Annotated in this window: 103 protein-coding genes and 1 tRNA gene (2 of these 104 cut by a window edge); 65 read left to right on the top strand and 39 right to left on the bottom strand. The window is 70.9% G+C overall.

Translation table 11 applies throughout. The features are described 5' to 3' along the window. The 4 genes from ATL40_RS09755 to ATL40_RS09740 form a co-directional block, all read right to left on the bottom strand. Positions 1-613, bottom strand: partial view of a Maf family protein gene (locus tag ATL40_RS09755; RefSeq protein WP_098469373.1) — the 5' portion only. The gene continues 47 nt to the left of window position 1, outside the view; 613 of the gene's 660 nt are visible here — the first part of the coding sequence; the start codon lies at positions 611-613; its stop codon lies beyond the left edge, outside the window. Continuing rightward, positions 610-2,274 carry a DUF885 domain-containing protein gene (locus ATL40_RS09750; protein ID WP_098469372.1) on the bottom strand — a complete coding sequence of 555 codons (1,665 nt, stop codon included), beginning with the start codon at positions 2,272-2,274 and terminating at the stop codon, positions 610-612. Before ATL40_RS09750 ends, ATL40_RS09755 begins: the two co-directional genes overlap by 4 nt. 173 nt (positions 2,275-2,447) lie before the next feature. After that, positions 2,448-2,861, bottom strand: a complete 414-nt coding sequence (locus tag ATL40_RS15445) for an acyl-CoA carboxylase subunit epsilon (RefSeq protein WP_245866959.1) — start codon at positions 2,859-2,861, stop codon at positions 2,448-2,450. Beyond that, positions 2,858-4,495: an acyl-CoA carboxylase subunit beta gene (locus ATL40_RS09740; protein ID WP_098470410.1), complete on the bottom strand. Its 1,638-nt coding sequence runs from the start codon at positions 4,493-4,495 to the stop codon at positions 2,858-2,860. Before ATL40_RS09740 ends, ATL40_RS15445 begins: the two co-directional genes overlap by 4 nt. Between ATL40_RS09740 and ATL40_RS09735 the strand changes: the two genes are divergently transcribed. From ATL40_RS09735 to ATL40_RS09715, 5 genes are all read left to right on the top strand, one after another. Further along, positions 4,483-5,355, top strand: a complete 873-nt coding sequence (locus ATL40_RS09735; RefSeq protein WP_169925933.1) for a biotin--[acetyl-CoA-carboxylase] ligase — start codon at positions 4,483-4,485, stop codon at positions 5,353-5,355. The two genes, ATL40_RS09740 and ATL40_RS09735, sit on opposite strands and share 13 nt — an antisense overlap. Before the next feature lie 23 nt (positions 5,356-5,378). Further along, positions 5,379-6,509, top strand: coding sequence for an adenylate/guanylate cyclase domain-containing protein (locus ATL40_RS09730; RefSeq protein ID WP_098469371.1), 1,131 nt, complete (start codon positions 5,379-5,381; stop codon positions 6,507-6,509). Between the two features lie 47 nt (positions 6,510-6,556). Further along, complete coding sequence (locus tag ATL40_RS09725) at positions 6,557-7,243, top strand: response regulator transcription factor (RefSeq protein WP_098469370.1); 687 nt, start codon at positions 6,557-6,559, stop codon at positions 7,241-7,243. A 62-nt stretch (positions 7,244-7,305) separates the two neighbouring features. Continuing rightward, the gene (locus ATL40_RS09720) at positions 7,306-8,631 is read left to right on the top strand and encodes an ATP-binding protein (protein WP_098469369.1); all 1,326 of its coding nucleotides are present in this window, start codon (positions 7,306-7,308) and stop codon (positions 8,629-8,631) included. 86 nt (positions 8,632-8,717) lie between these two features. Continuing rightward, on the top strand, positions 8,718-9,206 hold the full coding sequence (locus ATL40_RS09715; protein WP_211283096.1) for a GtrA family protein: 489 nt from the start codon (positions 8,718-8,720) through the stop codon (positions 9,204-9,206). Positions 9,207-9,224: 18 nt separating this feature from the next. Here the strand turns inward: ATL40_RS09715 and purE are convergent, their stop codons facing one another. Beyond that, on the bottom strand, positions 9,225-9,767 hold the full coding sequence (gene purE / locus ATL40_RS09710) for a 5-(carboxyamino)imidazole ribonucleotide mutase (protein WP_098469367.1): 543 nt from the start codon (positions 9,765-9,767) through the stop codon (positions 9,225-9,227). Continuing rightward, complete coding sequence (locus ATL40_RS09705) at positions 9,764-10,951, bottom strand: 5-(carboxyamino)imidazole ribonucleotide synthase (protein WP_098469366.1); 1,188 nt, start codon at positions 10,949-10,951, stop codon at positions 9,764-9,766. The genes purE and ATL40_RS09705 overlap by 4 nt, the downstream gene beginning before the upstream one ends. Before the next feature lie 54 nt (positions 10,952-11,005). Between ATL40_RS09705 and manA the strand changes: the two genes are divergently transcribed. Next, entirely contained in the window at positions 11,006-12,184 is a 1,179-nt protein-coding gene (gene manA, locus ATL40_RS09700; RefSeq protein ID WP_098469365.1) for a mannose-6-phosphate isomerase, class I, read from the top strand. A gap of 14 nt (positions 12,185-12,198) precedes the next feature. Here the strand turns inward: manA and ATL40_RS09695 are convergent, their stop codons facing one another. Genes ATL40_RS09695 through ATL40_RS09685 form a run of 3 tightly spaced genes read right to left on the bottom strand, consistent with a single transcriptional unit; the run spans position 12,199 to position 15,397 of the window. After that, the gene (locus ATL40_RS09695) at positions 12,199-12,777 is read right to left on the bottom strand and encodes a dTDP-4-dehydrorhamnose 3,5-epimerase family protein (protein ID WP_098469364.1); all 579 of its coding nucleotides are present in this window, start codon (positions 12,775-12,777) and stop codon (positions 12,199-12,201) included. A 51-nt stretch (positions 12,778-12,828) separates the two neighbouring features. Then, complete coding sequence (locus ATL40_RS09690) at positions 12,829-14,082, bottom strand: LCP family protein (RefSeq protein ID WP_245866955.1); 1,254 nt, start codon at positions 14,080-14,082, stop codon at positions 12,829-12,831. Between the two features lie 52 nt (positions 14,083-14,134). After that, complete coding sequence (locus ATL40_RS09685) at positions 14,135-15,397, bottom strand: LCP family protein (RefSeq protein ID WP_143556932.1); 1,263 nt, start codon at positions 15,395-15,397, stop codon at positions 14,135-14,137. 108 nt (positions 15,398-15,505) lie between these two features. Here ATL40_RS09685 and ATL40_RS09680 point away from each other — a divergent pair, with 108 nt between their 5' ends. From ATL40_RS09680 to ATL40_RS09670, 3 genes are read left to right on the top strand one after another with little or no spacing between them, the layout of a single operon-like run. Further along, positions 15,506-16,492, top strand: a complete 987-nt coding sequence (locus ATL40_RS09680; RefSeq protein ID WP_098469362.1) for a glycosyltransferase — start codon at positions 15,506-15,508, stop codon at positions 16,490-16,492. Continuing rightward, positions 16,477-18,534: an acyltransferase family protein gene (locus ATL40_RS09675; protein WP_169925932.1), complete on the top strand. Its 2,058-nt coding sequence runs from the start codon at positions 16,477-16,479 to the stop codon at positions 18,532-18,534. Before ATL40_RS09680 ends, ATL40_RS09675 begins: the two co-directional genes overlap by 16 nt. 51 nt (positions 18,535-18,585) lie before the next feature. Continuing rightward, complete coding sequence (locus tag ATL40_RS09670; protein ID WP_098469360.1) at positions 18,586-19,542, top strand: glycosyltransferase family 2 protein; 957 nt, start codon at positions 18,586-18,588, stop codon at positions 19,540-19,542. A gap of 24 nt (positions 19,543-19,566) precedes the next feature. Here ATL40_RS09670 and ATL40_RS09665 read toward each other — a convergent pair whose 3' ends face one another. The 3 genes from ATL40_RS09665 to ATL40_RS09655 form a co-directional block, all read right to left on the bottom strand. Next, complete coding sequence (locus ATL40_RS09665; protein WP_143556931.1) at positions 19,567-21,429, bottom strand: ArnT family glycosyltransferase; 1,863 nt, start codon at positions 21,427-21,429, stop codon at positions 19,567-19,569. A gap of 68 nt (positions 21,430-21,497) precedes the next feature. Then, complete coding sequence (locus ATL40_RS09660; RefSeq protein WP_169925931.1) at positions 21,498-22,433, bottom strand: lysylphosphatidylglycerol synthase domain-containing protein; 936 nt, start codon at positions 22,431-22,433, stop codon at positions 21,498-21,500. Between the two features lie 29 nt (positions 22,434-22,462). Beyond that, positions 22,463-23,602, bottom strand: coding sequence for a glycosyltransferase family 4 protein (locus ATL40_RS09655; protein ID WP_245866950.1), 1,140 nt, complete (start codon positions 23,600-23,602; stop codon positions 22,463-22,465). A gap of 169 nt (positions 23,603-23,771) precedes the next feature. Between ATL40_RS09655 and glf the strand changes: the two genes are divergently transcribed. From glf to ATL40_RS15205, 7 genes are all read left to right on the top strand, one after another. Next, positions 23,772-24,932 carry a UDP-galactopyranose mutase gene (gene glf, locus ATL40_RS09650; protein ID WP_098469357.1) on the top strand — a complete coding sequence of 387 codons (1,161 nt, stop codon included), beginning with the start codon at positions 23,772-23,774 and terminating at the stop codon, positions 24,930-24,932. Beyond that, a complete protein-coding gene (locus ATL40_RS09645) occupies positions 24,932-26,926 on the top strand; it encodes a glycosyltransferase (protein WP_098469356.1) in 1,995 nt (664 codons plus the stop codon). The genes glf and ATL40_RS09645 overlap by 1 nt, the downstream gene beginning before the upstream one ends. Then, positions 26,919-27,806, top strand: a complete 888-nt coding sequence (locus ATL40_RS09640; RefSeq protein ID WP_245866948.1) for an ABC transporter permease — start codon at positions 26,919-26,921, stop codon at positions 27,804-27,806. Before ATL40_RS09645 ends, ATL40_RS09640 begins: the two co-directional genes overlap by 8 nt. 1 nt (position 27,807) lies before the next feature. Next, positions 27,808-28,530, top strand: coding sequence for an ABC transporter ATP-binding protein (locus ATL40_RS09635; protein ID WP_245866945.1), 723 nt, complete (start codon positions 27,808-27,810; stop codon positions 28,528-28,530). Between the two features lie 43 nt (positions 28,531-28,573). Continuing rightward, positions 28,574-29,437 carry a glucose-1-phosphate thymidylyltransferase RfbA gene (gene rfbA / locus ATL40_RS09630; RefSeq protein WP_098470405.1) on the top strand — a complete coding sequence of 288 codons (864 nt, stop codon included), beginning with the start codon at positions 28,574-28,576 and terminating at the stop codon, positions 29,435-29,437. Between the two features lie 128 nt (positions 29,438-29,565). Beyond that, positions 29,566-30,804, top strand: coding sequence for an Rv1352/Rv1906c domain-containing protein (locus tag ATL40_RS09625; protein WP_483880243.1), 1,239 nt, complete (start codon positions 29,566-29,568; stop codon positions 30,802-30,804). A gap of 130 nt (positions 30,805-30,934) precedes the next feature. Further along, positions 30,935-32,308 (top strand): aggregation-promoting factor C-terminal-like domain-containing protein, encoded by a 1,374-nt coding sequence (locus ATL40_RS15205; protein ID WP_211283095.1) that lies wholly within the window; start codon positions 30,935-30,937, stop codon positions 32,306-32,308. A gap of 104 nt (positions 32,309-32,412) precedes the next feature. Here the strand turns inward: ATL40_RS15205 and ATL40_RS09615 are convergent, their stop codons facing one another. From ATL40_RS09615 to ATL40_RS09605, 3 genes are all read right to left on the bottom strand, one after another. After that, positions 32,413-35,424, bottom strand: a complete 3,012-nt coding sequence (locus tag ATL40_RS09615) for an amidase family protein (RefSeq protein WP_098469353.1) — start codon at positions 35,422-35,424, stop codon at positions 32,413-32,415. Between the two features lie 168 nt (positions 35,425-35,592). Then, positions 35,593-38,544, bottom strand: a complete 2,952-nt coding sequence (locus ATL40_RS15440; RefSeq protein WP_245866942.1) for an S-layer homology domain-containing protein — start codon at positions 38,542-38,544, stop codon at positions 35,593-35,595. 150 nt (positions 38,545-38,694) lie between these two features. Next, positions 38,695-40,965 carry a polysaccharide pyruvyl transferase family protein gene (locus ATL40_RS09605; RefSeq protein ID WP_098469352.1) on the bottom strand — a complete coding sequence of 757 codons (2,271 nt, stop codon included), beginning with the start codon at positions 40,963-40,965 and terminating at the stop codon, positions 38,695-38,697. An 89-nt stretch (positions 40,966-41,054) separates the two neighbouring features. Between ATL40_RS09605 and rfbB the strand changes: the two genes are divergently transcribed. Then, positions 41,055-42,050 (top strand): dTDP-glucose 4,6-dehydratase, encoded by a 996-nt coding sequence (gene rfbB / locus ATL40_RS09600; protein ID WP_098470403.1) that lies wholly within the window; start codon positions 41,055-41,057, stop codon positions 42,048-42,050. 74 nt (positions 42,051-42,124) lie between these two features. Here rfbB and ATL40_RS09595 read toward each other — a convergent pair whose 3' ends face one another. Further along, the gene (locus ATL40_RS09595; protein ID WP_098469351.1) at positions 42,125-42,754 is read right to left on the bottom strand and encodes a TIGR03089 family protein; all 630 of its coding nucleotides are present in this window, start codon (positions 42,752-42,754) and stop codon (positions 42,125-42,127) included. Between the two features lie 148 nt (positions 42,755-42,902). Between ATL40_RS09595 and ATL40_RS09590 the strand changes: the two genes are divergently transcribed. From ATL40_RS09590 to ATL40_RS09580, 3 genes are read left to right on the top strand one after another with little or no spacing between them, the layout of a single operon-like run. Then, positions 42,903-43,205: a WhiB family transcriptional regulator gene (locus ATL40_RS09590; RefSeq protein ID WP_098469350.1), complete on the top strand. Its 303-nt coding sequence runs from the start codon at positions 42,903-42,905 to the stop codon at positions 43,203-43,205. A gap of 15 nt (positions 43,206-43,220) precedes the next feature. Then, positions 43,221-46,580, top strand: a complete 3,360-nt coding sequence (locus ATL40_RS09585) for a glycosyltransferase family 2 protein (RefSeq protein WP_098469349.1) — start codon at positions 43,221-43,223, stop codon at positions 46,578-46,580. After that, on the top strand, positions 46,580-48,142 hold the full coding sequence (locus ATL40_RS09580; RefSeq protein ID WP_098469348.1) for a DUF5719 family protein: 1,563 nt from the start codon (positions 46,580-46,582) through the stop codon (positions 48,140-48,142). Before ATL40_RS09585 ends, ATL40_RS09580 begins: the two co-directional genes overlap by 1 nt. A gap of 58 nt (positions 48,143-48,200) precedes the next feature. Here ATL40_RS09580 and rfbD read toward each other — a convergent pair whose 3' ends face one another. Next, positions 48,201-49,052: a dTDP-4-dehydrorhamnose reductase gene (gene rfbD / locus ATL40_RS09575; RefSeq protein WP_098469347.1), complete on the bottom strand. Its 852-nt coding sequence runs from the start codon at positions 49,050-49,052 to the stop codon at positions 48,201-48,203. A gap of 50 nt (positions 49,053-49,102) precedes the next feature. Continuing rightward, the gene (locus ATL40_RS09570) at positions 49,103-49,585 is read right to left on the bottom strand and encodes a metallopeptidase family protein (protein ID WP_342747612.1); all 483 of its coding nucleotides are present in this window, start codon (positions 49,583-49,585) and stop codon (positions 49,103-49,105) included. Between the two features lie 63 nt (positions 49,586-49,648). Between ATL40_RS09570 and ATL40_RS09565 the strand changes: the two genes are divergently transcribed. Together ATL40_RS09565 and ATL40_RS09560 are read left to right on the top strand one after the other, a co-directional pair. Next, positions 49,649-50,062: a DUF3499 domain-containing protein gene (locus tag ATL40_RS09565; RefSeq protein ID WP_098469346.1), complete on the top strand. Its 414-nt coding sequence runs from the start codon at positions 49,649-49,651 to the stop codon at positions 50,060-50,062. A 5-nt stretch (positions 50,063-50,067) separates the two neighbouring features. After that, a complete protein-coding gene (locus ATL40_RS09560; protein WP_098469345.1) occupies positions 50,068-50,283 on the top strand; it encodes a Trm112 family protein in 216 nt (71 codons plus the stop codon). A 91-nt stretch (positions 50,284-50,374) separates the two neighbouring features. Here the strand turns inward: ATL40_RS09560 and ATL40_RS09555 are convergent, their stop codons facing one another. The 3 genes from ATL40_RS09555 to ATL40_RS09545 form a co-directional block, all read right to left on the bottom strand. Next, entirely contained in the window at positions 50,375-51,328 is a 954-nt protein-coding gene (locus ATL40_RS09555; RefSeq protein ID WP_098469344.1) for a glycine betaine ABC transporter substrate-binding protein, read from the bottom strand. 88 nt (positions 51,329-51,416) lie between these two features. Next, positions 51,417-52,283, bottom strand: a complete 867-nt coding sequence (locus tag ATL40_RS09550; protein ID WP_098469343.1) for an ABC transporter permease — start codon at positions 52,281-52,283, stop codon at positions 51,417-51,419. Next, positions 52,280-53,581 (bottom strand): quaternary amine ABC transporter ATP-binding protein, encoded by a 1,302-nt coding sequence (locus tag ATL40_RS09545; protein ID WP_098470401.1) that lies wholly within the window; start codon positions 53,579-53,581, stop codon positions 52,280-52,282. Before ATL40_RS09545 ends, ATL40_RS09550 begins: the two co-directional genes overlap by 4 nt. A 316-nt stretch (positions 53,582-53,897) precedes the next feature. Here ATL40_RS09545 and ahcY point away from each other — a divergent pair, with 316 nt between their 5' ends. Both ahcY and nhaA read left to right on the top strand, forming a co-directional pair. Beyond that, on the top strand, positions 53,898-55,448 hold the full coding sequence (ahcY, locus tag ATL40_RS09540; RefSeq protein ID WP_098469342.1) for an adenosylhomocysteinase: 1,551 nt from the start codon (positions 53,898-53,900) through the stop codon (positions 55,446-55,448). 162 nt (positions 55,449-55,610) lie between these two features. Next, the gene (nhaA, locus tag ATL40_RS09535) at positions 55,611-56,873 is read left to right on the top strand and encodes a Na+/H+ antiporter NhaA (protein ID WP_098469341.1); all 1,263 of its coding nucleotides are present in this window, start codon (positions 55,611-55,613) and stop codon (positions 56,871-56,873) included. A 5-nt stretch (positions 56,874-56,878) separates the two neighbouring features. Here the strand turns inward: nhaA and ATL40_RS09530 are convergent, their stop codons facing one another. After that, positions 56,879-57,793: a hypothetical protein gene (locus tag ATL40_RS09530; RefSeq protein ID WP_143556930.1), complete on the bottom strand. Its 915-nt coding sequence runs from the start codon at positions 57,791-57,793 to the stop codon at positions 56,879-56,881. 18 nt (positions 57,794-57,811) lie between these two features. Here ATL40_RS09530 and mtrA point away from each other — a divergent pair, with 18 nt between their 5' ends. From mtrA to secA, 8 genes are all read left to right on the top strand, one after another. After that, a complete protein-coding gene (gene mtrA / locus ATL40_RS09525) occupies positions 57,812-58,498 on the top strand; it encodes an MtrAB system response regulator MtrA (RefSeq protein WP_098469339.1) in 687 nt (228 codons plus the stop codon). 19 nt (positions 58,499-58,517) lie between these two features. After that, positions 58,518-60,176, top strand: a complete 1,659-nt coding sequence (mtrB, locus tag ATL40_RS09520; protein WP_245866940.1) for an MtrAB system histidine kinase MtrB — start codon at positions 58,518-58,520, stop codon at positions 60,174-60,176. Further along, positions 60,173-62,041, top strand: a complete 1,869-nt coding sequence (locus tag ATL40_RS09515; RefSeq protein WP_098469338.1) for an LpqB family beta-propeller domain-containing protein — start codon at positions 60,173-60,175, stop codon at positions 62,039-62,041. Before mtrB ends, ATL40_RS09515 begins: the two co-directional genes overlap by 4 nt. A gap of 75 nt (positions 62,042-62,116) precedes the next feature. Beyond that, positions 62,117-62,839 (top strand): ComF family protein, encoded by a 723-nt coding sequence (locus ATL40_RS09510; RefSeq protein ID WP_098469337.1) that lies wholly within the window; start codon positions 62,117-62,119, stop codon positions 62,837-62,839. Positions 62,840-63,057: 218 nt separating this feature from the next. Further along, positions 63,058-63,714 carry a ribosome hibernation-promoting factor, HPF/YfiA family gene (gene hpf / locus ATL40_RS09505; protein WP_098469336.1) on the top strand — a complete coding sequence of 219 codons (657 nt, stop codon included), beginning with the start codon at positions 63,058-63,060 and terminating at the stop codon, positions 63,712-63,714. A 123-nt stretch (positions 63,715-63,837) separates the two neighbouring features. Further along, positions 63,838-65,055 (top strand): winged helix-turn-helix domain-containing protein, encoded by a 1,218-nt coding sequence (locus ATL40_RS09500; protein ID WP_098469335.1) that lies wholly within the window; start codon positions 63,838-63,840, stop codon positions 65,053-65,055. 76 nt (positions 65,056-65,131) lie between these two features. Beyond that, entirely contained in the window at positions 65,132-66,442 is a 1,311-nt protein-coding gene (locus ATL40_RS09495) for a threonine/serine exporter family protein (RefSeq protein ID WP_245866937.1), read from the top strand. A gap of 144 nt (positions 66,443-66,586) precedes the next feature. Beyond that, the gene (gene secA / locus ATL40_RS09490; protein WP_098469334.1) at positions 66,587-69,418 is read left to right on the top strand and encodes a preprotein translocase subunit SecA; all 2,832 of its coding nucleotides are present in this window, start codon (positions 66,587-66,589) and stop codon (positions 69,416-69,418) included. 6 nt (positions 69,419-69,424) lie between these two features. On the opposite strand, the gene ATL40_RS09485 is transcribed toward secA, so the two are convergent. Together ATL40_RS09485 and ATL40_RS09480 are read right to left on the bottom strand one after the other, a co-directional pair. Beyond that, positions 69,425-69,883, bottom strand: a complete 459-nt coding sequence (locus tag ATL40_RS09485) for an Rv3235 family protein (RefSeq protein WP_143556929.1) — start codon at positions 69,881-69,883, stop codon at positions 69,425-69,427. A 1-nt stretch (position 69,884) separates the two neighbouring features. After that, complete coding sequence (locus ATL40_RS09480) at positions 69,885-70,646, bottom strand: LysM peptidoglycan-binding domain-containing protein (RefSeq protein ID WP_169925930.1); 762 nt, start codon at positions 70,644-70,646, stop codon at positions 69,885-69,887. A 168-nt stretch (positions 70,647-70,814) separates the two neighbouring features. On the opposite strand from ATL40_RS09480, the gene ATL40_RS09475 reads away from it, so the two are divergent. Further along, positions 70,815-71,324, top strand: a complete 510-nt coding sequence (locus tag ATL40_RS09475; RefSeq protein ID WP_143556928.1) for a hypothetical protein — start codon at positions 70,815-70,817, stop codon at positions 71,322-71,324. On the opposite strand, the gene ATL40_RS09470 is transcribed toward ATL40_RS09475, so the two are convergent. Then, the gene (locus ATL40_RS09470) at positions 71,310-71,522 is read right to left on the bottom strand and encodes a helix-turn-helix domain-containing protein (protein ID WP_098469330.1); all 213 of its coding nucleotides are present in this window, start codon (positions 71,520-71,522) and stop codon (positions 71,310-71,312) included. The genes ATL40_RS09475 and ATL40_RS09470 overlap by 15 nt on opposite strands. A gap of 53 nt (positions 71,523-71,575) precedes the next feature. Here ATL40_RS09470 and ATL40_RS09465 point away from each other — a divergent pair, with 53 nt between their 5' ends. From ATL40_RS09465 to ATL40_RS09455, 3 genes are read left to right on the top strand one after another with little or no spacing between them, the layout of a single operon-like run. Then, entirely contained in the window at positions 71,576-72,277 is a 702-nt protein-coding gene (locus ATL40_RS09465) for a CpaB family protein (protein WP_143556927.1), read from the top strand. Between the two features lie 2 nt (positions 72,278-72,279). Further along, positions 72,280-73,710: a CpaE/TadZ family protein gene (locus tag ATL40_RS09460; protein WP_098469328.1), complete on the top strand. Its 1,431-nt coding sequence runs from the start codon at positions 72,280-72,282 to the stop codon at positions 73,708-73,710. Positions 73,711-73,765: 55 nt separating this feature from the next. Beyond that, positions 73,766-74,242, top strand: coding sequence for a DUF6912 family protein (locus tag ATL40_RS09455; RefSeq protein WP_098469327.1), 477 nt, complete (start codon positions 73,766-73,768; stop codon positions 74,240-74,242). A gap of 14 nt (positions 74,243-74,256) precedes the next feature. Here the strand turns inward: ATL40_RS09455 and hisN are convergent, their stop codons facing one another. From hisN to ATL40_RS09435, 4 genes are read right to left on the bottom strand one after another with little or no spacing between them, the layout of a single operon-like run. After that, complete coding sequence (hisN, locus tag ATL40_RS09450; RefSeq protein ID WP_098469326.1) at positions 74,257-75,054, bottom strand: histidinol-phosphatase; 798 nt, start codon at positions 75,052-75,054, stop codon at positions 74,257-74,259. A 2-nt stretch (positions 75,055-75,056) separates the two neighbouring features. Then, positions 75,057-76,118, bottom strand: a complete 1,062-nt coding sequence (rsgA, locus tag ATL40_RS09445) for a ribosome small subunit-dependent GTPase A (protein ID WP_098469325.1) — start codon at positions 76,116-76,118, stop codon at positions 75,057-75,059. 2 nt (positions 76,119-76,120) lie between these two features. After that, complete coding sequence (gene aroA / locus ATL40_RS09440) at positions 76,121-77,401, bottom strand: 3-phosphoshikimate 1-carboxyvinyltransferase (protein ID WP_098469324.1); 1,281 nt, start codon at positions 77,399-77,401, stop codon at positions 76,121-76,123. A 55-nt stretch (positions 77,402-77,456) separates the two neighbouring features. Next, positions 77,457-78,035, bottom strand: a complete 579-nt coding sequence (locus ATL40_RS09435; RefSeq protein ID WP_098469323.1) for a DoxX family membrane protein — start codon at positions 78,033-78,035, stop codon at positions 77,457-77,459. Positions 78,036-78,152: 117 nt separating this feature from the next. Here ATL40_RS09435 and ATL40_RS09430 point away from each other — a divergent pair, with 117 nt between their 5' ends. The 4 genes from ATL40_RS09430 (at position 78,153) to ATL40_RS09420 (ending at position 80,391) form a co-directional block, all read left to right on the top strand. After that, positions 78,153-78,890 (top strand): sigma-70 family RNA polymerase sigma factor, encoded by a 738-nt coding sequence (locus tag ATL40_RS09430; protein ID WP_098469322.1) that lies wholly within the window; start codon positions 78,153-78,155, stop codon positions 78,888-78,890. After that, positions 78,887-79,153, top strand: coding sequence for a mycothiol system anti-sigma-R factor (gene rsrA, locus ATL40_RS09425; protein WP_098469321.1), 267 nt, complete (start codon positions 78,887-78,889; stop codon positions 79,151-79,153). The genes ATL40_RS09430 and rsrA overlap by 4 nt, the downstream gene beginning before the upstream one ends. 68 nt (positions 79,154-79,221) lie before the next feature. Then, a complete protein-coding gene (locus tag ATL40_RS15700) occupies positions 79,222-79,296 on the top strand; it encodes a 50S ribosomal protein bL37 (protein WP_425443391.1) in 75 nt (24 codons plus the stop codon). 114 nt (positions 79,297-79,410) lie between these two features. Then, positions 79,411-80,391, top strand: a complete 981-nt coding sequence (locus tag ATL40_RS09420) for a zinc-binding dehydrogenase (protein WP_098469320.1) — start codon at positions 79,411-79,413, stop codon at positions 80,389-80,391. 24 nt (positions 80,392-80,415) lie between these two features. Here the strand turns inward: ATL40_RS09420 and ATL40_RS09415 are convergent, their stop codons facing one another. The 4 genes from ATL40_RS09415 to ATL40_RS09400 form a co-directional block, all read right to left on the bottom strand. Continuing rightward, the gene (locus ATL40_RS09415; RefSeq protein WP_098469319.1) at positions 80,416-81,027 is read right to left on the bottom strand and encodes a GDSL-type esterase/lipase family protein; all 612 of its coding nucleotides are present in this window, start codon (positions 81,025-81,027) and stop codon (positions 80,416-80,418) included. Between the two features lies 1 nt (position 81,028). Beyond that, positions 81,029-84,832, bottom strand: coding sequence for a multifunctional oxoglutarate decarboxylase/oxoglutarate dehydrogenase thiamine pyrophosphate-binding subunit/dihydrolipoyllysine-residue succinyltransferase subunit (locus tag ATL40_RS09410; RefSeq protein ID WP_098469318.1), 3,804 nt, complete (start codon positions 84,830-84,832; stop codon positions 81,029-81,031). 193 nt (positions 84,833-85,025) lie between these two features. Further along, the gene (locus ATL40_RS09405) at positions 85,026-86,144 is read right to left on the bottom strand and encodes a HAMP domain-containing sensor histidine kinase (protein ID WP_098469317.1); all 1,119 of its coding nucleotides are present in this window, start codon (positions 86,142-86,144) and stop codon (positions 85,026-85,028) included. Further along, on the bottom strand, positions 86,144-86,896 hold the full coding sequence (locus tag ATL40_RS09400) for a response regulator transcription factor (protein WP_098469316.1): 753 nt from the start codon (positions 86,894-86,896) through the stop codon (positions 86,144-86,146). The genes ATL40_RS09405 and ATL40_RS09400 overlap by 1 nt, the downstream gene beginning before the upstream one ends. A gap of 250 nt (positions 86,897-87,146) precedes the next feature. Between ATL40_RS09400 and ATL40_RS09395 the strand changes: the two genes are divergently transcribed. Beyond that, the gene (locus ATL40_RS09395; protein ID WP_098469315.1) at positions 87,147-88,661 is read left to right on the top strand and encodes a M23 family metallopeptidase; all 1,515 of its coding nucleotides are present in this window, start codon (positions 87,147-87,149) and stop codon (positions 88,659-88,661) included. 82 nt (positions 88,662-88,743) lie between these two features. Here ATL40_RS09395 and ATL40_RS09390 read toward each other — a convergent pair whose 3' ends face one another. Then, positions 88,744-89,664, bottom strand: coding sequence for an aldose 1-epimerase family protein (locus ATL40_RS09390; protein ID WP_098469314.1), 921 nt, complete (start codon positions 89,662-89,664; stop codon positions 88,744-88,746). Between the two features lie 24 nt (positions 89,665-89,688). Further along, positions 89,689-89,761 (bottom strand) — tRNA-Arg (locus tag ATL40_RS09385). An 89-nt stretch (positions 89,762-89,850) separates the two neighbouring features. Between ATL40_RS09385 and ATL40_RS15010 the strand changes: the two genes are divergently transcribed. The 9 genes from ATL40_RS15010 to prmC all read left to right on the top strand — a co-directional run bounded on the left by ATL40_RS15010 (position 89,851) and on the right by prmC (position 100,433). After that, the gene (locus tag ATL40_RS15010) at positions 89,851-90,900 is read left to right on the top strand and encodes a hypothetical protein (RefSeq protein ID WP_098469313.1); all 1,050 of its coding nucleotides are present in this window, start codon (positions 89,851-89,853) and stop codon (positions 90,898-90,900) included. Continuing rightward, on the top strand, positions 90,900-92,255 hold the full coding sequence (gene lysA / locus ATL40_RS09375; protein ID WP_281254898.1) for a diaminopimelate decarboxylase: 1,356 nt from the start codon (positions 90,900-90,902) through the stop codon (positions 92,253-92,255). Before ATL40_RS15010 ends, lysA begins: the two co-directional genes overlap by 1 nt. Before the next feature lie 90 nt (positions 92,256-92,345). After that, positions 92,346-93,647 (top strand): homoserine dehydrogenase, encoded by a 1,302-nt coding sequence (locus tag ATL40_RS09370; RefSeq protein WP_098469312.1) that lies wholly within the window; start codon positions 92,346-92,348, stop codon positions 93,645-93,647. Positions 93,648-93,702: 55 nt separating this feature from the next. Then, complete coding sequence (thrC, locus tag ATL40_RS09365; RefSeq protein ID WP_098469311.1) at positions 93,703-94,764, top strand: threonine synthase; 1,062 nt, start codon at positions 93,703-93,705, stop codon at positions 94,762-94,764. Between the two features lie 4 nt (positions 94,765-94,768). Next, entirely contained in the window at positions 94,769-95,731 is a 963-nt protein-coding gene (thrB, locus tag ATL40_RS09360; protein WP_098469310.1) for a homoserine kinase, read from the top strand. Between the two features lie 243 nt (positions 95,732-95,974). Beyond that, a complete protein-coding gene (gene rho, locus ATL40_RS09355) occupies positions 95,975-97,894 on the top strand; it encodes a transcription termination factor Rho (RefSeq protein ID WP_098469309.1) in 1,920 nt (639 codons plus the stop codon). 155 nt (positions 97,895-98,049) lie between these two features. Continuing rightward, the gene (gene rpmE, locus ATL40_RS09350) at positions 98,050-98,265 is read left to right on the top strand and encodes a 50S ribosomal protein L31 (RefSeq protein ID WP_098469308.1); all 216 of its coding nucleotides are present in this window, start codon (positions 98,050-98,052) and stop codon (positions 98,263-98,265) included. 129 nt (positions 98,266-98,394) lie between these two features. After that, a complete protein-coding gene (gene prfA / locus ATL40_RS09345) occupies positions 98,395-99,483 on the top strand; it encodes a peptide chain release factor 1 (protein WP_098469307.1) in 1,089 nt (362 codons plus the stop codon). Positions 99,484-99,488: 5 nt separating this feature from the next. Next, on the top strand, positions 99,489-100,433 hold the full coding sequence (prmC, locus tag ATL40_RS09340; protein WP_342747610.1) for a peptide chain release factor N(5)-glutamine methyltransferase: 945 nt from the start codon (positions 99,489-99,491) through the stop codon (positions 100,431-100,433). On the opposite strand, the gene ATL40_RS09335 is transcribed toward prmC, so the two are convergent. Then, positions 100,393-100,722 carry a VanZ family protein gene (locus tag ATL40_RS09335; RefSeq protein ID WP_098469306.1) on the bottom strand — a complete coding sequence of 110 codons (330 nt, stop codon included), beginning with the start codon at positions 100,720-100,722 and terminating at the stop codon, positions 100,393-100,395. The two genes, prmC and ATL40_RS09335, sit on opposite strands and share 41 nt — an antisense overlap. A 97-nt stretch (positions 100,723-100,819) precedes the next feature. On the opposite strand from ATL40_RS09335, the gene ATL40_RS09330 reads away from it, so the two are divergent. The 13 genes from ATL40_RS09330 to nucS all read left to right on the top strand — a co-directional run bounded on the left by ATL40_RS09330 (position 100,820) and on the right by nucS (position 111,310). Beyond that, positions 100,820-101,596 (top strand): L-threonylcarbamoyladenylate synthase, encoded by a 777-nt coding sequence (locus ATL40_RS09330; RefSeq protein ID WP_342747609.1) that lies wholly within the window; start codon positions 100,820-100,822, stop codon positions 101,594-101,596. Then, positions 101,593-102,690 (top strand): MraY family glycosyltransferase, encoded by a 1,098-nt coding sequence (locus ATL40_RS09325; RefSeq protein ID WP_098469304.1) that lies wholly within the window; start codon positions 101,593-101,595, stop codon positions 102,688-102,690. Before ATL40_RS09330 ends, ATL40_RS09325 begins: the two co-directional genes overlap by 4 nt. Then, positions 102,687-103,166, top strand: a complete 480-nt coding sequence (locus ATL40_RS09320) for a Cg1360 family ATP-synthase-associated protein (protein ID WP_098469303.1) — start codon at positions 102,687-102,689, stop codon at positions 103,164-103,166. Before ATL40_RS09325 ends, ATL40_RS09320 begins: the two co-directional genes overlap by 4 nt. Before the next feature lie 157 nt (positions 103,167-103,323). Next, entirely contained in the window at positions 103,324-104,121 is a 798-nt protein-coding gene (atpB, locus tag ATL40_RS09315; RefSeq protein ID WP_245866930.1) for a F0F1 ATP synthase subunit A, read from the top strand. 110 nt (positions 104,122-104,231) lie between these two features. Then, positions 104,232-104,453 carry an ATP synthase F0 subunit C gene (gene atpE / locus ATL40_RS09310; protein ID WP_098469301.1) on the top strand — a complete coding sequence of 74 codons (222 nt, stop codon included), beginning with the start codon at positions 104,232-104,234 and terminating at the stop codon, positions 104,451-104,453. Further along, complete coding sequence (locus ATL40_RS09305) at positions 104,453-105,037, top strand: F0F1 ATP synthase subunit B (protein WP_098469300.1); 585 nt, start codon at positions 104,453-104,455, stop codon at positions 105,035-105,037. Before atpE ends, ATL40_RS09305 begins: the two co-directional genes overlap by 1 nt. Continuing rightward, positions 105,037-105,852 (top strand): F0F1 ATP synthase subunit delta, encoded by an 816-nt coding sequence (locus tag ATL40_RS09300; RefSeq protein WP_098469299.1) that lies wholly within the window; start codon positions 105,037-105,039, stop codon positions 105,850-105,852. The genes ATL40_RS09305 and ATL40_RS09300 overlap by 1 nt, the downstream gene beginning before the upstream one ends. A gap of 65 nt (positions 105,853-105,917) precedes the next feature. Next, positions 105,918-107,549, top strand: coding sequence for a F0F1 ATP synthase subunit alpha (atpA, locus tag ATL40_RS09295; RefSeq protein ID WP_098469298.1), 1,632 nt, complete (start codon positions 105,918-105,920; stop codon positions 107,547-107,549). Between the two features lie 2 nt (positions 107,550-107,551). Next, positions 107,552-108,439: a F0F1 ATP synthase subunit gamma gene (locus ATL40_RS09290; protein ID WP_098469297.1), complete on the top strand. Its 888-nt coding sequence runs from the start codon at positions 107,552-107,554 to the stop codon at positions 108,437-108,439. 22 nt (positions 108,440-108,461) lie between these two features. After that, positions 108,462-109,931 (top strand): F0F1 ATP synthase subunit beta, encoded by a 1,470-nt coding sequence (atpD, locus tag ATL40_RS09285; RefSeq protein WP_098469296.1) that lies wholly within the window; start codon positions 108,462-108,464, stop codon positions 109,929-109,931. Beyond that, positions 109,928-110,179, top strand: coding sequence for a F0F1 ATP synthase subunit epsilon (locus tag ATL40_RS09280; RefSeq protein WP_098469295.1), 252 nt, complete (start codon positions 109,928-109,930; stop codon positions 110,177-110,179). Before atpD ends, ATL40_RS09280 begins: the two co-directional genes overlap by 4 nt. A gap of 4 nt (positions 110,180-110,183) precedes the next feature. Then, positions 110,184-110,594: a DUF2550 family protein gene (locus tag ATL40_RS09275; RefSeq protein WP_098469294.1), complete on the top strand. Its 411-nt coding sequence runs from the start codon at positions 110,184-110,186 to the stop codon at positions 110,592-110,594. Next, positions 110,591-111,310, top strand: a complete 720-nt coding sequence (gene nucS, locus ATL40_RS09270; protein ID WP_098469293.1) for an endonuclease NucS — start codon at positions 110,591-110,593, stop codon at positions 111,308-111,310. Before ATL40_RS09275 ends, nucS begins: the two co-directional genes overlap by 4 nt. Positions 111,311-111,326: 16 nt before the next feature. Here the strand turns inward: nucS and ATL40_RS09265 are convergent, their stop codons facing one another. Continuing rightward, positions 111,327-111,635: a hypothetical protein gene (locus tag ATL40_RS09265; protein WP_098469292.1), complete on the bottom strand. Its 309-nt coding sequence runs from the start codon at positions 111,633-111,635 to the stop codon at positions 111,327-111,329. 84 nt (positions 111,636-111,719) lie between these two features. On the opposite strand from ATL40_RS09265, the gene ATL40_RS09260 reads away from it, so the two are divergent. Then, entirely contained in the window at positions 111,720-113,399 is a 1,680-nt protein-coding gene (locus ATL40_RS09260) for an ABC-F family ATP-binding cassette domain-containing protein (protein ID WP_098469291.1), read from the top strand. 2 nt (positions 113,400-113,401) lie between these two features. On the opposite strand, the gene ATL40_RS09255 is transcribed toward ATL40_RS09260, so the two are convergent. Next, on the bottom strand, positions 113,402-114,346 hold the full coding sequence (locus ATL40_RS09255; RefSeq protein ID WP_169925927.1) for an NAD-dependent epimerase/dehydratase family protein: 945 nt from the start codon (positions 114,344-114,346) through the stop codon (positions 113,402-113,404). A gap of 118 nt (positions 114,347-114,464) precedes the next feature. Between ATL40_RS09255 and ATL40_RS09250 the strand changes: the two genes are divergently transcribed. Beyond that, on the top strand, positions 114,465-115,169 hold the full coding sequence (locus ATL40_RS09250; RefSeq protein WP_098469290.1) for a TetR/AcrR family transcriptional regulator: 705 nt from the start codon (positions 114,465-114,467) through the stop codon (positions 115,167-115,169). Positions 115,170-115,243: 74 nt separating this feature from the next. On the opposite strand, the gene ATL40_RS09245 is transcribed toward ATL40_RS09250, so the two are convergent. Beyond that, a protein-coding gene (locus ATL40_RS09245) for an FAD-binding protein (RefSeq protein ID WP_098469289.1) crosses the window boundary here: on the bottom strand, positions 115,244-115,343 show its 3' portion. The gene runs 1,187 nt beyond the window's last position; the window shows 100 of its 1,287 coding nt (coding positions 1,188-1,287); its start codon lies off the right edge, out of view; its stop codon occupies positions 115,244-115,246.

The raw sequence follows: 115,343 nt of genomic DNA, 5'->3' as shown, positions 1-115,343 counted from the left end.
GGTACGGGATGCCGAGACGTGAGACCAGCGTCCGCAGCAGCGGGAGCGAGAGGCCCACCACCCCGTGATGATCACCCTCGATCCGTTCGATGAACGCACCACCCAGGCCGTCGATCGTGAAGGCGCCGGCCACCTGCAGCGGTTCACCGGTCGCGACGTAGGCGTCGACCTCCTCCGGGCCGAGCTCGGCGAAGTGCACGGTGGTGGAACTGACGGCCTCGGCGCGGTGGTCGCCCAGGCACAGGTGGTGGCCGGTGTGCAGCACACCGCTGCGCCCGGACACGGTGCGCCACCACTCCCGAGCGCGTTCGGGAGTGTGCGGCTTCCCCCGGGCCACGCCGTCGACCTCCAACAGCGAGTCGCAGCCCAGGACCAGCGGCGCCTGCGCTGCGGTCCCGGCCACGGGGTGCCCGAGACGCGTGGCGACATCCTGCGCCTTGGCGCGAGCCAGCAGCAGCACCTGCTCCGCCACGCCCGGATCGGTGCCGGCTGCGCGCCGGGCGGCGATCACGGCGTCCTCCTGCACGGCGGAGACCTCGATGATCGGCTCGATTCCTGCGGCGCGCAGCAGCGCCGCGCGAGCAGGGGAGGCCGAGGCGAGGACCAGCCTCACCTGCGCATGCCCTCGGCCAGCACGGACAGCCCCACCGAGCCGAGGTCGAGAGCGCGGCGATGGAAGGCGCGTAGGTCGAAGGCGGCGCCCTCCCGGGCCGCGGTCTCCTCACGGATCTCCTCCCACAGCCGCTGGCCGACCTTGTAGGAGGGCGCCTGCCCGGGCCACCCCAGGTAGCGGTCGAGTTCGAAGTCCAGGAAGCCGGGTGCCATGTTCGCGTTCGCGTACAGGAACGTGCGCGCCTTCTCCGCGTCCCAGGTCCCGCCCCCCAACTCCCGGGGGGCCGGCTTGCCCAGGTGCACACCGATGTCCAGCACCACGCGGGCCGAGCGCAGGCGCTGGGCGTCCAGCATGCCCATCCGATCGCCCGGGTCGTCCAGGAAACCCAGGTCGGCCATCAGACGCTCGGCGTACAGGGCCCAGCCCTCGCCGTGCCCGCTGACCCAGGAGATCAGGCGGCGCCAGGAGTTCAGGTCCTCGCGTCGGTAGACGGTCTGCGCGATCTGCAGGTGGTGGCCGGGGACACCCTCGTGGTAGACCGTGGTCTTCTCCCGCCAGGTGCCGAACTCCTCCACGCCCGCCGGCACCGACCACCACATCCGCCCGGGTCGGGAGAAGTCGTCCGTGGGGCCCGTGTAGTAGATGCCGCCCGTCTGCGTCGGCGCGATGCAGCACTCCAGCGCCCGCACCGGACCGGGGATGTCGAACTGGCTCCCGGCGAGGGCCTCGATGGCCTCGTCCGCGGTGCGCTGCATCCACTCCCGCAGTGCCTCGGTGCCGTGAAGCACCCGGACGGGTTCGGCATCCAGTCGCTTCATCGCCTCCTCGGGCGTGGTGCCCGCGCCGTACAGGTCCGCGGCCACAGCCTCCTGCTCGGCGACCACCCGGGCCAGTTCCTCGCGGCCCCACTCGTACGTCTCATCCAGGTCCACCTCGGCGCCCAGGAAGGAGCGTGAGTGCAGGGCGTAGCGCTCCCGGCCCACGCCATCGGCTCCGGGTGCCACCGGTGCGAGTTCGCGCCGCAGCACGGCGGCGAGGGCGCCGTAGGCGCCGCGCGCGGACTCGGCGCCCGCGCGCAGGGCGTTCGCCGATGCGCGCCCCTCGGCGGCCGCGCCACGTTCGGCGAGCGAGACGAAGAACGAGGAGTCCCCGGCGAGCGCGTCGCACTGGGCGGCCACGGCGTCGATCTGACGTTCAGCCGCGATCAGCCCACGGTCGGCCGCCTCCCGCAGCGAGCGGGCGTACCCCTGCAGGGCGGAGGGGACGGCGTGCAGTCGCTCGGCGATCACGGCCCAGTCCTCGGGTGAGTCGCTCGGCATCAGGTCGAACAGGTCGCGGGTGATCTGGGCCGGGGAGTGGATGACGTTCAGCGAGGCGTGCAGCTCACCGGTCTCGTACAGATCGCTCTCCACGCCCAGACGCTCGCGCATGGCCGAGACCGTGATGCGGTCGACCTCGTCGACAGGGTCGGTGCCCTCGAGGGCCGCGAGCACCCGCCCGCGTTCCTCCTGGTCGGCGGCGAGACCGGCGGGGGAGTAGTCCGGGAGCTCGGCGGGGTCCCCCGGCAATCCCAGGGCGGTGCGGGCGGCGGGATTCAGCCGCGCGATCGCGGCGACGTGGTCCTCGGCGATGGCATCGATAGCGCTCGGCGTGCGTGTCACGCAGGCGATCCTACGCACGCCTCCCGCCCGGTCCGCACCCGGTGCGCCGAGCGTGTGGTTGCGCGGCCCCAGGTGCGCCGAGCGTGTGGTTGCGCGGGCTGAGCGCGCGGGAAGTGTGCGCAGGCACCCGCTCGGCGGAAGGGTGGTGCGCCGAGCGTGTGGTTGCGCGGGCGCTACGGGTGCAGCGACCAGCGCCACGCGTTGTGGCCCGGGCGGGGCAGCAGCCCGCGGTCGCCGCCGCGCAGGGCGTGGGAGCGGTCGCTCCAGCGCTGCCGGATCCGGCGCTCCTCCTCCTCGTCCGGGATCGACGCCGCAGCCGCGGTCAACCCGGCGATGAGGGCGGCCAACTCGATGGGGTCCGGGTCGCCGCGCACCACCCGCACCGCAGGGGCCGGGGCGCCGCTGTCGCGGTCGGACCGCTCCACGCTGGGCGTGGCGCCCGGCACCGCTCCCGGGTCCTCGCCGTACAGCTCGCCCAGGCGGGTGCGTTCGGACGCGCCCGGTTCTCCCGCGCCGGCGGCGCCGCCCAGATCACCGGCGTCCGCGCCGTCGACCTGCCCTGCGCCGCCGCGCTCGGACTCGCTCACAGCGGGATGTTCCCGTGCTTCTTGGCCGGCAGCGCGGCTCGCTTGGTCCGCAGCGCCCGGAGCGCCCGCGTGACCTCCCCGCGGGTCTCGCTCGGTGCGATCACCGCGTCCACGTAGCCGCGATCCGCCGCCCCCCAGGGGTTCACGATCGCGTCGGTGTACTCCTGCACGAGCCGCTCACGTTCGGCCGCGACGTCGCCGCCGTCCGCCTCCACCTGCTTCAGCGCGCCGCGCTGCAGGATGTTGACCGCGCCCGCGGCCCCCATCACCGCGATCTGCGCCGTCGGCCACGCGAGGTTCACGTCCGCGCCGAGCTGCTTGGAGCCCATCACGATGTACGCACCGCCGTAGGCCTTGCGGGTGATGACCGTGACCAGCGGCACGGTCGCCTCGGCGTAGGCGTAGATGAGCTTTGCGCCCCGGCGGATGATGCCGTTCCACTCCTGGTCCGTACCCGGTAGGAACCCGGGCACGTCCACGAAGGTCAGCACCGGGATGTTGAACGCGTCGCACGTGCGCACGAACCGCGCGGCCTTCTCCGAGGCGGCGATGTCCAGCGTGCCGGCGGAGACCAACGGCTGGTTGGCCACGATGCCCACCGAGTGACCCTCCACGTGCCCGAAGCCCACGAGCACGTTGCGCGCGTACAGCGGCTGGACCTCCAGGAAGATCCCCTCGTCCAGCACGGCCTCGATGACCGCGCGCATGTCGTAGGGCTGGTTGTCGGAGTCCGGCACGAGGGCGTCCAGGGCCTCATCGGTCTCGGTGACCTCGAGGGAGAGCTCGTCCTCGTAGGTGGGTGCCTCGTCCAGGTTGTTCGAGGGCAGGTAGGCCAGCAGCGCCCGCACGTACTCGAACGCCTCCTCCTCATCGGAGGCGAGGTAGTGCGCCACACCCGAGCGCTCGTTGTGCGTCTGGCCACCGCCGAGTTCCTCGAATCCGACGTCCTCCCCGGTCACGGCGCGGATCACGTCCGGGCCGGTGATGAACATGTTCGAGGTGCCGTCGGTCATCACGATGAAGTCGGTCAGCGCGGGGGAGTAGACCGCGCCGCCCGCCGAGGGGCCCAGGATCAGGGAGATCTGCGGGATGACGCCGGAGGCCGCGACGTTGCGGCGGAAGATCTCGGCGAACTGCGTCAGCGCGGCCACGCCCTCCTGGATGCGGGCGCCGCCGCCGTCGCTGATCCCGATCAGCGGCACGCCGGTGCGCAGCGCGAAGTCCTGGATCTTCGCGATCTTCTCGCCGTGCACCTCCCCGAGGGAGCCGCCGAAGGTGGCGAAGTCCTGGGAGTAGATGCACACCCGGCGCCCGTCGATGGTGCCGTGCCCGATCACCACGCCGTCCCCGGCCGGCCGCCGCTTCTCCAGCCCGAAGGCGGTGGAGCGGTGCCGGGTGAAGGCGTCGATCTCGGTGAAGGAGCCCTCGTCCAGCAGGGCGTCGATCCGGCCACGCGCCGAGCCCTTGCCGCGGGCCTCCTGCTTGCGCGCGGCGGCCTCGGCCGGCGCCTGGATGTCCTCGGCCCGGCGCCGGTGCAGGTCCGCCAGTTTCGCGGCGGTCGTGGTGGGTGGGTTCTCGCTCACCCACGCGAGGCTACCGCCCGCGGTGAGAGGCTGTGATGGTGACACCGCCATCATCTCGCGATCGGGCCGGGGGAGCGGGAGGCGCGACGGCGCACCGCCCCTTCTCGCGGGTGGTCACGTTGGCCTCCTGCGGCTCCACCAACACCGAACTGCTGGAGCGGCGACGCGCCCAGCCGCAGCAGTGGCCGCACCTGAGCGTGCTGCGGGCGGAGGATCAGCGTGCGGGCCGGGGCCGACTCGATCGGGAGTGGGTGACCCCTCCCGGGCAGGCGCTGACGGCCTCGCTGCTGCTGGAACCCGACCGGCCACTCCCGCAGTGGCCCACCCTCTCGCTGGTGGCGGCGCTCGCGGTGGTGCGCGCGCTGCGCGGCCGGGGGCTGGATGCCGCCGTGAAGTGGCCCAACGACGTGATCGTGCGCTCGCAGGCACGGCTCGAGGTGCCAGGCTGGGGCAGGGCGCGCAAGGTGGCCGGCATCCTTGCGCAGGTGGTCCCCGCTCCCACCGCAGGCAACGGCGCCCAAGCCCTGGTGCTGGGAATCGGAGTGAACTGCGAGCAGCGTGAGTTCCCCGTGCCGTGGGCCACCTCGCTGGCCGCCTGCGGAGCGCCGATACGCCCCGCCACGATGCTCGGGCTGATCGGGATCGAACTCACCGCGCTCCTCGGACGCTGGCGATCGCGGGGATTCGTGGATCTGCGCGCCGCGGTGACCGAGGCGCTGGACACCCTCGGTCAGCGAGTGGAGGTGCAGGAGGCGGGAGCGCGGGTCGTGGGGGACGTGGTGGGCCTGGAGGAGTCCGGGTCCCTCGTGCTGCGGCGCCTGGACGGGCGCCGACACTCCCTGACGTCGGGGGACGTCAGCCGGGTGCGGCGCGCCGAACGGGAGGCGCCGGGGTCCGACGGCGAATCCTGAGGCACCCTCGATACAGTGGTGACGTGGATCACGCGTCGGCATCGGGCACCGGGCTGCCTCGGCGCTCCCCGGCGCCGCCCGCACCGACCGACCACGCCTCCCCGACGCTGGCGCGCCAGGCGCGTGCGCTCCTGGGTGACCTGCCCACGATGGACGCCTACGACGTCGCCCGCGAGATCGGGACCACGGCTGCCCGGGTGCTGCAGTTCTGGCGCGGCCTCGGCTTCCCCGGCGTCCCCGCCTCGCAGCGGGTGTTCACCCCGGCGGACGCCGAGGCGCTGCGACGATCGCTGCGCCTGGTGGAGGAGGCCGGGCTCTCGGAGGGGGCATGGCGCACCCTGGTGCGCGCCGCCGCGCACTCGGCCGACCGCCTCGCGCTGTGGCAGATGGAGACCCTGGTCCGCGATGCGGAGCGGCGCTGGTCCCTGGACGACGTGTCCGCGCGTCTGGTGGTGCTGGACACGATCGGGGAGTCGATCGGTGACCTGGACGCCCTCGCGGCCCACGCCTGGCGCCGTCATCTCCTGGCGCTGCTCACCCGCACCGAACGCGCGGTCGGGGAAGCGGGCCTGACGCCGGAGACCGATGACCTGCCCCTGGAGCGGGCCGTCGCGTTTGTGGACGTGACGTCCTACACCCAGCGCACCGCGCACCTGGGAGCCTCGGCGCTCGCGGACCTCGTGGAGGCGTTCGAGGAGCGGGCCAGGGACGTGGTGACCGACGCCGGGGCGCGGGTGGTCAAGACGATGGGCGACGGCGTGCTGGTGGTGGCCGACGACCTGGCCACGGGCGTGGACGTTGCCCTGCGGCTGTCGGCGGCCTATGCCGACTCGCCGGTGGACCTGGAGGTGCACGGTGCGGTCACCTGGGGTCGGGTGTTGTCCCGCTCCGGTGACATCTTCGGTCCGACCGTCAATCTCGCCTCCCGACTCGCGGACATCGCCGAGGCGCGGCAGATCCTCACCGATGAGGTGACGTGGGCGGTGCTGCAGGCCGAGACCTCGGCCGGCACCGCAGGGTCGCCACCCGCTCAGGCCGCGGCCGTGGGCGTCTCCCCCGGTGTGGCGGGCACGACACTGCCCGAACGTGAGGTGCCCGGGATCGGCGCGGTGGTGCCCGTGTTGCTGGAACGGCTCGCCACGCGGACCCCCTGACGGGCTTATGCCATGCCTTGGGCCTGCGATGGGCTTAGCATGGGGGTGTGACCAAGGTGCTGCTCGCAGAAGACGACCCCGCCATCGCTGAGCCTCTCGCGCGTGCGCTGACCCGCGAGGGGTACGACGTCGAGGTCCACGGCACCGGCCGTGGTGCCATCGACGGCGCCCCCGCCGCGGATCTGTTCGTGCTCGATCTCGGCCTTCCGGACATGGACGGCCTCGACGTCGCGCGCTGGATCCGCAGTCAGGGGATGGCGACCCCCATCCTCGTGCTGACGGCACGCGCGGACGAGGTCGACCTCGTGGTCGGCCTCGACGCCGGTGCCGACGACTACGTCACCAAGCCGTTCCGGCTCGCGGAACTGCTCGCCCGGGTCCGGGCGCTGCTGCGCCGCGCCGGCGTGGAGGGTGAGGAGGTCGACGAGATCAGCGCCCAGAACGTGCGGGTGGACGTCTCGGCGCACCGCGCCTTCCAGGGCGATCGCGAGTTGCAACTCACGGCGAAGGAGTTCGACCTCCTGCGCGTCCTCGTGCGCGAGGCCGGCAGCGTGGTCTCCCGTGAGGCGCTCATGCGTGAGGTGTGGGCCTCGGACCCGACCGGCTCCACCAAGACCCTCGATATGCACGTCTCGTGGCTGCGCCGGAAGCTGGGCGATGACGCGGGAGCCCCGCGCTACATCTCCACGGTCCGTGGCATGGGCTTCCGTTTCGAGGCCGCCGCCACCACGTAGCGCTCGACCGCGCAGGCGCGGTCATCGCTCGTGGACTCGCGGCCCATCACTGAGGGGGGTCGATGCAGCGCCGACTTCTGCAGGCCACCGTCGCCGCCGTCGTGGTGGCGGTGGTGCTCATCGGCGTGCCTGCCGCGATCCTGAGTGCGCTCACCGTGCGCAGCGGGATCGAGGACAACCTGGCCGTGCGCACCCAGGCGATCGCGCGCGCCGTGGAGCGCCGTGCCGCGATCAACGAGCCGATCACGGCCGATCTGCTCAGCCCGTGGCTCGACGAGGGCAATCAGGTCCCGCTGTTCATCCAGGTGACACCGGAGGGCGGCGAGACCGTCGAGGTCGGGACGTCGATCCCCGCCGAGCGCGCGGTGGTGCGGGAGGTCAACACCGCCTCGGGCGCTCAGGTGGTGGTGTCGATCTCGGGAACGATCGTGGCCTGGCGGATGGCGCAGGTCGTGATCCTGGTCGGCGCCGCGTCCGTGATCGCCACCGCTGCGGCCGTCGCACTCGCGCGCTACCAGGCACGCCGACTGGCGGCGCCGCTGATCTACCTGGCCGCCAGTGCGGAGCAGCTCGGCTCCGGGCAGGTGCGGCCACGCATCGCCGAGTCCGGCATCGAGGAGATCGATCTGGTCGCAGCGGAACTCGCACGGACCTCCGACCGGCTCGCCGCCCGCCTCGCCGCGGAGCGTCAGTTCTCTGCCGACGCCTCGCACCAGTTGCGCACCCCGCTCGCGGCATTGTCGATGCGGCTGGAGGAGATCCAGCTGATGTCCACCGACGAGGAGGTCGGTGAGGAGGCGCGCATCGCACTGGAACAGGTCGAGCGCCTGGTGGGTGTGGTGGACGACCTCCTTTCCAGCGCCCGTCGTCAGGCGGGGGGAACCACGGAGGTGGTGTCCCTCCCGGAGATCTTCCACCAGCAGGAGGACGAGTGGGGCCCGACCTACGCTCAGGCCGGCCGGCTGCTGGAGTTCGAGGTCTCCGGGCCGCAATCGGTCCTGGCCACCCCCGGCGCGTTGGCGCAGGTCCTGGCGACCCTGCTGGAGAACTCCCTGAAGTACGGCGACGGGGACACCCGGGTGGTCGCGCGCGCCGCGACCAGTCGCCAGTCGGTCGTGATCGAGGTGAGTGACCAGGGCGAGGGTGTGGACGCCGATATCGCGCCGCGGATCTTCGAGCGTGAGGTCACCTCGGGCAAGGGCACCGGGCTCGGCCTGGCGCTCGCGCGTGACCTGGTCGCCTCCGACGGTGGCAAGCTCGAACTGAAGCAGCGCGTCCCCGCCGTCTTCCAGATCTTCCTCTCGGCGGTGCCGAGCCAGCTCGACCCCGACAACATCCTGCCCCCGGGCTCCCTGGTGGCGGTGGGGCGTCGGCGGCGTCGCCCGTGATGCCCCTCTCCCCGTCGGCGGCGGACGGGAGCGGTCCTGGGTCGCAGGACGCACCGACCCGGAGGGTCTCGAGCCGGCTGCGTGGCGTGGCGCTCCAGTTCGTGCGCTTCGCCGTGGTGGGCGGCGCCGGGGTCCTGGTCAACATGGCGGTGGCCGTGGCGCTCAACGGCGCCAACGGCGGCGCCGGCAACGCGCGCGAGATCCTGTTCGCGATCCCGTGGACGGTCTACAACGTCCGGTTCACCGCCCTGGTGTGGGTGGTCTCCTTCCTGGTGGCCGCCGTCTTCAACTATCAGCTCAACCGCGTCTGGACCTTCCGCAACCGAGCGCGCCCGCCGTGGTGGTCCGGCCTGTGGCGCTTTGTCCTGGTGGGCAGCGTGGCGGCAGCGGTCGGCCTGGGTCTCAAGGTGGCGCTCACCCACCCCGACGCCGCCGTGTACCTCGCCCACCCCTGGTTCGAGGACGACCAGGTCCTGCGCTCGCGTGAGTACTGGGCGCAACTCATCGCGATCCTCCTCACGCTCCCGATCAACTTCCTGGTCAACCGGTACTGGACGTTCGCGCGGGAACGCTGAGGCGGCCCGCGGCGGTACTCAGCCGGCGCTGAAGCCCGTGGTGCGCGTACGCGAGGCGCGCAGCCGTTCGCCCTTCGCGTGCGCGACCTCGGCGAGGTCCGCCTGGAAGGAGAGCATGCGCTCGCGCAGGTCCCGCGCGGCATCGTCGGTGCCAGCGGCCAGGATCCGGGCGGCGAGGAGGCCGGCGTTGCGGGCGCCACCGATCGAGACGGTGGCCACTGGCACGCCGGCGGGCATCTGCACGATCGAGAGGAGGGAGTCCATGCCGTCCAGGTGGCGCAACGGCACCGGCACCCCGATCACGGGCAGGGGGGTGACGGCGGCGAGCATGCCGGGCAGGTGGGCGGCGCCACCGGCGCCGGCGATGATGGTGCGCAGGCCTCGTTCGTGCGCCGTGCGTCCGTAGGTGATCATCTCCGTCGGCATGCGGTGCGCGGAGACCACATCCACCTCGACCGGCACGTCGAACTCCGCAAGCGCTTGTGCGGCGGCCTCCATGGTGGGCCAGTCCGAGTCCGAGCCCATGACGATGCCGACCTGCGGGTCCTGGTGCGCGCTCATGCGTTCCTCCTGTCAGTCCGATCGGCCTGGTGTGCCGGTGCCGTGGAGTCCTCCCGGCCGCTGAGGAGCGCGACGGCGCCGCGCGCCGCGGTGCGCACGGCGGCCAGGTCCTCGCCGGCCACCGTGACGTGCCCGAGCTTGCGGCCGGGGCGTACCTCCTTGCCGTACAGGTGGATCTTGGCCTCCGGGAATCGGCGCATGACCTCGTCGTACGCCTCGGTCGGCTCATCCAGTTCGCTGCCCAGCAGGTTGACCATCACGCCCCACGGCGCCCGTTGCCGGGTCGATCCCAGGGGCAGGTCGAGGACGGCGCGCAGGTGCTGCTCGAACTGGCTGGTCACGTGCGCGTCGATCGTCACGTGGCCGGAGTTGTGCGGACGCATCGCCAGTTCGTTGACCAGGAGATCGCCGTCGATCTCGAACAGTTCCACGGCGAGCACCCCGGTGACGCCGAGACCCTCGGCGACCATCCGGGCGATGCCCTCCGCGGCGCGGGCCTCGCTGGGACGCAGGTCCGGCGCGGGGGAGGTGACCTCGGCGCACACGCCGCCGCGCTGCACCGTCTCGACCACTGGCCAGGTGCGGATCTCCCCGCGAGGGCTGCGCGCCAGGAGCGCGGCCAACTCCCGCTGGAAGGGGACGTGCTGCTCCAGAAGGATCGGGTGCTCAGGATCCAGCGGCCAGGTGAGCGCCGCGGCATCCTGCGCGTCGGTCAGGACCGCCACGCCCTTGCCGTCGTACCCGCCCCGCGGTGTCTTCGCCACGATCGGCCACCCGTACTCAGCGGCGAACTCGAGCAGGTGCTCGGGCGCGGTGGCCTCGCGCCAGGCGGGGACCGGCACACCCAGTTCGCTCAGCCGTCGACGCATCACGATCTTGTCCTGCGCGGCGATCAGGGCCTCGGGCCCGGGCTCGACGGCGTGACCGCTCTCCCGAAGGTCGTGCAGGACCTCGTTCGGTACGTGCTCGTGCTCGAAGGTGAGGACGTCACTGCGCGCGGCCAGGGCGCGCAGCGCAGCGGGGTCGCCGGCCGCTCCCACGGTCGCGTCCGGCACCACCTGGGCGGTGGCGCCGTCGGCGGACTCCACCAGGGCGTGCAGGTCGACCTGCAGGCCGATCGCGGCCTGCTGCATCATCCGGGCGAGCTGGCCGCCACCGACGACGGCAATGGAGGGGCGTGGCATATCCCGAGCCTATAGGCTCGTCCTCGTTCACCGTCGCCCGTCTCAGGAGGCCCCGTGCACCGCATCTCCCCGGCCGTTCAGCGCTACGCGTGGGGATCCCCCACCGCCATCCCGGAGTTCGCGGGCTGGGAGAGCGACGATCGACCGGTCGCCGAGGCGTGGTACGGGGCGCACCCCGGCGGTGACACCACGGTGCACGGCGGTGGCACGCTGCGCGACCTGGTCGCGACCGACCCGGTCGGGGTGATGGGTCAGGACGTGGTGGACAGGTTCGGGCATGAACTGCCCTACCTGCTGAAGATCATCGCGCCGGACGAACCGCTCTCCCTGCAGGTCCATCCCTCGGCGCAGCAGGCGGCGCTCGGCTGGGTCACTGAGCAACGCGCAGGCGTTCCCCTCGACGCCTGGGACCGCACCTACAAGGACGCCAACCACAAGCCCGAGATGGTCTACGCCCTGACCACCTTCACGGCGTTGAGCGGGTTCCGCGCCCGCCGCCGCGCACTGGAGATCCTGCACGGGCTCGATGGTCACATCATGCGGGGCGCCACCGACAGGCTGCGGCACGGCAGCTCGGCCCAGGGGGTGCGCTCGGCCTTCGAGTACATCCTGCTCGGCGCGCGCGACCGCGACGAGGAGGTGCCCGATGTGGTGGACCAGGTGCGCCGCCGGTTGGAGGACGGCAGCACGCCCTCGGAGCAGACCGACGCACTGGTCCTCGACGTGGCGCGGGCTCACCCGGGGGATCGCGGCATCCTGGCTGCGCTGCTGCTCAACCCGGTCACCCTCAACCCGGGCGAGGCGATGTTCGTGCCGGCCGGGGCGGTGCACGCCTACCTGTCGGGTCTCGGGGTGGAGATCATGGCGGCCTCGGACAACGTGATCCGGGCGGGGATGACACGCAAGCACGTGGACGCGCGCGCGTTGGTGGACGTGGTGGACGTCAACCCGGCGCCGCCCATCCGGGTGGCGCCGGAGCACGTCGCCTCCGGGACCCGGGTGTACTACGCCCCCGTGGAGGACTTCGAGCTCGCCGTCATCGATCTCGGCGCCAGGCCGGTGGAGATCCGCGGCTACGGCCCGCGGATCGTGCTGTGCGTCGAGGGGTCGGCCACCGTCGTGACCGAGCGGGAGAGTGAGTCCTTGCGCACGGGCGAGGCCGTGTTCGTGCCGGACGGGCATCACGCGCAGGTGCGGGGTGCGGGGCGCGTGGTGCGCGCCTCGGTTCCCTAGCGCAGCCTGCGCGACTACGCCCGCTCGAGGCCCGCGAGATAGTCCGCCAGCCGCGGTGCGGCCGCGTCCTTCGCGGAGACCTGCGCGCGGTCCTCGGGGTCCAGCGGGATCGGCCAGTCGATCCCCAGCGCGGGGTCCAGCGGCGTCAGCGCCGTCCCGGGCATACCGGGGCGCCACTCCTGGTCGAAGCAGTACAGGTACTGGCTCGTCCCCGGGCTCACGGACTGGAAGCCGTTGCAGACGCCGCTGGGCACCAGGACCTGGGTGCCGACCGTGATGGGCACCGTGACCACCGCCCCGAGGGTGGGGGAGGCGGGCCGGGTGTCCACATAGACGCCGAAGACCTCCCCGGAGACCACCGAGACGAGTTTCGTCATCGCCTCACCGTGCAGTCCGCGCACGGCGCCGTGCCCGGTCTCGGTCAGGTTGAGCTGTTGCCACGGGCCGTCGCTCAGGCCGGCCTCCCGCATCGCGCTGGCCCGGAAGAACTCCCGGATGGTGCCCCGTTCGTCATGGATGTGCTTCATCCGCAGCACGGTCAAGCCGTGGATGGCCGTGGAGTGGGTCTCGAAGTCCTCGATGCGAACGCTCACGGTGGCGAGTCTAAGGTCCCTCCCGCTGGCCGACCACACGGGAGTCGCGGATTACCGGGTGGTCTGGGACTCCGCTGCCGTCGGCAGCGTCCCGTCCACCACATCGCGCCAGAACTGCGCGTTGCGTGCCTCGTCGAGCAGCACCGAACTGCCCAGCCCGGCCCCGCGGTAGTCGGCATCGGCGATGTACGGGGTCCCGCGGAAGCCGCCCTCACCGGTGGCGGCGCGGAAGGCGAGTGCCATCTGGCCGAGCGAGAGGATGCCGGTGCCGGGGTCGGTCACCAGGGCATCGGTGCCGGCGCGGATCAGGGAGACCTGCCGTGTGGGCAGCAGCAGCGAGGGACTCTGCAGGGCGCTGACGACAGCCTGGACGACCTGTTGCTGGCGCAGGCCCCGCCCGATGTCGCCCGTGGGGTCGGACTTGCGCATCCGGGCGAAGGCGAGCGCCTGGGTGCCGTCGACCTCGTGGCAGCCGGCAACCCACTCCATGCCCGAGTCGCGATCGCTCACGTCCGCGTCCCAGCACAGCTCGATCCCCCCGACCGCATCGACGATCTCCTCCACGCCCCCCATGCCGATCTCCACGTAGTGGTCGATCCCGATCCCGGTGAGACCCTCCACCGTGGCCACCAGGGAGGTGGGGCCGCCGTAGGCGTAGGCGGCGTTGATCTTGGCCAGCCCGTGACCGGGGACCTCCACCACGCTGTCGCGTGGGATCGAGACCAGGGAGGCCACGCCGTCGGCGGGCTTGGTGAGCAGCATGATCGTGTCGGTGCGGGCGCCCTCGGTGGGGTCGTCCACGGCACCGTCGGCTCTGGAGTCCGAGCCGGCGATGAGGTACGTGGTCCCGGTGGTGTCCAGGGCACCGGTGAGGGCCTCTACGTGCTGGATGCGGCCGTTGGCCCACAGCACCAGGCCGACCGGCCAGGCGAGCAGGAGCACCAGGACCAGCGCGAGCACGGTCAGGCGGCGGCGCCGGTAGGTCGCGCGGGAGGGGCGGCGCGGCGGTCGAGTCGAACCCGGCGGTCCTGCCGGGCGCGGCGGTTGCGAGCCGGGGTGCACCGACCGGCCGGAGGCCGCCGCGCCGGAGGTCCCCGTCACGGGGACTCGGGCTGGGGTGACGGGCATCGCGCGGGTCGGGTCGAGGCGGCCGTCCTGCGGCACGGGCGTGGCCTCGGGCCCAGCGGCGGGCCTGGCGCTGGTTCGGCGGGGCGGTCGCACCGGGTCGGAGGGAGGCAGCCGCCGGCCGGTGCCGGGCTGGAAGGACGGCGGGGCCTCGCCGTCGTACGGGTCGTTGCCGCTCATCGATCCTCCCCCTCCTGGCACACCGTGCTCGTCCGCTCGCGCATCCCGCGGGTCAGCAGGTCGCACCCTCGTCGCCGGAGAGGACCTCCCAGGGATCGCTGACCTCATCGGGCGTGCTCTCGCCGTCCTCGCTGGGCTCGCTGTCCTCGCTGGTGTCCTCCTGCGGCGCCGCACTCGGGGAGGACGACGGCGTGCTGTCGCTGCTCGTGGTCTCCTCGGGCTGGGCGCTCGCAGAGTTCAGGGGCTCGTCGTTGCGCAGCCGCTCCCACAACTCCTCGCTCTGGGCATTGGCCACCACGCGTGCGCCCGCCGGGTCGAAGGGCAGCGTGACGAAGGCCACGCCCTCGGCGCCGATCGGTGCCAGTTCGAGCGCCAGGCCCGCCAGTGAGATCGGGTTGCCAAGGCCCTGGCTGGTGGTCAAGGAGGAGGTGACGGCATCGAGGAACTGGATGAGCGCGTAGGAGTCGGTGACCAGGTTGAGTGAGAGCACCTGGCGCACCATCGCGGCGAGCAACTCCTGCTGACGGTCGATGCGCTGGATGTCGCTGCCGTCTCCCAGGCTCTTGCGGGCGCGCGCGAGGGCGAGCGCCTGGACGCCGTCCAGCGTCTGCTCCCCGGCCGCGATGTCGAGGCCGGCGAGGTCGTCGTGCAGGGCCTCGGGGAAGCACATGGGCACCCCGCCGATCGTGTCGACCATGCGCTCGAACCCGGCGAAGTCGACCACGGCGTAGTCGTCGATCGTCAGACCGCTCATCTCCTCGACCGTGAGGGCCGTGCAGATCGCGCCGAGTCCGACATCGCCGTTGATGCCGCCGGTGGCGAAGGCGGAGTTGAACATGGCGCTGTCCTGCGCCCAACTCGTGGACCCGTCCGAGTCCGTCACGCACGAGGGAACGGCGGTGAGCAGGTCGCGGGGGATGGACACGGCCTCGGCCCGGGAGCGGTCGGCCGGGAGGTGGAGCAGGATCGTCGTATCGGCGCGGGCGCCCTCGAACAGGTCCCCGTCACCGCTGACGTCGCCGTTCTCCCCGTCACGGGAGTCGGAGCCGATGAGCAGGATGTTCCAGTCCTGTCCCGCCATCGGGTCGGTGGGATTCTCGCCCTCGGTCGCGACGGCCTCCTCGACCTCGGGCGTGGGGCGGAAGTCCTCCAGCGCGTAATTGGAGGAGATGTTGTGCGTCAGGGTGTAGTACATCGCGGCCACGGCGGTACCGGAGAAGGCGAGCACGGCCACGAGGGCCGTGGCGAGGGCACGCAGCCAGCGGCGGTCGATGAGTCGACGGGCATGCCTCGTCGGACGGGGGCTTGATGGCATCCGCACGATCGTACGGTCTCACGCCCTCGCGCCGCCCCTCGGGGGGTATGGGTGGTGTGAAGGCTTCGTGTGAATACCAGGACCCGTTCGCTGGCGTATGGTGGCGCGGTGACCAGCGAGCGCGAGAACCTCGCCGTCGTCATCGTGACGTTCAACCGGCCGGAGTTGCTGCGTGAGCTCCTGGTGAGCGCAGCGCGGATGACACGGGCACCCAGGTGGGTGGTCGTCGTCGACAACGCCAGCGAACCTGCCACCCAGGACGTGCTGACGGCGGCTGCCGCGGCTTTCCCCGAGGGCACCTTGGTCAACCACCGCCTGGAGCGGAACACCGGGGGCGCCGGGGGCTTCCACGAGGGAGCCCGGGTCGCGCTCGACCTGGGCGCCGACTGGCTGTGGTTCATGGACGACGACGTCGAGATCATCCCCGAGGCCCTCGACCTCTTCGCGCCGTGGATGGAGCGATTCGGCTGCATCCACGGCCGCCGCTACGACGTGGACGGCACCCCGTTCTACTGGCAGGCGAAGTTCAACCAGTTCCTCGGGGTGCCGTTGCCCTACACCGTGGGGAGTTTCTCCAGCGATGGGTACGCCGTGACCAACTCCGGCACCTTCGAGGGCATGCTGATCCACGCGGGCGTGGTCCGCCGGATCGGGCTGCCGGACTCCCGGTTCTTCATCTCCTGGGATGATGCGATCTATGCCTGGCTGGCGGCCCAGGTCACCACGGTCGTCTACGTGGACATCTTCGTGTTGCACCGCAAGCGGGTGCAACGTCAGGTCAACCTGGGGATCCGCCACCTCAACGACGCAAGCGATCTCACGCGGTACCACATGATGCGCAACCGTGCCTACGTGGGGCGCTACTTCGACGTCCACGGTCAGTTGCACCGGGTCGGGTTCGCGATCGGGACGGCCCTGACCTTCGCCAAGGAGATCGTGCGGCTGCTGCTGGTGGAGCGGACCCTGCGGGGCACCCGCGTGCTGGTGACGGGGTGGCGGGATGGCCGGCGGATCTGGCGGGACCGGGCCTGGGAGCCGATGCCACCGCTGGCAGGGGCCCCGACGATCGAGGGTGGGCCGTGGCAGGAGGTTTGACGCAGGAGAGGCTTCGCCACGAGCCGTCGTTCGCAGCATCAGGCCAGCGTGTCTGGCGAGAGGACCTGCAGGGATTGCGCGTCGTTGCCATCCTGCTCGTCGGGGTCTACCACGTCTGGGCCGGGAGGGTGTCAGGCGGCGTCGACGTCTTCCTGATGCTGTCCGGGTTCTTCGTTGGAGGGTCGCTCTGGCGTCGGGTGAGTACTGACCGGCCGATCGGGATGCGGAAGTACCTGCTCCGCCATGTACGGCGATTGGTCCCGGCAGCAGCGACCGTGCTGGTAGCGACGGCGATCGCCACAGTCGTTCTTCTTCCAGTCACGCGATGGGCGGACGCGGCGGGGCAGACCCTGGCCTCGCTCCTCTACGCAGAGAACTGGCGCCTCGTCATCGCGGGTTCGCAGTACGGTGCGGTCGGCGCTGATCAGAGCCCCTGGCAGCACTTTTGGTCCCTGTCGGTGCAAGGACAGTTGTTCGTTGCGGTGCCGACTCTCATGGTGATCGTCGGCCTGGTCATGCGCGGGGCGGGGCGGCGGGCACGTCGGCTCTCGTACCTCTGGTTGTTGATCGTCTCGACCGTGGTCTCCTTCGTATACGCGATGGTGCTGGTCCGTGTGGATCAGCCGCTCGCCTACCTGCACACGGGTGCGCGGGCATGGGAGTTCCTGCTCGGATTGCTGCTGGCCGTCTTGCTCGAGGTCTGGCGGCCGCGTGCACGGTCGTGGTGGATAGCAGGCTGGATCGGCCTTGGAGCGATCGTGTCCACGGGCCTGATCATCGACGGCGGTGCGAGTTTCCCCGGACCTGCCACGCTCGTGCCTCTCGGTGGTGCCGCTTTGGTGGTCATCGCGGGTGCTGCGCGGACCACGGGAGCCTCCCGCGTTCTCGCGTGGCGGCCGATGGCCACCGCAGGCCGGTACGCGTACTCCTTCTACCTGTGGCATTGGCCGATCCTGGTGTTCGCCGTGGTGGTACTCGAGCGCAACGTCACGATCGCTGAGGGCGCAATGATCCTGCTGAGTTCTGCCACCCTCGCGGTTCTCACCTACCACCTCATCGAGGAGCCAGTGCACCACGGCACAGCGGGTTCCCTCAGCCGCACGCTTGCGTCCGGGTGGACCGTGGTAGCCGGTGTAGCCCTGGTCGCTGCGCCGATGGTGTGGTTCGAGCACGTCGACCGCGCACGGGAGATCGCCGCCGCAACGATGGAAGGGGCGGACCTCGAGGTGTACCCCGGCGCCCTCGCGGTGTGGAATCCGGAGGCGTTCGGTGTGTTCCCCGAGGTCGAGCCGATCCCGGGTCTGGAGGCCGCGGAGCAGGACTGGCCGTCGGTCGTGGGAGATTCCTGCACCGGCAATTTCACGGACAGCACGCTGGTGCGATGCGACTACGGTGACCTGGATAGCGACATCACTGTGGTCTTGGTCGGGGGATCGCACTCGGAGCAGTGGTTCTCGCCGCTTGCAGCGATCGCATCAGATCGTGGTTGGCGGCTGACGACGATGCTGAAACCAGGCTGTCCACTGACGATGCCGGCGGACGGCGAGTCCGAGTCGTGTCAGGAGTGGCTCGAGACGGTGCTCTCCACCCTCGAGGACGAAGCTCCCGACTTGGTGGTGGCGCTCTCGACCAGACGTACTGAGCAGGGCGACGCGGTCCCCCAGACCTACCTGGATGTCTTCGAACGTCTCACAACGCACTCCGATGTGGTAGCGATCCGAGACAACCCATGGGTGGTTGACCCGACCATGCCTGACTGCCTAGCGCAGGGCGGCGAGTGCGCGGTGCCACTGTATGAGGTGATCTCGCGCGATGATCCGACCGATGCGTTCCCCATGGACCGACTCTCCTATATCGATCTGAACGACGTGATCTGCCCGGACGATATGTGTCGACCGGTTGTGGGCAACCGATTGGTCTACCGGGACGGGCACCACCTCACCGATACCTTCATGGTGACGATGCAACCCGCGTTGGATGCGCGGCTCGCCGATGCCCTGACGCAGCTCGGTTGGGCGGAGTCGACCCCGCCCGCGGCGTAGCCGTGTGTGCCCGGCGATGAGGTCCCACCGCGGTGGGATAGCCTGACGCTCGTGAAGCTTGTGGTGCAGGTTCCGTGTCTGAACGAAGAGGCCACGTTGGCCACCGTGCTGGGGGGAGTCCCACGCAGTCTGCCGGGGGTCGACGAGATCCAACTGCTCGTCATTGACGACGGATCGACGGACCGCACGGGGGAGATTGCACGGGCACACGGCGCACACGTGGTACGTCACACGCGCCCGATGGGCCTCGCGAAGTCCTTCCGAGACGGTATCGACTGGGCTCTTGCCAACGGTGCGGACATCGTGGTGAATACCGATGGGGACAATCAGTACCCGCAGGAGCGGATCGGCGACCTGGTGGCACCCGTCGTCGCGGGTGAGGCTGACATCGTCATTGGTGATCGCCAGACACACAAGATCGCGCACTTCTCCCCTTTCAAGAAGCTGATGCAGCGCTTTGGCTCGTGGGTGGTGAACAAGGCGGCCGGAACTCGACTCCCGGACGCCGCCTCGGGCTTTCGCGCCTATTCCCGTCGTTCGTTGTACGAACTCAATGTGGTGACGCAGTTCTCCTATTGCATGGAGACTATCATCCAGGCAGGGAACAAGCGCCTGGCGATCGTGTCCGTCCCTGTCGAAACTAACCCCAAGACGCGGGAATCTCGCCTCTTCTCCAACATCTTCGAGCATATGTTGAAGTCAGGCGGCGCCATCCTGCGTTCGTACTTCCTCTTCAAGCCCTGGACTCTATTCGGCTCGTTTGCCCTTGTCCTGGGGCTGGCGGGCCTCATTCCGTTTGTCCGCTATGCCGTGCTCACAGCTCTCGGGGAGGCGGGAGATCATTTCCAGTCCCTGATACTGGGCGTGCTGCTCATGGTTGGAGCCTTGCTGTCGGTTGCGCTCGGCGTACTGTCGGACCTCATGAAGAGTGCCCGCGTGCTGCAGGAGCAGGCACTGGAGCACCTCAAGCGACTCGAGTACGACGGGGTGCGGCCGCCTCATCCGTGAGCGCGCCTCTAATGCGGCCTGGTTCTACCCGAGGTCCGCGTCGGCTGTCACGCGATCCAAGAGGTCGCCAGGAAGTAGCCACAGGGAGGTCCCGAGTGTTTCGCTCTCTGGTACCTCGACCGCGTTGAAGCGTTCCGCCTGCGACCACCCAGGACAGGCCACGACAAGTTCTGTTCCAGGCGGTAGCGGCTTATTCCGGCTGTCGACGATCTCGGGTGCGGTCGGCGATACCCACCACCCGAAGTAGTTCTCCGCCGCAGCGTTCTGGCTCGGGTCTCGATCGCACGCAAGATCGTGGGCAACCACGGTGTCTGGGTTCGCCTGGAGAAGAGGTGCGATTGTTGCCACGCCGGGCGGCGTCGCGCCTTCTGCCGCGCGGTAGGAGTCGACGAACGGCCGTGCTGCTAGCGAACCAGTTGCTGCCCCGACAAGCGCCAGCATCATCCAGATGTCGCTGAGTCGTCGCACGAAGACGAGGAGGACGGGGATCACGAGACTGGCAAGCGAAGACCAGAGCCAGAAGCGGTTCTCGTTCGTGAACGACGGATACAGAAAGGTCCCTTCCGGGAACGGCTCATCAGGCAGGAGTCCGTGGAACGGCAGGATCCCCGGGATGTGCGCGGGCGTCACGTATCCCCAGGTCGCTGCGATAGGTGCGACCTCCAGAAGAACCGCCGCGATGACTGCCACCTGCAGCCCGAGCGCCCACACCATGATCGACCGCCTTACCCGAACCAGGATCAGGCCGATCGCTAGCGCGACCAGAACTGCCGCAATAGGGTCGATGTAGCGACCGTAGATCCATGCATCGAGACGGCGCCACGGGTTGTAGAACAGGTTGTAGTCGGACGACCACGCGATGACGGACACACCGACAGTCGCGGCGGACACACCGAAGAGCCAGATGACGGGGGCCGGCCGCAGGACTCTCAAGGCGTTCCAGCAAGCGAGCACGACGGCGACTGCGGCGATCGTGATCAACCCGAGTGACGAGATCACCTGGGTCCATGTCTGAGCTGCCGCGATCTTGGCAACGAGGAATGGGCCGGTCGACTCCAGGTTCTCCAGGAATCCCTCGCTCTGGGTCGCAGCGCCACCCCGTAGCGCGCTGTTCACGGCGTTCCCGGCCCAGTCGGATGCAAGATAGCCCAAGACGAGGAAGGCCAGGCCCACGAGTGCCGCGCGCCAGCGTTGCCGGATGAACAGCAGGAGCCACACTGCTGTGGCGATCACGATGACCAGGGCGCGCAGATGAGTGAAGTAGGTCGCCGCGGCGAGGAGGCCGACGATTGCTGCACTCAGAAGATCTCCGCGCTCCGCGAGACGCCAGACAGCGACGGCGAGGCAGGAGAGGACGAACAGGAGCAACTGTTCGGAGAGCGTGAAGGCCGCTTGCACGGCGTGAGCGGGGAGCGTGAGGACGACAAACGCAGCGAATGTTGATTGGGCGGCACTCGCGCCGGTACGACGCACCAACTGCGCCAATGGCCATGCGGTGGCCATGGCCAGAATCACGCCGAGGACGAGTGAGAACTGGTAGAACATGGCGGGGTCGGATGTGATCCATGCCAGCGGGATCATGGCGACGGACCACCCTGGGAAGTAACCCCCACCCCGTAGTTCAGGGACGTCTTCCCCGGCCATGAACCGAGCCATTTGGAGCATGCTGACCTCGTCGTACGGGAAGGTCGGGTGGCGACCGTTCCATACGAGCGCGATCTGAACCGCGAGGGCGGCAAGGCCCGCGATCACAGCCAGGCCGGTCCAAGGCGTGCGACCTTGGGTGCGAGTTTCGTGAGTCGCCAAGGAGGCTAGATCTGGGTCGCGCGGCGGGCTCGTTCGCCGCGTGCCGGCGCGACTGGGGGGGAGGGAATCCACGGCGGTCATGGCGCGATCCTACGTGGGGGAGTGCAGGGGGCTGGGCTCGCTGTGGCTGGCGTGAGGCATCGCCGTCGTCATGCTCGGCCGCGCGCGCTACGCCTGGCGCGGCGCCGCGCTGCCAGCCCCGCCCACCCGCCGAGTCCGAGATCCGCAAGCGTGAGTAGGACGCGACTCAGGAGAACGACGGCGACGATTGCCCCCTCGGGCAGTGCACCCGCGAGGACGAGACCGAGGGCAGCCTCGCGCACACCGACACCGGCGGGCGCGACGATGAACAAGAACCCGACGACCCACGCCAGGGCGTAACCGCCGAGGCAGAGGAGGTAGTTCGGGGCGTCCGCCTGCAGACCCATTGAGGTTGCCAAGAGGTACAACTGGGAGCCGGCCAACGTCCACGAGAGAATTGTCAACAGTCCAGCGGTGATGACCGTTCCCAGGCGCACGCGCATTGCCGGGCCTTCGCTTCCCTGACCAACGACTGCGAGGACGCGGTTGAGGGCCCAGGGGCTGAGGGTGAGGAGTAGCAGGGGGAGCAACACGACGATCCAGCCGTAGCGCTCACGTAACTCGGACGGTCCCCAGAGCACGACAGCACACGCGAGCATCAGGCCCGTGATCACTGTGAGGAGGAGCGAGATGGCCATGGCAGAGACTGATCGGCGTCGGCTGATCTCGTGGTCGGCGCCCATCTCCGCGGCCGCAACGATGTTCCAGACGCCGCCGGGCAGGTACTTCGCGACCTGGGAGACGAAGAATATGGTGCGGGTGACGGTATTCGGCACCGGTGCTCCGAGTGCGAGGAGCACCACTCGCCATGCAGCCATGGTGACCCAGACGTAGGCGACGCCGAGGGTGAAGGCCAGTGCCAACACTGCGGGAGTCACCTCGCGCAGACCTGCGATCACGCCATCCCATTGGGCAGCGATCGCCCAGACAGCGGTTGCCAGCGCAAGAGCCAGGAAGCTGGCACGCACTCCGCGGGAGCGCGCGGCGCGTGTGGCGGCCGCCATGGCGCGACGAAGTGTCGTACGCATGGCGATCAGCCCTCGGTTGGGCGTGGGAGTAGCCGAGCGAGGAGGGGTTGCACGACCATCGCGGGTTGGAAGGCCTCCATGGCGCGTGTGGATGCAGCGACCCGGAGCGTGCGCAGCGCCGAGGCGTCCTGATTGAGGCGGTGCAACTCTGACGCCAGCGAGGCCGCGTCACCCGGTGCGACGAAGATGGCGGCGGCCTTGAGTGCGCGCCGCTGTGGCGGTGTGTCGGATGTCACGATCGCGCACCCCGCGGCCGCGCCCTGATACACCTTGTTCGGGACTACACGTTGCGCCTTCTCGCCGGTGCCGAAGATGCCAAGCGCGACATCGCTCGCGACGACCAAGTCCCGCAATGCTGACTCTTCGAGCCAGTCGTGCCATGTCACGGTGTCGATTCCGGCGACCTGCCGCTTGACCTCCGAGGCGTCCTGCCCGGTGCCCACGAGTGTGAATCGCGCACGGCATCCAGTGCGGTGCAGGATGCGGATGGCTTCGCCGATGACGGGTGCGCCTTGTAGCGGCGTGAAGAGCCCGTAGAAGACTACGGTCAGATTCTCGAGGCCTGCCTCGGTTGCGCCGTGCGCCGCGGAGAACCACTCCTGCGGCGCCCCGACGGGCACGACCACGGTCCGTGAGCGCAGGGAGGAGGGCACCATGGTGCGATGCTCCTCGGTATCGAGCACGATCACCGATGCGCAGCGCATCGCCACAGCGTCCAGGAGACTTAGGAGTCGAAGAGCCACCCTGCTCGAGGTGCCCCGGTCTCGCGCTGTGTCCGCAGCGAATATGAGGTGATCGAGCACAATGGTGGTGCGGGGGAAGAGGAGCCGTGCCAGAACAACATCGAAATGGCCCAGGTACCCGACGACGACGACGTCCGGCCGTTGTGATCGGCGGGCCCGCCAGGCGCCTCGGGCAATGTGCACCCACAACCGAAGCACGTTCAGTCCGAGTTGTGGCAGACGCCAAGGCCTCCGCAGTGCCTCGACCCGCGCTGCGGTCGGAAGGTCCAGAGGAGCGTTGACTTCTTGCACTCGATGGCCGGCCTCAGCCAGCCCGTCGAGCAGGATTCGCACGCGAGGATGCTTGGCCGCGTTGTAGGTGCCCAGTCCGAGGATCTGTAGGGTGCGCTTGGGCACACTCACCTCCGTGTTGTTCGTTGCGCCTGGCGCTGCGCCGAGCGGGGTTCACTGTACCGGCGACCCGCCGGGTGAGGGGCATGCTCGGGGATGCGGCTCGGGTACGCTGGCGGACTGTGTCGACGGCCGTGGATTGGTGGACTGGGCGTCGCAGAGCCGAGCCAAGGAGAGACGAATGACTGATCTGGTGGTGGTGGGTTCGGGGTTCTACGGACTCACGGTGGCGGAGCGACTGGCGAACGAGACGGGTGCGAAGGTGCTGGTCATCGACCGGCGCAGTCACATCGGTGGGAACGCCTACTCCGCGGCGGAGCCCCGCACGGGGATCGAGGTCCACCAGTACGGTGCGCATCTGTTCCACACCTCCAACGAGCGGGTGTGGGAGTACGTGAACCGGTTCACGGCGTTCACGAACTACGTGCACCGGGTCTACACCACCCATAAGGGCGAGGTGTACCCGATGCCGATCAACCTCGGCACGATCAACCAGTTCTTCCGCAGCGCGCTGGGGCCGCAGGCCGCGCGTGACCTGATCAAGGAGCAGGCTGCCGAGCTCGGGGGTAAGGAGCCGGAGAACCTGGACGAGAAGGGGGTCTCGCTGATCGGGCGCCCCCTGTACGAGGCGTTCATCCGGCACTACACCGCCAAGCAGTGGCAGACCGATCCGCGTGAACTGTCCGCGTCGATCATCTCCCGGCTCCCGGTGCGCTACACCTACGACAACCGCTACTTCAACGACACCCACGAGGGCCTGCCGGTGGACGGGTACACGGCCTGGTTGGAGCGGATGGCCGACCACCCCAACATCGAGGTCCGGTTGGACACCGACTTCTTCGACGCCACGCAGCCGATCAACAAGGGCGCCGTGGTGGGTCAGGTGCCCGTCGTCTACACCGGGCCGGTGGACCGCTACTTCGACTACGCCGAGGGCGAGCTGTCCTGGCGCACGCTGGACTTCGAGCAGGAGGTCCTGGATGTCGCCGACTTCCAGGGCACGAGCGTGATGAACTACCCGGACGAGGACGTGCCGTTCACCCGGATCCACGAGTTCCGCCACTTCCACCCGGAGCGGGACTACCCGAGTGACGCCACCGTGATCATGCGGGAGTACTCCCGGTTCGCGCGACGTGAGGACGAGCCGTACTACCCGGTCAACACCGCCGCCGACCGCGCCGGCCTGTTGAAGTACCGCGAACTCACCGAGGGGGAGCCGCATGTGCACTTCGGTGGCCGCCTCGGCACCTACCAGTACCTCGACATGCACATGGCCATCGGCTCGGCCCTGTCCGCCGTCGACAACAAGCTGCTGCCCATGCTGGGCGCGAGGGGGAACTGATGAGCACCATCGCCGCGAGCCACGTCGTCGACGGCAGCGAGTCCGCGGACGAGGCCGCCTACACCACCGTGCACAGGGTGGTCTTCCCTGTTGACAACGATCCGGACCTTCAATCGCTCTACGTCGATCTCAGTCGAGGCCCTGCGGTTGTGCCCCCGGGAGGGGGCGGGGAGCACGGTACGCACGTCTTGGCCGCAAGCGATGCCTCGATGACGTTCGAGGACCGGCGTGCGCTGGAGCTCGGCGAGGGCGAGCGGGTCTCCTTCGCGACCTACTTCAATGCCTTCCCGGCGAGTTACTGGCGCCGGTGGACCGATGTGACGTCCGTGCGGCTCCAGGTCGAACTCGATGCGCCGGCACGGGTCGCGGTGTACAAGTCCAACGCTCGTGGTGAGTCGCAGCGCGTGGACTTCGTCCGTGGCGAGTCCGGGGTGCTCACCTTCGACCTGCCGCTGACGAGTTTCGGTGACGGGGGGTGGTACTGGTTCGACCTGCATGCCACCGACGGGGACACCAGGATGGCGTGGGCGCAGTGGAGCGTGCCGAGCACGCACGCACGCGCACACGGCACCGCCTCGATCGGGATCACGACCTTCAACCGTCCCGACTACTGCGTCGCCCAGCTGCAGAAGCTGGGGGAGGACGAGGGTCTGCGGGACGTCATCGACCGCGTCTACGTGGTCGACCAGGGCAACCAGTTGGTGACGAACGATCCCGGGTACGCCACCGCGTCCGCCGGTCTCGGTGATCGCCTCCGCGTCATCCGGCAGGGGAACCTCGGCGGCTCCGGTGGCTTCTCCCGCGGGATGGCCGAGACCATCGCCGCCGGTGACTCGCAGTACGTGCTCCTGCTGGACGACGACGTGGTCTCCGAACCGGAGGGGATCCGCCGGTCGGTCGAGTTCGCGAACTTCTGCCGCACACCCACCATCGTGGGTGGCCACATGTTCTCGATGTACGCCAAGCAGGTCCTGCACAGCTTCGGAGAGCGAGTCAACCAGTACCGCTTCTTCTGGGGCTCCGCTCCGCAGGTGAAGCCCTCGCACGACTTCTCCGCCGGAACCCTGCGCGCGACGCCCTGGCTGCACCAACGCATCGACGTGGACTACAACGGGTGGTGGATGTGCCTCATCCCCGTGCAGGCGTTGCAGGAGATCGGCCTTTCCCTGCCCCTGTTCATCAAGTGGGACGACGCCGAGTACGGGCTTCGTGCCAAGGAGCACGGCTTCCCCGTGGTCTCCTTCCCGGGGGCCGCGGTCTGGCACGTGCCGTGGACCGACAAGGACGACGCCGTGGACTGGCAGGCGTACTACCACCAGCGCAACCGGTGGGTGGCGGCCCTGCTGCACTCCCCCTACCGCAATGGCGGTTCCCTGCCGCAGGAGAGCTTCGCGGCCGATGTGAAGCACCTGCTCAGCCTGCAGTACTCCGCGGTGGAACTGCGCTTGAAGGCCCTGGAGGACATCCTCTCGGGTGCCGGTCACCTGCACGACGACCTCGGGTCGGGCCTGGCCACCGTGCGCTCCATGCGCGCCCACCACACCGATGCCAAGGTCAGCAAGGAACCCTCGGACTTCCCGGAGCCCCGGCGCAACCGACCGCCTCGCAAGGGCAAGGACCCCGAGCGGCCCTCGAACCCGATCGCGTTCGGCCTGTCCGCGATCGCCGGCGCGCTGCGTCAGGTGCGCCCGGTGCGCGAACGGGCCAAGGCCGTCCCCGAGGAACGCGTGGCGACCATGGCGGCGAAGTGGTGGCGCCTGTCGCACCTCGACTCCGCCATCGTCACCTCCGCCGACGGCGCCGGCGCCTCGATGTACATCCGTGACCCCGAGCTCTTCCGCAGCTACCTGATGCGCAGCGTGCGGTTGCACCGCCAACTTCTTGCCCGCTGGTCGCGGCTCTCCGCGGACTATCAGCAGGCGCAGGCGGAGCTCACCTCGGTGGAGGCATGGCGGCGGACGTTCGAGGCCAACGCCGTGGACGAGCGTGACTGAGCGGCAGCTCCCGGCGATCCCGCCCGGTATGCACCGGCCGGGAATCGCCCGCGGCCTGGTCAGCATCACCGGGCAGCGTTACCTCCTCGAACTCCTGGTCCGCAAGGAGTTGCGCGTCCGGTACCAGGCCTCCTTCCTCGGCCTGGCCTGGAGCTACGTCAAGCCCGGCGTCCAGTTCGTCGTCTTCTACTTCGTCATGGGCCAGTTCCTGCAGATGGACCGCGCCCTCCCGCCGTTCGCGGTGTACCTGTTCAGCGGGATCGTGCTGATCAACCTCTTCTCCGAGGTTCTCGGCAACGCCACCCGCTCGGTGGTGCAGAACGGCGCGCTGGTGAACAAGATCTTCCTGCCGCGCCAGTTGTTCCCGGTCTCGATGGTCTGGGTGGCGCTCGTGCACTTCGTGCCGCAGTTGCTGGTGCTCCTGGTCGGGTCGCTCATCGTGGGTTGGCGCCCGGACGTGATGGGCATCGTGGCGGCCGTCCTGGCGATCCTGATCGTTCTGACTCTCGCGCTCGGCCTGGGGCTGGCCTTCGGCGCAGTGAACGTCGCCTACCGCGACATCGAGAACATCGTGGATCTGATCCTCATGGTCGCGATCTGGTTCTCCCCGGTGCTGTACTCCCTGGACATGGTCCGGCAAACCTTCGGTGAGGGCAGCATCATGCTCGCCCTCTACCAGGCCAATCCCCTCACGATCGCCGTGGAGTTGTTCCACCGCGCGTTCTGGTATCCCGCCGCCAACCCGGCGGACCGGGCCGATGCCCTGATGACCAATGTGATGGATCGCGGCGTGATCGCTCTCGTGGTCTGCGCGATCGTCCTGGTCCTCGGTGACCGCCTGTTCACCCGCCTGTCCCGCAACTTCGCCCAGGAGCTCTGAGGTGTCCGAGGCCATCATCGTCCAGGACCTGACCAAGCGGTTCCGACTCAAGCATGTGCACTCGCTCAAGGAGATGGCCGCGCGCGCGGTGCGACGGGCGCAGCCGGAGGTCGACGAGTTCACCGCCCTGACGGACGTGAGCCTCACGGTCACGGAGGGGGAGACGCTCGCGCTGTTGGGATTCAACGGGTCCGGTAAGTCGACCCTCCTGAAGTGCATCTCCGGTGTGCTCACCCCCGATGCCGGGCAGATCGCCGTCCGCGGTCGCATCGCCGGGCTCATCGAGGTCGGTGCCGGTTTCCACCCTGACCTGACGGGTCGGGAGAACGTCTACCTCAACGGTGCGATCCTCGGGATGAGCCGGGAGCAGATCGAGGAGCGCTTCGATGAGATCGTGGCCTTCTCCGAGATCGAGACGTTCATCGACACCGAGGTGAAGTTCTACTCCTCCGGGATGTTCCTGCGGCTCGCGTTCAGCGTGGCCGTGCACACCGATCCGGACGTCTTCCTCGTGGACGAGATCCTGGCCGTGGGGGACGAGCCGTTCCAGCACAAGTGCCTGGAGCGGATCCGTCGGTTGCGCGAGGAGGGCAAGACCCTTGTGATCGTCAGCCACGACCTGAACATGGTGGCGGACCTGTGTGAGCGTGGCGTGCTCCTGGAGCGCGGGCACGTGGTGGCCGACGGCGATGCTCACGCGATCGTGGAGCGGATGCGCGCGTAGCGCTCACCCTGCCGCAGCCCCCGCCACGTGGAAAGATGTGGCCATGAGAGGAATCATCCTTGCCGGCGGGTCCGGGACCCGGCTCCACCCGATCACCATGGGCGTGAGCAAGCAGTTGGTGCCCGTGTACGACAAGCCCATGATCTACTACCCGCTCTCCACGCTGATCCTCGCGGGCATCCGCGATGTCCTCATCATCACCACCCCGCACGACGCCGAGCAGTTCGAACGACTTCTGGGCGACGGGTCGCAGTTCGGTATCTCCATCTCCTACGCCGTGCAGCCCAGCCCCGATGGGCTGGCCCAGGCGTTCGTCATCGGCGCCGACTTCATCGGCCAGGACGACGTCGCGCTCGTGCTGGGGGACAACATCTTCTACGGCCCGGGTCTGGGAAGTCAGCTCAGCCGCTTCCATGGAATGCACGGCGCGGCAGTGTTCGCTTACAAGGTGGCGGATGCCAGTGCCTACGGCGTGGTCGAGTTCGATGAGACGGGCAAGGCGCTCTCCCTCGAGGAGAAGCCTGCTAAGCCCCGGTCGCCGTATGCGATCCCTGGCCTGTACTTCTACGACAACGACGTCGTCGAGATCGCTCGGGACCTGCAACCGTCGGCGCGCGGGGAGTACGAGATCACGGATGTGAACCGGAGGTACCTGGAGCGCGGACAGTTGCACGTGGAGGTCCTGCCACGAGGCACGGCGTGGCTGGACACCGGCACGTTCGACTCCCTGCTCGATGCGGGCACCTACGTGCGCACCATCGAGAAGCGGCAGGAACTGAAGATCGGGGCGCCCGAGGAGGTCGCCTGGCGCCGGGGGTTCCTCACTGATGACCAACTGCGTGAGCGCGGCGAGGCGCTGCGCAAGTCCGGGTACGGGGCCTATCTCCTGGGTCTGCTCGAGCGCTGACGGACCGGTCGGGAGCCGCGTTTCTGGTGACGAAAGTCGGACCCCTCCGGTAGGTTTCTCGCGTCGGGAAACAACGTGAGAGACGTGGGGTCAGCATGCGTGTTATGTGGAGAAGGCTTGCGGTGGCGATGGGTTTGGCGGTGGGCGCGTCTGCGCTGGTGGCGCCGTCCTCGATCGCCGCGGGCGGCGAAGTTGGTGGATCGGGCCAACAGTACTTCCTGAACGATCAGTGGGGCGGGGAGGCGAATCACGCCTTCAACTACGGACGTGTCTCCGACCAGGTGTATGTCGGGGATTGGGACGGCGACGGACGTGACACGCTCGCCGTCCGGCGCGGCCAGACGTACTACTTCAGCAATGGCCTGGGTGCGGGTGCAGCCGATGTCGTGGTGAATTACGGGCGAGCTAGCGACGTTGTGTACGTGGGGGACTGGGACGGCGACGGCCGCGACACGCTCGCGGTGCGTAGGGGCCGGGACTACCACATCAAGAACTCCCTCAATGGTGGCGGTGCTGACGCGGTGGTGCCCTATGGGCGCAGTTCCGATGTGGTCCTGGTGGGAGACTGGGACGGGGATGGCGACGACACTCTCGCAGTGCGCCGAGGCCAGACCTACCACGTCAAGAACACGCTCACTGCGGGGGCCGCTGACCGGGTCTTCAACTACGGCCGCACTACCGACCGGGTGTACGTGGGTGACTGGAACCGTGACTCGCGTGACACGTTCGGTGTGCGGCGCGGCCGGACCTACTATCTGGCCAACTCGTTGAGCGGCGGCTCGGCAGACAGGGTGGTCACCTACGGACGCGACGCGGACACCACGATTGTGGGTGATTGGAACGGAGACGGCTCCTCCACACTTGGCGTGCGACGCCCGCCTGCCGCGCCGATCAAGTTCGGGGACGGTACACACCTCGTGGGAGCGGACATTCCGGCGGGCGTCTACCGGTCCCAGGGCGCTGAATATGGCTGCTACTGGGAGCGGCTTGGTGGAGTCTCGGGAGAATGGGACGAGTTGCTGGCTAACGAGTGGGGGAGTCCTCGGCCTATCGTGGAGGTGAAGAGTTCCGACTTCGCTCTCTACGTCGATGATTGTGGAACGTGGACGTCGTTGTCCTCGACGTTCCCTGCTCATCCGGCAGAGCGAATTGGGAATGGCAGCTATGTTGTCAACCGAGACTTCCGGCCTGGCACCTACCATGTTGCTGATCCGGGTGAGTACTGCTCGTGGGAGCGCGTCAGCAGTTTCGATGGTGAGTCCGCGAGTACGATCGGCTGGGGATTCACCAGCACGGTGTCTATCCGGAGTTCTGACGTCGGCTTCATCTCTGACGGCTGTGGGAATTGGCACCGCATCGGAGACTGAAATCCGGCGGGTCGGTCGGCGTGCCTCGGCGCTGACCGACCCGCTCGCCGTGAGGCGCGCCACACTCGACTGGCCACACTGATATCGAATCGTTACCGTGTCTGGGTCCGTCCCCCTGTGAGAGGTCCCCATGACGACACGAACGATGAGAGTGCTGGCAGCGTCTGCTGCCGCAACGATCCTGGCAATCGGTGGCACCGCTCTGCCGGCGATGGCCGGAGGCGACGAAGTAGGAGGCGAGGGCAGCTCATACCACCTGGACTACGGTTGGGACGGCGGCGCAGACCTCGTCTTCGAGTACGGAGACGACGGCGACAAGGTGTACCACGGCGACTGGGACGGCGACGGTGACGACACCCTCATGGTGCGTCGGGGACGCACCTATTACGTCACCAACAGCCGTACCGGCGGTCAGGCCTCCGTCGTGTTCAACTACGGACTAGCCTCGGACGAGGTGCTGGTCGGCGACTGGAACGGTGACGGTCGCGACACCCTGGCGGTACGCAGAGGGCAGACCTACTACATCTCAAACGCATTGCGCGGAGGGGCCGCCGAGAAGGTGGTGAACTACGGCCGCTCATCGGACGACGTGCTCACGGGTGACTGGGACGGAGACGGCCGCGACACCATTGCCGTGCGGCGCCAGCGCACTTACTTCGTGGTGAACGCCATCCGCCCCGGCCTTGCCGACACGGTGTTCGATTACGGACTCACCGCGGATACGGTGCACGTCGGTGACTGGAACGGCGACGGCGCCGACACCCTCTCCGTGCAGCGAGGCTCCGCGTTCTACCTCTCGAACTCGCTGCGCTCCAGCGCAGCCTCCCGCATCGAGTACTTCGGCCGTGCCGACGACGTTGCGCTCGTCGGCGATTGGAACGGTGACGGTCGCGACACGATTGGCGTGCGCCGTGCCCCGGACGAGCCCCAGGTCCCGGACGGTGTCACCGGCAACCGGGCCATCGGCTACACGATGATGATCGAGTACGGGTACTCCTCCTCGCAGTGGTCCTGCCTGGACAACCTGTGGCAGCGCGAGAGCGGGTGGAACCACCTCGCCGCCAACCCCTACTCCAGCGCCTACGGCATCCCGCAGTCGTTGCCCGGCTCCAAGATGGCCTCCCACGGCTCGGACTGGCGCACCAACCCGCGCACCCAGATCGCCTGGGGACTGGACTACATCAACGGTCGCTACGGCAGCCCGTGCGGGGCGTGGAACGCCTTCCTGTCCAAGGGCTGGTACGCCGATCCGCCCGCGGAGCTCGCTGATGAACTCGCCAAGGAACCCTCCGTGATGGAGCATGCGGATGTGGCCACGGACGAGCCGGCCACCGAGGCAACCACGCCCGAGGAGACGGCGGCCCCCGAGCCGTCCGGGCAGGAGACCGTTGAGGAGCAGGTGGAGGAGTCCGCGAGCCAGAGCCCGGCTCCCACCCAGGACGCCACGGCGGACGCCACCCAGGAGCCGACGCAGGAGGCAACGCAGTCCGGCACGGAGGAGTGAGCACACCCCTGTCCGCGGGCCGCATCGCAGGCCAGTAGACAAGGGGCGGGCCCCGGGAGCGTGTGCTCCCGGGGCCCGCGCTGGTGTGGGGGTCGAGGTGGGGGTCAGTCCTCCAGGTGGTCGTAGCGGTAGAGGAAGGCGGCCATGGCGTCGCGGGCGACGTCGGTCAGGGGCTGGTAGAGGCTGGTGCCGTTGTTGCCCTCCCAGCCGGTGGAGATGCCGCTGGTCTGCATCCAGGCGATCTCGGTGTAGAACTGGTTGCTCGTGGCCACGTCGGTGAAGGGTGAGGTGGTGGGGGCGGTGTAGTCCTCCACCTCGGCCATCCGGTACAGGAAGGCGGCCATGGCGTCACGGGCGATGGGCTCCAGGGGTCGGTACTCCTGGCCCTGCGGGGTGCTCCAGCCGGTGGAGATGCCCTGCTCGGCCAGCCAGGCGATCTCGGTGTAGAACTGGTCGCTCGTGTCCACGTCGGTGAAGGGTGAGGTGGTGGGGGGTGTGTAGTCCTCCACCTCGGCCATCCGGTACAGGAAGGCGGCCATGGCGTCACGGGCGATGGGCTGCAGGGGTCGGTACTCCTGGCCCTGCGGGGTGCTCCAACCGGTGGAGATGCCCTCCTCGGCCAGCCAGGCGATCTCGGTGAAGAACATGTCCTCCACCGACACATCCACGAACGGCGAGGTGCTCTCACCCACGTAGGTCAGCGCCGGAGCGAAGGTCGTGTGCTGCTGACCCTGGATCTCCTGCTCGAGCGCATAGCCCATGCCGAGCACGGTCGCGTCGTCCCACGCCCTGCCGACGATCTGCAGCGAGGTGCTGTACCCGTTCGGGTTGGTGCCGGCGGGCACCACCACGGTCGGCAGTCCCACGCTGGAGGTGAGCACGCCGGTGGAGCGGTCCGAGGTCAGCCGCGAGGTCTGGGCGTCGTTGTTGTACATGTCGCTGATGAACCCGGGATAGACGACAGCATCGACGTCGTACTCATCCATCCACTCCGCGATGAGCTCCTTGTAGCCGTCGCGGTACTCCACCCACGCCTCGACCTCTTCCTCCGTCAGCCGCGGCGTGTCACCGAGGCTGCGCTGGTTGTAGGGGAGCACCGCGTCGGAGGCGTACACCTCGTTGCCGTTCTCGTACGGGAAGTTCTCGTGCAGCTCGATGTAGCGGGCCCATCCCTCCATGCCACGGGACCCGCTCGGGGAACGCCCGTTGCTCGGGGGATCCGACATCTGCACCACGTTGGCGCCGGCGTCCTCGAACATGCTCAGCTGGGTCTCCAGGAACTCACCGGTCCCGTTGGTGGCGTAGTTGGAGTCGAAGGAGTCGGGCAGGTAGCCCAGGCGCATGCCCTCCAGGGCGGAGGCGTCGAGGCTGTCCGACCAGTCCTCGGGTCGATGCTCGTCGGCCTCGGCGGTCAGCGGATCGAGCGGATCGGTCCCCGTGGTGGCGTTCAGCATGGTCGCCAGGTCCGTCACCGTCCGGGCGATCGGCCCGGCGTAGTCCTGGTACCAGGTCAGCGGGATGACGCCGGTCCCGCTGGACATGCCGTCCGTACCGCGGAACATCGTCAGGGACGCCCCGGTGGTGGGGGCGTAGAGCGAGACACCGGTCTGAGTTCCCATCGCCCCGGCGGCCATGCTCGTCGCCACACTCACGGCGGAGCCGCCGGAGGAGCCGAACGAGGTCTTCGAGGGGTACAGGGCGTTCCAGGTCTGCATCCAGCCGGACTCACTGAACCCGCCGGAGAAAGCGAACTCGGAGGTGTTGGCCTTCCCGATGATGATCGCACCCGCCTCGCGCAGCTGCGCCACCTGGAAGGCGTCCTGCTCGGGCTGGAAGCCCTCCAGGGCACGTGAACCTCCGGTGGTGGGCATGTCGAAGGTGTCGTAGAGGTCCTTCACCGCGATCGGGATCCCGAGGAGTTCACCGTCCTCACCCGCTGCGCGCGCCTCGTCCGCTGCGCGGGCCTGCTCCAGTGCGTCGTCGGCCACGGTGATGAACGCGTGGAAGCCCTGCGGGCCGCCGTCGTAAACGGCGATCCGGTCGAGGTAGGCCTGGGTGATCTCCTCCGAGGTCACCACTCCCGCAGCCATGTCCGCCTTGAGCTCCTCGATGGTCTTGCCGACCACGTCGTAGGCCACGCTGGTGACTGGCGCGGGGGCGTCGGGCGCCGCGGGCGTGGGCAACGCCGTCACGTCCTCGCAGACGGCGGCGTCGTAGCCGGGCAGGGCGCTGATGTCCCAGTTCACGATGGTGCAGACCTCGGGAACGGTCAGACCGGCCAGGTCCGGGGCGGCAGCGAGCTCGGCGACGCTCTGCGCGGCGGTCTCGAGGCGCTCGCTCCCGGTCTCACCCAGTGTCACGAACCGAGCGAAGGACGCCGTGGTGCCGGGTTCGATCTCGATCTCGTTCACGAAGCCGTAGAACGAGGCCTCCCCGCCCTCCACCGCGAGCGGGGTCTCGAACGGGTCACGCTGCTGGTTACCCATCCGGTCCACCTCGCCGAACGCGATGCCGACGGGTCGGGTGTCCTCATCCGGCGTGGCCACGAGCGCCCAACTGTCATCGGTCCCGATGCGCGCGTCGCCGCTCGTGGTGGACTTGACCAGGCCCTGGGTCTCGCCCTCGCCGTAGCCGAGCGAGCCACCGAAGGAGACCGAGACGGTGATGGGCTCGGATGTGGTGTTGGTGAGGGAGTCCAGGAACCGGATCGAACTGCCCGAGGTCTCCACGTCGACGCCGCGCGTCACCAGGACGCCGGCGAAGTCCACCGACTGGGTGCTCTCGTAGGAGGCGTCGCCGTCGAAGGTCAGGCCGAAGCCGCGGACCATCTCGCCGTTCAGTCGTGGCTCCGCGACACCCTCGGGGGCTTCCACCTCGACGAAGATGTTCCCGAAACCTTGGATGGGGGAGTCGCTTGCGGTACGGATGCTGCCGGTGTCGAGCGAGGGCGGGGCAGCATCGTGGATCTCCCAGGTGATGCCCTCGTCGGACTCGACGGAGGTGATTGCCTGGGCGGGGAGGGCTGCCAGCGACGTGGCCAGCACTGTGCCGAGAGCCGCGAGCAGAGCGGGTGCCCGGCGAGCGGCAGATGGGTGGTGCCCACGTGGTGAGCGCATGGGGGAATTCATGAGGTCCTTTCGGGAGGCTGCACCCTGCCTACCGATCTGATCAGCGTGACGTGACGTTTTGACAGCGTGGGTGTAACGACCGTGTGAACCGGTCGGAGGCGACGACACGGCGACCATGGTCCGGTGGCGTCCGCCTCGCGGAGGCGCGGTGGGGACCTACTCGGCGCGCGCGAAGCGGTACAGGAAAGCCGCCATCGCATCGCGCGCGATCGGGAGCAGGGGTCGGAACTCGGCGGATCCGTCCGCGCGCGGCCACCCGGTGCTGACCCCGGTGGCGGCGAGCCACGTGATCTCGTCGTAGTACAGGTTCGAGGTGGCCACATCCGTGAAGGGCGAGGTGCTCGGGGCCTCGAACCCCGGCTCACCGGCGAACCGGTAGAGGAAGGCGGCCATCGCGTCGCGGGCGATGGGTTCCAGGGGCCGGAACTCCGCGCCGCGTGGGGTGGACCACCCGGTGGAGATCTCCTGGTCGGCGAGCCACGCGATCTCGGTGTAGTACATGTTGCGGGTGCTCACGTCCACGAACGGCGAGACCGCGGGCGGGGTGTACTGGGGTTCTCCGGCGTAGCGGTAGAGGAAGGCGGCCATCGCGTCGCGGGCGACCGGCGCCAGCCGGCGGTACTCCGGGCCCTGCGGGGTGGGCCAGCCGGTGGTGACGCCGGTGGCGGCGAGCCACCCGATCTCCTCGGCGTAGAGGTCCTCGGCGGGGACATCGATGAAGACGTCCTGCACCGCCGGCGCGCACGGATCGGCCTGCGGACCCGGGTAGGGCAGCATCTCGCCGGGTGTCCCGTCGGAGCGCACCACGGCGTCGTCCTCCCGCACCGTCAGGACCCCCACGGGATCCGAGGTGACCGCGCCGGTGACCGCTGCCGCCGTCACGCGGACCGAGGCCTGCGGTGCGAAGGAGGCGGCAACGTCGCCGCGGATGGGGATCCGCACCACGGCGCAGGTCTCGCCGGCCGGAAGGGAGACGCGGGTGGCCGCCGGCTGCGCGCCCGTGCCGCCGGTGCCCACCGCCTCCACCCAGGCGGTGACCTCGTGGTCGGCCGCTCGGGAGAGCCTCACTCCCACCAGGGCCTCGGAGTCGGTGTCGCCCTCGCTCACCAGGGAGTCCTCGATCCTCAGGGAGGGCAGAGCGAGTCCGAGCGTGCCACCGGCCGAGTGGGAGGTGAGGGCCACATCGGCGAGGTAGATGCTGCCCGCCGTGGTGCCGAGCAGGTCGATGCGGGCCAGGGCCGTGAGGTCCACCCCGAGGTCGGCCAGCGGCACGGTGACCGTGCGCAGCATCGTCTTGTCCAGCGGTGAGGCGGAACCGGGCAACGGGTGCAGGGCCTCGCTGAGGCTCGAGAGCGCGACATCCGCACTCCGCCCGGTGCGGTCGGACACCCGGACGGTCAGGTCCTGCGGTGGTGCGGAGCCGGGTGCGAGCCGGAACGTGAGCGACTCGTGCCCGACCGCCGAGACCTGGGGGCCGATCCCGATCGCGACGCCGCCGCCGGCCCGCGGCCAGGTCACCGCGAGCGCGGCCCCGGCGGGTACCGAGGGGGCGAACCGGGCCGGGGTCCAGTGCGGGGCCTGCGCGGGAGTGATGGTGGCGAGCGTGCCGCAGGGCGTGAGGCCGGGGAGGTGGACGGGGCGCTGGTCGAGGGACGCGCACACCTCGGTGGTCGCGCCGCCGACCTCCGCGACCTGCTCACCCGGGAGCGTGCCGCTGCTCACGGTCAGCAGGTCGATGCGCTCGGGAAGGTGCGCCACGGTCTCGGTGGCCGGGAACCCGGCAGGCAGCGCCCCGGAACCGTCGAACATTGCGAGGAGGTCGTCCTCACCGCCGAGCGTGAGCCGCGCCCAGCCGGCGAGGAGTCCCGTTCCCGCGTCCTGCTGGTCCGGCGCGGTCAGGCGGCCCGGCGCCGCGGTCCCGCAGTCCGGATCGCTGAGGTCGGCGTCCTGGAACGCCCAGTCGTCGCGGGCATCTGGCCCCTCGGCCCAGACGGCGTTGAAGTAGTTGTGGTTCGCGCCCAGGAGGACCGCGGTGGTGCGCAGGGAGTAGTCGGGCACGGCGTCGCGCGAGTCCTCGAAGTAGTGCTGTCCCTGCAGGTCCGGGAGGTCGCCGTCGCAGTAGGGGAGCACGGTGAGGAGGGGCAGGTCCGGCACGCTGAGCCGGGCGAAGTCGGTCGGCGCGAACTGGGCGATGGAGACGATCCCGAACGGCGCTGCGCGTTGGCTGTTCAGGGCGGCGGCGCGCACGACCCCCTCCCCGCCGCGGGAGTGTCCCATGAGGCTCACCCGGTCCAGGTCGAGGCGGCCGGTGAGTTCAGGCGGCAGGCCGATGTCCTCGCCCGCGTTCGCCCGCTCCAGCAGGTCCAGGTGGCTGAGGACCAGCGCACCCCGCGCGGTGGCGCCGTAGTCCACCGAGTCCACATTGTCGTGCGCGTTGATCGCGTTCGCGCTGACGGAGACGACGACGTAGCCCTGGGAGGCGAGAGTCTCGGCCGACTGGCCGAACCCCAGGTGGCTGGGCACCTCGACCTGGTCGTCGAGGCAGGGATAGCGCGCGGGGTTCCACCCGCCCGTGCAGACCTCGTGCCGGCCGTGCAGCAGCATCACGACAGGTCGCTCACCCGCGGCCTGCGCGGGGTAGTACACGGCCGCCCGCAGCTCACCGCGGCGATCCCCGAGCCCGACCAGGTCGACGGCCTGCGTGCCCAGGTCGTAGTCCGCGCGAGCGACGGTGAACGCACCGCGCTCCCGGGGGTCCGGCGCCAGGACCTCCCGCGGCACGGGCGCCGGACCGGTGGTGCTGGTGTGCTCGTCCTCACTGGGCTCGGAGGTGTCGTGGTGGTCCACGAGGCCGCCCAGGGCGCCGGTGGGTTCCCCCGACCACCCGGTGCTGACGTCGTGCGTGGTCGCGAGATCGAGCGTGGTCGTCGCCGTGAGCGAGAGCCCATCGGGTGACTCCGTCGCGGGGAGTTCGATGCCGTCCACCAGCAGGGTGGGCGCCGCAGCGCGCACCGGCAGCCGCTCAGGGAGCGAGACGGTCAGTTCCCAGCGATCCGCGATCGGCCTGGCCTGCCAGCCCTGCCCTGCGGTGGCGACGCCGACACGCATCCCCGTGGGCGAGTCGGGTGATGCCGACGCCGGCGCGGCGCCGGCCACGAGGCTCAGCAGCAGCCCCGCCGCGAGCGCGCGTGCACGTCGCCCGGGTCCTGGAAAGCGCGGACCCCGGCCACGGTGCCGGTTCTCGCGGGGCGCCATCGGCTACTCGCCGCTGCGGGAGCGAGGGAGCCGGGAGCGCATCTCGCGAGCCACGCGACGCAGGACCCGCTCCGCGAGGGATCGGCGCTGCACGAGGGCATCGACGCTGGCCTGCAGACTCTCGACGCGCGTCGCCAGGTGATCGGCCTTCTCCTCCAGGCGCGTATTGCGCTCGGACATGATCGCGGTGAGGTGCAGGAGGGCGCCGTCCCCGTGCTCGTCCAGGTAGGCGCGCAATCGGCGTTCGCGCACCCGCCGGTCGAACCGGGCGTGGGCGTCCTGGTGACCGAGCACACTGTTGGACTCCGTGCCGTCGGCGGTGGGTCGCTGGCGCCACTCGGCCAGTGTTTGCCCGCCGATCACGGGCACCGGGCCGAGCCGAGTCAGGCGCAGGTGGAACTCCCAGTCCCCGACCGCGGCGAGTTCCTCGTCGAACGGGCCGATCTGCTCGTGCAGGGCGCGTCGGTAGACGAGGGAGATCGGCACCATGTGGTTGCTGGCGAGCAGGTCGGACACCGTGACCTCGGCGAGGTGTTGGTAGAAGGGGCGCCTGCCCTCGACGACGGCAACCGGCGCGCTCTGCGGCCAGGACTCGTACACGATGTCGGTGCGTCCAGTCACGGCGGCCAGGGCAGGTTCCGCGCGCAGTCGTGCCACCGCGTGCGCGAGGAACGTGGGATCCCAGGTGTCGTCGTCGTCATGGATCACCGCGAACTCGCCGCGGGCAGCGGCGATGCCGGCGTTCGAGGCGGCCTCCATGCCCGTGGAGCGGGCGCGGTGCAGGACGCGGATCGCGATGTCGTCCAGGCCCACGGCTGCGGCCACCGCCGAGTCGACGGGACCGGGGTCGCCGCCGTCGTTGACCACGATCAGCTCGAGATCCCGGAAGTGCTGCTGTGCCACGTCGTCGAGCGCGCGGATGAGCATGCGGTCACGATCGCGGGTGCGCATCACGACGCTCACGCAGGGCGTGTGCTCACCGGAGCCGGGCTGTGCACCGATCGGCTCAGCGCCGGTCGGAGCGGGGAGGGCCAGCGCGGGGACGGGCGGCACGTCGACCAGGGGAGTGGGCGCGCCCTGGAGTCGCGCGAACACGGCGTCCCAGAATCCCGCCGCGTGCTCGCGCAGCGTAGGAGCGGTCGAACGCAGGTGCTCGGCGATGGTCTCCCGCTCACGCCACACCGCCTCCGCCCGCTCGATCCAGGCAGCTGGGCTCTCCCGCCAGGGATCGATGACGAGGTCGGCCGGCATCCCCCACCGGGCCAGCGCTCCCACCACGCGCGTGCGGGTGAAGCCCGATGCGGCGATCGCGACCGTCGGCACCGACCCCTCCGCCGCGAAGACCACCGGGTGGTAGCGACTCGTCAGGACCAGGCCGGCCGCGCGGGCGCGCTGCGCAGCCACGAGCGGGTGCTCGAGTGGCAGCGCCTCCACGGGCGCCGTCATCGCCGCCGCGAGGAGACGATGCGAACGCTGGTCTCCGTCGTCCTGGCCCGCCACCCCCATGTGGGGCACGAGCTGGACCGGACGATCGGCACGCTGTGCGAGTGCGTCCAGCATCGCGGCGATCGCGGGCAGCCACACGGACTCAGGGCCGAGCGCGTCGGGGGAGATCGTGGCGACGATCGCCCCGGGCGAGACCGGGACCGCGGGGCGGTGCCCCGCCGGGAGCGGCACATGGGCGAGGAACGAGGCATCGTCCAGCACCGAGACCACGTGGGCGGGGTCGGTCAGGGTACGCAACAGCCGGGCGCTCGCGTCCTCCCGTGCGGCCACGAGGTCGACGGCGCGCAGCGCGTGGGCGAGGTCGTCACGGTCGTGGTGGGTCAGGGCCGGGCCGATCGTCTGACCCGTGACCACCGCAGGCCTGCCCAGCGCGGCCGCGACCTCCAGCGCCGCGATCCGCTCGGCCAGCAGCCAGCCGTACCACGAGCTCATGTTCCCGCCGCCGGCGATCACGAGCGCGTCGACCCCACGGATCGCCTCGATGAAGGCGAAGATCTGGTCGTGCGACGGGAGCGCGTCGCGGCGGCCCGCGAGCACCGCGCGGATCTCCGTGAGATAGCGCACCCGGTCGTGCGGGGGCCAGGGGAACTCCAGGCTGCGCGCCGTGGCCACCGGCCCCCGAGCCTCCCGGGTGAGGGCGGCGTCGCGCGTCAGGTAGAGCACATCGTGTCCGCGGGCTGCGGCTTCGTGAGCGACGGCCCACGTCATCGCCTCATCCCCCACGTGGTCCGCGCGCTGGCCGATGTCACCGAGAACGGCGATGCGCATGGAGTCGTCCTCTGTTCTCACGGGCCGGGTCGGCGCTCATCCTATCGGTCGGAGCGCGTCGGCGGGATGGCCTCGCTAGCATGGCCACCATGCGTCTACTCGTGACCGGTGGAGCCGGTTTCATCGGAGCGAACTTCGTGCACCACGTGGTCAGCGAGCATCCCGATACCGCCGTGGTGGTGCTCGATGCGCTGACCTATGCGGGGGATGAGGCCTCGCTGGCTCCGGTGGCCGGGTCCATCGAGTTCGTGCAGGGGGACGTGGCGGATGCCGACCTGGTGGACTCCCTGGTGGCGCGGTGCGATGCGGTGGTGCACTTCGCTGCGGAGTCCCACAACGACAACTCCCTGGCCAACCCCTGGCCGTTCGTGCAGACGAACGTCATCGGCACCTACACGCTGCTGGAGGCGGTGCGTCGGCACGGCGTGCGCTACCACCACATCTCCACCGACGAGGTGTACGGCGACCTGGAACTGGACGACCCCGAACGATTCGCCGAGACCACCCCGTACAACCCCTCCAGCCCCTACTCCTCGACCAAGGCCGCCAGTGACATGCTGGTGCGGGCCTGGGGTCGGTCCTTCGGGGTGGCGGCCACGATCTCGAACTGCTCCAACAACTACGGGCCGTATCAGCACGTGGAGAAGTTCATCCCCCGCCAGATCACGAACCTGATCGACGGCGTGCGGCCCCGGCTGTACGGCCAGGGGTTGAACGTGCGCGACTGGATCCACGTGGAGGATCACAACCGTGCCGTCTGGGAGATCCTGATGCGCGGTCGGGTGGGGGAGACCTATCTGATCGGGGCGGACGGCGAGGAGAACAACCGCACGGTGGTCGAGACGCTCCTGGAGGTCTTCGGGCGGCCGCGCGAGGACTACGACCTCGTCACCGACCGCCCCGGTCACGACCTGCGGTACGCGATCGACTCCACGAAACTGCGCGAGGAACTCGGCTGGTCGCCGCGCTACTCCGACTTCGCCACCGGGCTGGCCGACACCGTGGCGTGGTACCGCGACAACGAGGCGTGGTGGCGTCCCCGCAAGGCCGCGACCGAGGCGAAGTACGCCAGGACCGGCCAGTAGCCAGTAGCCAGGGCCTCCGCCTGGCGTGCTCGGCGTTCTGCTCTCGCTGCTCGGCGGGCGCCCCGCTCCGCCGGCTAGGAGCCGCCCTCGCGCAGGACCACCAGGTCGCCGGCGGCCAGGGCCGGCCACCAACCCAGCAGCGCTGGCAGTGCGTCGGCTGTCGTGCGGGTCAGGTCCCGCACGCTCAGGCTTCCGCCGGGGTGCTCGACGGCCGGCGTGTCGAGCGGGACCACCGCGACCGGTTGCAGGTCGTCGGCGTACCCGGCCACGTCGATGCCGCCGTCCAGCACGCCCGGTGGCAGCGGGTCGGGCCAGCGCAGGGCGAAGGACTCCGTGCTGACGGCGACCACGACCTCGGGCGCTGCGGCACGGTCCCACGCCTCGGGGCGCGTGGTGGCCACGACATCGGCCGCCGGAGTCCCCGAGACCGGTGTCGCCCCGGGTGCCGGGAGCACCACGAGCGCGCCCGTCACCCAGGCCCCGAGCGCCCAGGTGGCGCTTCGCCAGTGCTCGGGGGTGTCCAGGAGCACGCGGGTCCCGGGCCCGGCGTCGCACTCCTCGAGCAGGAGATTGCCGATCTTCGATGTCCACGTGGCCAGCACGTGGCCGGAGAGTTCCAGGCGTCCCTGGGTGCAGTGCCACTCCAGGCGGGGCCGGGGCCCGGATGCGTACAGGTCGCGGTGGACCCGCTGCGGCGTGAACATGCCTCCCACCGTAGGTGACCCGGCGGCACCGCCGCAGGCCAGGGCTGTATTACCACCTCCCGGCTTGACGGATGCGGCATGACACGCGTGTAATTTACCCACGCCGCCGGTCCAGGGGGCTGACCACGAGCAAGGGGAGACGAGGCGGATGTGGAACATCCTGGGTGAAGGACCATTGTCCTCACCGAGCGCGTGGAGTGCCATCAACGCCGGCCCGTTCCAGGGCGAGGAGGCCCTGGAGTGGCAGGAGCGGGCGCTGTGCGCGCAGACCGATCCGGAGGCATTCTTCCCGGAGAAGGGCGGTTCCACGCGCGAGGCCAAGCGTGTCTGCGTGTCGTGCGAGGTGCGGTCGGAGTGCTTGGAGTACGCCCTCGAACACGATGAGCGGTTCGGGATCTGGGGCGGTATGTCCGAGCGTGAGCGGCGTAAGCTCAAGCGTCGTGCCGTGTAGCCCCACCCCGACCCTGTGACCGTCCTGAACCGGGTGGAGGCCGCCCGGCCGCGCGTGCTCGGAGTCGTGGTGTCCCGCGGGGACAGTGGCTGGCTGCCGGAGACCTTGCGCGCTGTAGCCGGCGGCACGCATCAGCCCGATCGCCTGCTCGTGGTGCTCTGGGGCGGGCGAGACCACGAGAGAGTGCGACACGTCGTTGCCGACGCCGGGCTCATCAATGCCGACGTGGTGTCCGTCTCGGGCGCCGCTACCTTCGGGGACGCGGTCCGCAAGGGCCTGGCTCACTTCCCACCGGTTGCCGGGGAGTGGCTCTGGTTGCTGCACGACGACAGCGCCCCCGCGCCCGCGGCACTGGCCGCGCAACTGCGCGCCGTGGCGAACGCGCCGAGCGTGGTTCTTGCCGGAGCCAAGCAGACCGAGTGGGAGCGGCCCGATGAGCTGATCTCGGTGGGAGTCGGTCAGACTCGCTCCGGTCGGCGCTTCACAGCTCTCGAGGAGGGCGAGATCGACCAGGGCCAGCACGACGCTCGTGCCGACGTCATCGCCGTCGGCACTGCCGGGGCACTCATCCGCCGCGACGTGTGGGAGGAACTCGGGGGCACCGACCCTGCTCTCGGGCCCTTCGGCGACGGTGCGGATCTCGCACGCCGCGCCCGCCTCGCCGGGCACCGCGTGGTGGTGGTGCCCGGCGCCGTGGTGCGGCACGCGCGGGCGGCCTACCAGGGGCAACGTCGAGCCCCACACGGAGGCGGTCCCGCCGAGCAGCCCGACCCCGCCGCCTCCTGGGCGGCCCGACGGGAGGCGCTGCTCTACTCACGCCTGGCAGGCTCCAGTCTGCCGGTGGCCTGCCTGGCATTCGTGTGGATGTTCCTGGCAGCGCCGTTGCGTGTCCTGCTGGCACTCATGGCGAAGGACTTCTCCACGATCCCGAGCGAGGTACGTGCGCCGTTCGTCGTCGCCGGCCGACTCGGCGCCGTGGCACGTTCCCGCGCCGCGGCGCGGGGGACCCGAACCCTCTCCCGTCGAGTGCTGCGGCCCCTGCAGACGGGATGGGGAACCCGGCTGGCCGCTTGGCGTGACCGACGCCTGGCCCGTGCGGCCGCACGTCGTGCCGCCCGTGCGCGCAGCGAGCTCGAGATCGCCGAGGCGGCCGCGCTCTCCCGTCGTCGCAGGTGGGCGCTGGCGGGGGTCCTGACCGCGACCCTCGTCGTCACCCTCGTCACCACGGCGCCGCTGGCCTTCACGGGGCCGCTGGTGGGTGGCGCGTTGCTGCCGGTGGACAGCTCGGCCGAGCAGCTGTGGACGCAGGTCACCAGTCCGTGGCTGCTCGTGGGCGACGGCCACGCGCAGGCGGCGCCGCCGTTCCTCGGGCTGCTGGCAGCGGGGACGGTGCTGCTCGGTGGATGGTGGGGCACCCCGGTCTCCACGACCATCGCGGTGGTGATCCTCGGCTCGCTCCCGTTCGCGGCCATCGGCGGATGGTTCGCAGCCGGTGCAGCGACTCGCCGCATCGCCGTGCGGGCCTGGGCCGCGCTGGTCTGGGCCCTCGCGCCGACCCTCCTCCTCGCTCTGGCGCAGGGACGGATCGCAGCCGTGGTCGCACACCTCGTGCTGCCCTGGGTCGCACTCGGCGTGGTCCGGGCGCTCGGGGTGCAGCGACGCGACGTCATCCGCTCCGGACTGTGGGATGTCCCCGACGGCGCCCCGCAGGAGCCTGCCCGGCGGCGCCGCCCGGTGGCCTCCCCGGGCGCAGCAGCGGGCGCCGCGCTCGCGTTGGGGATCGCGTGTCTTGCGGCCCCGGTGCTGCTCCCGGTCTCGATCCTGGTGCTCGCGGTCATCGCCGCCACCCTGCCCCGGCTGCGTGCCGGGTCGCGCGGCCGCGCGACCTCGCTGCTGCTCCTGCCGTTGCCCGCACTGGTGCTGGTCGGCCCGTGGCTGACGACCGCCTTCACCGATGCCGAGGGGATCGCCAGCGACGCGGTGGATTCCGCCGCCCGGATGCTGCTGACCGGCCCGGGCGCGGCCTACGCGGTCGAACTACCCGCCGGCTGGGAGATGCTCCTGGGGTGGCCGGACGTCGCGGCGCTCGCCACGGGTGAGTCCGCCGCCTGGGTGCTGCCGGTCCTGCTCGTCGGGGCCCCCGTCCTCCTGGCCGCGCTCCTTGCCCTGCTGGCCGGCGGCGGCCTCGCCGCGGGCGTGCGGACGCTGTGGCTGATCGCCGTCGTCGTCCTGGCCACGGCGATCCTCGCGGCGCGCGTGCAGGTGGCACCGACCGCCTCCGCGGCCGGGTCCGGGGCCGAGCCGGGGACGCTCGCAGCGACCGCCTGGACCGGCCCGGTGCTCTCGGTCACGCTGCTGGGCCTGCTCGGCGCTGCGGCCTTGGGTGCGGGCGGACTGCCGCGGCTGCGCAACCACGCCTGGGGGTGGCGTCACCTCGCCACCGGCGCGCTGGGTGTGGTGGCCTTCCTGGCTCCGCTGGCGGCTGCCGGGTCCTGGATCGCCGGTGTCGCGGCCACGGAGGTCCTCGTGGTCACGGCACGTGGCGCGGACCCCGTGCCCGCCCTGGGGCGGCAACTGCAGACCTCCGTCGCCTCAGCCCGTGTTCTCGCGCTCACACCCACCGAGGGCGGCACGGTGGTGGCGCTGTGGCGCGGCGACGGTCCTCAGCTCCTGGACGCGGCGACGACCTCGAGCAGCCTGTCCGGCGCGCTCCTGGACCCCATCGCCGACCTACCCGACGAGGCGGAGCAGGACCTCGCCCGCGTGGTCGCCCTGGCGGAGTCCTCCTCCGATGACGCAGCACCCGGGCTGGTCACTCACGCCGTAGGTCTCGTGGTGGTGCCGCCGACGGACTCCGCGGTCGCCCCCGGCGGGGATGAGGCGGCGCGCGCCCGCCTCGTGGCGGCGCTCAACGCGACCGCCGGACTCGAACTCGTCACCACGAACGAGTCGGGCACCATCTACCGCGTGCTCAGCACGGGCGGCGCCGCGCGGCTGCGGGTCACCACGCCGGACGGTCACACCCCGGCAGACGGTGTGTTGACCGAGCACCGGGACCTGCCGGCGTCCGCGCTCGTCTCAGGGCAGTTGCTCGGCGGTGGGGAACTCGCTGCGAGTGACACCGAGCGCCTGGTCGTGCTTGCCGAACGTGCGGATCCGCGCTGGCACCTCACGGTCGCAGGCAGCGAAATGGCGAGCACCGACCTCGACTGGCGGCAGGCGTTCGTGGTGCCCGCGGGCCTCGAGGGTGAGGTGCGCCTGACGTTCCATGATCCGGCCCGGACCGCATGGGTGGTGGCGCAGATCGTGGTGGTCGGCGTGGTGGCACTGCTCGCGGTGCCGATGCGCCGCCGCGACGTGGAGGAGGACTCCTGATGGCCCGTACCGGCGAGAACGCAGACCAGACGCCGGCCGACGGCGCAGGGCGAGGGCGCACCAGAGCGGTCCGGATCGTCTCCGGCGCCGGCGTGGTGCTTCTCGGCGCGGCCGTCGTGCTCGGCGCCCGTGACCTGCCGGCCACCGATGCGGTGGCACAGGACTTCCTCGATGTCGCCGTGCCCGCGGCCCCCACCGTGCTGACGTGCCCGGCGCAACCGAGCACACCGGAGGCGGTCGGTGACGGAGAGTTCTCAGGGACCTCCGACGTGACCATGGTCACTGACGCGTTGGCACTGCCGCGCGATGGCGACGAGGAGATCTCCGTCGTCATGGAGCCGGGTGGGAGCGTCGCCCAGGAGCAGGCTCTGGTGATCTCGAGTGACCAGGCCCCCTCGGTGGTACGCGTCACCTCCGACGGCGAGGCCTCGCCCCTGGCGGCGGGTGCCGGCGTGGCGCGCGCCGATGACGGTGATCTACGTGGGCTGAGCGCGTCGTCCTGCCAGTTGCCAGGGTCGGACGCATGGCTGGTCGGTGGGCAGACCGGGGTCGGCAGCAGCGCGGAGTTGACGCTCACCAACCCGGGTGCGACAGCGGCGACCGTCGCGGTGCGGGCATGGGGACCGACGGGTGAGGTCCCGCTGGCGGGCGCCGCCGAGGTCCTGGTGCCGGCGGGGGAGAGCCAGACCCTCCTGATGGAGGCCGTGGCCGCTGACCAGGAGCGGCTCGCCCTGCACGTGGAAGCCAGCGGCGGTCAGGTGACGGCGTCCCTGCGGGTGAATCAGCTCGACGGGCTCACCGCCGCGGGCACGGACCTCCTCGTCGCCTCCACCGAGCCGGCCTCCGACAGCATCATCCCCGGGGTGGTCCTCGGCTCCTCGACCAGCGGCGACGAGATCGCCTCGCTGGTGCGCATCCTGAACCCGGGGACCGAGCCTGCCACCGTGCACCTCGATCTGCTCTCGGGCACGGGCGCGCAACGCATCTCGGGCGAGGCCGGGTACGTGGTGGAGCCCGGCACCGTGTGGGACGCGTCGCTCGCCGGGACCCCGCCCGGGACCTACGCGGTGCGGGTGAGCGCCGACGAGCCCGTCGTCAGCGCGGTCGAGCTCATCCGACGCGGTGACCCGACGCCGCAGGACCCGGACGTCCCGGTCCTGGACCGCGCGTGGCTGCCGAGTGTGCGGCCGGCCACCGACCTCGTGGTGATGACCCCCGGCCTGGGGGACCTCGTCGAGGGGGTGGAACTCGTGATCGCGGATACGACCGCTAGCGGGGCCGAGGTCACGCTGCGACCGGTGACTGCGGCGGGCACATTCGGTGTCGACCTCGAGGCGCAGATCCCGCCCGACGGCGCAGTGGCGGTCTCGCAGGAGGACCTGAGCGCGCTCGTGGCCGGGGACGAGCGGATCGTGGGTGTGCTGGTCACCTCGCAGGACCCCCTGGCCGCTGCGGCGCTGCTGACCGCCACCGACGACCTCGGAGAGCAGGTCAGTGCCGTCCCCGGTCAGCCCGATCCGCAGGTCGCGCGGAGCGTGTCACTGCGGTTCTCGATCAGCTGAGTCAGCGCCCGCGGTCCACCGGAGACGGCGCCGGCCCGGGTGCCTCAGCCCGGTGCCCTCAGCCGGTGGCCGCGAGGACCGAGGGTGCTGCCTCGAGCCACCTCTCGTGCCACTCGCCGATCGGTTGCACGCCGATGGCGCGCAGCGCTTCGTGACCGAGCACGGAGTATGCGGGTCGCGCCGCAGGGCGCGGGAACGCCTCGCTGGTCACCGGGTGCACGATGCCGGCGTCCAGTCCTGCGGCCGTGACGGTGGCGCGCGCGAAGTCGTACCACGTGGTCTCCCCGCCGGCGGTGGCGTGGTAGATGCCCCGCGGCGCCCCGCCCTCCACCAGCCGCGCGATCAGATCCGCGACGTCCACGGTCCAGGTCGGTGCGCCGTGCTGATCGGCGACCACGTCCAGGTGGTCACGCGCCGCGGCGACGCGCGCGATCGTGCGGGGGAAGCAGCCGCCGCCCGCGCCGTAGAGCCAGGCCGTGCGCAGGATGAGGTGGTCGCCTCCCGCGGCCTGGATCGCCCATTCCCCGGCCAGTTTGGTGCGGCCGTAGGCGGAGCGTGGCCGAGGAGTCGCGTCGTGCGGGTAGGGGGCGGTGGCGGCGCCGTCGAAGACGTAGTCGGTGGAGATGTGCACCAGCCGGACCCCGGCGGCCGCGCAGGCCCGCGCCAGTACGCCGGGGCCGAGCGCGTTGATGGCGAACGCCTCGCCCTCGTGGGTCTCGGCGTCGTCGACCGCGGTGTATGCGGCGCAGTTCACCACGACGTCGGCACCCTCGATCGCGGGACCGACCTCATCGGGCACCGTGATGTCGACCTGCGCGCGGTCCACCGCGCTGATGTCATGGCGGGTGGACAGGCGTGAGGTGACGTCCTGGCCGAGCATGCCGGCCGCTCCGGTGACCACGATGCGCATGGGTTCTCCTGGGGGTCTTGATCGACTGGGTCGGTGACGGGACTCGTCGGCTAGGGGTCGATGATCTCGGGCGGGCGTCCGAGCAGTTCGGCCACGTGTTCCACGATGACCTCGCGCAGTAGATCGCGCAGCGCCTGCCGCCCCTCGGCGCGGGCTTCGACCGGCCGGCGGTAGATGACCACACGTGCCGGGAGGCCGGCCACCCGATCCGCCGCGAAGCAGCGTCCGAGGGCCACCTCGTGTTCCCACGGGGCAGGGTCGGACGGCGGCACGTCCTCGATCCCGAACTCCACGCCGCGCAGTTCCTTGGCCCATCGGCGTTCCAGATGCTCCACCACGCCGAGCACCTCCTCGTCGAACAGCTCGGCGCGCGTGCGCTGCGCCGGGGTCCCGGGCGCGAGCAGGGGGCCGCGTGTGCCACGACCTCGTCGGTCCCGACGGCGACCGCGAACCCGGGCGGGGATCTGCACGGGTCCGAGGGCGGCCCACGGCTGCGGCACGTCGTGGTCGCGGTGGCGTTGGTCGTGGGGCACGGAACCACGCTATCGGACCCGCCTGCCGGGGGTGAGGTATCCGAGCGGGTAGCGTGGGGCGGTGTGAGAGCCACCCGCCAGTGCACGCGCGCGACGTGCGTCAACCCGGCCGTTGCCACCTTGACGTACGTGTACGCGGACTCCACGGCGGTGTTGGGGCCGTTGGCCACCCACGCCGAGCCCCACTCCTACGACCTGTGCGCAGAGCACGCCGAGCGGCTCACGGTGCCCCGCGGGTGGGACGTGGTGCGGCTCGCGGTGGATCTGACGCCGTCGCCGCCGAGTACCGACGACCTCGTGGCCCTGGCAGAAGCGGTCCGGGAGGCCTCGCGTGCGCCCGTGGCGCAACCCCCGCGGCCCGCCGCGGACCCGCGGGGAGCGCGTGAGGCGAGGGCTCGGCGCAGTGCCGCGGAACCGATGCCGAACCCCGACCCCGAACGGCGCCGACACCTGCGGGTGCTCGGACCAGGAGAGTGAGAACCGTGACCGACCCCGCTGCTGCCCCCCGCGTGCTCCCGGAGGCCCCCTGGGCGCGCGAGGCCCTGCGCTGCCCGATCACCGGCACACCGCTGGTCGAGGTGGTCGGCCAGGACGGCGCCCTCGCTTTGGAGAACACCTCCACCGAGCGAGTGCTGCGCTACCCGGTGCGTGACGGCGTGCCGGTCCTCCTCCCGCACGAGGCGATCGAGCGTCCCTGATCGAGCGTCCCTGAACGCTCCGGCACCACGAGAGACGACGAGGCCCCGGTCACCACAGCGGTGACCGGGGCCTCGCCTCGTGCGGGGCGGATCAGCCCTTCAGGCCCTCGGCGAAGTCGGGGTTCGCCTCGAGCCACGCGGCGGCCGCGGCGTCGTAGTCCTCGCCGAACTCGTCGCTGTTGAACATCATGTTCTCGATCTCGAACAGCTGGTCGTCGGCGAGGGTGAAGCTCTCGATCCAGCTCACCAGCGTGGGGTGGGTCTCGGCGATGTCGCCGGAGCCGAAGGTGTGGATCTCCTCGGCCTCACCCAGGGTGCCCTCCGGGTCCTCCAGGTCGCGGATCGGGTAGGCGTCGTAGGCCCAGTGCGGGCGCCACAGGGTGACGACGACGTTCTCCCCGGCCGAGGTCCGGGAGTCCAGCTCGGCGAGCATGGCGGGCGTGGAGGAGGTCACGTACTCCATGCCCTCCAGGCCGTAGGTGGGGATGACGGCGTCCTGGGTGGTGGCGGTGAGACCGGCGCCCGGCTCGATGCCGACCAGGCGGTTGTCGTACTCGTCGGCCATCTCCGCGAGGTCCGCCAGGGACTGCGCGGGGGAGTCCTCGTTCACGGCGATGGTGAGCTTGGCGTTGTCGTACCAGACGCCGAGGTCGGTGAGGTCGTCGCCGTACTCCTCCCAGTAGGAGGCGTGGGTGAGCGGGAGCCAGCCGTCGAACATGAGGTCGAAGTCGCCGCCGGCGAGGCCGGTGAACAGCACGCCGATGTCGGCCGTGGTGGTCTCGACGGTGTAGCCCTCGTCCTCGAGCATGGACTTCCACAGGTGGGAGACGGCGATGCCCTCGTCCCAGCCGGACGGGATGCCGATGTGCACCTCCATCTCGTCCTCGTTCGCGGCGCCTGCCTCGGCGTCGGTCGTCTCCTCGGTGGTCTCGTCCGCGCCGTCCTCGGTGCTGTCACCGGAGTCGGTGGAGCAGGCGGCAAGGGTCAGACCGAGGGCCAGCACGGCGGAGCCGGCGGCGAACGTGCGTCGTGTGGAGCGGGTCATACGTGATCCTTCCTTCGGCCGGCACGACGGCCGGCTGTGGGGTGGTGTCGGTGCGGCGGGAGGCTCCCGCCGCGGATGGCGGACGTCCTCAGACGGCCGCCGCAGCCTGGGCCTTGGCAACCGCGGACCGGGCGCCGAGGGCGCTGGAGACGCGGTCGAGGTAGACGGCGAGGATGACCACGCCGATACCGGCTTCGAACCCGAGGCCGACGTTGATGCTCGCGAGGGCCTGGTACACCGCGGAGCCGAGCCCCGCGGCGCCGACCATGCCGGCGATGACGACCATGGACAGCGAGAGCATGATGACCTGGTTGACGCCCGCCATGATGGTGGGCATCGCCAGGGGGATCTGGATCTGGCGCAGGATGCGCCGCGAGCCGGCGCCGAAGGACTCCCCGGCCTCGACGACCTCCTTGTCCACCTGGCGGATACCGAGCTCGGTGAAGCGGACACCCGGGGCCATGGCGAACACGATGGTGGCGATCAGGCCAGGCACGGCGCCCGTCAGGAAGATCACCACGGTGGGGATCAGGTAGACGAACGCGGGCAGCGTCTGCATGAGGTCCAGCACCGGCCGGATCATCGCCGAGGCGGTGTCGTTCCGGGCGGCGAGGATGCCCAGGGGGATCGCGAACAGCAGCGCGATGGCGGTGGCGATCAGCACGAGCGCCAGGGTGTGCATCGCGTTCTCCCACTGATCCATGGTGTAGATCAGCAGCATCCCGACCACGGTGCCCATGCCCAGACGCCAGCCCTTGGCCCACCACGCCAGCGCGGCGAGCGCGGCGATCCAGACGAAGAACGGCGGCGTGGTCAGCACCCAGTCCAGGGCGTCGTAGGCGGACTCCAGCACGACCTCGATGAGGTCGAACAGCAACGCGAAGGTGTCGGTGATCCAGTCGATGAGGGCCTCGGCCCAATCGCCGACCGGTATGCGCACGATGGGATCGTTCACGGCTGCTCCTCCCGGATCTGGGCGCCTGCGGCGGGTACGGCGTCGGTGGCGGGTACCGCATCGGGTACCGGCTCCTGCGAGACCGCGGAGGCGGGCAGACGGTCCTCCGCACCGCTGCCGGGCTCGGCGTTGTTCGCCATCGCCTCCAGCAGCCGCACCCGGGGGACGACCCCGGCGAACTTGCCCTCCTCGTCGACCACCGGCACCGGCAGGATCGACTCCGCGGCGGGGGCGAAGATCTCGGCGATCGCGGTGTCGGGTGCTACGGCACGCGGATCCGGCTGGGTGATCCGGGCCAGGTCGGTGTGCCCCTCGCGCTGGGCGCGCAGCAGGTCCTCGTCGGTCACGGTGCCGCGGAAGGTCCGGGTCCGGTCGGTGACGAAGGCCGCGGAGGTCGTGTTCTCCATGAGGGTGTGCAGGGCCTGGCGGGGACCGCCGCCGAACGGCACGACCACCCGGGCGGGCCGCATCACCGAGGATGCGGTCAGCACCCGGGTGCGGTCCACATCGGCCACGAACTGTGCGACGTAGTCGTCCGCGGGCCGCTCCAGGATCTCCTCGGCGGTGCCGATCTGCACGATCCGGCCGTCGCGCATCATCGCGACCCGGTCCCCGAGGAACATGGCCTCGTTCAGGTCGTGGGTGATGAACACGATGGTCTTGCCCAGCGTGGTCTGCAGCTCCAGGAGCTGCTCCTGCATCTCCCGCCGGATCAGCGGGTCCAGGGCGGAGAAGGCCTCGTCCATGAGCAGGATGTCGGTGTCGGCCGCCAGGGCGCGGGCCAGGCCCACACGCTGACGCATGCCTCCGGAGAGGTTGCCCGGCAGGGAGTTCTCCCACCCGTCCAGGCCGACCATGCGCAGCGACTCCATCGCCTTCTCCCGGCGCTCCTCCAGGCCCAGGCCCTTGATCTCCAGGGGGTAGGCCGCGTTCTCGAGCACCGTGCGGTGCGGCAGCAGCGCGAAGTGCTGGAAGACCATCGAGATCTTCTCGCGGCGGATCTCCCGGAGCCGGGCGGGGGAGACGGCGGACAGTTCGTCCTCGTCCAGGTGGATCGTGCCGGCCGTGGGTCGCCACAGGCCGTTCAGCATCCGGATCAGGGTGGACTTGCCGGAGCCCGACAGCCCCATCACCACGAAGATCTCCCCGCTGCGCACCTCGAAGGAGGCGTCGATGACGGCGGCGGTCCCGAGGTTCTTGACCTCCTCGCGCGTGGCGCCCTCACGGATGCGGCGCACGACCTCCTCGCCACGTCTCCCGAAGACCTTGTACACGCCTTCAGCGCGTATCTCTGACATGAAGCACATCCCCTCGTGCATGGCGGGGCGCGAGGCGCTCCCGCGGTGAGTGGGCAGGACAGATCCGCCCCGCTACGAGGGGCGGGGTTATGTCCGATCGAATGCCTCCACCGTGCGGGAGGACGGGGGTCCCGTGCAACGTGGGGTTGCCCCGGATCCGGACTCCTGGCTATGACCCACGCCACGCGCGGCGCCATGACCTGCAGGGACGAGCCGGCAGAATCGTTACCCAGTCGTGACCAACGGCGGGTGATCGCGGGTGGCGTGCGCCGGGTGCTCGGCACCTCGCCGCTCCCGGCTCGATACGCTGAGTCCCATGTCCGACTCCGCACCCGTGCCGCGTACCGACCCCTTCGACCACCGCGTGCGTGACCTCGCGCTCGCGACCGCCGGCCGGCACCAGATCCGGCTCGCAGAGCACGAGATGCCGGGGCTGATGGCCCTGCGGCGCGAGCTCGGCGACGCCCAGCCGCTCGCGGGCGCCCGGATTGCCGGTTCCCTGCACATGACCGTGCAGACCGCCGTGCTCATCGAGACCCTCACGGCGCTGGGCGCGCAGGTGCGCTGGGCCAGTTGCAACATCTTCTCCACCCAGGATGAGGCGGCGGCCGCTGTCGTGGTCGGGCGACCGGAGAGCGGCGGCAGCCCCGAGGAACCCGCCGGGGTGCCGGTGTTCGCGTGGAAGGGGGAGTCGCTGGCCGACTACTGGTGGTGCACCGAGCAGATCCTGCGCTGGCCGGCCCCGGAGGGTGCCGGCCAGCAGGGGCCGAACCTGATCCTGGACGACGGCGGCGACGTCACCATGCTCGTGCACGAGGGCCTCGCGGCCGAGAACCGCGGCGCCGTGCCCGGCGACCCGAAGCCGGGGGAGCGGGGCTACTCCGAGGAGAAGCTCGTGGTCCTGGACACGCTGCGCCGGATCATCGCTGCCGAGCCGACCTTCTTCTCCCGCGTGGCTGCCGGCATCGGCGGCGTGAGCGAGGAGACCACCACCGGGGTGCACCGCCTCGAGCAGCTCGCCGCATCCGGGGACCTGCTGTTCCCGGCGATCAACGTCAACGACTCCGTCACCAAGTCCAAGTTCGACAACCGCTACGGCATCCGCCACTCCCTGCCGGACGGACTGAATCGCGCCACCGATGTGCTCATGGGCGGCAAGACCGCCTTCGTGGCCGGGTACGGCGACGTGGGCAAGGGCGCCGCGGAGGCGCTGCGCGGCCAGGGTGCCCGCGTCATCGTCTCCGAGATCGACCCGATCTGCGCGCTCCAGGCGGCGATGGACGGGTACCGGGTGGCGCGCCTGGAGGACGTGGTCGGCGAGGTGGACTTCGTCATCACCACCACCGGGAACGTGGACGTGGTGCGCGCCGAGCACATCCTCGCGATGAAGGACAAGGCGGTGCTGGGCAACATCGGGCACTTCGACAACGAGCTGGACATCGCCGGCCTTGCCGCGACCCCCGGAGTGGAGAAGGTCGAGATCAAGCCGCAGGTGCACGAGTGGCTGCTGCCCGCGGACACGGCCCCCGATGGCGCCGCGCGTCCCGAACGCAGCGTCATCGTGCTGTCCGAGGGTCGTCTGCTGAACCTCGGCAACGCCACCGGGCATCCCTCGTTCGTGATGAGCACCTCCTTCGCCAACCAGGTGCTGGCGCAGGTCGAACTGCACCGCGGGGCCGACTACCTGGAGGTGGCCGACGGCGAGACCCCCCGGGTGCACCGCCTGCCCAAGGTGCTGGACGAGAAGGTGGCACGCGACCACCTGGCTGCCCTGGGCGCGCAGCTGACGGAGTTGACCAAGGACCAGGCGGAATACATCGGCGTGGACGTCGCCGGACCGTACAAGAGCGAGCACTACCGCTACTGACCTCCTGACCTCCTGATCGCCCGGGAGCCCGCCGCAGGAGACCAACCGCACATCCCGGTCAGGCACCGAACCCACCAGGATCGCTAGAGTGGTCACCTGGTGTGCCGGGAAGTCTGGTCGGCGTGGATCGACCCGACCCCTCCCTCGACCCTCTGGAGAGCCATGCCCCTGCGGACCGTGTTCCAAGCCCTGACACCCGGCGGTGAGCGCAACCTCGCCGACACCCTGCGGGGTGAGCGGACCGGCGGCATCCTGCTGCTCGCCGGTGCGGTGATCGGGCTCATCCTGGCCAACGGGCCGACGAGTGAGTGGTTCGAGGAACTCAAGTACACCTACCTCGGCGTCGGCGAGCTCCAACTCACCGTGGAGCACTGGGCGGCCGACGGGCTGCTCGCGATCTTCTTCTTCGTGGTCGGCCTCGAACTGACACGCGAGATCCAGGTCGGTGAGTTGCGACGGATGCGCACCGCGATCGTGCCCATGGTCGGCGCCGTGGGCGGCATGGCGGTCCCGGCGCTCATCTACGTGGCCATCAACGCCTCCGCCGGCAACGGCGACCTCAGCGGCTGGGCCATCCCGACCGCGACCGATATCGCCTTCGCCATCGCGGTGCTCGGACTCGTGGCACCCAACCTTCCGCTGAGCGTGCGCGCCTTCCTGCTCACCCTGGCCGTGGTGGACGACCTGCTCGCGATCATCGTCATCGCGGTCTTCTACTCCGACGGCGTCACCTTCACCTGGCTGGCCCTGTCCATCCTCGGTGTGGCGCTGTTCGCCGTGCTGGTGCGCACCCCCGCGATGAAGTCACGCTGGCTCTCCGTGGTCCTCATCCCGCTGGCCTTCGCCAGCTGGTTCGCGATGTACGAGGCCGGTGTGCACGCCACGATCGCCGGTGTGCTGCTCGGGCTCGTGGTCCCGGCACGCGCCAGCAAGGGCGACACCGATGACGGTCACGACAGCGTCGCCGAGCGACTCGAGCACCGGTGGCGCCCGATCTCGGCCGGTGTCGCCGTGCCGATCTTCGCGCTGTTCACCGCCGGCGTGACCATCGAGGGCGGTCTGATCGCCGACGCCGTGTCCGACCCGGTGGTCTGGGGCGTGATGCTCGGTCTCGTGCTCGGCAAGCCGATCGGTATCACCATGGCCACGTGGCTGCTGGTCCGCTTCTCCCACGCGTCCCTGGCCGACGGCGTGAAGTGGCGTGACATCGGCGCGGTGTCCTTCCTCGCGGGTATCGGGTTCACCGTCTCCCTGCTGATCGGTTCGTTGGCCTTCGGGGAGGAGTCCGAGCGCACCAACGAGGTGGTGCTCGCTGTGCTCGTCGCCTCGCTGGTCGCGGCGATCCTGGGCGCGATCGCCCTGCGGGTCACCGGAGCGAAGGACGCGACGCAGCCCTCCGGACAGGCCGCCACGCCGAGCGAGTAGGTCGCTCAGGGAGCCGCCGGCGTGCCCGGCCGTGCGGGAGAGGCGAGCCGGGCGTGGGCCGCGAGCAGGACGACGCCCGCCACCGGCACCGTGGTGATCGAGCCGGCGAGCGAACCGAGGGCGGCCACCACTGGCACGCCCTGCTCGCCCAGGGCCGTGCCCAGCAGCGCGATCGGGGCCGAGATCGCCGCGGAGACCACCGAGAGCGCAATGCCTGCGAGCAGGGCGACGCCCACGCCCCACCACCGGTGACCGTGGGCGAGGGTCCACCCCACGCGTAGGCTGCCGGCCGGCACGGCGAGTGCCAGGGCCGGGAGCAGCACGACGGCCCCGGCCACGGCGAGCACGGACAACACGAGGCCTAGCGCCGCGGCGGCAGCCCACCCGGTCCTCCCGGCCAGTGCGAGCGGCATCGCGGCGGGGACGGTGAGCAGGGTCAGCGAGGTCAGCGAGGCAAGCACGGCCAGTCCGATCCGCGTGCGCAGGCGACCGGCGGGATGCTCCCGTGGGGGCACCGGCCACCCCGTCCTGGTTCCGAGCGGACGGGCGATGGCGACGGTCACCAGCGTGAGCGAGACGATCGCCGTGGTCGCGGTGAGTGCCCACCCGAGAGCCGGAGCGAGAACGGCCCCGGCGTTCGTGGCGAGGTCGCCCCCGAGGGCCGTGCGCAGCCGGCCCAGCGGTGCGCCGGCGAGGCGGAGAGCGAGCACGGTCTCGACCACCAGCAGCCCCGCCACCAGCGCGGCTCCGCGGCCCCACACGATGCCCGGGGCGGCTCGCAGGGCGGCGATGACCTCCTCGACCAGGCCGGGCTGCGCCGTCGGCACCGGGTCGCAGGGCAGTGAGGGGCCGGTGGGCGCCCCGTTCGCCGACTCGCGACGGGGACGCGCCGCCTCACCCCAGCCGCCGGATTCGCTCACGAGTGTCACCATAGAGGCATGAGCACCAGCATCCTTGTGGTCGACGACGACCCTGCGATCTCCGAGATGATCGGCATCGTGCTGGCCTCCGAGGGCTTCTCCGCGGAGTTCTGCGCCGACGGTGAGCGGGCCCTGGAGGTCTTCGCCGAGATGGATCCCGATCTCGTGCTGCTCGACCTGATGTTGCCCGGTCGGGACGGTATCGAGGTGTGCCGGGAGATCCGGCGGGAATCCGACACGCCCGTGGTCATGCTCACCGCGCGTTCGGACACGGTCGATGTGGTCGCGGGACTCGAAGCCGGGGCCGACGACTACATGGTGAAGCCGTTCAAGCCGCAGGAACTCGTGGCACGGGTCCGTGCCCGGCTGCGGCGGACCGATCACGACAGCGCCGAGCGGCTGCGCATCGGCGACCTCGTGATCGACGTGGCGGGTCACCGTGTGCTGCGAGGCGAGGAACCGATCGCCCTGACCCCGTTGGAGTTCGACCTCGTGGTGGCCCTCGCGCGCAAGCCGTGGCAGGTCTTCAGCCGGGAGGCGCTCCTGGAGCAGGTCTGGGGTTACCGGCACCAGGCAGACACGCGCCTGGTGAATGTCCACGTGCAGCGTCTGCGTGCGAAGGTGGAGCGGGACCCGGAACGGCCGGAGGTGGTGGTGACGGTGCGCGGGGTCGGCTACCGGGCCGGCACCCCGATCGGGGCGTGACTCGCTCGGGGGTGCCGAGGTGAGCGGATGGTGGGGCCGCACGGCCTCCCTCGCTCGCCGGTTGCGCATCGCGTGGACGTCCTCCATGCGGCTGCGGGTGCTGGCCGTGACGACCGTCGTGGGAGTCGTGGCGCTCGCCTTGATCGGCACCTACCTCTCGGATCGGGTGCGTGACGCGCTGTACGACCAGCGCGTGACCGAGGCGCTGGCGGATGCGGCGACCCGCACCGGCGGGGTCCAGATCCAGTTCGACGGGTCCACGGCGACCACACCCGCGCAGGTGCAGGGAGTCGCCGATCAGATCCTGCGGGCGGAGCAGTCGGCCGGGGCGAGTTCGATCGGCGCGTTGCTGCGGCGCAGTCCCGTGGACCCGCCGACCACCGCGATCCTCGACCTGTCGGTGGGACGTATCGTCGAACCGTCCGCGCCGCTGCGCACAGCCGTGCAGGAGTCGGGGTCACAGCAGTGGCAGGCCGTCGAGGTGACCACCGCCGGTGGGTCGGGTCCGGGCATCATCGTGGGGGCTCCGGTCGCACTGCCGGAGGTGGGTGCGTACGAGTTGTACTTCGTCTACAGCCTCATTACGGAGCAGGACACCCTGGTGCTGATCCAGCAGACGCTCGGGCTCGGTGCGCTCGCCCTGGTCGGGCTGCTGGCCGCGATGGCGCTCTACCTCACCAAGCAGGTGCTCGGGCCCGTGCAGCAGGCCGCGCGCACGGCGGAGCGCCTGGCTGCGGGGCACCTGGACGAGCGGATGACCGAGCGGGGCGGCGACGAGTTGGCGTTGCTCGGACGCAGTTTCAACCACATGGCGGCGTCCCTTCAGGAGCAGATCGAACGCCTCGCGAACCTCTCGCGGGTACAGCAGCAGTTCGTCTCGGACGTCTCCCACGAACTGCGCACGCCGCTGACGACCATTCGCATGGCCACCGAGTTGATCTTTGACGAGCGCAGTGCCTTCACGCCGACGACGCGTCGCTCCGCCGAGCTGCTGCACACCCAGGTGGACCGCTTCGAGGCCTTGCTCGGGGACCTCCTGGAGATCTCCAGGTTCGATGCCGGTGCTGCGGTGCTGGACGCCGAGAACCTGGATGTCCGCTCCGTGGTGCGCCGAGCCGTGGACCTCGCGGCACCCCTCGCCGAGCGTATGGGCACCTCCCTCGGGCTGCAGCAGCCGGACCGCCCCTGTACGGCGGACCTGGATCCACGCCGCATCGAACGGGTGCTGCGCAACCTGCTCGCGAACGCGATCGAGCACTCCGAGGGAACCCCGATCGAGGTGGTGGTCGCGGCGAACGACTCGGCCGTCTCCGTCAGCGTGATCGACCATGGCGTGGGGATGACCGCCGCGCAGTCGGAGCAGGTCTTCGACCGGTTCTGGCGCGCGGACCCCTCGCGCACGCGCACCCTTGGCGGGTCCGGGCTGGGTCTGGCGATCTCATCGGAGGATGCCAGGTTGCACGGTGGGCGTCTGGAGGCGTGGGGACGGCCCGGTGCCGGGGCCACCTTCCGGCTGACGATCCCGAGGCGCGCAGGAGTCACCATCTCCGATGCGCCGGGCCCTCTGGAGCGTGAGACCGGCCCGACCGCACCCCCGCCACAGCGGGAGGGGCCATCGCCCGCCTCCCTGCCGAGTTTCGAGGACCTGACCGGACCGACCCAGGGACCCCACCGATGAGAACCCGCCTCGCCCGCCTCGCCCCGGCCGCGGCCGCCCTGTGCCTCGCGGCGTGCGCATCCCTGCCGACCGAGGGTCCGGTGGAGGCCGGGCGCACCGAGGCACCCGCGGTCGGGTCCATCCAGTACGACGCGACGGCACCAGGGGTCGGGGACTCCCCGGTCGAGATCGTGCAGGGCTTCCTGCAGGCCGGCGCCGCCGGCCTGACCGGCGAGGGTGACTTCGAGGTGGCGCGCACCTATCTCACACCCGAGGCGAGCGCCACCTGGTCGCCGCTCGCCGAGGTGGTCGTCACCGCGGCCGACCGGGCGCAGGAGTTCAGCCTCACCCGCACCGACGATCCCACGCAGGAGACCGGCGAGCCGGTCGGGGAGGATGCCGAGGCGGACCGGGAGGACACGTCCGGCGCCGACCCCGGGTCCACGGCCGGACCGAGCCAGGAGGGGGCGGGTGCCGCCCAGGAGGAGACGGATCCTGCCGCGGGGGCTGGCGCGCCCCTGGACGCCCAGGACATCGCCGAGGCCTCCGCGGTCACCGTGACACTGAGCGCGACCGCCGTGGCCGATGTGGACGAGTGGGGCGCCTACACCGGCACCGCCGGCGTGGTCAGCGAGATCGCCTACGACCTCGTGCGGCTGGACGGTGAATGGCGTCTGGCCACGTTGCCTGACGGCCTGGTGCTCAGCGAGGTGACCTTCGCCTCGGCGTTTCGCCCGGTCTCGCTGGCCTTCCTGAGCGCTGACCTCGACACGGTTGTCCCGGACCTGCGCTACGTCCCGATCCGCAACTCCACGCAGTACGCGGTGGAACTGCTGCTCGCCGGCCCCGTGGCCTGGCTCGCGCCGGCCGTGGCGACCAGGGTCCCCGACGGGCTCACCCTGGACCCCGCGGCCGGAGTGGTCTACGACGAGACCACGGGCGAGGTGAGCGTCCGCTTCACCACCCCGGCGAGCGCGGTGGAAAGCGACCAGGCCCGCGAACTCATGGTGCGCCAGGTCGCCCGGACCCTTCTGAGCATCTCCGGCGTGCGCACGGTGTCGATCTGGATGGCAGGCACGCCGTACGAGCCGACCGGGGATGGTGAACTCACGACGGCGCGGGTCACCGGGAGCGATCTCGTGGCGGTCCAGGAGGGCAGGCTGGTGACGCTGACCCGCTCGGGTGAGGTCAGCGAGTACGCGCCCGCCGGCACGGCGGGCGGGGACCTTGCTGATCTGGCGGCACCGGCGCCGAGTCCGGGCGGTGCGGGTGGGGTCGCGGTGGCCGTGCCTGAGGGGATCGCCCGGGTGCTGCCGTCGGGAGCGGTGGACACCCTCCTGGGTGGGGAGGACCTCCTGGCTCCCGCGGCTGACTCCTCCGGGTGGGTGTGGAGCGGGAGCGGCGAGGAGATCGTGGCCGTCTCGCCCGGTGGGTACGTCACGGTGGTCGCCGCGCGGGACCTCGTGGGGCGCCTGACCCGCATCGAGCTCGCCCCGGACGGCACCCGCGCCATCCTGGCGCTGCAGGGCGAGCAGGGTGAGGTGGTGCAGGTCGCCTCCGTGGTGAGAGGGGAGGACGGAGAGCCGATCGCCCTGCAGGGGGGTCCGGTGATCGTCCCGGCGGTCACGCGGGTGCTGGACCTCGCGTGGAGCGATGCGGTGACGGCCGCCGCGCTCCTGGTGCCTGCGGAGTCGGCGAGCGTCCTGCGCTCGGTCGTCATCACCGGGCCGACGTCCTCGATCGCGACCCCGGCGCAGGCCGTGGGGCTCACGGCGGGATCGGGTGCGTTGGTGGTGTCGACCGAGGAGGGCAGGGTGCTGGAGCAGGTGGGGTCGCGCTGGGAGGAGTTCGCCTCCGACGTCAGCGATCCCGCCTTCGTGCCCTAGCGCGCCTGCGGCACTCCCTCCACAGCGGCCTCGGGCGGGCGCCCGGGATCCACCTCGGCCTGGCACACTCGCGGCATGTCACAGCGTTGGGGTGCCACCCGGCGGGGACTGCGGGGGTTGCGCGGGCTGGCCCACGCCGGGCTCGACGTCGTGGTGCCGGTCGCCTGCGCCGGCTGCGGCGCGGCCGAGGAGGTGCTGTGCCCGCGGTGTCGCGCCGTGCTGGAGGCCGCGCCGATCCGGGTCTCGCCGCCGGTGACCCGGGGGACCCCGGTCCTCGCGCTCGGCACCCACACGAGTCATCTGCGCCATCTCGTGCTGGCGTGGAAACTCGCCGGACGCCGCGACCTGGAGCCGCACCTGGCACATGCCCTGACGAGGTTGGGGAGCGACCTCTCGGGAACCCCCGAGGTCCCGCTCGCGCGGGGGGAACCGGTCTGGGTGGTCCCGGCGCCCTCGGGAATCACCCGTGCCGTGCGTGGCCGTCCAGCCGTGGCGACGCTGGGCTGCGCACTCGCCCGGGGACTCGCCGCGGCGGGTCATGACGCCGTCGTCGTGACGGCGTTGCGGCGCGGGATCGGGTCAGCGCAGCACGGTGGGAGCTCCCGCCAGCGCCGGGACGGCGACCTGCGGGTGCGCCCGCGGCTCGCGCTGCCGGGCACGGCGGTGGTGCTGGTCGACGACGTGGTCACGACCGGTGCCACGCTGGCCGCGTGCACGGATGCGATCGAGGGCGCGGGCGGCCGGGTCCTCGCGGCCGCGGTGTTGAGCGCCGCCCCCGGGCCACTGAGCGGCCGGTGACCGTCTCGTGGGGTGGATCGGCTGTCACCGGGGCCGAAGGTGTACTAGCGTCGTGACATGGAACACAGTCGCACCCTTGGCAGCGGGTCAAGGTCCGATGCCGCGACGAGCGCGAGGGTGCGCACCCGGGAGGTGGTACGGCCCTGTTCCGCCCGCTAGTGGCGGTTCCCCTCACTTCTCCCGGCCGTTGCGCCGGACAAATCATGGAGGTATTCACCATGGAGATCGTTGTGGTCGGACGGAAGACCGAGGTTGCCCCCCGCTTCCGTCGGCACGTGGAGGAGAAGCTGTCGAAGGTGACACAGCTCGCCCCCTACGCCCAGCGGGTCGACGTCGAGGTCTCGCACGAGCCGAACCCGAGGCAGGCCGCCTCGAGCGAACGGATCGAGTTGACCGTCCGCGACCGTGGGCCCGTGATCCGGGCCGAGGCCAGTGCCTCCGACCAGTACGCGGCGCTGGACGTCGCGACGACGAAGCTGCTGGAACGGCTGCGGCGCTCCCACGACCGCCGCAAGGCCAAGTCGGCCCGCCGCGACCAGCGCGCCATGCCGTTCCCCGCCTCACCGATCGACCCCGTCCCCGCTGAGACCGTCGACCTGCCCAACGAGCGCGTCATCGCTCCCGACGAGGTGGACGTCGCGGTGGAGTCCCAGTTGGGCGACTCGCCGGTGGTCGTGCGTCAGAAGTTGCACCGCACGGCGCCGATGAGCGTGGAGGACGCGATCGACGAGATGGAACTCGCCGGGCACCCCTTCTACCTCTTCGTCGAGGCCGAGTCCCACCAGCCCGCGGTGGTCTACCACCGCCACGGATGGACCTACGGCGTGATCCGCCTCGACGCCGAGGCGACATCCTCCGAGGTCGAGGCCTCCTAGGCCGACCGCCACGCGGGGTGCTGCGGCCGGTGGCCGCGGCACCCCGCGTGCTGTGAGCACACCGCCCCTGGCGGGTGGACCCGGAACGCCGGGGACCCGTGCGAGCGCTGGCAGGATGACGGGATGGTCGAGACCCTCACGCCCTCGCAAGCCCGCAGGATCGCCGTCGCGGCACAGGGGCTGGACCGGGACCGTCCCCGCCGGGTCGACCTGGGAACGCTGACCCGACTCACCGACCGTCTCGGTCTGCTGCAGATCGACTCGGTCAACGTGCTCGCGCGGGCCCACGTGCTCCCGGTGTTCGCCCGCCTCGGGCCCTACGACACGGCCCTGCTCACCCGGATGAGTTCGTCGCCGCCCCGGCGACTTGTGGAGACCTGGGCACACGAGGCATCGCTGGTCCCGCCGGCGGTCTACGGCGACCTGGCGTGGTGGCGGGAGGGCCAGCGATCCGGCCGGCACGTCGCCCCGTTCCTCGACGCCCATCGGGACCTGGTGGACCGGGTGCGCGGGGTGCTGCGTGTGCAGGGCCCGCGCACATCCCGGCAGGTGCAGGACGAACTGGGGACCGGCGCGTCCCGTTCGGGGTGGTGGGAGTGGGGCGAGACCAAGCGGGCACTGGAGGTGCTGCTGCGTGTGGGCGAGGTGGCCTGCGCGAGCCGCACGCCGCAGTTCGAGCGGCGCTACGACCTCGCCGAGCGTGTGGTCCCGTCGGTCCCGACCCCACCGCGCGAGGAGGCCGTGCGCTCCCTGGTGCGGCGGTCGGTCCAGGCGCTGGGTATCGGCACCGCGCGGTGCGTGAGCGACTACTACCGCCTGCCCGCCGCGCTGGTCCGGCCCGCCCTGACCCAGTTGGTCGATTCCGGTGAGGTGACCCGGGCGCACGTGCCGGACTGGGGTGAGGTCTATGTGCATGCGAAGGCCCGCCGTCCGCGCCGCGTCGCCGCACGCGCACTTCTTGCCCCTTTCGACCCGTTGGTCTTCGAGCGCAACCGCCTGCTGGCGCTCTACGGGATGCACTACCGCATCGGGATCTACACGCCCCGGCACCTGCGATCCCACGGGTACTACGTGCTGCCCTTCCTGCTGGGCGAGCACCTGGTGGCCCGGGTGGACCTCAAGGCCGATCGCCGCGGCCGACACCTGGTGGTGCAGCATGCGCATCTGGAGCGACCGGGGCAGGCCCCCGGCGCCACCCGATGGCCCGAGTCCGGCGAGGTGGTCGAGGCCCTCGCCCGCTCGCTGACGGAGATGGCCCAGTGGCTCGGGTTGCAGGCGGTCGCTGCCAGCACGCACGGCCGGGGTGACCTCCTGCCCGCGCTGCGCGGCGCCGTGGGGTGAGTCCGTCCCGCCGTGGGTGCACGGCGTGCGACCCTGTACCCAGGCGAACTGCGGCGAGCTTTGCCACGCTAGGGGAGTGAGCCACGCAGAGGACCCCAGGGACCGCCCGCGCGAGGGTGCCCTCGGCGCGCCGCCCGACTCCGACCTCGCTGACGAACTCGACCTGGTCAGACGCTCCGGGTTGGTGCTGCGGGTGGGGCGGATGAGCCTGGCCTCGGGCACCGGAAGCTACCGCGTCAAGCACTCGATGGCACGGATCGCCCACGCGCTCGGGATCGAGCGCCACCAGGCGCTGGTGACCCTCACCGAGATCACCACCACGTCCCACCGCGGCCGCTCCTTCCGCACCGAGGTCGCGGAGATCCGCGACGTCGGCGTGAACGCGGAGCGGCTCTCGCTCCTGCAGCGACTGGTGGACGATGTCGGAGCCGGACCCATCGGCCCCGACGACCTCGAACGCCGGCTGGACGAGATCGAGCGTCGCCACCACCGCTACCCGCCGGTGCTGTCCGGGCTGTGGGCCGGCCTTGCGTGCGCGGCGTTCGCCTACCTCCTCGGCGAGGGCTGGGTCGAGATGCTGGGTGCACTGGTCGGGGCCTTCGGCGGTCAGCTGCTGCGGCGCATCATGATGGCCCGGCGCTACAACCAGATCGGTGTGACCATGTCCGCGGCCACGCTCGCCTGCATGCTCTACCTCGGGGTGGTCTCGCTCGTCGGCCTCGTGGCGCCGGCGGGCCCCGCGGTCGCGGCCGGGTTCATCGCCGCCGTGCTCTTCCTCGTGCCGGGATTCCCGCTCGTGACCGCCTCGCTGGATCTTGCACGCCTGGACATCTCCGCGGGCCTGTCGCGGCTGACCTACGGGATGGTGATCGTCTCCTCCGCGGCCCTGGTGGTGTGGGTGATCGCCCACACGCTGGCCGTTCCCGCGCCGGTGGCCGCCCCGGATCCGAGCCTCTCGCGAGCCGCCTGGCAGTTGGTGGCGAGTTTCTGCGGGGTGCTCGGGTTCGCCCTCATGTTCAATTCCCCGCCCGCGATGGCGGTGGTGGCTGCAGCGATCGGGTGCGTTCCCAACACCGCCCGTCTGCTCGCGGTCGAGAACGGCGTCGCGCCGGCGCTCGCCGCGGCGGGCGGCGCCCTCGTGGTCGGCCTGGTCGCCGCCGTGATCGCGCCGCGCATGCGCGTGCCACGGGTCACGGTCTCCGTGCCCGCGGTCGTCATCATGGTGCCGGGGAGCACCGCCTACCTGGCCATGGTGGGGCTCGGCGACGGGGACACCCTGACCGCCCTCGCCTTCGGGGTCCAGGCGTGCCTGAGCGTGCTCGGCATCGCCGTCGGCCTGGCCCTGGCGCGGATGCTCAGTGACGCGGAGTGGGCCTTCGAGCGCTGACGGGGCGGGATCTGCCTCCCGGTGCGCCTACGATGGACGGGCACCACGGCAACGTGGTGCCTGGCCGGCACACCCGCCGGTGTCCTCCTGGGCCTGGCGGTGGCGTGACTCGGCCGTGCCCTGACGTCGACCTGGGAGCAGACTGTGGCCTCGATCCTCGATCGGATCCTTCGCATGGGCGAGGGGCGCCAGATCAAGAAGTTGCACGGGATCGCCGCGCAGGTGAACGCCCTCGAGGACGTCATGGCGGACTTCACCGACGCCGAGCTCGCCGAGGAGACCGAGCGGTTCCGGCAGCGTCACGACGGCGGGGCGGGGGAGAGCCTCGATGCCCTCCTCCCGGAGGCCTTCGCCGTCGTGCGGGAGGCCGGTAAGCGCACGCTCGGTCAGCGGCTCTACGACGTGCAGCTCATGGGCGGAGCAGCCCTGCACTTCGGGAACATCGCCGAGATGAAGACCGGTGAGGGAAAGACCATCACCGCGACGCTCGCCGCCTACCTGAACTCGCTGTCGGGCAAGGGTGTGCACGTGGTGACCGTGAACGACTACCTGGCCCGCTACCAGAGTGAGCTGATGGGCCGCGTCTACCGGTTCCTCGGCGTCTCCTCCGGGGTGATCCTCTCGGGTCAGAAGAGCGCCGAGCGCCGCGAGCACTACGCAGCGGACATCACCTACGGCACCAACAACGAACTCGGTTTCGACTACCTGCGCGACAACATGGCGTGGAGCACCAAGGAACTCGTGCAACGCGGCCACAATTTCGTGATCGTGGACGAGGTCGACTCCATTCTCATCGACGAGGCGCGAACGCCACTGATCATCTCCGGCCCCGCATCCGGTGACTCGAACCGGTGGTTCGCGGAGTTCGCCCGGGTGGTGCGCCGTCTGGAACTGGATGTCGACTACGAGGTCGACGAGAAGAAGCGCACGGTGGGAGTGCTCGAACCCGGTATCGAGAAGGTCGAGGACCACCTCGGTATCCACAACCTGTACGAGTCCCTCAACACCCCGTTGATCGGTTTCCTGAACAACGCGATCAAGGCGAAGGAACTCTTCACCCGCGACAAGGACTACGTGGTCATCAAGGGTGAGGTGCTGATCGTCGACGAGCACACCGGGCGTGTCCTGGCCGGCCGACGCTACAACGACGGCATGCACCAGGCGATCGAGGCGAAGGAAGGGGTGACGATCAAGGCCGAGAACCAGACCCAGGCCACGATCACCCTGCAGAACTACTTCCGCCTCTACGACCGCATCTCCGGGATGACCGGTACCGCGATGACCGAGGCGGCGGAGTTCCAGAACACCTACGAGATGGGTGTGGTGCCGATCCCGACCAACCGGCCGATGCAGCGGATCGACCAACCGGACCTCGTGTTCACCACGGCCGAGGCGAAGATGCGAGCCGTCGCACAGGACATCGTGGAGCGTCACGCAACGGGCCAGCCGGTGCTCGTGGGGACCACGAGCGTGGAGAAGTCCGAGGCGCTCGCTACCCTCCTGAAGCGTCAGGGCGTGCCGCACGAGGTGCTCAACGCCAAGAACCACGCTCGTGAGGCCGCCATCATCGCGATGGCCGGACGCAAGGGAGCGGTGACCGTGGCCACCAACATGGCCGGCCGCGGTACCGACATCATGCTCGGCGGGAACGCCGAACACCTCGCGCAGGCCACCCTGAAGGATCGGGGCCTGAGCCCCGTCGAGACCCCGGAGGAGTACGAGGCGGCGTGGCCCGCGGCCCTGGCCGAGGCGCAGGAGTCGGTGGCCGCCGAGCACGAGGAGGTCCTGGAACTCGGGGGCCTGTACGTGCTGGGCACGGAGCGGCACGAGTCACGACGCATCGACAACCAGTTGCGCGGCCGCTCCGGGCGTCAGGGGGATCCCGGCGAATCGCGCTTCTACCTCTCGATGCAGGACGACCTCATGCGGTTGTTCAATGCCGGACTCGCGGAGCGGTTCATGGCCTCGACCGCCTACCCCGAGGACACCCCGCTGGAGTCCAAGATGGTCTCCCGCGGTATCGCCAGCGCCCAGGGCCAGGTCGAGGCCCGCAACTTCGAGATCCGCAAGAACGTGCTGAAGTACGACGACGTGCTCTCGCGGCAGCGTGAGGCCGTCTATGGAACACGACACCGGGTGCTGGAGGGGGAGAACCTCAGCGAGCAGGTGCAGGAGTTCGTCCGCAGCGTGCTGACCGACGCGGTCACGGCGGCGACCATGGCGCCGGACCCGGCGGACTGGGACCTGGAAGAGCTGTGGGAGTTGCTCAAGCCGCTGTACCCGGTGGACCTGGAGATCGCCGATCTCGAGCGGGAGGTGGGCGGCCGCGCTCAGCTGACGCGGGAGGTGCTGCTGCGGGAGGTGCTCTCGGACGCCGAGGAGGCGTACAAGCGCCGCGAGGAGGAGATCACCCCGGACCTCATGCGGCAGTTGGAGCGACGGGTCGTGCTCTCGGTGATGGACCGGAAGTGGCGCGAGCACCTGTACGAGATGGACTACCTCAAGGAGGGCATCGGTCTGCGTGCCATGGCGCAGCGCGATCCGTTGGTGGAGTACCAACGCGAGGGCTTCCAGATGTTCCAGGCGATGAACGAGGCGATCCGCGAGGAGGTCGTCGGGTACATCTTCCACCTCGAGGTCAAGCGCCCCGAGCCGGCCGCAGCGGACCAGGCGAGCGACGCCGCCGTCCCCGCATCCGACGCCGCTGGCGAGTCCGCTGAGAGCGGAGCGGGTGAGGGCCTGCCGGCCGCGGACGAGGACGTCCTCGGGGACGCCGACCTCGGTCTGGACGCACCGGTTCGGCCTGAACGGCTGCAGTACTCGGCACCGAGCGAGGACGGCACGGCCACCAGGGTCACCGGGAGCGCCGCCACCGGCGCGACAGGGACGAACGCACGCGAGGGGGCGGGTGCCGCTGCACCCGGGAACCGGCAGGAGCGGCGCCGCGCCGCCAAGGAGGCCAAGAAGCCCCAGTAGTCGGCCTCACCCCACGTCCAGTTCCACCGCTTCCCACCGGTGGCCGAGGAGGTGGAACCGACCGGACAGTGCCCGGACCCGCCGACCGTCGTCGACCACGGCACACAGGTGGTAGTCGCCGCGCGGGGTCCGGGTGAGGTGGACGGAGAGCGGGCGGGCATGGGTCCGGCGTGCCGGTCGACCATGCAGCCGTACGTAGAGGCCGCCGCGGCGGGCGAGACCCTCGTACACCTCCGGCTCGACCCAGCGCCGCAGGTGTGCCGCGTCCCGGTTTCCGGTGATGACCTCGGCGACCAGTCGTACCAGCGACCCGGCCCACACCCGCGGGTCGGGGGGCTCCTGGTGTCTGCGCGGGGCCGGCGCCAGGGGAGCACTCCCGCCTCCGGCTGGACGCAACTGAAGCGGTGGTGGCGGCGCCGGGCGGTGGGAGCGGGCGTCGGCGTCGGGTACTGGGAGCGCGGACATGTCACGACGCCGTCTCAGGTGAGGGGGGCGTCAGCCGCATCCCGGGGTGAATGAGGTCCGGATCGGGGCCGATCTGGGGGTTCGCGGCGTACCACGCCCGCCACGACCGGTCGATCTCGGCGACGGTACCGGCGCCGTACTGCTGCGCAATGCGCCAGAGGCTGTCCCCCGGACGCACGGTGTAGCTCCCGGCATCGCCCGCATCGCCGATATCGCCCGCATCGCCGATGTCGCCCGCAGTGATGACGTCACCCACGTGCCCCGATTCGTCCCCGACGCCTGCAGCGCTCGGCGTGAGCGCCCACCCTGGCAGTTGCGCACTCCGGAGGGGATCCAACGAGCCACCTGGCCCACCGGAGCCGATGCCGTCGTCCCCTCGCGTGCCGGTGCTCGAGGAGGCGGTGTCCGGCTCGGCGGTCTTCTCGCCCCACCCGAGACTGGCGGGTTCGGCGGCTCCCGCCGGCGCCAGGAGCGTCGCGACGCCGATACCCGTTGCGGCTCCGATCCCGGCAATGCGCGCGACCGACGGCGCGAGCATGGGCGGCCGCCACGAGGATCGAGCAAGGATGACCAGGAGCGCCGCGGCTGCGCTGATCGCGTACCACCCGCAGGTGAGCGCTCCGAGACCCGCCAGGACTCGGGTGATCAGGCCGTCGACACCGTGGTGGTCGGCGAGGGCCGGCGCCAGGAAGAGCAGGCCACCGGCGCTCGCGAGCGCGGACAGGCCCGTGAGCGCCGCGGCGCGGCGGATGAGGGGTCGCACCGGCTCGGCACTCGTGCCGCAGCCGTCGAACTCGCGGCCGGTCGAGGAGCCAGTTGGGACCGAGTCAGGTACAGAAAGAGATATTTGAGGTGGTTTGACGATGTATGGCATGTCGTCATGGTGGACCTAGTTCCCCACCCGCGTCAAGAGGTGTGCAACGGTGAGGCCATGCGGTGGGATGACCTGTTCGCCGACCTCTCGGGTCAGGCCGAGGCGTTGGAGGAGGATGCGCTCACCGAGGATGCGCTGGCGTTGACCCGGGACGAGGAGTCGGCGATCGTCCTCGGTGACCGAGTCCGTGCGCTCATCGGGTGCGAGATCTCCCTCGCTGTCGAGGGAGGGGAGCGGCACGGGGGCGTCCTACTCGATGCCACGCGCTCCTGGCTCGTGCTGCGCGAGGGTACTCAGCGCCGGCTCGTCCCGGTGCACGCGATCACCTGGCTGGAGGGCATTCAACGGGTGGCGCCGGCGCCACCCGCGAGCGAGGTCGGGCTCGGCATCGGGCACGCGCTGCGGGAGTGGTCGCGTTCCGACGGCATCACGGGAGTCGAGGTGACCGGCCGCCGACTCGATGGCGCACTGGTGCGTATCGGGGCCGACCACCTCGAGCTCGTGCTGCAGGAGGGTGAACGGACTGTGGCTGTGCCGTTCACGGCGATCCGGTCAGTTCTCGTGTAGGGCCTCGCGGCGCGCAGTGGCCGCAGCCTTTTCCCGCTCGATGTAGGCATCGAGTTCCTTGGACTCGACTCGCCACATTCCGCGGCCCCCGACCTGGAATCCCTTGATCTCCCCTTGTCGCACCAGTGCGCGGGCGGTGGGGACGGTGATGTCGAGTACCTCGGCGACGTCCGCGAGGGTCAGCATTCGTTCTGGCATGTGGACAAGTGTTGCACCTTGAAGGGTCTTCCCGCGCGCCGAGCGCGCGATCTGTGGATGAATTCCCCACAGTGCGCGGCGCCCGTGCCAGCATCACCTCATCGACCGATCAGGAAATGGGGGACCGGATGATCGGGGAGGAACAGCCGCAGGTGGCGGCGACACATCGCAGCAGGCCGTGGTGGCGGCGGCCCCGGCTGGGCATCGGCGTGCTCCTGGTCGCGGGATCGGTGGCCGTGGGCACGTGGGCGGTCCGTTCTGCGGCGGCCGGCGAACCGGCCTGGGTCGCGGTGCGAGATCTCGCCCCCGGCGCCGCGGTGAGCGCACAGGACCTACGCGAGGTCACCCTGCGGTGGGACGGCGCCTCGGGAACCTACCTGGCGCCGGCCGACCTGACGGCGGACTCCGTGGTGACCTCGTTCGTGGGCGAGGGTGAGCTGGTGCCCACGAGCGCGCTCGGGACCACCGGCGACGTCGCCGGTCGGCCGATGGCGGTGGCCGTGCCCGTCGGGGGGAGCCCCCGGCCGGGCAGCCTGGTCGACCTCTGGTTCGTGCCCTCAGCGGGATCGCTGGAATCGGCCGAGGCGGTCGCGGCCGACGTGGAGGTCCTCGAGATCACCGCTGCCAGCGGGGTGCTGGGATCCTCCTCCGGGCAGGTGGCGACCGTGCTCGTTCCCGAGGAGTCCGTGGCCGACGTGCTCGGTGCGCAGGCGCGACGCGGTGAGGTCACGCTCGTGGAGCACCCGGGTGGTTGACCATGGCTGATCGTGGCGTCCTGCTGTGGCTGTCCGGTACCAGCGAACCCGACGTCGTGGCATCACTGGACGCCGCGGCGGATCTCCAGGTGGTGCGGCGCTGCGCCGACCTGGCGGAGCTCCTCGCGGCCGCAGCCGCGGGCCTCGGGAGCGCCGCTGTGCTCGGACTCGGACGTGGTGTGGACCGTAACCGGATCGCGGATCTGCGGCGCGAGGGCGTGGCGGTCGTCCTTGTCGCTGCGAGGGCCGATGCCGCTCGCGCGACCTCCCTGGGCGCGGACGCCGTCCTGGTCGAGGCCGAGGGCCTGGACCAGGACGTGGTCCGCGCGGTGCGCGCTGTGCTTCAGGCGCGCGCGTCGGAGGGGCACGCGGTGAGCGAGGGTGGGCGCGATCCGCGTGAGGAGGTGCGGGCGGAGCCGGATCTCACGGTGGAGGGTGCCGCCCCGGTACGCCCGCGCGAGGCCGCGGTGGCGCTGGAGGGTGGGGCGGTCTCGGGCGTGGGTGCCGGGGGCCGGGTGATCGTGGTGTGGAGCGCGCCGGGCTCCCCGGGGCGCTCCACGGTGGCCTGGAACCTTGCCGCAGAGTGCGCCTCGCTGCTCTCGGCCCAGGTGGCCGAGCGCCCGAGCGTGCCCGAGCGGCGCGGCACCGCCACCGCCCCGGACCCCGAGACGGCGCCCGATGCTGCCGTCGGCGCGGTGGCCCTGGTGGATGCGGACACATTCGCTCCCTCGCTCGCCCAAGCGGCAGCGCTCGTGGAGGACTCCTCCGCCATCGCAGCCCTGTGCCGTGCCGCGGCGCAGGGCGTGCTCGACCCGAGTACCATCCGGCGGCGGCGAGCGCGGCTCCCGGAGGGGGTCGACCTGTTCTCCGGGCTCACCCGGGCGGATCGATGGCGGGAGGTGGGCGGGGAGTCCTTCGGTGAGGTCATCGAGGCGTTGCGCGCCCGCTATCGGGTGACCGTGATCGACGTGGCGGCTGGCCTGGAACAGCCCGGGCTTCGCGGTGTGGACCGGTGGCAGGCGACCCGCGCTGCACTCGGGCGCGCTGACGACATCGTGGTGCTCGTGGCGGCCGACCCGATCGGGGTGCGCCGCGGCGTGCACGCACTGGCGGACCTCCACGAGACGGGTGCGCCGGGCACGCGACACGTCGTCGTCTCCAAGGTGCGCCAGTCCTCGGCGGGCCGTGCCCCCGGCGAGGCGGTCGCGGGTGCGCTGCGGCGGTTCGCGCACGTCGAACCGGCGGCCGAGATCCCCCTCGGGTCGCAGGTCGACGAGGCCCTGCTGCGCGGGATCCCGCTGCTGTCCGTGGCGCCGCGCGGAGCGGTCAGGCTCGCGGTGCGCGGGCTCGCCGCCTCGCTCCTGGGCGTGCCGGAGGCGCTCCCCGGCCGCCGTGGGGCGCGTCGCCGGATCGCGAACCGACGCGTCGGGTGAGGTACTCCGGTGGGCACCATGGGCCAGGACCGGTCACCGGTGGGAGACTGACTGCATGCGTCTGTACCTTCCGGCTGTCGTGGCCGACCTCGCCGCCCCCGAGATCTCCCCACGTGTCGCCTCCGGTGTCACCACGGCGCTGACCGGAGCGTTGCCGGAGGAGGACGAGGAAGGCCTCGAGCACTCCGCCTTCCTCACGGCGGCCGATCTGAGTGCGCTCCTGCTCACGGCCGTGGACACCGGCCGCCCGGCGCGCCGCTGTGTCCTGGCGGTGGACGTCGCTGCGCCGTCGTGGCAGGCGCCGCCGGACGACCTGGCCCACCTGCCCAGCGTGCTCGGCATCCTGGGTCCGCTGCCGTGGCAGGCCCTGGTCGCGATCCACCTCGACGAGGCGGATGTGCGCGATGCCCTGGACCTGATGGGTCACAACGAGGAGGCCGCGTGGCGGGAACTCGGGGAACGGGACCTGCTGTGGTTCGACGCCTCGGAGCGCACGGTGCTCGCGGCGCGGACGGCTGCCGCCGGCGGATGAGGGCCGGCGGGCCCTCACAGGCCCAGGACGCTCAGCGCCTCGGCGTGCAGGTGCGGGTTCGCCGCCACGGCGCTACCGCCGTAGGGTCCGGGTTCACCCGCGCGTGAGGTGAACACGCCCCCGGCCTCCTGGACGATCGGGACCAGCGCGGCCATGTCGTACAGCGCCAGCTCGGGCTCCGCGGCGAGGTCCACCGCACCCTCGGCGAGCAGCATGTAGGACCAGAAGTCCCCGTACCCGCGGGTGCGCCACACCCGACGCGAGAGGTCCAGGAGCGCGTCCAGGCGTCCCACCTCCCGCCATCCCTCCAGGCTCGAGTAGGACAGGGAGGCATCCTCCATCTGCCACACCCCCGACACCTGCAGCCGGCGGGGGTCGGCGCCGTCCACGAGCCACGCTCCCGTGCCGCGGGCGGCGTACCAACGCCGCCCGAGGGCCGGTGCGCTGACCACCCCGAGCCGGATCTCACCGTCCACCGCCAGCGCGAGCAGGCTCGCCCACACCGGCACCCCGCGCACGAAGTTCTTCGTGCCGTCGATCGGGTCGATGATCCACTGTCGGCCTGCCATCCGGGGACTGCCGCCGTACTCCTCGCCCAGGACGACGTCGGCGGGGCGGTGACGGGCGATGATGTCCCGAGCGAGGCGTTCCGCAGCCGTGTCCGCGTCCGAGACCGGTGTGGTGTCCGGCTTCGCGGTCACGGTCAGGTCGCTCGCCCGGAACCGCGACATCGTCAGGGTGTCGAGCTCGTCCGCGATCTGCAGTGCGAGCGTGAGGTCGTGCGCACTCGCGCCGGGGTCCGTCTGGTGCATGGTCACGCGGTGCCTTCCGGTGGGGTCCCCGCGCCGGGGATCGGGGCGTGGGGCATGGCCGGAGTGTCGCTCACGCTCTCTCCCGACCTGGAAGCGAGCAGTCGACGGAGCGAGGCGACACGGTCCGCGCCCAGGGGCGTGGCCGTGCGCAGGTAGACCGTCAGCGCGCACCCCGGGGCATCGCTGAGGTGGGTGCACCCGGGCGGGCACGCCGTCGTGATCTCGGCGAGGTCCCCGAAGGCGCCGACGACGTCGGCCACCTCCACGTGCGCCAAGCCGAAGGAGCGGACCCCGGGGGTGTCGATCACCCACCCGCCGCCCGGGAGCTCGAGCAGCAGCGCCGAGGTGGAGGTGTGACGACCCCGGCCGGTGACGGCGTTGACGTCGCCCACGCGGCGAGAAGCGTTGGGGACCAGGGCATTGACGAGCGTGGACTTTCCGACCCCGGAGTGACCGACCAGCACGGAGGTGCGGTCCGCGAGCGCCTCGCGCAGGGCAGTCAGCCCGGTGATCTCGCCGTCCGTGCGTGCGCTGGAGACCCACCGCACCCCCAGCGGTTCGTAGTTCGCCAGGAAGTCCGCGGGAGGAGCGAGGTCGGCCTTGGTCAGGCACAGCAGCGCATCCATCCCGGCGTCGTAGGCCGCGACGAGGCAGCGATCCACCATGCGCGTGCGGGGTGTGGGATCGGCCAGCGCGGTGACGATCACCATCTGGTCCGCGTTCGCGACCAGGGCCCGTTCCACGCCCCCGGTGTCCTCCGAGGTCCGGCGCAGCAGGCTGGTGCGCTCGGCCACGCGCACGATACGCGCGAGGGTGCCCGCCCGGCCGGAGGTGTCCCCGACCACGGCGACCCGGTCGCCCACGACCACGGCCCCGCGCCCGAGTTCGCGGGCGGTGACGGCGCGCACCCCACCCTGTGGTAGCAGCACGTCGTAGCGCCCGCGGTCGATCGTGGTGACCGTGCCCCACTGCGCCTCGGCGTGCTCCGGGCGTCGCTTGGACCGCGGCTTCGTGCCGCCACGTCGGGGCCTGATGCGGACGTCGGACTCGTCGAACTCGCGCATGCTCACCCCCGCAGCATGGCGTGCCACATGCCGGGGAAGTCGGGCAGTGTCTTGGCTGTGGTGGCGATGTCGGCGACCTCGACCCCGTCGACGGCCAGGCCGAGGATCGCGCCGAACGTTGCCATCCGGTGGTCGGCGTAGGTCTGCACCCGGCCGCCGTGCAATTCGGCCGGATCGATCTCGAGACCGTCCGGTGTCTCACGTGCGTTCCCGCCGAGACGGGTGATCTCGGTGACCAGTGCGCGCAGGCGGTCCGTCTCGTGCCCGCGCAGATGGGCGATGCCGCGCAATCGGGAGGGGGTCCGGGCCAGGGCCGCGAGCGCCGCGACGGTCGGGGCGAGCTCGCCCGCCCGCGAGAGGTCGAGATCGAGTCCCTGCAGCGCCGTGGTCCCGCGGACCTCCAGCACCTCGCCCTGCAGGTGTGCGTGCGCGCCCATGCGGGTGAGGATCTCGAGGATGTCGGCGCCCGGTTGTGTGGTGTGCGAGGGCCAGCGCGGGATCCTGACCCGACCACCGGTCACGGCGGCGGCCGCGAGGAAGGGGGTCGCATTGGACAGGTCGGGCTCGATCACCACCTCTCCACCTGCGACCGGACCGGGATCGACCCGCCACGAGGTCGCCCCGGTGGCCTCGGCAGCGACGCCGCGCTCGGCCAGGACCGCCAGCGTCATCTCGATGTGGGGCATGCTCGGCAGGCTGGCACCGGTGTGGACCACCTCGAGTCCTTCGCGCAGGCGCGGGGCGGTCAGCAGGAGGGCGGAGACGAACTGGCTCGAGGCCGAGGCATCGATCTCGACGCGTCCGCCGGCCAGTCCGTCGCGGCCGTGGACCACGAACGGCAGCCGGTCGGTGGCCTCGCCCTCGTGATCCACTCCTACCCCCAGCGCTGCGAGGCCCTCGATGACGCCCGCCATCGGGCGCTCGCGGGCGCGGGGGTCGCCGTCGAACGCGACCTCGCCCGGTGCCTGAGCCGCCAACGGCGGGACGAACCGCATGACGGTTCCCGCGAGGCCGCAGTCGATGCGACCGCCGGCCCGCAGCGGCCCTGGGGTCAACAGCAGGTCGCCGGTGGTCGCCTCGTGGTCGATGCGTGCACCCAGCACCCTCAGGGCACCGATCATCAGGTCGGAGTCCCGTGAGCGCAGGGCACCTCGGATCCGCGTCGGCTCCTGCGCGATGGCGCCCAACAGGAGGTAGCGATTGGTGAGCGACTTCGATCCGGGCACGTCGACGACGGCGTCGATGCGGCGGGAGGGGCGGGGTGCGGGCCAGGCTTCACTCACCCCGGCAGCGTATCGCCGCCGCGGCCGAGCGCGCGTGCGAGATGCCCGGGCGGGACTAGGAGAGGGTGGCTGCGGCCTTCCTGGCCTCCTTGCGGGCAGCAGCCAGGGCCTTGGCCGCCTTCTTCTCCGCCGCGTCCGTGGCGGTGCGGGCGGCGTCCTGGGCTGCCTCGGTCACCGCGTCCTTGATCTCGGCGGCGTGGTCACGGGACTGCTCCAGGCGCCACGCGAGCGAGGGCTTGCCGGCGGTGTCGACCGTTGCCAGCAGGAGTCCACCCAGAACGGCGGACTCCCGCAGGACCGCGGCCGCGGCGTCCTTGCGTGCCTGCCCCTTCAGGGTCCATACCGGGTTGGTCAGCAGCGTGGTGGGCAGGTGCGCCGCGGCCAGCACGCCCGCGTTCACCCGCGGCAGGATCCCGAGCGCGAGCATCGCACCGGAGGCCACCTTGACCGCGCCGAGCGTACGCACGAGCGTGGCGGGCGAGACGTCCCGTCCGGTGCGGGCGGCGGCGTTGCGCATCAGGTTCTCGCCGGTGGAGTCGGGCCGGACCACCTGGTGCGGGTGGCGCACCGCGTGGACGCCATCGGCGATGACCGAGGCTGCGAGCAGGGGACGAGCGATCCGACGAAGCATCATGTCTCATGCCTACCGCACCACGGGTGCCCTTGGCGAGAGGACGGCCCGCCTCGTGCGGTCCGGGCGCGGAATGCCGGTGCGCCGTCGCGTGTTGCACAGGGCGTGACAGTGAGTGTGATGAGTGCCCCCCGGCGTGCCCGGTCGACCCGAGGTGGCCGCGAGCTCGGGCTGCGGGCGCCCGAACGCCGCCGCCGGGTCGTAGGCTGTGGAGCGATGAGTGCGACCAGCGAGCCTGACGCCGTGCCTCCCAGCGAGCAGGCAGGCGAGATCGACGTGCGCGAGAGCGAGACCGACGCGCAGCGCGATGCGCGGTTCGAGGCGGAGGCGTTGCCCCTGCTCGATCAGCTCTACAGCGCGGCGATGCGGATGACGCGCAACCCCTCCGACGCGGAGGACCTGGTCCAGGAAACCTACGCCAAGGCGTACGGCTCCTTTCATCAGTACCGGCCGGGTACCAACCTCAAGGCGTGGCTGTACCGGATCCTGACCAACACCTACATCAACAGTTACCGCAAGAAGCAGCGTGAGCCGCTGCAGTCGGATGCCGACGGCGTGGAGGACTGGGAGATCGCGCGTGCGGCCTCGCACACCTCCACGGGTTTGCGCAGCGCCGAGGTGGAGGCGCTGGACCGGCTCGGCGACAGCGTGGTGCGCGACGCGATGGCCGAGCTCTCCGACGACTTCCGCCTCGTGGTCTTCCTGGCTGACGTCGAGGGGTTCGCGTACAAGGAGATCGCCGAGATCATGGGCACTCCGATCGGAACGGTGATGTCGCGGCTGCACCGGGGCCGGGCGCAGTTGCGCTCGCTGCTGGCCGATCACGCGCGGTCCCTGGGAATGCAGGTGTCCTCATGAGTGCGTGCGAGTCGGCCTCGGGTGGGGTCAACGACGACTGCCGGGCGGCGCTCGCCCAACTCGAGGATTTGCTCGATCACGCGCTGTCCGAGCCGGATGCCGATCTGGTGCGGGCACATCTGGAGAGCTGCGAGCCCTGCATGGAGGCGGCCGACGTCGAGGAGCACGTGCGGCTGCTGATCCGTAAGGCGTGTATCGAGCGCGCGCCGTCCACGCTGCGGGCGCGGATCGTGACCCAGGTCGCGATGATCCGTCGGGGCTGAGCGCGCCATTTCGTGCTGCTGGCGCGATGTGGAACGATGGGTCGGTTCACCCACCTGGAGGAGTCACGATGAGCAAGCGCGGACGCAAGCGCAAGGCACGTCGGGGAAACGCCGCCAACCACGGCAAGCGCCCCAACGCCTGAGTGCGATGAGGAAACGGTCACCCGCTCGGGTGGCCGTTTTCGCCTCTGTGGGTAGGACCGCTGCCGGGCCGGCGAGGCACGCGCGGGTGGGCCCGTTCGCGTTACGGTGGCGGTATGCGCGCCGTCACCGCCGACCGTTTCCAACCCGAGGACCCCGCCGCCGCGGTGGTGATCCGTGACGTGCCCGACGAGGCACCGCGTCCCGGTTGGGTCCGCGTGGCTGTGCAGTGCGCGGCGCTGAACCACCACGACGTGTGGAGCCTGCGCGGGGTGGGCCTGCGGGAGGGCGCCCTGCCGATGGTGCTGGGCACCGACGCCACCGGCACCCTGCCGGACGGGACCCCGGTGATCGTGCACGGGGTGATCAACGATCCCGCCTGGCGCGGCGACGACACGCTGGACCCCGGTCGCAGCCTCCTCTCGGAGCGTTACCCGGGCACACTCGCCGAGGCCGTCTGGGTGCCCGCGGGCAACGTGGTGCCGCGTCACGAGGACCTCGCGCCGCAGCACGCGGCCTGCCTGCCGACGTCCTACCTCACGGCCTACCGGCTGCTCTTCACGGCCGCACAGGTGCGACCGGGGCAGACCGTGCTGGTGCAGGGCGCCGGCGGCGGGGTCTCGACGGCGTGCATCCTGCTGGGTCGAGCAGCGGGCCTTCGGGTGTGGGTCACCTCGCGCACGGAGGAGGGGCGCCGGCGCGCGTTGGAGCTCGGGGCGCACGACGCGTTCGAGAGCGGGGCACGCCTGCCCCGGCAGGTGGATGCGGTGATCGAGACCGTGGGGAAGGCGACGTGGGGACACTCCCTGAGGTCGCTGCTGCCCGGCGGTGTCGTCGCGGTGGCGGGGTCGACCACCGGTCCCGACGCCGATGCGGAGTTGAACCGGGTCTTCTTCCGCTCGATCCGTGTGGTCGGCGCCACGATGGGGACCCGTGACGAGCTCGCGCTCCTGCAGGAGATGCTCCTCGCGACCGGGGTGCGACCTCTCCTGGACCGGATGGTCGCGATGGAGGAAGCGCCCGCAGCCCTGGCGGACATGGCCCGTGGCGTCGTGCACGGCAAGATGGTCATCGACGTGGCGGGCAGCGTGCGCTGACCTGGGAGCCGGTGCGCGCGCCGCCTACTCCGCGAGGTCGATGCCCAACCAGTTCGCCCAGCCGTGGTGGTCCACGAGCCAGGCCAGCAGTGAGTACCCGGCCTGCCCGGGGTGGATCCCGTCGCCGGCGGCGAGGTCAGCGTGCCACTGGTCGTGGTCGTGCAGCGCCGCGTGGCTGTCCACATAGGTCACCCCGCGGCGTACACAGACATCCGCGAAAGCAGCGGAGAGCGCGGCCAGCCCCGCGGGGTCGAGGTCCGAGCGCGGGGGCGGGCCGACGACGAGCACGGGGATGTGTGCGCTGGTCGCCGCGTCCAGCATGTTGGCGAGGTTCAAGCGGCTGCGTGCCATCGAGAGGCCGGCGGCGAGGTCGTGAGCGCCGGGGGCGAGCACGAGATAGGTCCCCGCCCCACCCTGCCGCAGGGCGGCCTCCCGCTCCCACCGAGCGGCCAGGTCCGTCGTGGTCTCACCGGGCACCGCGAGAGCAGTGGTGAGAACCTCCAACGGGGGAGTGCGGGCGGCCAGCCGCCCCACCCAACCGAGCGCGCGGGGGTCGCCGAATCCCGTGATCAGTTCGTCCCCGAGGATCACCAGGCGGCGCGCCCCACGCGCGCGATCGGTCGAGCCGGTGCTCACGTCAGCGCGCGAACGCGTCGATCACGAGCTGGCGCTGCTCCGCCTGGCTCACCTTCGCCGAACCCGTCGAGGGAGCGGCCGAGGAGGGCCGGGAGACCCGACGCACCCGCACCCCGTCCATGTACCGGGAGGTGATCCCGGCCAGGTACGGCCACACACCCTGGTTCGCGGGCTCGTCCTGCACCCACACCAGCTCGGCACCGGCGTAGGGCGCCAGCACCGCGCGCAGCGTGGTGGAGTCCAGCGGGTAGAGCTGCTCCAGTCGCACGATCGCGGTCCGGTCGTCCGCGCCGTGCTCGCCCTTGGTCCGTGCCGCGAGGAGGTCGTAGTAGACCCGGCCGGAGCACATCAGGACCCGGTCCACGCGTGCCGGATCGATGGTGTCACCGATCGCGGTCTGGAACGTGCCGGTCGTGAAGTCCTCGACCTGGGAGGTCGCGGCACGCAACCGCAGCAACTGCTTGGGCGTGAACACCACCAGCGGACGGCGCGGGCGGTCGTAGGCCTGGCGGCGCAGCAGGTGGAAGTAGTTCGCCGGGGTCGAGGGCTGCGCAACGACCATGTTCTGCTCGGCGCACAGTTGCAGGAAGCGCTCGATGCGGGCCGAGGAGTGGTCCGGACCCTGGTGCTCGTAGCCGTGCGGCAGGAGCAGGACCACCGAGGAACGCTGGCCCCACTTCTGCTCGGAGGAGGAGATGAACTCGTCCACGATCGTCTGTGCACCGTTGACGAAGTCACCGAACTGCGCCTCCCACAGCACCAGGGCGTCCGGGCGCTCCACCGAGTAGCCGTACTCGAAGCCGAGGGCGGCGAACTCCGACAGGGAGGAGTCGTAGACCCAGAACTTCGCCTGGTCGTCGGAGAGGTACTGCAGCGGCGTCCACTCGGCGCCGGTGCGGTAGTCGTGCAGCACGGAGTGACGCTGCACGAACGTGCCGCGGCGGGAGTCCTGCCCGGCCAGGCGCACCGGGGTGCCCTCGAGCACGAGGGAACCGAAGGCGAGCAGTTCGCCGAAGCCCCAGTCGATGCCGCCCTCGCGGGAGGCGGTGGCCCGTCGCTCCAGCAACTTGGCGAGCTTGGGGTGGACCTCGAAGCCCTCCGGCGGCGCGAGGTGCGCCTCGCCGATGCGGTGCAGCACGCTCTCGGGCACGGCGGTGGACCAGCCGACCATGATGCCGGCGTCCTCGTGCTGGGATTCGGGGACCTCGAGTCCGCCGTCGGTGGTGTTCTCCCGGCGGTCGCCCTCCTTCGTCTCCCGGAAGGCGCGCTCGAGCTCACCCTGGTAGTCCGCGAGTGCCTGCTCGGCCTCCTCCGCCGAGAGGTCGCCACGGCCGATGAGGGACTCGGTGTACAGGGTGCGGACGCTGCGCTTGCCCTCGATGAGGCCGTACATCACCGGCTGGGTCATCGAGGGGTCGTCGCCCTCGTTGTGCCCGCGCCGGCGGTAGCAGACCATGTCGATGACGACGTCCTTGTGGAACTCCTCGCGGAACTCGAAGGCGAGCTGGGCCACGCGGGCCACGGCCTCGGGGTCGTCCCCGTTGACGTGGAAGACCGGGACCTGCAGACCCTTGGCGACGTCGGTGGGGTAGAGGGTGGAGCGGGAGGCGGAGGCCCCCGTGGTGAACCCGACCTGGTTGTTGATGAGGATGTGCACGGTGCCGCCGGTGCGGTACCCACGCAGCTGGGAGAGGTTGAGCGTCTCGGTCACCACGCCCTGGCCGGCGAACGCGGAGTCACCGTGCACGAGGATCGGGAGCCAGGAGAAGCCGTCACCCCCGAGGTCGATGCGGTCCTGCTTGGCGCGGACCACGCCCTCCAGCACGCCGTCCACCGCCTCCAGGTGGGAGGGGTTGGCGGCGAGGTAGACCTGCGCGGTCGAGCCGCTGGGAGCGGTGTAGGTGCCCACGGTGCCGAGGTGGTACTTCACGTCGCCGCTGCCCTGCACCGTCTTCGGGTCGACGTTGCCCTCGAACTCGTTGAAGATCTGCCCGTAGGACTTCCCGGCGATGTTCGCGAGCACGTTCAGGCGCCCGCGGTGCGCCATCCCGATGCCCACACCCTCCAGGCCGTGGTCGGCGGCGGCGCCCAGAAGCACGTCCAGGAGCGGGATGAGGGACTCCCCGCCCTCGAGGCTGAAGCGCTTCTGCCCGACGAACTTGGTCTGCAGGAAGGTCTCGAAGGCCTCGGCCTGGTTGAGCTTGTGGATGATCCGTCGGATCACGCCGGCGTCGGGCTTGGCCCAGCCGGACTCCAGCCGCTCCTGCACCCAGCGCCGCTGCGCAGGATCGTGCAGGTGCATGAACTCCGACCCGATGGTGCGGCAGTAGGCATCCCGCAGCACCGAGAGCACGTCGCGCAGCTTCGCCTGCGCGGTCCCGGCGAATCCGCCGGTGGGGAAGGTGCGGTCGAGGTCCCACAGGGACAGGGAGTGCGTCGCGACGTCGAGGTCGGGGTGTCGGCGCTGGCGGTAGGCCAGCGGGTCGATGTCCGCCATGAGGTGACCACGGCTGCGGTAGGCGTGGATGAGCTCGGCGACGCGCGCCGCCTTGCCGAGGGCCGTGGTGGGGTCCTCCACGATGTCCGTGCCCCAGCGCACCGGCTCGTAGGGCACCCGCAGCGCCGCGAACACCCGGTCGTAGAAACCGTCCTCGCCGAGCAGCTTGGTGTGGATGATGCGCAGGAAGTCGCCGCTCTGCGCGCCCTGGATGATCCGGTGGTCGTAGGTGGAGGTCAGCGTGAGGATCTTGGAGATGCCGAGGTTCGCCAGGGTCTCCGGGGAGGCCCCCTGGAACTCGGCGGGGTACTCCATGGCGCCGACGCCCACGATCGTGCCCTGGCCCTGCATGAGCCGCGGCACCGAGTGCACGGTGCCGATCGTGCCCGGGTTGGTCAGCGAGATCGTGATCCCGGCGAAGTCGTCCGCGGTCAACTTGTTGCCGCGGGCCTTCTTCACGATCTGCTCGTAGGCGGACCAGAACTGCGCGAAGTCCATGCTCTCGGCCGACTTGATCGCCGGGACCAGGAGCTGGCGGGTGCCGTCCGGCTTCGCGAGGTCGATCGCGAGGCCGAGGTTGACGTGCTCGGGTCGCTCGATGGCGGGCTTACCGTCCACCTCGCGGTACCCGGCGTTCATCGCGGGCATGTCCGCGAGCGCCTCGACGAGGGCGAAACCGATGAGGTGGGTGAAGGAGACCTTGCCGCCACGGGTGCGGCGCAGGTGGTTGTTGATGACGATGCGGTTGTCGACCAGGAGCTTGGCCGGGATGGCCCGCACACTGGTCGCGGTCGGCACGGCCAGCGAGGACTCCATGTTCGTGACCACGCGCGCGGCGGGGCCGCGCAACTTCTGCACGCCCGATTCCTGGCCGGAGGTGGAGCGCTGCTGCGTGGTGGAACGGGCGTAGTCCGCCGTCGCCGGCTGCGGCACGGCAGGCGGCAGGTCGGGACGTGTCTGGGGGTCGGTGACCTGCTGGCGCGGGTCGGTGTGCGGCGAGGCGTCGGTCGCGGGAGCCGTCTTCCTGGTCGGCTCGGCGGCCTTCTTGGGTGCGGGAGCGGGCGGTGTGGTGGCGCCCCCGCCCGGCTCGGACGGGCGCTCCGCCTGCGTGCCGGCCGACGAGGTCGCCGCGCGACCGTTCGTGCCCGCGCTGGTGTCGCCCTCGAAGAATGCGCGCCACTGCGGCGTCACCGAGGTCGGGTCCGCCTTCCATGCCTCGCGCTGCTCCTCGATGAGCCAATCGTTGGCCCCGAGTGCCTCGGTGTGGGATGCCGCCCCTGATTCCGTGCTCACGCTCGTCAACTCCATCGCCGTCGTCTGCCTAGAGCATCCTCAAGCCTAGGGCCTCGGCGGGGTCCAGCGGTGCGAATTCGACCTGTTTCGCACCCCGAATCTCGCCATGACCAGGGTCGATGTCGCGGGTTGGGCAAGCGTGCGCCACGGCATGGCAAATCTCCCACATGCCATGGTCAGGAGTCGGTCCGCTGGCCTCCGGCCCGCCCTATCGCGCGGCGGCCGCGGCCCGCCCGCCCGGCGTCGGTCCCTCGATGGGCAGCCGTAGCCGCAGCACCGCACCGGTGGTGCCGGCCGGAGGGGCGACGGCGCGCAGGGTGCCCCCGTGCAGGCCGGTCGCCCACCGGGCGATCGCGAGCCCGAGCCCCGTGCCGCCCGATCCCGCCGGCAGGGTCGGCGCGGTGCCGCGCTCGAAACGCTCGAAGATCCGCTCCCGCGACTCCGCGGGGATCCCGGGGCCCTGGTCGATCACGTCGATCTCGACCTCGCGGTCCGTGGAGCGTGCCCGCACGAGCACCGTGCCGTGCTGCGGGGAGTGGCGAGAGGCGTTGGCCAGGAGATTGAGGAGGATCTGGTGCACCCGCTCGACGTCGACCACGAACTGCAGCGACCCCGGGACATCGACCTCCCATCGCACCTCGCGCCCGCCCGCGCGCGAGGCGTGGGAGGCGGCATCCACCACCTCCTCGATCACGTCCACCACCCTCACCTCCTGCAGGTGCAGGCCGGCTGCGCCGGCCTCCAGGCGCGAGAGGTCCAGGAGGTAGGTGACCAGGTTGGTGAGGCGCTCGGTCTGCACCAGGGCGGATCCGAGGGCCTCCTCGTCGGGTTCGACCACGCCGTCGACCATGTTCTCCAGCTGGGCACGGAGCGCGGCGATCGGGGTGCGCAGTTCGTGGGAGACGTTCGCGACGATGGCGCGCTGTGCCTGCGCGAGCGAGGCGAGGTCGGCCGCCATCGCGTTGAAGGCGTGACCCAGTTGCCCGACCTCGTCACGGCTGGTGGTGCGCACCCGGATCGAGTAGTCGCCGGCCGACATCGCGCGGGCGGCGCGGGTCATCTCCCGCAGCGGCGAGGTCATGCCCCGGGCCAGGATCTGCGTGACCACGAGGGAGAGCATGATCGCCAGCGGGAAGGTCATGTACCACCGGGCGTCGTAGCTGCGTCCGGTCCAGACCAGGATCGAGGAGACCGAGACCGAGGCCGCCACGAGCACACCCAACTTCATCCGGATGGACGTGAGCGGATCCAGCGGACGGACCTCGACGGCGTAGCGCAGGGAGGAGGGCGGCCGCGGGCGCCCGTGGCGCGGCTTCGCGCCGAACATCACGCCGGCGGCTCCAGGGAGTACCCGACGCCGTGCACGGTGCGGATCAGGTCCGCCCCGAGCTTGCGTCGCAGTGCCTTGACGTGGGAGTCCACCGTGCGGGTGCCGCTCGCATCGACCCAGTCCCAGACCTCCTCGAGCAGGCGCTCGCGGGTGAGGACCTCGCGGGGCGAGGAGGCCAGGCACACCAGCAGGTCGAACTCGGTGGGGGTCAGGTGTGCCTCGGTGCCATCGCGCATGACGCGGCGTTGCGCCCGGTCGATCGAGAGGTCGCCGAGCACGATCGGCGCGGTCGAGGTGGCGCTCGCGGTGCGTTCGGGTGCGGTCAGTCGCGCGACCCGTTCGTGGCGGCGCAGGAGGGCCTTGACCCGGGCCACGAGCTCGCGCATCGAGAACGGTTTCGTCATGTAGTCGTCCGCACCGACCCCGAGGCCCACGAGGAGGTCGGTCTCGTCGTCGCGCGCCGTCAGCATGAGGATCGGGATCACGTGGGGGTCCTCCGCCTGGATACGGCGGCACACCTCGAGCCCGTCGAATCCCGGGAGCATGACGTCCAGGACGATCGCGTGCGGTGCGCCGGTGAGTGCGGCGGTGACGGCGGAGGGACCGTCTGCCGCGACGCTGACCTCCCAACCCTCGGCGGTGAAGCGTCGCGAGATCTGCGTGGCAATCTCCGGGGAGTCCTCGACCACGAGCACCCGGGTCGCGCCCTCGGCGCCACTCGTCGGCGTGGAAACGGTCGGTGCGCTCATGGCACTACAGTGGCACACGCGGCACGTCGTGGCGCTGCGATGCAACGTGGCGGCCGGTCGGGTGACGGATGGAGAGATCTCCGGGGCCGATCGGCTGCGCAGCGAGGGCAACGTCACACCCTCGGTGTCACACGAGGTGGCCGCGAGCCGTTATAGTTCTGTGACATTACCCCGCTGCTCGTGCGCCGGACCTGCGTCCGGAGGTGAACGGCGCGGGGGCGTGCAGGTCAGCGAGTATCGGAGGTAGTGCGTGGAGACGGAGCGTCGCGAGCAGGTGACGACCCGACGCGCACTGCGTGCTGCACGGGAACGCGCGGGCCAGGACACCTCGATCGGATCACTCCAGGTCGAGGCCGGCCCCGCACCGCTGACCCGGCGCGAACTGCGTGCGCTGCGTGAACGGCAGGAGGGGACAGTCCGTCAGGCTGCCGAGGTGGCCCGGGAGGCCGCGCCGTCGCGCACGGTCCCGGTCGAGCAGCCTGCGCTGGACGAGCAGCCTGCGCTGGACGAGGAGTCCTACGCACTCGCGCAGATGGCCGATTCCCTCGATTCCCTCGAGTTCACGATCGCACCCGAGGCACCGCTCCTCGAGGTCGCATCGCAATCCGATCAGGACTCCGCGGCCGCGCAGGAGGCGCCTGGGCCACGTCAGGTGGCATCGGCGGCCATGACCGATCGCCCGCTGACGCGCCGGGAGTTGCGAGGCGCAGGTGCGGCCCGCGTGACCTCGACGGCCAAGCGGACCGTCTCGCCGGCTCGCCTCGGTGGGTCCGCGGCTTCCGGCGACATCGCCGTGGATGTGCCGCGCACCGCACCCAAGGCTCAGTCCGTGCGCACGAGCGTGCAGTGGGTGCCGCGACTGGCGGTGCTCGGCGTGCTCGGTGCCGTGAGCGTGGCCATCCCCACGAAGGTCTGGGCCGACTCCTCCAGTCAGGACCTCGCTGCACCGCCGCAGCTCGCGGCCGACAGCGCCCTCGACACCCTGGTGGCCACGGAGCCCGTGGTCGCCGCGGCCGTGGCCGAGGCGAGCGGGGATGGCCAGGCGGCCGCCGCGGCAATCCTCGGTGAGTCGCAGGCCTCGGACGCCAGCGACACCGCCGCGCAGGATGAAGCGACGAGCGAGTCCGGCGCGGGTGAGCAGTCGCTCGACTCGACCGCTTCCTCCCTGCTCGCCGGCGATCCGCTGGCGGCCTCGCGTAGTTCCGTGGCCAGCCGTAGCGAGGAGCGCGAGGCGCTGCCCGCGTGCGACGTGCCGGAGACCTCCACCGCCAACGGGTCCCTCGCCGCGCTCGAGACCAGTGACTACGTGCAGTTGGTCTACCCCATCCAGGACGGCACCTACACCAAGAGCTCGGACTTCGGGCCGCGCTGGGGCACCGTGCACTACGGCACGGACTTCTCCGCGCCGCTGGGCACCGAGATCCGCGCCGTGGCCTCCGGTGTGGTCACGAACGCGGGCGGAAGCCTGGGTGGACGCAGCCCGAACCTCATCGCGGTGCGCAGTGAGATCAACGGCCAGCAGGTCGAGATCTGGTACAACCACATGTACGACAACGGCGTGCTGGTCTCCGTGGGGGACGAGGTGACCGTGGGGGACACGATCGGTCTCGTGGGGAGCAACGGCTACTCGACCGGTCCGCACCTGCACCTGGAGGTCCACGTGGGTGACGTCGAGGACTACAACGGCAGCGCCGTGGACCCCTGGGCCTGGCTCGCCGCCAACGGCGCGCAGCCCATCACGACCTCGGGGCCGGTCTGCCAGTAGGCGCGAGCAGTCGCCGCCCGTGCTCGACCGTGAGTACCGAGGGCCCCTGAGTACCGAGGGCCTGAGGGCCCCGGGCGAGGTCTCAGGCGAGGCGGATTCCCCATCGCACGCTGTGCGTGGCGCCAGGGGACAGTCGCACCAGGAAGTCGCCGGAGTTGAAGGCGTCCGCGATGCAGCTCATGGGCTCGGCCGCCAGGCCACGACGACGAATCGACTCGGGCTGGATGTGGTCGCCGGAACACACCTGCCACGCGGACATCGATTCGTCCATCCACAGTTCGGCGGTGCGGCCGTCGCTTCCCCTCAGGGTCACCCACGAGAGCCCGTCGGCGTCGCGGATCGGCTCGAGGAATGCGTCGTCGAGGTCGGTGGCCCCCAGACGCCGCGCGGTGCGGAAGTCGAACGCCGCGGGGAGTTCCTGCGTGCCGGTGGGCAGCAGCCGCTCGTTCGTGCGCACCCAGGCGTTCGCGTCCAGGCGCAGGGAGGCCTCGTCCAAGGATCCGGGGCCGGGGGAGAGCCACGGGTGGAAGCCGATGCCGTACGGCGCATCGGAGTCACTCAGGTTCGTTGCCGCGACCTCGACGGTCAGCGCCGGTCCCGCAAGCGTGTAGGTGGCGCGGTATGCCAGCTGCCACGGGTAGCCACGCACCGGAACCGAGGTGAGGCCGAGGACCACGCGATCGGGTGCCGACTCCAGCAGGGACCACCGCTCGGTGTGCACGAGACCGTGCAGAGCCGTGACACGGTCGGGTTCGGTGATCGGCACCTGGTAGGTCTCGCCGTCCCATGTGTAGCGACCGTCCCCGAGGCGATTGGGCCAGGGTGCCAGGATGTTGCCGTGTCCCGCGGGCGCGATCTCCTCGATCCCGTAGGGATCGATCACATCGCGGCCGCCGACGGAGAACTGGCGCAGCGAGGCGCCCACCTGCGTCACCACCGCGACGGAGGCGGCGGCGGGATCAACAAGGACGTGCTGCAGACCGGACGGGGGAGTGAGCGGCATCGGTTCTCCTTGGCTGGATGTCAGTACCCCCGACTGGATTCGAACCAGCGACCTTCTGCTCCGGAGGCAGACGCTCTATCCACTGAGCTACGGGGGCGAGTGCCTCGTGAAGCGAGGCGGGATGCCGACGTGAAAGACTACCAGCGAATCCGTGAGGGCTGTAACCGATGACCGAGGGAGTGAGACGTGGCTGACGAACCGCCGAGCGAGGGCACCCCGACCGGCGTCACGCGCCGACAGCTGCGCGAGGCGCGGCGTCAGCGCGAGTTGCTGGGGGAGAGCGCGCAGATCGATCCCGCACTCGATCAGTTCATCTCCCCGGGTGCGGCCGAGTCCCGGACCACCCCGGCGATCCCGGCTGGGAACGTGGACGCATCCGCTCCCCGCCTTCCGCGGCCGCGGGCGGAGTCCTCGCAGCCGACCCACCGCACCGATACGACCGGCGGCTACGGCGCCGCGCCACCGCCCGGGCGCGCCGCGGGCGTGGGGATGCCCCTCGGTCTGGGGCAGGCGGGGGTCGACGCCTCCGAGGACACCTCGCAGGACGACGCCACCGCCTCACCCGAGGCGCTCACCCGACGCGCCCTCATGGGAGCGACCCCGGACGTGGTGGCGTCCCCGCAGACGCAGCCCGAGGACCATCCTCCCGCGTGGTGGCGACGTTTCCTGCCGGCGTTGCTCGCCGTCCTCGCGCTCGGCCTGCTCGCCGTGGTGCTGTGGTTCCTCTCCGACCGGCTCGGCGCCGGGGAGTCGCAAGAACCCGGGACGAGCGCTACCCAGACGGACGGGGGGATCGGTGACCCCACGGTCGAGGGTCCGTTGAACGGCGTCCTCCCGGCCGAGGTGCGTGGCGGTGAGTACAGCACCGAGGGTGCGAGCGGATCGCTCTACACGCTGCCGCCCTCCGGGTACCAGGTCGACACCGGCGCCCCGGATGAGGCCACGAGCGCCTACCAGGCGCAGTTCCTGGGCGGGGCGCTGCCCGTCACGCTGACGGCGTGGTCGTTCGAGGACGCCGACGCCGCGTCGGCCGCCGCCGACGCCGTGGTGGCAGATCTGGGCGAGCCGGCAGACACCGGGGTGGTGTTCCCCGACCTGGAGCAGGGCACCTACTGGATCTTCAACAGCGACGGTCTGGTGCAGATCATCTGGCACGACGGCGCGGCCCACGTCTACAGCGTGACCAGCGAGGACGCCGAGGTCGCCCTCGACTTCTACAACGGACTGGAGTTCTAGTGCCCGCAGCCGCCCCCTGGCCGAGCAGCACGAGGCGCACCGCGACGGGTGAGATGAGCATCGGGGGCGTTGCCGTGACCGACCTCGCCGCGACGGTGGGCACCCCGGTGTACCTGGTGGACGAGGACGACATGCGCGCCCGCGCCAGGCGGATGCGGGAGGCGTTCACCGATGCCGCGGGCCGGGTGGGCACGGACGCCGAGGTCTACTACGCGGGCAAGGCGTTCCTCTCCCGTGCGGTGGCGAGGTGGATGGTGGCCGAGGGCCTGCGGATCGACACCGCCAGCCTGGGCGAGCTCACCACAGCCCTCGAGGCCGGTGTCGAGGGTGCGCTCATCGGTCTGCACGGCAACAACAAGTCCGACGCGGAACTCGACCTCGCGATCGAGCGTGGCGTCGGGCGCATCGTGGTGGATTCCCTGCCGGAAGTCGACCGCGTCGCCCGGGTGGCGGCGGTGGCCGGGGTCGTGGCGCCCGTGATGCTGCGGGTGACCACCGGGGTGCACGCCGGTGGGCACGAGTTCATCTCCACCGCGCACGAGGACCAGAAGTTCGGCCTCTCGATCCATGCGGAGGATGAGCGCGGCCAGTCGCCGGCGATGCGTGCGCTGCACGCGATCCTCTCGCGACCGGAACTCGACCTCATCGGGATCCACTCCCACATCGGCTCCCAGATCCTGGATGCCACGGGCTTCACCGCGGCCGCTGCGGCGCTGGTGGAGCTGCGGGCGGCACTGGAGCGCGAGACCGGACACCTCGTGGGCGAGCTGGACCTCGGCGGCGGTATCGGCGTCGCCTACCTGCCGGGTGAGGACGAGCCGGACGTGGCCGCCTTCGCCCGCTCGATCGTCGACGCCGTCGCGCAGGCCTGCCGGGACACGGACACACCCGTGCCGCACCTCTCCTTCGAACCGGGCCGCTCGATCGCCGCACCCGCCGGGATCACGCTGTACACGGTGGGGACGATCAAGGATGTCCGTCTCGAGGACGGCGGCCATCGGCGCTACGTCGCGGTCGACGGTGGGATGGGCGATCACATCCGCACCGCGCTGTACGGCGCGGAGTACCACGCCGAGCTGGTCTCGCGCGCCAGTGCCGCTGCCCCGGTGCTCTGCCGCGTGGTGGGCAAGCACTGTGAGAGCGGCGACATCGTGGTGCGCGATGTGATGCTCCCCGGGGACATCGCCGCGGGCGACCTCCTCGCCGTCGCGGCAACGGGTGCCTACGGCCGATCCATGGCCAGTACCTACAACCTTGTGCCCCGGCCCGGCGTCGTAGCGGTCCGGGAGGGCACGGCCACGACGATCGTGCGCCGCGAGAGTGTGGCGGATCTTCTGGCGCTCGACCTGGGATGAGGTCGACGCCCGGTGAGACGGGGATCGGGCGCACGTGCGCCGTCCCCTATCGTGGGGGGCGTCCACCGCTGCAGATCTCGGAGTACCGCCGTGCCTAGTGCCGCCCCATCCCTCTCCATCGCCGTCCTCGGATGCGGCACGGTCGGCACCCAGGTGGTGCGGCTCTTGCTCGAGCAGGGCGAGGAGCTCTCGGCGCGGGCGGGCACCCGCCTGGAACTCGCCGGGATCGCGGTGCGTTCCCTGGAGACCGAACGCGACCCGGTGGTGCCGCGTGACCTGCTGACCACCGACGCCGAGTCCCTGGTGGAGCGCGCCGACGTGGTGGTGGAGCTCATGGGCGGCACCGAGCGGGCCCGTGACCTGATCCTGCGCGGCATCGAGGCCGGTGCCAGCGTGGTGACCGCGAACAAGGCGCTGCTTGCCTCCCAGTACGGCGAGTTGTTCTCCCGCGCCGATGCCGCGGGGGTCGACCTGTTGTTCGAGGCCGCGGTCGCCGGTGCCGTGCCCGTGGTGCGCGGGGTGCGCGAGTCCCTCGCGGGCGACCGCATCGAACGGGTCATCGGGATCATGAACGGCACCACGAACTACGTGCTGGACGCGATGACCACCGCGGGATGGGACGTGGATGCCGCCGTCACCCGAGCCCAGGAACTCGGGTACGCCGAGGCCGACCCGACGGCCGACGTGGACGGGCACGACGCCGCGGCCAAGGCCGCCATCCTCGCCGCCCTGGCCTTCCACACCCGCGTGGACCTGCGCGACGTCACCCGGGAGGGCATCCGCGGTGTGACGCCCGAGGACATCGAGGCCGCCCGCGAGGCGGGCGGCGTCATCAAGCTCCTCGGGATCGCCGAGCGGGTCGCCACCCCGCAGGGCGAGCGCGTCGCCGTCCAGGTGCACCCTGCAGTCCTGCCGCTGGAGCACCCGCTGGCCTCGGTGCGCGGGGCCTTCAACGCGGTCGTCCTCGAGGCGCAGGCCGCCGGCCGACTGATGTTCTACGGCGCGGGTGCGGGTGGCCCCGAGACCGCGAGCGCCGTGCTGGGTGACGTGGTCGCCGCCGCGCGGCACCGTGTGACCGGCGGTCGCGCACCCGCCGAGTCCACCCACGCCACCCTGGCTCCCGCCCGCCCCGCCGACCTGGGCGCGCGCATGCAGATCCGCCTGCGGGTCGCCGACCGCCCGGGCGTGCTCGCTCACGTCTCCACCGCGCTGGCACAGCACGGCGTGTCCATCGAGTCGGTGCGGCAACGACCCGGCGACGACGGGAGCGCTACGCTCACCGTGGTCACCCACGAGGCGCGCCTGGACGCGCTGCTGCGCACCACCGCAGCGCTGCAGGCCACGACCGGGGTCGAGGAACTGCTCTCGGCCTACCGGGTCGAGCAGGCCTGACCCACCACCCCAGATCCGCCGCACCAGCGCCGGACCGACCCAGAAGGGATACCCGATGGCCCACCCGTGGCAGGGGATCATCGCCGAGTACGCCGAGCACCTCCCGATCGCCCCTGGCGATCCGGTGGTCACCCTGGGGGAGGGCGGCACCCCGCTGGTCGAGGCTCCGGCGCTGTCCGAGCGCGTGGGGGGCACGGTCTACCTGAAGGTCGAGGGTGCCAACCCGACCGGCTCCTTCAAGGACCGCGGGATGACGATGGCGGTCTCCAAGGTCGCTGCCGAGGGCGGGGCCACCCTGGTGTGCGCCTCCACCGGCAACACCTCCGCCAGTGCGGCCGCCTACGCTGCCAAGGCCGGGATGCCGTGCGCCGTGGTGCTGCCCGCCGGGAAGATCGCGGCCGGCAAGCTCGCGCAGGCGATCGTGCACGGCGCCACGCTGGTCTCCCTGGAGGGCAACTTCGATGACGGGCTGCGGGTGGTGCGCGAGCTCGCCTCCCGCCCCGATGTCGCCCTGGTGAACTCGGTGAACCCGTACCGACTGCAGGGGCAGAAGACTGCCGCGTTCGAGGTGGTCGACACCCTCGGGGACGCCCCGACCATCCACTGCCTTCCCGTGGGCAACGCCGGGAACATCTCCGCGTACTGGATGGGCTACCGGGAGTACGCGGCGCTGGGCAAGGCGAGCCGCACCCCGATCATGTGGGGCGTGCAGGCCGAGGGCGCGGCGCCGTTCGTCAAGGGCGAGCCGGTGGAGAACCCCGAGACGATCGCGACGGCGATCCGGATCGGCAACCCCGCGTCCTGGGACCTGGCGGTGGCGGCGCGCGAGGAGTCCGGCGGCCGGATCGACAGCGTCAGCGATGCGCAGATCCTGGATGCCCAGGCGCTGATCGCCCGCGAGGTGGGCGTGTTCGTCGAGCCCGCCTCCGCGGCCTCCGTGGCGGGGCTGCTGGCTCGGGCCCAGCACGGACAGGTGCCTCCCGGCGCCACGATCGTGTGCACGGTCACCGGCAACGGCCTGAAGGACACCGCCACGGCGCTGGGCGACACCGTGATCGACCCGGTCACCGTGCCGCCCACAGCGCCGGCTGTGGCCGAGGCGATCGGCCTGGCCTGAGCACATGCGGATCGTCACCGACAGCGTGCGGGTCCGGGTCCCCGCCACCAGCGCGAACCTCGGGCCCGGTTTCGATGCCTTCGGGCTCGCGCTGGAGTTGCACGACGTGGTGCGGGTGCGCGCCACCGCCTCCGCCACCCGCACGCATGTGACCGGCGAGGGTGCCGAGACGGTGCCCGACGGCGAGGACCACCTGGTGGTGCGCGCCGTGCGGGCAGGCCTGGAACACGTGGGCGCCCCGCAGGTGGGCCTGGAGCTGAGTGCGCACAATCAGATCCCGCACGGCCGGGGACTGGGGTCCTCGGCGGCCGCCGTGGTGGCCGGCCTCATGGCCGCGCGCGGCATGATCTCCGAGCCCGAGGCGCTGGACGACGCGGTGATCCTCGACCTGGCCACCGCCTGGGAAGGGCATCCCGACAACGCCGCGGCCACGATCCTCGGGGGCGCGACTCTGACCTGGTTGCCCCAGGGCGCTGGTGACCACGGGGTCGTGGGTCCGCAGGACCTCGCCGCGGGCGCCCCGCCGGTGCGGGTCGGTGTCACACCCGTGGCTGTGGCGGCGGACCTGGTCACCACCGTGTTCATCCCGGCCCACCCCGTGGCGACCCGAGTGGCGCGCTCCGTGTTGCCGCCGGCGGTGCCGCATGCGGATGCGGCCTTCAACGCGGCCCGTGCGGCGCTCCTGCTGCTGGCCCTGGGTGGACGCAGCGATCTCGCGCTGGAGGCCACCGCGGATCGGCTGCACCAGCCCTACCGCGGTGAGGTGCTGCCCGAGAGCATGGAGTTGGTCCACTGGCTCCGCGAGCAGGGACTCCCGGCGGTCATCTCCGGTGCCGGTCCCACGGTGCTGGTCCTCGGTACCGTGCCGCCCACGCTGCGGCGCGCCGCGGAACGCGGGGGATGGGATGCCCGCGCGCTCGGGGTGGACCGCGTGGGTGCCACGCTCGGTCAGGCCGACACGCGCTGATCTGATCTGCCATGAGCATGCCGCCAGGCGTGTAAACTGAACCCGCACCCGCATTCGACGGAAGCGTGCACCGCGTCAAAGACACCCCAGTGCTGCCGTGGTGACTGCAACGCCATTCCATTCGACGATGCGACCGCAGGTGCGATTCCCCCGGGCGCAGTAATGCTGGGGGTCTCCCCGGGGATCTCACCGCTTCACATCCGGCGCCCATCGTGGCGCGTGCACGACGGAGTAAGGAACCTCGTGACCGAAACTACCGACACCGCTGCTCGAAGCGGCGGGTCCCTCTCCACCCTTCGCCTCGCGGAGCTGCAGAAGCTTGCGGGCGAGATGGGGATCTCAGGCACCGGCAAGATGCGCAAGAGCGACCTCGTCACGGCCATCCGTGAGGCCCGCGGCGGCAGCGCTCCACGTCGTCGCTCCGCCACCAGCGGCAACGAGGCCGCCGGTCAGGCATCCGAGACCGCGCCGCAGGCCTCCGAGCGGCCGGTGGCCGCGGAACAATCCGCCGCCACGGACCGCGGTCAGTCGGGCTCGCGTCGCACGCGCGCCGAGCGAGCCCAGGCGAGCGAGGCGGGTGGGAACGCAGCCTCCAACGAGGACTCCTCCCCCCGCTCCGAGCGCCGCGGCGCTCACCAGGGCGAGTCCGCGCCGGCCGCGCAGGAGCGCAGTTCCGGCCAGGGCGAAGGGCGGCGCCGCCCCGCGCTGGAGGACATCAAACTCCCCGATCGATCAGGTGACGCAGACGCCGGCCAGGGTGGTCAGGGCAGCTCCCAGGGCGGCCAGGGTGGTCAGGGTAGCGGCCAGGGCGGCCAGGGCGGTCAGGGCAGCTCCCAGGGCGGTCAGGGTTCGCAGCGCAACCGTGACGACGAGGGCGGCTCCCGCCGTCGCCGGGGACGAGACCGTCACCGTGATCGGGACCGGAAGCGACGTGGCGGCCGGGGCGGCAACGAGCCCATGGTCGAGGACGGCGGTGAGGTCGGTCCCGACGACGTCCTCGTCTCCGTGGCCGGGGTGCTGGACGTGCTGGACAACTACGCCTTCGTCCGCACCAGTGGATACCTGCCCGGTCCGGATGACGTCTACGTCCCGCTCGGCCAGGTCAAGAAGCACGGCCTGCGCCGCGGTGACGCGATCACCGGGGCGGTGCGCGCGCCCAAGGACGGCGAACCCGCCGGCGGTAACACCAACCGGCAGAAGTACAACGCCATCGTGCGGATCGACACCGTCAACGGCGCCCCGCTGGAGCGCGCCAGGCAGCGTCCCGACTTCTCTCGGCTGACCCCGCTCTACCCGCAGCAGCGGCTGCGTCTGGAGACGGCGCCGCAGGCGGTCACGGCCCGGATCATCGACCTGGTCTCCCCGATCGGGAAGGGTCAGCGCGGTCTGATCGTCGCGCCGCCGAAGGCGGGCAAGACGATCGTCATGCAGCAGTTGGCGAACGCCATCACGACCAACAACCCCGAGGTCCACCTCATGGTCGTCCTGGCGGACGAGCGCCCCGAGGAGGTCACCGACTGGGAGCGCACCGTCAAGGGCGAGGTCATCGCCTCCACCTTCGACCGACCGCCGTCGGACCACACCATCGTGGCCGAGCTCGCCATCGAGCGCGCCAAGCGGCTGGTGGAACTGGGCCAGGACGTCGTGGTGCTGCTGGACTCCCTGACCCGGCTCTCTCGTGCCTACAACCTTGCGGCGCCGGCCTCGGGCCGGATCCTGTCCGGTGGGGTGGACGCCTCGGCGCTCTACCCGCCGAAGAAGTTCTTCGGGGCGGCCCGCAACATCGAGAACGGCGGCTCCCTGACGATCCTGGCCTCCGCGCTGGTGGAGACCGGCTCGAAGATGGACGAGGTGATCTTCGAGGAGTTCAAGGGCACGGGCAACATGGAACTGCGCCTGTCGCGCCAGCTCGCCGACAAGCGCATCTTCCCCGCCATCGACGTCAATGCCTCGGGTACCCGCCGCGAGGAGATCCTGGTGGCGGGCGAGGAGCTCAAGATCATCTGGAAGCTGCGCCGGGTGATGGGTGCGCTCGAGCAGCAGCCGGCGCTGGAACTCCTGCTCAGCCGGGTGCGCGAGATGAAGACCAACGCCGAGTTCCTCATGACCGTGCAGAAGACGACGCCGAAGGCGCCGGACCAGGCGAACGAACTCGTCGGCTGACGCGGTCGGCGCGGCCCGCTCATCGCGTGGCGGGCCGGGACGTCCACGCGGCACAGGTTCGAACTTGACAGGTCTGGCAGAATAGACCGTTGGTCACCGGTTCACGCCCGCCCACCGGCGAGCGACCCGGCGGCACCCCAACACAGGAGGACACCATGAAGAGCGGGATCCACCCCGAGTACGTCGTGACCGAGGTCACCTGCACCTGCGGCAACACGTTCACCACGCGCAGCACCGCGACGTCCGGCGCCATCAGCGCCGACGTGTGCAGCGCCTGCCACCCGTTCTACACGGGCAAGCAGAAGATCCTCGACACCGGCGGCCGCGTCGCTGCGTTCGAGAAGCGGTACGGCAAGAAGCCCGCGAACTAGCGACCTCACCGAGCGCCGGTACCCCGAGGGGTGCCGGCGCTCGGTCGTTGCGCCCCGGGCGGCATCATCGACCCGGATCCCACGAGAACGGGCAGCCACGCGCGGCCGCCCGAGAAGGTAGAGCACACGGTGAGCGAGGAGATCGGGGCGGTCGAGGGACTGCTGCAGGAATACGCCCAGCTCGAGCGCGACCTCGCCGATCCGGCGCTGCACTCCGACGCCGGGCGCGCCCGGCGGGTGGGGCGGCGCTACGCCGAGCTGGGCCGTGTGGTTCGCGCCCATCGCGCGTGGCGTGAGGCGGCCGACGACGCCGCTGCCGCCGCCGAACTGGCCGCCGAGGACCCGGAGTTCGCCGCGGAACTCGAGAGTCTGCGGGAGGCGGAGACCGCGGCGGCGGACCACCTGCGAGAGGTGCTCCTCCCGCGGGATCCCGACGACGGCCGCGACGTGATCCTGGAGATCAAAGCGGGCGAAGGCGGGGAGGAATCGGCGCTGTTCGCCGGCGACCTGCTGCGGATGTACCTGCGGTACGCCGAACGCCAGGGCTGGTCGACCCAGGTGCTGGAGTCCACCGACTCCGCCCTCGGGGGCTACAAGGACGTGCAGCTCGCGGTGAAGGCGCGTTCCGCGGGGGAGCCGCAGGACGGTGTCTGGGCGCACCTGAAGTACGAGGGCGGGGTGCACCGGGTCCAGCGCGTGCCCGTCACGGAGTCCCAGGGCCGGATCCACACCTCCGCCGCAGGCGTTCTCGTGCTGCCGGAGGCCGACGACGAGGGCGAGGTGGAGATCGCCACCGGCGACCTGCGGATCGACGTCTACCGGTCCTCGGGTCCTGGCGGGCAGAGCGTGAACACCACCGACTCAGCCGTGCGGATCACCCACCTGCCGACCGGGATCGTCGTGTCGATGCAGAACGAGAAGTCCCAGTTGCAGAACAAGGAAGCCGCCATGCGCGTGCTGCGCGCCCGCCTGCTTGCCGCTCGGCAGGAGGAGGCTGCCGCGGCCGCCAGCGAGGCGCGCAGGTCCCAGGTGCGCACCGTGGACCGGTCCGAGCGCATCCGTACCTACAACTTCCCCGAGAACCGGATCGCGGACCACCGCACCGGCTTCAAGGCCTACAACCTGGACGCGGTGCTGGACGGCGACCTCGGCCCCGTCATCGCCTCCGCCGTGGAGATGGACGAGGCCGCACGCCTGGCCGCCGCGACCGGAGCGTGACGCCCGTGAGCCGCTCAGCGGCCGGTGCCGACCCCGAACCCCCCGCTGGTCCCGTTTTCGACTCGGCGACGGGCGCGGCCACACCCGCGGTGCTGCCGCTGCGGGAGTACCTCACCGGGGCCACGCGTCTGCTCGCCGAGGCCGGGGTGCCGGCCGCGGCACACGACGCGCGCGCCCTGGCGGTGCACGCCCTCGGCCTCCCCGGCCCGAGCGCGCTCCTGCTCGCCGTTCCCGACCCCGGGTTCCCCCCGCGGTACGCCGCCCTCGTGGAGCGACGCCGCCGGCGTGAACCGCTGCAGCACATCGTGGGGGAGACGGGTTTCCGCTACCTCACCCTCACCGTGCGGCCGGGCGTCTTCGTCCCGCGGCCGGAGACCGAGGTGGTGGCGCAGGCGGCGATCGACGCCGCGCGCGAGGTGGTCCGTTCCGGACGCCCGGCCCCAGTGGTGGTGGACCTGTGCTGCGGTGCGGGTCCGCTCGCACTGTCGGTGGCCAGCGAGGTGGAGGGTGCGCGCGTCACCGCCGTGGACGCCTCCTTTGACGCCGTCGATCTCACCCGTCAGAACGCTGTGCGCACGGGACACCGCGTCACGGTGCAGCAGGGGGACGTGCGATCTCCCGCGCTCCTGGCGGACCTGGCGGGTGCGGTCGACGTGGTGGTCTCCAACCCGCCATACATCCCACCGGATGCGGTGCCCACCGAGATCGAGGTCCGGGATCACGATCCCGATCTGGCCCTCTACGGCGGGGGAGCGGACGGCCTCGCGCTGCCACGCGCCGTCGTGCAGGCCGCCCATCGGCTGCTACGGCCGGGGGGAGTCCTGGTGATGGAGCATGCCGAGGTCCAGGCCGAGGCGACTCGCGACCTGGCGCGGGCCGGATTCACCCAGGTCCGCACCATCGACGACCTCACCGCTCGACCCCGGGCGCTGATCGCTCGCCGGAATTGACCCATCCGCGCCCGCTCAACCACCACCCGGCCACCAGACCCAGCCCGATGCCGACGAGATCCGCGGCCACATCGACCGGGTCCCCCGAACGGCCGGGCAGCCAGATGTGCTGGACCACCTCGCTGATCACAGCGTTCGCCGCCAGCGCTACGGCGAGCCTCCCGGGGCGCAGAGCGCAGGCCAGCCCCGTCACCGTGCTCAGCGCGAAGACCGCGGCGTGCACCACCAGGTCGGCACGGAAGGCGATCGCGGGTCCGGGCACGGCCGGGGCGTAGAGCGTCCAGGCCATGGCCACAAGGCTCAGGCCGAAAGCGCTGCGTGCCAGAGCGCGGTGGATACGGGGCGTCACGCCACCAGGGTGCCAGGCCCGTGGCAGGATCGTGGCCGTGACGATTCTCCCCTGTACGCCGCACGAGCGCTCGGCGAGCCTCGAGCAGGCATCCCGGGCGCTGCGTGAGGGTGGGCTGGTGGTGCTCCCGACGGACACCGTCTACGGCATCGCGGCCGACGCCTTCGACCCCGACTCGGTGCGTGCGCTGCTCGCGGCCAAGGGACGCGGGCGTCAGATGCCGCCCCCGGTCCTCGTGGGATCCGTGGCGATGCTGGACGTGCTCGGCACCGAAGTGACCGACGTCGCCCGAGCGCTCGCCGAGGCATTCTGGCCGGGTGCGTTGACCCTGATCGTGCGCGCACAGCCGTCCCTGGTGTGGGACCTGGGCGAGACGCGCGGGACCGTGGCGCTGCGCATGCCCGACAACGAGGTGACGTTGGAGCTCCTGGGGACCACGGGTCCTCTCGCGGTGTCCTCGGCGAACCGGACCGGACTGCCCGCGGCGACGACCGCTCAGGGTGCGCGGGAACAACTCGGTGCCCGCGTCGGGCTCTACCTCGACGACGGGACCTCGCCGGGTGGCGTGGCCTCCACCATCGTGGATGTCACCACCACCGGGTACCGGATCCTGCGCGCGGGTGGCATCACCGAGGAGCAGGTGGCCCAGGCGGTGGCTCATCTCGTGCCGGCCGCCGTGCCGCAGGGGGAGGGTGAGGCCGGTGACGGCGTGACACCCACCGATCAGGACCCGCAGGTCGCGGGGGAGCCCCAGCCGGAGCCGGAGCCCGTCGCGCAGCCCGATGGGGGAACCCGCGAGGGCGACGGCGGGTGAGGGTCTACCTCCTGCTGATGGCCCTGGCCGCCGCTGTCACCCTCCTGGTGATACCGCTGGTGCGGGCCCTGGCCAGGCGCGTCAACGCCGTCACCCCGCTGCGTGATCGTGATGTCCACACCGAACCCACGCCCCGCCTGGGTGGCCTCGGCATGGTGCTCGGCTTCGCCGTCGCCCTCCTCGTGGCCTCCCGGACCGACTTCCTCGGCGGCGTCTTCACCTCTTCCCACCAGGCCTGGGCGATCCTGGGGGCCGCGGTGTTCGTGGCGCTCCTGGGGGCGGCGGACGACGTGTTCGACCTGGACTGGTTCACCAAGCTCGTCGGGCAGACGCTGGCCGCCGGGATCATGGTGTGGCAGGGCGTCCAGATGGTCACGATCCCCCTGTTCGGCCTGACGATCCTGTCCTCCGGGATGTCACTCGCGCTCACGGTGCTCGTGGTGCTGGTGGCGATCAACGCCGTGAACTTCGTGGACGGGCTGGACGGCCTGGCGGCGGGGATGATCGCTATCGGCGGCACCGCGATGTTCGTGTACACCTACCTGCTCACCCGCCAGAGCGCCACCGACTACGCCGACCTCGCCACCCTGGTGGTCGCGGCAGTGGTCGGCAGTTGCCTGGGCTTCCTGCCCTACAACTTCCACCGGGCCTCGATCTTCATGGGGGACTCCGGGGCGATGTTCCTCGGGCTGACCATGGCCGCCGCCTCCATCGTGGTCACGGGGAACATCGACCCGGGCGCGACGGCCTCGCAGGCCTTCCCGGCCTTCCTGCCGATCCTGCTGCCCGTGGCCGTGGTGCTGGTGCCGCTCATCGACCTCCTCCTGGCCGTCGTCCGGCGGCTGGCCGCCGGCCGCTCGCCGTTCGCGGCCGATGGGCAGCATCTGCACCACCGGCTGCTGGCGCGGGGTCACTCCCATCGCCGCGCGGTCCTGATCCTGTACGGCTGGACGGCGATCTTCAGCTTCGGCGCCGTGGCACTGGCCTTCCTGCCGATCACCACCGTGGCGATCGCGCTCGGCGTGGTGGTGGCGATCGGGGTGGTGCTGACCGTGGTCCCGATCCAGGTGCGGCGTGGGAGAGTGGGCCCGTGAACTCGACCTCCTCGGCGTCCGGCTCCGCGCCGCCCACCACGCTGCGCGGCGCGCTGCGCCGCATGCTCACCCTCATCGCCCTCACCACGGCTGTCACCACGCTCCTGGCGGTGATCCTCGGCCTCCTGGTCGACGGTACGGCCGGGCTCTGGGGGGCACTGCTCGGCGGAGCCATCGGGGTGTTCTTCTGCCTGACGACCGTGGTGACGATGCTGGTCTCCGAGGGCCGGTCCCCGCAGTTCCTCGCGATCGCGGTGCTCGGTGGGTGGTTGGCCAAGATGGCGGTCATCATCGCGCTGCTCGCGGTCCTGGCGAACTTCACCTTCTACAACCGGTACGTGTTCGTGGCCACGATGATGGTGATCGTGCTCGCCTCCCTGGTGATCGAGATGCAGGTGGTCCGTGGGGCGCGGATCCCGGTGACGCAGGACGTCCCGAAGGCGCAGGGCCCGCAGGGAAGCGCCGAGGGCGAGTGAGGACTCGTGAGGTACCGTCCGCGGGCGTCTCGATGCGTGCGGCGTGCAAGGTATCGGGTAGGGTGACCTCAGACCTTCTGCACCAGCGTCTGCATGCCTGCCATGACGCCGCTGCTGCGCCCTGCGCCGACCAGATGACACGGGGAGAGCATTGAACGTGGCTGGAACCCTCATGGCCGAGACTGCCGACTCCGGATTCCATGTACCGGGGATCGGTGAGTTCTTCCCCCCGGCGATCTTCTTCGAAGGGACACCCTTCGAGTTCAACCGGATCATGCTGGTACGGGTCGTCGTCACGATCCTGCTGCTGCTGTGGCTGTGGCTCGCCACCCGGCACGCCAAGCTGGTCCCGACCCGCGCGCAGAGCGTGGTGGAGCTGATGCTCGACTTCGTGCGCGTCCAGATCGCCGAGTCGGTCCTCGGCAAGGTGGAGGGACGGCGCTTCCTGCCGATGCTCACCACCCTGTTCTTCCTGATCCTGGCGATGAACCTGGCCGGCGTGGTCCCGTTCCTGAACATCGCGGGCACCTCGGTGGTGGGCCTCCCGGTGGTGCTGGCCATCTGGGTCTACATCACCTACCTGGTGGTCGGCCTCAAGCGCCACGGCGTGGGCTACCTCAAGGCGAGCCTGTTCCCCTCGGGGGTGCCGCCGGTGATGTACCTCCTGATCACGCCGATCGAGTTCCTGCAGGTCTTCATCCTGCGGCCGCTCACGCTGGCGCTGCGACTCCTGGCCAACATGATGGCCGGGCACCTCATGCTGGTGCTGTGCTTCGCGGCCACGCAGTTCCTGCTGTTCGAAGGCGGCGGACTGATCAAGTTGACCGGCGCCCTGACCTTCGTGGGTGGCCTCGGGATCACGTTGTTCGAGATCTTCGTGGGCTTCCTGCAGGCGTTCATCTTCACGCTGCTCGCCGCCGTGTACATCCAGATGTCCCTGGAGGAGGAGCACTGAGCCCCGCCAGGACCCGGCCCGCCTAGCGCGCCACCGCAGTCTTCACTCCCGCACCACCCAGACCACCCAGACGACGGGTAAGGAACCCGCCGCCACAGGAAGGACGATTCATGGAAATCCTCGCCGCGCTCGAAGGCAACATCGCCACCATCGGTTACGGCCTCGCGACCCTCGGCCCGGGCATCGGCCTCGGCATCCTGATCGGTAAGGCCCTGGAGGGCATGGCCCGCCAGCCCGAGGTCGCCAACACCCTGCGTACCAACATGTTCATCGGTGTCGCCTTCGTCGAGGTGCTCGCGCTGCTCGGCCTGGTCGCAGGCTTCCTGTTCTGATGACGACGGCCATGGTGATGGCCGCGGAGGACACGGAGGCGCCGTCCGGCATCGACGTCTTCCTCCCGGCCGACTACGACATCATTTGGTCGCTCGTCGTCACCGCCGTCATCGCGTTCTTCTTCTTCAAGTACCTGATGCCGAAGATGACCGCACTGCTCGACGAGCGTGCGGCCAAGATCGAGGGCGGACTGGAGCACGCGGCCAAGGTGCAGGCCGAGGCCGACGCCGCCAAGTCCGAGCAGGAGAAGGAACTTCTCCAGGCGCGTCAGGAGGCGGCACGCATCCGCGAGGCCGCGACGGTCGAGAGCAACGAGATCGTGAACGCCGGCAAGGCCAAGGCCTCCGAGGAGGCCGCGCGCATCGTCGAGAGCGCCCAGCGTCAGATCGACGCCGAGCGTCAGGCGGCCGTGGTCTCGCTGCGCAGCGACATCGGCTCCCTGGCCACCGACCTCGCCTCGCGCATCGTGGGTGAGTCACTGGCCGACGATGCCCGCCAGTCGCGGGTGGTCGACCGCTTCCTCGAGGAGCTCGAGAGCAGCGAGAACGCCGGCGCCCGCGCCGGCCACGAGACGGAGGCGTGATGCGCGCGACCAGCGAGGCATCCCTGGCCGCGGCGAGCGAGCGGTTCGAACCGGTGCTCACCGAGGCGGGGGAGCACGCACGCGGCTACGGCGAGCAGTTGTTCGCCGTGGTCGACGCGCTGGACTCCTCCGGCTCGCTGCGTCGCGCGCTCACCGACCCCACCCGGACGGAGCAGGACAAGGCCGACCTCGCGCGTCGGCTCCTGTCGCCGTCGTTCTCACCCGAGGTCGTCGACCTCGTGGAGGGCATGGTCCGGTCCCGGTGGTCCGGTGACCGCGATCTCGCCGACTCCCTCGAGGAGCTCGGGACCGTGGCCGTGCTGGCCTCGACCGGGTCCGAGCAGGCGCTTCTCGAGGTGGAGGAGCAACTCTTCCGCGTCGGTCGTGTCCTGACCGGCAGCCGGGAACTGCGGGTGTCCCTCGGCTCGCTGGACGCGAGCGCCGAGCGGCGTGTCGCCCTGGCGCGCGAGGTCTTCGCAGCGCAGTTGGCGCCGCAGGCCGAACTGCTCCTGGAGCGGACGGTCGGCGCACTGCGCACCCGGTCGGTCACCGCACGCCTGTCGCACATCGGTGACCTCGCTGCCACGCGCCGCCGGCGCCTGGTGGCGGTGGTCACGGCGGCCACGCCGCTCACCCTGATGCAGCGTCACCGCCTGGCGGCAGCCCTCGAGCGCATGTACGGCGCACCGGTGCAGCTGAACGTCGGGCTCGACCCCGAGGTGCTCGGCGGCCTGCGCATCCAGGTGGGGGCCGAGGTCCTCGACGCCACCGTGCTGTCCAAGTTGTCCGAGGCGCGCCGCCGCATCGCCGGCTGAGAGCACCTCACCCCCAGCAGACCACCTCACCCCGCGCGGGTGAGAGAAGACGAGAGAAGGAACCGATGGCTGAACTTACGATCCGGCCCGAGGAGATCAAGGCCGCGCTCGATACGTTCGTCAGCTCCTACACGCCCAGCGCCGATGTCCGCGAAGAGGTCGGTCGCGTCACGCTGGCCGCCGACGGCATCGCCGAGGTCGAGGGTCTGCCGGGTGTGATGGCGAACGAGCTGTTGACGTTCGAGGACGGCACCCTCGGCCTCGCGCAGAACCTGGACGTGCGCCACATCGGCGTGGTGGTGCTCGGTGAGTTCACCGGGATCCAGGAGGGCCAGGAGGTGCGCCGCACCGGCGAGGTGCTCTCCGTGCCCGTGGGTGACGGTTACCTCGGCCGCGTGGTGGACCCGCTGGGTGCCCCGGTGGACGGACTCGGCGAGATCGAGACCACCGGACGCCGTGCGCTGGAACTGCAGGCTCCCGGTGTGATGATGCGTAAGTCGGTGCACGAGCCGCTGCAGACCGGCATCAAGGCGATCGACTCGATGATCCCGATCGGGCGCGGTCAGCGTCAGCTGATCATCGGCGACCGCAAGACCGGGAAGACGGCTATTGCGATCGACACGATCCTGAACCAGAAGGCCAACTGGGACTCCGGCGACCCGACCAAGCAGGTGCGCTGCATCTACGTGGCGATCGGGCAGAAGGGGTCCACCATCGCCTCCGTGCGCGGTGCCCTGGAGGAGGCCGGCGCGCTGGAGTACACCACGATCGTGGCCGCTCCCGCCTCCGACCCCGCGGGCTTCAAGTACCTGGCCCCCTACACCGGGTCGGCCATCGGCCAGCACTGGATGTACGAGGGCAAGCACGTCCTGATCATCTTCGATGACCTGTCCAAGCAGGCGGAGGCCTACCGCGCCGTGTCCCTGCTGCTGCGTCGCCCGCCGGGCCGCGAGGCCTACCCCGGTGACGTGTTCTACCTGCACTCCCGCCTGCTGGAGCGTTGCGCGAAGTTGTCCGACGAGCTCGGCGCCGGGTCGATGACGGGTCTGCCGGTCATCGAGACCAAGGCGAACGACGTCTCGGCGTACATCCCGACCAACGTCATCTCCATCACCGACGGCCAGATCTTCCTGCAGTCGGACCTGTTCAACGCCGACCAGCGCCCCGCCGTCGACGTCGGTATCTCCGTCTCCCGAGTCGGTGGTGACGCGCAGGTCAAGGCGATGAAGCAGGTCTCGGGAACGCTGAAGCTGACGCTTGCGCAGTACCGCTCATTGGCGGCCTTCGCGATGTTCGCCTCCGACCTGGACCCGGCCACCCGCGCGCAGCTCGACCGCGGCGCGCGGCTGACCGAGTTGCTCAAGCAGCCGCAGTACTCCCCCTACCCGGTGGAGGAGCAGGTGCTTTCGATCTGGGCCGGCACCAACGGTTTCCTGGACAGGCTCGAGGTCTCCGATGTGCTGCGCTTCGAGCGCGAGCTCCTCGACCACGCCCGTCGTAACTCCGACATCCTCGGCACCATCGCCTCGGGCGGGAAGCTGTCCGATGAGGTGCAGGGCGAGATGAAGCGGGTCGTGGAGGAGTTCCTCGGAATGTTCACCACCGGCGACGGCGGCCTTGTCTCCACCGAGGACTCCGAGCCCGAGGCTGAGCTCGAGGTCGAGCAGGAGACGATCGTCCGGCAGAAGCGAGGCTGAGCATGGCCGGCGCGCAGCGTGTGTACAAGCAGCGCATCCGCTCCACCCAGACCCTCAAGAAGGTCTTCCGGGCGATGGAGCTGATCGCAGCTTCCCGCATCGGCAAGGCCCGGGACCGCGCCCAGTCGGCGGCCCCGTTCTCCCAGGCGATCACCCGGGCGGTCTCGGCGGCGGCGACCCACGCCTCGCTGGACCACCCGCTGATCACCGAGCGGACCGATTCCAACCGGGTGGCGGTGCTCGTGCTGACCGCCGACCGCGGGATGGCGGGGTCCTTCAACGCCTCCGTGCTGCGCGAGGCGGAGCGCCTGACGGAGCGGCTGGTCGAGCAGGGCAAGAAGCCGACGATGTACGTGGCGGGACGCCGCGGGATCGGGTACTTCTCCTTCCGCAAGCGCGAGTTGGCCAAGACCTGGGCGGGGAAGTCGGATGCCCCGGACCTGGAGATGGCCGAGGAGATCGCCACCACGCTGCTGGAGGCGTTCACCACGCCTGGTGAGGCGGGGGTCTCGGAGATCCACATCGTCTACACCCGGTTCCTCTCGATGGTCTCCCAGGAGCCACGAGTGGTGCGGGTGCTTCCGCTGGAAGTGGTCGACGGCGTGGCACCCAAGGGCGAGGAGCCGCTGCCGCTGTACGAGTTCGAGCCCTCCCCGGAGGACGTCCTGGACTCGCTGTTGCCGCAGTACATCCTCGCCAGGATCCTGACGGCGCTGCACCAGTCCGCGGCCTCCGAGTTGGCCTCGCGCCAGCAGGCCATGCACACCGCGGTGGACAACGCCGAGGACCTCATTCGTAACTACACCCGACTTGCCAACTCGGCGCGTCAGGCGGAGATCACCCAGGAGATCAGCGAGATCGTCTCGGGTGCCGACGCCCTGGCGGGCTAGTGCCACAACGACAAGGACAACCATGACTGCTGAAGCTGCTGCCCCCGAGACCGTGGGCGCCGGGACGGGCCGCATCGCCCGGGTCATCGGCCCGGTCGTCGACATCGAGTTCGCCTCCGGTGTGCTCCCGGAGATCTACAACGCACTCACCACGACCATCGACATGACCGGTCAGGGCGAGGGGGAGGCCCCCGAGCAGGTGCTGACCCTCGAGGTCGAGCAGCACCTGGGTGACAACCTGGTGCGCGCCATCGCACTGAAGCCGACCGATGGACTCGTGCGCGGCGCCACGGTGCGTGACACCGGCGGCCCGATCACCGTGCCGGTCGGAGATGTGACCAAGGGTCACGTGTTCAACGTACTCGGCGAGCCACTGAACGTGGACGCCTCCTCGCTGGAGGTCACCGAGCGCTGGGGCATCCACCGCAAGGCGCCGGCCTTCGACCAGCTCGAGTCCAAGACCACGATGTTCGAGACCGGCATCAAGGTCATCGATCTCCTCACCCCGTACGTGCAGGGCGGGAAGATCGGTCTCTTCGGTGGTGCCGGTGTGGGTAAGACCGTGCTGATCCAGGAGATGATCCAGCGCGTGGCGCAGGACCACGGCGGTGTGTCGGTGTTCGCCGGCGTGGGTGAGCGCACCCGTGAGGGCAACGACCTGATCGTGGAGATGGAGGAGGCCGGCGTCTTCGACAAGACCGCGCTGGTCTTCGGCCAGATGGACGAGCCGCCGGGCACGCGTCTTCGCGTGGCCCTGTCCGCGCTGACGATGGCGGAGTACTTCCGCGACGTGCAGAAGCAGGACGTGCTGCTGTTCATCGACAACATCTTCCGCTTCACGCAGGCCGGTTCGGAGGTCTCCACGCTGCTGGGCCGCATGCCCTCCGCGGTGGGCTACCAGCCGAACCTGGCCGACGAGATGGGTCAGCTCCAGGAGCGGATCACCTCCACGCGTGGTCACTCCATCACCTCGCTGCAGGCGATCTACGTGCCCGCCGACGACTACACCGACCCGGCGCCGGCCACCACCTTCGCGCACCTGGACGCCACCACGGAGCTCTCCCGTGAGATCGCCTCGCGTGGTCTGTACCCGGCGGTGGACCCGCTGGCCTCCTCCAGCCGCATCCTGGACCCGCAGTTCGTGGGGGAGCGGCACTACAAGGTCGCCACCCGCGTGAAGTCGATCCTGCAGAAGAACAAGGAACTGCAGGACATCATCGCGATCCTCGGTGTCGACGAGCTCTCCGAGGAGGACAAGGTCACCGTGGCGCGTGCGCGCCGCATCGAGCAGTTCCTCTCCCAGAACACCTACATGGCGCAGAAGTTCACCGGCGTCGAGGGCTCCACGGTGCCGTTGGCCGAGACCATCGAGGCGTTCGAGAAGATCGCCGACGGTGAGTACGACCACCTGCCCGAGCAGGCGTTCTTCAACATCGGTGGCCTGGAGGACCTGGAGCGCAACTGGGCCAGGATCCAGTCGGAGCTTCGATGAGCGCCCTGACGGTTGACGTCGTCGCCCCGGACCGCACCCTGTGGTCCGGGAAGGCGGACTCCGTGTCAGCGCCGGCGATGGACGGGGACATGGGCCTGCTGCCCGGCCACGAGTCCGTGCTGGCGCAGCTGCGCCCCGGGACCGTGCGGGTGCACGCCGGCGAGGAGCACAAGGAGTTCCCGGTCACCAGCGGCTTCCTGTCCTTCGACGACAACGTCGTGACGGTGATCGTCGGCGGATTGGGCTGAGGCCGTGCCGGGACCAGTGCTGATCGGGCTGATCGCCCTCGCACTGGTCCTGGTTGCGCTCGGACTGCTGCTGTGGCGCCTGCGTGTGCTCGCGCTGCGCTATCACTCCTTCGAGTGCGCGCGCAACAGCCCGAAGGGCTGGATCTCCGGGGTGGCGGTGTTCGGGGCCGATGCGGTGGAGTGGTACCGCACCCTTTCCCTGCGGCCACGGGCGCACGCGACCTGGATGCGGGACTCGATCACGGTGCTGGAGCGCACGTACCGCGCCGGCGGACGCCCTGGTGATCCGGATGCGATCGTCGAGGTGACGTGCACGATCGGCGGCGCACGGATCGAACTGGCGATGCGCGCCGGTTCCTACGCGGGCCTGGCCTCCTGGTTGGAGTCCGCGCCCCCACGAGAACGGATGGTATGAGGATCGTCGTCGCCACGTGCGCCGTGGACTACACCGGGCGGTTGACCGCCCACCTGCCGCGGGCACCGCGCGTCCTGATGGTCAAGGCGGACGGCAGCGTGCTCGTGCACTCCGACGGCGGCTCCTACAAGCCGCTGAACTGGATGAGTCCGCCCGCCACCCTGAAGGTCTGCGAGCCGGACGAGGCGCAGCGCGCGGCCGGTGCCACGCAGGTCTGGACGGTCAGCGCGACCAAGTCCGATGACACGTTGGTGGTGACCCTGTTCGAGGTGGAGCAGGACACCAGCCACGAGCTCGGTGTGGACCCCGGCCTGGTGAAGGACGGCGTGGAGGCGCACCTGCAGAAACTGCTCGCGGAGCAGGTGACGCTGCTGGGGGAGGGCCACACGCTCGTGCGGCGCGAGTACCCCACGGCGATCGGCCCGGTGGACCTCATGGTGCGCACCCCCGCTGACCTGCAGGTGGAGCACGACGGCGAGCGGCACGTGGCGGTGGAGATCAAGCGGCGCGCCACGATCGACGCCGTGGAGCAGTTGACGCGGTACCTGGAACTGCTGAACCGGGACCCGTTGCTGGCGCCCGTGCGCGGCGTCCTGGCCGCCCAGACCATCGCGCCGCAGGCGCGCACCCTGGCCGCCGACCGTGGGATCGACTGCCTGGTGCTGGACTACGACGCCATGCGCGGCGTGGACGACCCCACCTCGCGCCTGTTCTGAGCGCGAGGGTCCGGCACTAGCGCCGCCGGGTGGGGCGCCGTCCCGAGCGCCAGCACGAGGTGTGCCAGTGCCGCCGGTCCTCCAGGCCGGCCGCGTCCCCGAGCAGGTGATCGGCCGGCCACACCACCATGTGGGGAGTTCCCGCGACGATCATCTGGTCGCAGCCCGGGCAACGGTAGGGCTTCTCGCTCCCGCCGACGCTGCGCACGTTCCACGCGTGCCCGTCGGACGTCGTCTCCCCGCGCGTCCACCCGCGGGTCAGGGCGTCGACGTCGAGTTCACGGTGCTGGGCGCCGTAGTCGCGCTTGCGGGATCGCTTGGCCACCCTGCCAGGCTAACGGGCGGGCGCGCCCGCCTCGGTGGCCTTATCGGGGTGACGGGGGCCGACGGCGTCGGGCACCCTGAGCACATGGGTCACCTCGATCTCTCCGACATCGCGCTCGCACTGCCGGACGGCCGTCCACTGCTGGGCGGGGTGTCCCTGCGCGTGGGTGAGGGCCACCGGATGGCGCTCGTCGGGCCCAACGGCACCGGCAAGACCACTCTGCTGCGCATCGCCGCGGGTGACCTCGCCCCCGATGAGGGCGCCGTGGTGCGCAGCGGTGGCCTCGGCGTCATGCGGCAGTTCATCGGCTCGGTCCGCGATGAGACCACCGTGCGTGACCTGCTGCTCGGCGTCGCCCCCGAACGCATCCGGGTGACCGGCCGTGCGGTGGATGCGGCGGAGGAGGCCATGCTCACCCGCGACGACGAGCCCGCCCAACTCGCCTACGCCCAGGCGCTGGCCGACTGGGGTGAGGCCGGGGGATATGAGCAGGAGACGGTCTGGGACATGTGCACGACGGCGTCGCTCGCCCTGAGCTTCGAACGCGCCGCCTACCGCCGGGTCGCCACGCTCTCGGGCGGCGAGCAGAAGCGCCTGGTCCTGGAGGCCCTGCTGCGGGGCAGTGACGAGGTCCTCCTGCTGGACGAGCCCGACAACTATCTCGACGTGCCGGGCAAGCGGTGGCTCGAGGAGGCGCTGGTGGCCAGCGGCAAGACCGTGCTGCTCGTCAGCCACGACCGCGAGCTGCTCGAACGGGTGGCCACCCGCGTGGCGACCCTCGAGCCGGGTGCGGCCGGCGCCCGGCTGTGGGTGCACCCCGGCGGTTTCGGCACCTACGCCCAGGCCCGGGTGGAGCGCAACGCCAAGCTCGAGGAGCGCCGTCGGCGATGGGATGAGGAGCATGCCAAGCTCGTGGCCCTCGTGCAGATGTACAAGGTGAAGGCCGCCTACAACGACGGCCTCGCGGCCCGCTACCACGCGGCGCAGACCCGGCTGGCGAAGTTCGAGCAGGCGGGCCCGCCCGAGGAGGTCTCCGTCGAGCAGCAGGTCACGATGCGGCTGCGGGGCGGTCGCACGGCGCGGCGCGCCGTGATCGTGGAGGACCTGGGCCTCACCGGCCTCGCGCAGCCGTTCAGCGAGGAGATCTGGTTCGGTGAGCGGATCGGGGTGCTCGGCGCCAACGGCACCGGAAAGTCCCATTTCCTACGGCTGCTGGCCGCCGGTGGCACCGACCCGGACATCGAGCACCAGCCGGTGGGCGAGGTGATCCCCGAGCCCGTGCGCGCCACGGGCGTCGCCCGTCTGGGCTCCCGGGTGCGCCCGGGCTGGTTCGCCCAGACGCACGACCACCCCACCCTGCACGGGCGCACGCTGCTGGAGATCCTGCACCGGGGCGATGCGCACCGGCCCGGGATGCCCCGGGAGCAGGCCTCCCGCGCGCTGGACCGCTACGGGCTGGCGCGCAGTGCCGAGCAGACCTTCCAGACGCTCTCGGGCGGTCAGCAGGCGCGGATGCAGATCCTCCTCCTGGAACTCTCGGGCGCCACCCTGCTGCTCCTGGACGAGCCCACCGACAACCTCGACCTGGCCTCCGTGGAGTCCCTGGAGCAGGCGCTGGAGGCGTTCGAGGGGACCGTGGTGGCGGTCACCCACGATCGCTACTTCGCCCGCGGGTTGGACCGCTTCCTCGTGTTCGACGGCGAGGGGCGGGTCTCGGCCAGTGACGAACCCGTGTGGGAGGTCGCCCGGGCGGGCCGCCACTGAGGTCACCCGGCCGCAGGCTGCGTTGCGTGCGCGTCGGCCTCGCGCCACCAGGCCACCGTCTCGGCGGCGGCCGCCTGCCACGGCGTCGCCGTGAGCCCGAGCCGGTGCTCGCTCGCCTGCCCGGAGACCACGAACGGCTGCGCGAACTGGTGGGCGACGTCGCGGATCTCCCGCACAATCGGCACGAACGGCGCGAGGGCCCGCAGCACGGGGGCCGGCACGGGCGCGAACCGCGGTTCGCCGAGCCCGGCGGCCTGCGCCGTCACCCGCCCGAGATCGCGCAGCGAGATCGGACCGGCGTTCGGGGTGATGAGGAGCTCGTGGCCCTCGCCGTCCACCTCGGACGCGGCCACGAGGGCGCGGGCGAGATCGCTCATGTGGGTGAAGGCGTGGGGCTGATCGATGGGCACGACGGCGCGGACCGGCTTGCCCTGCAGGATCGGCTTCACGAGGAAGTCGCCGGCGTGGGAGCTGTGCACGCGCGGACCGTAGAAGTCGCCGCACACCAGGGAGCGCACGCGTGCGCCGCTGGCGGCGCGCTGCGCGAGCAGGTCGCGGCGCACGGCCCCCTTGCGGCTGGCCGGCTGCGGGCGGCTGGACTCGGTGACGGGTGAGGGTCCGCCGTCGAAGGCGTACAGGCTCTCCGCCGTGACCACGGTGGCGCCGGTGCGCGCCGCGTGGGTGAGGACGCTCGCCTCCATCACCGGCAGGGTGCGTGCCCACGCCGCGGCGCGGTAGGGGGCGTGCACGGCCAGGACGATGCGCGGCGCGTCACCGATGGCCCGCGCGGTGGCCTCGGCATCCATGAGGTCGGCTCGCACCCGCTCGGCGCCCGCGGGGCCGGACCCCGAGCGGGTGACGACGCGGACCGCCTCGCCGGCGGCGAGCAGCTGGTCGGTGACGGTGGAACCGACGGGGCCGTAGCCCAGGACGACGGTGCGGGACATGGTGATCTCCAGTCGCGTGAGTGAGCAGTGCTCTCTCAGTGTGACGCCGATCGCGCCACAAAGCAAGAGCACCGCTCTCTTTTGGTAGCGTCGCCCGCGGATGTGACACGATGTCGGGATGACGCCGCGTGAACGAGCCCGGGCCCGCACCGAGCAGGAGATCCGCGCCATCGCCTGGCGGCACCTGGAGGAACAGGGCGCCGCCGCGCTCTCCCTGCGCGCGATCGCCCGGGAGGTCGGGATCGTCTCCTCGGCGATCTACCGGTACGTCCCGAGCCGGGAGGAGCTGCTCACCGACCTCATCATCGAGGGCTACACGGACCTGGCGGACGCGGCCGGCGCCGCCGAGGCGGGCCTGTTGGCGCAGGACGGCGAGGCCTCCCCCCGCCTGCGGTGGCTCGCCGTCGTCCGCGCGGTCGCGGCGTGGGCACGACGGCGCCCCGCGGCCTGGACGCTGCTGTACGGCTCTCCCGTACCCGGCTACGCGGCCCCGCCGGAGCGCACCACCGATGCCGGCACCCGCGTGATGATCCGGTTGGCCCACATCGTCGCCGACGCCTCGGTGCGGGGCGAGCAGCGCACCGTCCTGACCGCCGGGATCGAGGTCCCCCCGGGCCTGGCGAGCGGACTGCGCGAGGCCTCCCGCGCCGTCGGGCTGGACGGGGACGAGAGGGTGGTCGCCGATACCGTGCTCGGCTGGACCCTGGTGATCGCGCTGATCACCAGCGAGTTGTTCGAGCAGTTCGGGCGCGAGACGTTCGCGGACACCGGGGCGTGGCTGGACTTCGCGCTCGAGACCACCGCGACCGCCGCGGGGCTGTAGACCTGCAGACCTGCAGACCTGCAGAACCGCCTCGCGGTGCCTGCAGAACTGCCTCGCGAAGGGTGGGGGCGGGCTCAGCGCAGGCCGACGCGCTCCAGCAGCGGCGAGGTGAACTGCCCCGCGGGGTCGTAGCGCGCCAGGAGGGCCCGGGCGTCCTCCCACCGCGGGTAGAGA

Source organism: Serinibacter salmoneus (genome assembly GCF_002563925.1).
Taxonomy (GTDB): Bacteria; Actinomycetota; Actinomycetes; order Actinomycetales; family Beutenbergiaceae; genus Serinibacter; species Serinibacter salmoneus.
The sequence above is the reverse complement of the archived record's forward strand: the minus strand, read 5'-3'. Positions and strand labels throughout refer to the sequence as shown.

What these genes read in the sequence shown, in the direction of transcription:
- ATL40_RS09740 (WP_098470410.1), bottom strand. Translation starts at nt 4,495, where the DNA reads ATGGCGGTGTCACCATCACAGCCTCTCACCGCGGGCGGTAGCCTCGCG.
- ATL40_RS09720 (WP_098469369.1), top strand. Translation starts at nt 7,306, where the DNA reads ATGCAGCGCCGACTTCTGCAGGCCACCGTCGCCGCCGTCGTGGTGGCG.
- purE (WP_098469367.1), bottom strand. Translation starts at nt 9,767, where the DNA reads ATGAGCGCGCACCAGGACCCGCAGGTCGGCATCGTCATGGGCTCGGAC.
- ATL40_RS09705 (WP_098469366.1), bottom strand. Translation starts at nt 10,951, where the DNA reads ATGCCACGCCCCTCCATTGCCGTCGTCGGTGGCGGCCAGCTCGCCCGG.
- ATL40_RS09690 (WP_245866955.1), bottom strand. Translation starts at nt 14,082, where the DNA reads ATGAGCGGCAACGACCCGTACGACGGCGAGGCCCCGCCGTCCTTCCAG.
- ATL40_RS09685 (WP_143556932.1), bottom strand. Translation starts at nt 15,397, where the DNA reads ATGCCATCAAGCCCCCGTCCGACGAGGCATGCCCGTCGACTCATCGAC.
- ATL40_RS09665 (WP_143556931.1), bottom strand. Translation starts at nt 21,429, where the DNA reads ATGACCGCCGTGGATTCCCTCCCCCCCAGTCGCGCCGGCACGCGGCGA.
- ATL40_RS09660 (WP_169925931.1), bottom strand. Translation starts at nt 22,433, where the DNA reads ATGGCGGCCGCCACACGCGCCGCGCGCTCCCGCGGAGTGCGTGCCAGC.
- glf (WP_098469357.1), top strand. Translation starts at nt 23,772, where the DNA reads ATGACTGATCTGGTGGTGGTGGGTTCGGGGTTCTACGGACTCACGGTG.
- ATL40_RS09645 (WP_098469356.1), top strand. Translation starts at nt 24,932, where the DNA reads ATGAGCACCATCGCCGCGAGCCACGTCGTCGACGGCAGCGAGTCCGCG.
- rfbA (WP_098470405.1), top strand. Translation starts at nt 28,574, where the DNA reads ATGAGAGGAATCATCCTTGCCGGCGGGTCCGGGACCCGGCTCCACCCG.
- ATL40_RS09625 (WP_483880243.1), top strand. Translation starts at nt 29,566, where the DNA reads ATGGGTTTGGCGGTGGGCGCGTCTGCGCTGGTGGCGCCGTCCTCGATC.
- ATL40_RS15205 (WP_211283095.1), top strand. Translation starts at nt 30,935, where the DNA reads ATGACGACACGAACGATGAGAGTGCTGGCAGCGTCTGCTGCCGCAACG.
- ATL40_RS09615 (WP_098469353.1), bottom strand. Translation starts at nt 35,424, where the DNA reads ATGCGCTCACCACGTGGGCACCACCCATCTGCCGCTCGCCGGGCACCC.
- ATL40_RS15440 (WP_245866942.1), bottom strand. Translation starts at nt 38,544, where the DNA reads ATGCGTGTCGGCGTCGCCACCGCAGGGCAGGGCTGGCAGGCCAGGCCG.
- ATL40_RS09605 (WP_098469352.1), bottom strand. Translation starts at nt 40,965, where the DNA reads ATGCGCATCGCCGTTCTCGGTGACATCGGCCAGCGCGCGGACCACGTG.
- rfbB (WP_098470403.1), top strand. Translation starts at nt 41,055, where the DNA reads ATGCGTCTACTCGTGACCGGTGGAGCCGGTTTCATCGGAGCGAACTTC.
- ATL40_RS09595 (WP_098469351.1), bottom strand. Translation starts at nt 42,754, where the DNA reads ATGTTCACGCCGCAGCGGGTCCACCGCGACCTGTACGCATCCGGGCCC.
- ATL40_RS09590 (WP_098469350.1), top strand. Translation starts at nt 42,903, where the DNA reads ATGTGGAACATCCTGGGTGAAGGACCATTGTCCTCACCGAGCGCGTGG.
- ATL40_RS09580 (WP_098469348.1), top strand. Translation starts at nt 46,580, where the DNA reads ATGGCCCGTACCGGCGAGAACGCAGACCAGACGCCGGCCGACGGCGCA.
- rfbD (WP_098469347.1), bottom strand. Translation starts at nt 49,052, where the DNA reads ATGCGCATCGTGGTCACCGGAGCGGCCGGCATGCTCGGCCAGGACGTC.
- ATL40_RS09555 (WP_098469344.1), bottom strand. Translation starts at nt 51,328, where the DNA reads ATGACCCGCTCCACACGACGCACGTTCGCCGCCGGCTCCGCCGTGCTG.
- ATL40_RS09545 (WP_098470401.1), bottom strand. Translation starts at nt 53,581, where the DNA reads ATGTCAGAGATACGCGCTGAAGGCGTGTACAAGGTCTTCGGGAGACGT.
- ahcY (WP_098469342.1), top strand. Translation starts at nt 53,898, where the DNA reads ATGTCCGACTCCGCACCCGTGCCGCGTACCGACCCCTTCGACCACCGC.
- nhaA (WP_098469341.1), top strand. Translation starts at nt 55,611, where the DNA reads ATGCCCCTGCGGACCGTGTTCCAAGCCCTGACACCCGGCGGTGAGCGC.
- mtrA (WP_098469339.1), top strand. Translation starts at nt 57,812, where the DNA reads ATGAGCACCAGCATCCTTGTGGTCGACGACGACCCTGCGATCTCCGAG.
- ATL40_RS09515 (WP_098469338.1), top strand. Translation starts at nt 60,173, where the DNA reads ATGAGAACCCGCCTCGCCCGCCTCGCCCCGGCCGCGGCCGCCCTGTGC.
- ATL40_RS09510 (WP_098469337.1), top strand. Translation starts at nt 62,117, where the DNA reads ATGTCACAGCGTTGGGGTGCCACCCGGCGGGGACTGCGGGGGTTGCGC.
- hpf (WP_098469336.1), top strand. Translation starts at nt 63,058, where the DNA reads ATGGAGATCGTTGTGGTCGGACGGAAGACCGAGGTTGCCCCCCGCTTC.
- ATL40_RS09500 (WP_098469335.1), top strand. Translation starts at nt 63,838, where the DNA reads ATGGTCGAGACCCTCACGCCCTCGCAAGCCCGCAGGATCGCCGTCGCG.
- ATL40_RS09485 (WP_143556929.1), bottom strand. Translation starts at nt 69,883, where the DNA reads ATGTCCGCGCTCCCAGTACCCGACGCCGACGCCCGCTCCCACCGCCCG.
- ATL40_RS09475 (WP_143556928.1), top strand. Translation starts at nt 70,815, where the DNA reads ATGCGGTGGGATGACCTGTTCGCCGACCTCTCGGGTCAGGCCGAGGCG.
- ATL40_RS09470 (WP_098469330.1), bottom strand. Translation starts at nt 71,522, where the DNA reads ATGCCAGAACGAATGCTGACCCTCGCGGACGTCGCCGAGGTACTCGAC.
- ATL40_RS09460 (WP_098469328.1), top strand. Translation starts at nt 72,280, where the DNA reads ATGGCTGATCGTGGCGTCCTGCTGTGGCTGTCCGGTACCAGCGAACCC.
- ATL40_RS09455 (WP_098469327.1), top strand. Translation starts at nt 73,766, where the DNA reads ATGCGTCTGTACCTTCCGGCTGTCGTGGCCGACCTCGCCGCCCCCGAG.
- hisN (WP_098469326.1), bottom strand. Translation starts at nt 75,054, where the DNA reads ATGCACCAGACGGACCCCGGCGCGAGTGCGCACGACCTCACGCTCGCA.
- rsgA (WP_098469325.1), bottom strand. Translation starts at nt 76,118, where the DNA reads ATGCGCGAGTTCGACGAGTCCGACGTCCGCATCAGGCCCCGACGTGGC.
- ATL40_RS09435 (WP_098469323.1), bottom strand. Translation starts at nt 78,035, where the DNA reads ATGATGCTTCGTCGGATCGCTCGTCCCCTGCTCGCAGCCTCGGTCATC.
- ATL40_RS09430 (WP_098469322.1), top strand. Translation starts at nt 78,153, where the DNA reads ATGAGTGCCCCCCGGCGTGCCCGGTCGACCCGAGGTGGCCGCGAGCTC.
- rsrA (WP_098469321.1), top strand. Translation starts at nt 78,887, where the DNA reads ATGAGTGCGTGCGAGTCGGCCTCGGGTGGGGTCAACGACGACTGCCGG.
- ATL40_RS09420 (WP_098469320.1), top strand. Translation starts at nt 79,411, where the DNA reads ATGCGCGCCGTCACCGCCGACCGTTTCCAACCCGAGGACCCCGCCGCC.
- ATL40_RS09410 (WP_098469318.1), bottom strand. Translation starts at nt 84,832, where the DNA reads ATGGAGTTGACGAGCGTGAGCACGGAATCAGGGGCGGCATCCCACACC.
- ATL40_RS09405 (WP_098469317.1), bottom strand. Translation starts at nt 86,144, where the DNA reads ATGTTCGGCGCGAAGCCGCGCCACGGGCGCCCGCGGCCGCCCTCCTCC.
- ATL40_RS09400 (WP_098469316.1), bottom strand. Translation starts at nt 86,896, where the DNA reads ATGAGCGCACCGACCGTTTCCACGCCGACGAGTGGCGCCGAGGGCGCG.
- ATL40_RS09390 (WP_098469314.1), bottom strand. Translation starts at nt 89,664, where the DNA reads ATGCCGCTCACTCCCCCGTCCGGTCTGCAGCACGTCCTTGTTGATCCC.
- thrC (WP_098469311.1), top strand. Translation starts at nt 93,703, where the DNA reads ATGGCCCACCCGTGGCAGGGGATCATCGCCGAGTACGCCGAGCACCTC.
- thrB (WP_098469310.1), top strand. Translation starts at nt 94,769, where the DNA reads ATGCGGATCGTCACCGACAGCGTGCGGGTCCGGGTCCCCGCCACCAGC.
- rpmE (WP_098469308.1), top strand. Translation starts at nt 98,050, where the DNA reads ATGAAGAGCGGGATCCACCCCGAGTACGTCGTGACCGAGGTCACCTGC.
- ATL40_RS09335 (WP_098469306.1), bottom strand. Translation starts at nt 100,722, where the DNA reads ATGGCCTGGACGCTCTACGCCCCGGCCGTGCCCGGACCCGCGATCGCC.
- atpE (WP_098469301.1), top strand. Translation starts at nt 104,232, where the DNA reads ATGGAAATCCTCGCCGCGCTCGAAGGCAACATCGCCACCATCGGTTAC.
- ATL40_RS09305 (WP_098469300.1), top strand. Translation starts at nt 104,453, where the DNA reads ATGACGACGGCCATGGTGATGGCCGCGGAGGACACGGAGGCGCCGTCC.
- ATL40_RS09300 (WP_098469299.1), top strand. Translation starts at nt 105,037, where the DNA reads ATGCGCGCGACCAGCGAGGCATCCCTGGCCGCGGCGAGCGAGCGGTTC.
- atpA (WP_098469298.1), top strand. Translation starts at nt 105,918, where the DNA reads ATGGCTGAACTTACGATCCGGCCCGAGGAGATCAAGGCCGCGCTCGAT.
- ATL40_RS09290 (WP_098469297.1), top strand. Translation starts at nt 107,552, where the DNA reads ATGGCCGGCGCGCAGCGTGTGTACAAGCAGCGCATCCGCTCCACCCAG.
- atpD (WP_098469296.1), top strand. Translation starts at nt 108,462, where the DNA reads ATGACTGCTGAAGCTGCTGCCCCCGAGACCGTGGGCGCCGGGACGGGC.
- ATL40_RS09280 (WP_098469295.1), top strand. Translation starts at nt 109,928, where the DNA reads ATGAGCGCCCTGACGGTTGACGTCGTCGCCCCGGACCGCACCCTGTGG.
- nucS (WP_098469293.1), top strand. Translation starts at nt 110,591, where the DNA reads ATGAGGATCGTCGTCGCCACGTGCGCCGTGGACTACACCGGGCGGTTG.
- ATL40_RS09260 (WP_098469291.1), top strand. Translation starts at nt 111,720, where the DNA reads ATGGGTCACCTCGATCTCTCCGACATCGCGCTCGCACTGCCGGACGGC.
- ATL40_RS09255 (WP_169925927.1), bottom strand. Translation starts at nt 114,346, where the DNA reads ATGTCCCGCACCGTCGTCCTGGGCTACGGCCCCGTCGGTTCCACCGTC.
- ATL40_RS09250 (WP_098469290.1), top strand. Translation starts at nt 114,465, where the DNA reads ATGACGCCGCGTGAACGAGCCCGGGCCCGCACCGAGCAGGAGATCCGC.